Source organism: Clostridium rectalis, assembly GCF_900626095.1.
Classification (GTDB): Bacteria; Bacillota; Clostridia; order Clostridiales; family Clostridiaceae; genus Clostridium_AS; species Clostridium_AS rectalis.
Genome location: NZ_UYZZ01000008.1, coordinates 57,672 through 149,080 on the forward strand (window position 1 = coordinate 57,672; position 91,409 = coordinate 149,080).

Genomic DNA, 91,409 nt, shown 5'->3' on the forward strand with positions numbered 1-91,409 from the left:
TACTCCTTACCTTTATCACTTATATATTCTACCTCGCAACCATATGCTTTTCCATTAAATGCATTTAAATGTAAGGATACAAATAAATCCACCTTATAGTAATTTGCCATACTTACTCTATATGCCAAACTTTGAATTAAAGACATTCCATTTTGCATAGGAGTTACATTATATACCAAATGTCCTAGCTTTTTTAATCCTTTTACTACCAAAGAGCCATATTCTCTGACCGTTAACTCCTCATTTTTATACCCATTAGCCCCTCTATCCTCTCCAGTTCCATGACCAAAATCTATAGCAATTTTCATTTAATCACCTTCTACTTAAAAGTTATAAGTGCTCCAATCGCACCTAAAATAATAGCTCCAGCGATAGTACGCCAGAGCCACTTTAAATTATCTTTCATTTCCGCTATATCTTTTTCATTTTCATAGGCTTTTGTATAAGCCATATCTGCTTTTTCTCTTGTGCTATTATATCCATCTATTTTAGTTTCAATTCTTACTATCCTCTCTAAAATTTCCTGCTGTATATCTATGTCCATACATTCCCTCCGATACTTTTACATGCTCTAAAATATAATTAATAGACTCTTTTATAAATACATATTTAATCTAATCATATCAACACATTCTATTCCATTTTCTATTATTTTATTTTTATAATGTGTTTTAAAAAAATCCCTCTCAATACTTGAAAAACGAAATCCACACCTTTGATAAAAACCCAATTGATCTATACTAGAATTACCTGTACCCACCTCTAAAATTTTAGCCCCTTCTTTTATTGCCGTATCCACCACAGCAAATAATAGATTTTTACCTATTCCCTTACCTTGATATAGCTCATCAATTGCAATATTTGCAATTTCAAAAGTTAGTGGACGAGTCTTTATTAAAACACAAATCCCTACAATAGAATTATTAACATAGGCAGCATGAAGAATACCCCTACTAATATAATCCTTAATGGAGTCAATGGATGGATCAGCTAATAAAAGCAATTCATAAGGGACATTATTTTTAGAACTTAATCTTTTTATTACAATATCAATCATTTACTTTCCTCCACACTTAAATTCTATATAACAAATTGTACTACATAATTATGAATATAAAATAAAGCATAGGTAAAAAAGATAAAATAAAAAGACTATACCTATAGCCTTGATTTGTGTTATAAAAATTATTTAGTTATGTCGTATTATATTTCTATTATGGATTTATACCTTTTAATTTTTCATACTCCTCTTGATTTATGAATACATCTAAGTACAAATCAAGCATTTCATTTGTAACCTTTCCAGTTTGTCTCATGTCTTTTAAAAATTGAAACATATTATTTACCTCCTACTTGTTTTTCTAATTGTGCTATTTTTGTCATTAAAGTTAATACTGTTTCTTGTAAAATTGGATCTGTATTTTTTGGTTCTTCTTGAACTGTTTGTCTCTCTGAATTAAATTGTTTAATTAACTCATCATATTCTTCTTTAGTTATTTCTACTGTATTTTGATTTAATTCAGATAATACTCCATTATAATTACATACACATAAAGTTTCATCTTTATTTAAAATAAAGCTACCTAAGTTTGTATCTAAATTATCATAAATATAATTAGTTATATTTCCTTCTACCACTTTAATATTATCTATTATTTTTATATACATTTTCGAACCTCCTAAAATCCTCGTACACATACTGGTTGTATGCCATCGTCATCATAAACGTCCCCGTCGATATTTATTCCAATTATTATATCTTGATTATCATCGATATAAAATGTATTAGTTTTAAATATAAAATCTGTTTTACCTTCACCAATTTTATTCATATTCATATCATATCTTATTATTGATGCTCTACCACAATCCTCTAAGTTTAAGTTATAGAAATTATAATTAGTAAAAAACCAACTACCTTTGATATGGTTGTTTGGAACTTTATTATTTATATCTATAGTTTTTAATAACAATCCATTAATATCATAAATAGCTATAGAGGCACCGTTGTCGTCATTGTTAGAATATTCTTTCCCCCATATTGTATAAATTTTATTATTATATAAAAAAACTTGAACTAAACGTTGTCCTCTAACTGGATAGGGCATTTTCATTATTTTTATATTATTTCCATTAAAGTCATCAATCCATATTTCACTATTTAGGTGCATGTAATATTTTTTATTGTAATAATCTATTTTTATACAATCCTCTGCATCAACCGCTTTTATTTCCTTAAGATAATAGTAACAATCACCTTTTCTTTTGTATAAAGTACAATACTTGTTGGAATTATTTGTGTGTATTAATAAATCTCCATTATTTACAAACCAAATCACCCCATATTTAAAATTGTTATTAAATCCATATTTTATCGTTCTAAACGGTATAGCTACACTAATTCTATTCACTTTTTCAACTAAACTATTTAAACCTTCTGTTCCATTAGCACTTACTTGTTTACTACTTAAATTACTAGCAAAAGTATTTTTAAGTCCCTGTATTTTAGATTTAACTTGCTTTGCTGTATCTGTAGCTAAAACAGGACTGCCGACAACATTAGCTACAGATTTCTTGTAGTTATCGGCAAATGTAAAAAGTTCCTCCATACCTTCTTTTACAGTTTTACTTTTTAAATTTGAACTATTTAAATTTACCTTCTCTGCACTTAAGTCAATGTTTTCTACATCAGACTTAATATGCTCCAATTGCGACATAGAATAGTCTAAAACTTGCTGTATACTACCGCTGCCACTTGTTCTAATATCATTAGCATTTAATGCAACAGCACCAGTTTTTCCATTTACAGATTTTACTGGTACCTCTATATTAGAAGCTTTACTTTCTATTTCTTTTAATTTCTTGTCCACTATGTCCGTATTATAATTAAGATCCTCAATGTTAACCACATCATTTCCATCAGGTTTTTTAAACCCAAAATTACTTGTAGTTTTCATTATAATCACCTCTATTCATATATTTTAAAATCATTCCAAGAACTGTTGTTATCCCATTTCACTCCTTTTTCAGTTAAGAAATCCCAAATGGTATAAGTATACTTAAAATCATATGCAAGATGTGCTGGTTTAATAGTATCAATCATATCTTTAAAAGCTGCTAAATTTTTGGGAATACCTTTTACTCCTATAAATTTCACTATAAAACAATAGCTTTTAAACTCTTCTATAACCTCTACCTGTCCACCGCTAAAAGCTTCTGCAGTCTCTTTTATCAAATTCCTGGTTACAGTACCATGTCCACGTTTTTTAGCTTTAAGAACTTCTCTTCTTTCTTCATAAGACTTATTTATATCAGTTTTCACAGCATATTCTTTTTCCCATAAAGTAAGACCCCATGTAGCAGTATCTATAAAACACTGCTTAACTAAATCTTCTATTTGTAAACTTAATAAAGCTAATTCATCTCCCAATACTTTATCTAACACCTTAAATTCTTTTGTATCTCTTAAAAACTGAGGTAAATAAGTTAATAAATCAGGTCTATATAATTCTACTTCTTTTTTAGTTAATAATTTTTTACCATACTTTTCCCTGCCATATTTTATAGAACCATACACTTATTACACCCCCTTTAAATTATTCCAAGTAAGGGGAGCTTTTTTAATATAACTTATATCATGATTGTGTACACTAGGTGGAAATGAATTTGGTTTCCCTATTATTCCATCCCAAGGTACTTTATCAGCTAACTCAGCCATATCAATTTTTCCATTATTGTTAGTATCATAAACAGTTTTTAACATATCTCCAAAGGATTTATTTGCTGCTAATAATATATTCCCTCCTTTAGACCCTATATATAACTTTTTACTATCTTCACAATAACCAAGCTCCCCAACGGCTAAAGTTACTATATCCTTCTCTAGTCCTCTTCTAATTTGTATTAATACTTTCCTGCTCATGTTATCACCACCTAAAAGGTTCCCCCGTCTACTTCAGATACAGTAAGTTTATCCCCATCGGAACTATCAAAAATAATACTTTTAGAATCTATATTTGCTTTAATACCTGTTAAATCAATTTCTATACCTTTTGACGCTCTGGCCTCTATAGCTGAAGAGGTAACTTTTATTCCATTACCCTGCCCTATTTCCAGGGTAATTTCATCTGCTCTTCCTCCTCCCAAAAGTCCGTTACCTGCCTTTACATTCTGATTAGCTTCTCCACTGCGTACCCACGTACTTCCATTAAATACATAATTCTTTTTTTCGTTATCTACATATAGACTCCATCCTGTGTCTGGTGCATAATATTCCCATGCAACTCCATTATAATGTGCTATTTTATTTTCTTTATCCCCCCATATTCCTTCGCATGAAGTAGGAATTAAATATCTCTCACCTTTAACTGGTGCATTAGGGGGACAATTTAGAATCTTTGATTTTACACTATCTTGCCACTCCAAACCTCTTATAGCATTATATATTTCTGCATTAATCTTTTGGGATGACCATAAATTTATATTAGATACTTTCTCATCTTCAATAACTCTGTGTTCACTTAAATCATTTATATGATCTCTAATTTCTGATGCCGTTGTTGTTTTAGATCCATCTGAGATTTTATTTACCTGACCATTGGTTATATCTGATTTTTTTACTTTAGCAAAAGTTGATCCATCCTTTATATTATCAATACTTCCTCTTAAATCACTAAGTGCCAATGAATTAACTTTATTCCATGTAATTCCTGTATCTATATATAAATAACCTAAATTTTCACCTGAAGTTACATAAAAAAATCGGCCCTTTACCTGAGCATTAGGACGACTTAAATAGGGACCTGACATAACCTTCCCTACAAAAATATTATTTTCCCCATCTCCAATATAAACTTCCTTTGTATCTAAACAAAACCCCATTTCACCTTGTTTTAAAACACCATTATTAAGTTGAGATTTATTGCCTCTTTTTATTTTTATAGTTTGAGCCATTTTATCACCTCCAAATTATTTAAAAGTACCTCCATCAATAATACCGTCACTTTTATAACTTTCTAATTCTATTTGAGTGTTAACTACACTATCTTGTAATTCATTTATATCCTCTGCCTTTACTGTATCTCCTATGGTTTCATAGGTAATATATAACACTTGTTTATTACTAAAAACTTTTATTATTTTTTTCCAAGGAATTTTTGAAGGAGTGGATATAATAAAATTTTCAACTTTTTCACCTGTAAGTTTAGTTCCTGTATATACCCTTATACTTGAGCTACTTATATTGTCATGTTTTAGCTCTCCTTCGTAAAACCCATTATCAAGACTTACTGTTTCCTCAATGACATAAGTATTACCATCTAAATTATTAAGTTTAGTTGTAAACCTATCTATATTTTGTGGGTACAAACTTTACACCCCCAAGTCTACACTTTCTAATAATGGTATTTCTTCTTTTTTTAATCCTATATTAATTACATCCTTATTTATAGTTAATGAACTGTAATCTATAACACCTGGAGTATTTAAAAGTATATTACCTATTTTTGCTATACTTATATAAGATAATTGAAAAGCTACATCCTTAAAGTACTTATCTACAAGTTTTATGAATTCATTATTAACTTTTGCTATACTAAATCCACCTGCCAATTTAATTTTTGCAGATATATTCAGTTTCTTTTCTAAAGCACCTTCTACTTTTACTTCAGATCCTATAGGTCTTTTTTCCTCTATATATTTATTAACTTTTTCCTTTAATATTTCTGTAGGTTTTCTTTTATTTCTATCTACAATCACAATTTTCACTGTTCCTAATCCATTCCAAAGTGGAAATACTTTTGCATCGCCAACTCCATCTACTTCTAATGCCCACTGTTTATAATGGTTAGCATTACCTGATGTAATTGGTTTTTGTATTTTATCCAAATATCTATTACACAAGTTTTCATTGTTCTCTATGTCCATTCCACCCTCTGTTGCTTCTTTGTTTATAACTTCAAGTACACCTGTAATTAAAGAAGGCAACTCACGTATAACTCCTCCAGGCACTATATATCTTGCCCCTATTTCTATTGCTTTTATAGGAATATCTATACTATTTCCCACTATAGTCTTATCTTCTAAAGTTTCAAATTGCAATCCTGACTCTGTTTGCACTAAGGTTCCCTTTGGAATGAAAGTATTTTCTATACCCTTAAAAGTTACCTTTCCTGTGGCATACGTCCCGTTTTTTCTGTATACTCCACTTTCTAACGCTCTAAGCTCTATTTCTTTATCATATTCATTTTCCACAGCTGTTTTAATAAATACTCTATTTAATATTTCATCTAATTGAAGCTTGATTTCAGCTATTTCTTGACTAACTGGTGAAAGAATATCATAAAAAAAAGATCCCTCTGATTTATCTAAATCATTTGGTACCTTTTCAAGCATTCTATCTCTTATTTCTATATCTGATTCTTTATACAATAAACATTTCACCTCCTATTTTAAATTTAAACTACAATTCTATATTTATTTCATCATAAACTGTATTTACTGTAACTATCATATCAACCCTTAAACCATCTAAAGTAACTTCTAATTCAGGTACATCTATTATATAAGGATTTATGAGTAGACATTCTTTTAAATACCTTTTAGCTTCACTTTTCAAGGCCTCTTTAGACAGACCTTTACCTATTAGATTATCAAACTCATGCCCATACTGAAAAGAATAAGCTAAATACCTATATCTTGGAGTGCTTAAAGCCTTATAAATCCATACCTTTAAAGCTTCTTTTCCTTCTAATACTTTAATTTTTCCATCTATATATATAAACTTATTCTCTTTAAAGTCCCAAGCAAATTCTTTAAATAATGGCAATTTACTTTCCTGCATATTCTCATATATGCCTTTCATATCCACATTTATTTCTGGCAATACACCCATTATAGTGACACCACCTTTGCAAGTATAATATAAGTCTGTCTATCTTCTGTAGGAATTATTGCTATTTTATCATTCTTTTCTAAACTATTTTTAAAAATAATTTCTCCATCTTTTATGCCAATTTCACTAATAGAATATTTTTCTGCTTTTCCTTCTCCTATGCATAGTGGAATATTTATTTTTCTTTTGTAATTTTTTATTAAATGTTCAGCTATAATAAAATTATCTTTAGTAAGTTGTAATTTACCCACTTCTACTACTAAAGGTTTATCCGATAAAACTTTACCAATTTGAATAGAGGGAGGGTTGTAAGCCGCTCCCTTTACCTTCATAAGATTAACTAACTCAACAAATGGATCTTGCATAGCTTATCACTCCTCCCTAATATCCATTTTATTTTCATAATTTAAAGTAAGCTGCATAGTATATTTTCCTGTAGCAACCTCAAAAGTATGTGTATCAGAGTCTATATAAAGTATATTGTTTTGTAAATTATTTAAATAAAAAACCTTAGTGTTAACTGCATAACCAGTTCTGCAATTCCAATTTCCTAAACACTGTACAGTTAAATTTCTATCTACTCCATGAAGCATAGTTTTAGCAGCACTATAAGGGTTAGTATTCTCTTCCTTTTGATAAGTTCGTTGCATTATGCCGTAATAAGGAAATAAATTTGAATCTTCAACTTTACCTACAAATTTTCCATTTTCATCATATATCAATACCCTGTTTACCATTTCACTCATACTATCTGAAAAATCTAATGACAAAACATTGTTTGTAACTGGGTTATTAGTCGTACTTTGAATTACGAAATCTGTTACAACGGATCCCTTTTCTATTATACTTACTTTAGTATCCTCAGCTACAGGAATATACATTTTACCATTCCTTTTATAAATCTGTGTATATATCTCCATAATAGCTTCGTAAGCACTTTTATCTGTTATGAGCCTTGTTATAGGAATATTAACTTTAGGAATCTTATTGCATTTGATACCTAAGTCTGTAATAACTTTTTCCACAGCTCTAAAAGATGGCATTTTATTAAAATTATAAGTAACAGTATTTTGAAGTAGATAAATAAGGTAATCATAGGCAGTAAATTGTATTTCCTGACCAGTAGAGCTTAAACTTCTATCAAATACAATTCCAGAAAAAATATTCATACCATTTAAAAATACCCAGACCTTTGTACCTGGATTTATTTGAGTTTTAACATGATTTTTATCAAAAATGCTGTAAAGTATATTTATCTGTAAAGTTCTAGCACATTGATCTCTATCCCCTGAAATGGATATAGATTTACAAAATGGGGTTATATCTGTAATATTTTTTTTATTATATTCAGTATAAATTTTAATCATAAATAAAGCATTGTTCCTATTTTTATAGCTTTGGGATTTTTTATGCCATTTTTTTTTGCTAAGTAATCCGCCTTATTTCCATCTCCATACCACCATTTTGCAATCTTTCTTAAACTATCTCCTGACTTTACAATATACACCTTTGGTACACTCTTAGTTCCACTTCTTTTAGCCCCTTTACAACTTCCATTTACTGCTTGTACTGTTGAATTTATTTTTTTAAATTCTCTAAACTCTATAGTGTAATATACATCTCCAGTACCATCTTTTTCTCCATAGGTAAAGTTTTCTATATAAAATAAATTATTTATTTCTGTATCCGTTATAATAAGCCTTATTTGCCCTTTTTTCATTATTTCTTTAACTATTTTTATACACTCATAGGGCTTTGGAAAATTATGATGCTGACAGAAATCATAATCTTGATTTGGGAAAAAACTTCTTAAACTAATTGAGTCAAGTTTTTGTTTTCCTAAAATATTTATTTCTCCCATGCTTTCTACCACAACAGTGGTATTTAAATTTCCAGTGGAAACTTCAAAACTTTCAGGAGGGACCGGAAGTTGAAAGTTAATGCTATCTTGTTTTAACCAAAATTCCATAAAATACACCTCCCATTAAGCCATATTTAAACCAGTATTTTTCAATTTTCTAGCTAAAGTATTAGCTATTTTGTCAATGTCTGCATCTTCCCTTACAACTATTGTATCTGCTAATTTAGGAATGCTTATATTTGATCCTGTCATATTTTTAGATGTTCTATTGTCAAAGACCTGGGATCCACTAGGAAGATCTATTAGTTCTGGACCATTTTCTCCAACCCAAGTAAGTCCACCTCCCCAAAAACTAGTTCCAAGAGCATTTTTACCTGCTTTACCTATGCCTGTAAATTTAGCAATAAAATCAAAAGTTCCTTTTATAGGATTTTCAAAAAATCCTGTTATTTTATTCCAAACATCCATTATAGTGCTAGCAAACTTGCTAACTATATCAATTATCTTTTCAATTATAGGACTTATACTTCCTATGGCTTTCTTTATTGGTTCTACAATTGGTTCAATCTTTGATTTTATTCCTCCCCAGTTTTCCGTCCAAGCTTTATACAATAATACTACTACTGCTATAATAACAGCAATAGCAGCCCCTATAGGATTAGTTAATATCATAGAAAATACCTGTCCTATAGATTTCATAATCCCCCCAGAAGCTAATTTAGATATTTTAAGAATATCTTTAAAACCTTTTATTACATTACCACTGAATTTTTTTAAAATTCCACCACTTTTCTTAATTTGACCAGTTCCTTTACTTGCCTTAAAAACTTTTCCTATATCAACTTTTGTCTTTTTAATCGTATTAAGTGGATTTTTCATTGCTGCATTTTTACCTGCCTTTTTAGAAGCCCCTTTATATTTTTCACCTATTGTACCTATGATTTCACTGGTTGCTCCAGTAGGGTTTTTTTGTGATTTTCTCTTATTTTTTCCCTTACTATTATTCTTTCTTTTACCTTTACCCTTAAGTTCCTTTTTATCAAGACCTAAGTTTTTAAATTGCTTTGTATAATCCCCAGACTTTCCTGAATTTATTTCAATTATACTCTCTATAACTTCCTCAAAATTTGTACCTGTGGCTGCTGAAGTATCCTGTGCTGTTGATATTAACTTTTTATAATCCAATCCATGTTCCCTGGCTTTTGCAATTCCCTTTATAATCTCCTCATCATTTACTGAAGAGTTCTGACTTTTAATCCATTCAAGTGCATTTTTAGCGCTACCCTTATCCCCTAAGATATCAGTTAATGTATCTGTATTATCCTCATCTACGGAAGACATAATACTTTTATAAATATTTTTCATGTTTTCTATTCCATCTAAATTTCCAAAAATATTTTTTGAATCCTCCCCATTACTTTTGACTTCTAAAGCAATGGAACTATTCTCTTCTAATTCTTTTAATGTGTCTACTATTTCTTTAATGCTTTTAAGACTTTCTTCTGTATTAACTTTAATTTCTGTTTCTACCTTAGTTGAAGATAAAATCTCTAACTTGTCTTTTACTTTATCTATTTCATTTCTAAATTCATATGTTCTACTTATAATTTGTTGTAAAGATTCTATATATTCACTGTTATCCAGGGTCATTTTTACACTTAATTCTCTGTCCATAATTTCACCTCCCTTTTAAGGGATAAATATATTTTTATAGTATACTTACAGGTAATATTGGAACTTCCCTCTCTTGCAACTCTTTTATATCCTTGTATCTTTCCTCTTGCTCTTTCATAATAAAAGATTTAAGTATCAATTTATTACCTATACTCATATTCCAATAATCTGATGGGTTACATATTCTTTTTGTTTTCCAAAGATAATACATAATCCTTATTTCCCCATCAGATTCTATGAGTTTTTTATTTCTTCAATAACCCCTTTGCCAAATCCACTTAACTCATTTATTTCTTTATACAATGCTGCAATTTCTCCCGGTTTATCATTAAACATAGTCTCCAATAATTCTATAGGTGTATGGGTTTTAAAATGCTCTATAAGTTCCTTTGATTTTAAATCTGGTTCCTTTATTCCCTCTAAAACAGTCAATAATTGAATTTTATTAGTATCTATATTATTTATTTCGTCATCCTCTAAAGATACACAACTTTCCTGAATAGAATTATATATAGACATTGGCACTGCCTGTAATGTAAAAATTATATCCTCTCCTAGTGCCTCACTTAAACTCTTTATTTTAACCTTCCTTGTAGGTCTTTTTATTTTACTCACATCCGATTTTAATAATAAATCAATAGCATTTTTATTCATATAAATCCTCCTAATTTTTAGTTTATAAATTATATTATAACTATTTAATTTTTCTATTAATTAAACCTATAAAAATAGAACCAGATTACATCTCTGGCTCTATCCAATCGTATATCTCATAATCTGAAAAAGTAAAAGGCATACTATCCTCTATTATTTTTTTGGCTTCCCATCCAGCTAATTTAACTTCATCAAAAATAGCATCCTTTATTACTATTCTCTCTGCTCCTAAACTATCTGGATCTGATAATTTTGACATTATTGTACAAACTACCATTCTTCCTTCTTTTATTGAATCCGCTAATTTTTTGATCATTCTTGAATTTACTTTATGCATTTTTAAAGTTCCCTTACCCTCAAAACCTGTAATCTTATATTTTTTACCCATAGATTTACACATCTTAACTTCTTCTTTTGTTAAAGTAACCTTTGCCTCTAGTGCTGTTACTTCTCCTATATACTCTCCATCTATCCAGCATTCTCCATGAGTTCCTGATATAGTTTTTTGTGCATCATAAGCCATATTATATTACCTCCTTAAATTGAAACATTTATATTAAAGTCTTCCATAGCATCTGTCCATTTCAAATTTGTTGCTATAAAAACTTTATCTTTAGTATTAGCTTCTTTTATTTCCTGTTCTCTCATCTCACTTACATCAAAACCTATAGATCTTAAAAAAGCCTTTTGAGCATATACATCTACAAAAACTTTATTATAATTTATAGAGGAATCATCAAGTAGTCTTTCCAATGCCAATTCATCATTATAAGCTTGTATAGCTGTAATAAGTAAAATTTTATTATCGTAACTATTAGAATACTTTCCTAGATAATTGTCTTCTACTGTTCTTTTTACATCATCATGCCACATATCATTTTTATCTACTATTAATATTTTTTTAAAATCTGCACCCTTTTCCTGAGTTATAGTAACTAAACTATTTATAGCTCTTCCAATTTTTATTTTTTCACCATCATTAATTAATATAAGTTGTCCTTCATCAATATTTTTATCAAATTCCTCCTTAGTTAAATGTGGTACTTCATAAACTTCTGGTAATGGAAGGTACGTAGCACTCATAGTCAGTGGTGTGCCAGCTAAAGCTCCTGCAATTCTTCCACAATACTCACTAGAGTTATAAACCTTTTCCTTTACCTTTATATCATCTGTAGAAAAATTAATTATCCCCTCATAATCTGCTGCAGTATGAGGTAATACCGCTTTTACCTTTTTATCTTTTTTATCTCTAAGGGTTTTTATCCAAGTAACTATATTACTACAGTCTTCTTTAGATATATCTGGTATTGCTAAATAGTCCCATTTAATGTTTTCCAAATAATTTTGAGCTTCTTTATAATCCACTGCTTCAGTTGGTAAAATATATACTATAACTTTTTTAGGTGCTTTAACTCCTCCTAAAAAAGCTAACTCTATTTGTTCTTTGTTTTTCTTAGATAGTTCTGATGGAATATCTTTAACATCTGTTATTGTAATGTAGCTTTTTTCAAAATTTAAAGTATCTTTAATTATTAATGCTACAACTCCTCTTTCTCCTCGCTTCACAACACTTGAAGCTTTTGTTTTAAAAACTATGTTTATATTAGGTAATCCCATTAAACTCCACTCTCCCTTATGTTAACTTTTTTCATCACCTGGATATCCTTATGTTGCCTATACCATTTTTCCTTTTCAAATCCAATTTTATTTAAGGTAATCTGCATAAATATATCTTTATCCTGTGTATAATCTACAGTAATGTCCTTTATACTTATTTTTTCATCTTCAACTTTTATGAATAAATTTAAAAATAATTTTTTTAATCTTTCCATAACCTCTATTTGTTCTAATCTTTTATATAGAGCTTTAGGATCTACAAAATACATTATTTGTATTGTTGTATTTTCCTCATACGTCCATTTGCTTCTTTCTTCTTGTTTATTACTTATAATGTAAATAAAAAAAGAAGGAGCTTTTATGCCTTCTTTCATCTCTTCAATATAAGTTGGATATTCAAATTCCCCATTTATCTTTTCACATATTTTCATAAGCAATTTTTTCATAAATTCACCTACTATTTAAGCTTATCTAATAAACCATTCATATAACTACTTAATTCTTTCAAAATCAAAAATTTAGAGTTTTTAATTCCTTTTTCAATGAAGTGATTTCCTGGTATAAATACATCCCTGTTATTTAAAACATCATGAATTACATAACCATTATTAATTTTTCTAGCATCTTCTACATCTATTGATATTTCAATGGAATTTTCATTTAAAAAATCTAATTTAAAATTAGCATTTTTAATTTCACTTGGCATAAGCTTTTTAACGCTATCTTCTATTATTCTTGCTGATTTTTTTAACTCTAATATTTTTCCCTTTGATTTAACTTGATCTAAATGTTTTTCTAAATCTCTTTCAAATGATTTATATTCATCTACTTTAAAACACTCAACCATAAATTTAACTCCTTTTAATTTTTATAAGTTAAATTTTATAACTACATTCAATTTAACCACCTCCTATAATTTTAAAGCTTAAGATAATTTTTATAAAAACAAATACCCTTAGCTGTCTTTTCTCCTAATTAACTCAATAATTTAATTACTAAAAAAGACATTCATAAAATCAATAAAAAATAAAAGCACATACCTAAAATAAATATTTTCTCTATAGTTATAGTTTTATTATCTGAACTGTTTACTAAAAAGAAACATATTTTAAAGATAGTGCTTTTGTTTTTTTATAATCTTTGACAATACTATAGTAACACAGATTCTTTAGTGATTTGTCTTATGTTAATCTCACTTTTGTCTTACTCTTTATTTTTTATTCCTATTAACTCCCCCATATAACATATTAAACTATCCTTCTTTCTATATGCCGTAGCTCTTGACATATTAAAAATCATAGATATTTGATCTATAGATTTATTTTCTCCATACTTATATCTTAAAAATTTTCTATCATCTTCTTCTAATAGGTTTATATTATAATTAATATCCTCCACTTGTTCCTCTAATTCTCTTATCCTAGTATGTAGTTTTAATATCTTTTGTTTTTTATATACTAATTCTCTTTCCAATTTTTCTATAGCTCTTATAGCTTCCTTCTCTGCATAACTTGTATTATCATAAGAAATTTGAACCTTTTCTCCATAATATATGCTTCTACTTTCCTCTCCTAAAGTGATATTAGTATGACATATATCCTTTTCTATTTCTTCCTTTTGTTTCCATAATATTAATACCTTACTTTTTAATCTTTCTATATTCTTCAAATAATAATAGTATCTATATACCAACTTTTCTGTCTTCTTTAAAATTTCTTTATTCATAACCTTTCCCCCATTATACATTAGTAAACATTTAGTTTACCTAAATTACAAAAAAATTTCTTCTATAGTTAAATTGAATTCATTTGCTATAATTTTTGCCTCCTCTAAAGAAAAAGGAATTTTCCCATTCTCTCTTCTATTATAAGAACTTCTAGATAACTCTATTATCTCGCCCATCTCCTTTTGAGTAAGTCCATTTAAAATTCTATATGCTTTTAACATCTCATATTTTTTCATATTAATCCCTCCTAATCTTTGTAAACTTTACGTTGACTTTATTATAGTAAACATATTGTTTACTGTCAACAGTTTTTATAATTAAAGTTATGAATAATATTCATTAAGTTGACAATAATTTTAAAAGGTAAACATTTAGTTTATAATATAACTATGTAGGTGGTGATATTATGTGTGAATTAAAAGATAGAATTAAACAGGAAAGATTAAAAAGAGAATTGAGTCAACGAGAGCTAGCAAAAATAATGAATGTATCTAAACAAACCATATCAAATTGGGAAAATGGTAACAGGGTACCTGATGTGTTAACATTAAAAAAATTAGCGGATTATTTTAATGTTTCTACAGATTATCTTCTCTGTAGAACAGACCATCCCCAGGGAATGATACAAAATACCACTATAGATGGAAATAATATTGAACTTGAACTTGATAGAACAATTTTTCCTAATGGATTAACTTACGAAGAAGTGATGGAAAAATTAAAAGCCCTTGAAAAATTAGAAAAAGCCGGATTTAAATTCAATCCTAATATATACAATGATAAGTGATCTAATGGTACTGGGTAAAACTATCTCAGTACCTCTTTAATTTTCTACTCTATTTCCAATTTATTCTATATACTTAAAAAACCTTTTCCATTTTCCCAATTATTATGGTATAATTTAATCAAACTTAGAACATATGTTCGATTATTATTTAAAAGGGGATGTCTAAATGGACTTAAACGGAATATTTGCTATAAAAATAAATGGTGAAGTTGTATATAAGAATAATTTTTTAAAAACAAATACTAAAAAAGATGCCATTTCAAAATACCCTACAAATTATAAAACTATAACATCTAATAATAAATAAATTTATATATGTAGTGAAGAGTACGATAACTTACAACTAATTTTTAACACCTTCCCTCTTCACTTTTAGCTCTTTTTCTAACTGTACTTCTTATAGCTAATTTAGGTTGCAAAGTAACATTTTCACAAAACTTATCATTATTTTCTATTTTTCTAAGTATCATATCTGCAGCTAATGTACCCATATTATATTTAGGTTGTATAACAGAAGTTAAAGATATCTCTTCAAGTTTAGCAAAGGAAATATCATCAAATCCAACTATGCCAACTTCATCTGGTATTTTAAATCCAAGTTCTCTTAATGCCTGCATTGCTCCTAAGGCTATTAAATCATTTACTGCAAAAATTCCGTCTATATCCTTATAGTTTGTAAAAATTTCTTTTGTTATTTCATAACCGGATTCTCTTGTAAAACTTCCTCCTACTATTAATTCATCTTTTATTTCTATATTAAATTCGTTTAAGGCCTTTTTATATCCATTTAACCTTTCCTTAGTAGATTTAATATTATTTTTATCCCCAATATATAATATATTCTTATATCCATTAGCAAGTAAATGTTTTGTAGCTATATATCCCCCTTGAAAATCATCTATTCCTATAAAATTTTCATTTTCATATCCACTTTTTATACATAATGTTACTAGAGGAATCTCTATATTATTAATTAGTTCTGTGTTTTCTCCACCTACTGGAGCCCATATAATACCATCAACCTTTTTACTTATAAGAAGTCTCATATATTCCTCTTCTCTTTTTACTTTCCCATTTGAGTTACATAAAAAAACATTGTAGCCTTTTTTGCTTACAGTATCCTCTATTCCAAGTTCTATTTCTGGATAAAAAGGATTTGTTATATCTGGAATAATAATGCCTATGGTATTAGTTTTATTTGTTACTAAACCTCTAGCTATAGCATTAGGTGTATAATTCATAGCTTTTGCTGTTTCACATACTAACCTTTTTGTTTTCTCACTAATATCACTACTATTATTTAAGGCCTTTGATACAGCTGCTACAGATATATTAAGTTTTTCTGCAATATGTTTTAAAGTAGTTGCCATAATTTTTCTTCCTTTTCTTTTTTATTTTAAATAATATTATTTCTTTTATAATATCATATGAAAACAAAATTTCCCATAATAAAAAGAAGGTATTGACACATAAGTTCAATACCTTATCTTTATATAAATGAACTAATCCTCGCTTTTTAGTTATATTTCATAAACTGCAAAGGTTTCTGTTGTCATAACTGGGTCTTCTAATACATTAACAGCCGAGTTCTGAGTTGCTACCTTTGCATTTTCTGCTATTTTAAATGCTCTTGACTGTATTTTTAATTTATTGCCACAAACTCCTGTAATCCTACCAACTACTTCTATAAAATCTCCCGAATAAGTAGGAGCTGTAAAACTTATTTTATCATATTTTTTACATTCTCCACCATTGCCAGCATACATTGCACATAAATTAGTTGCCACATCTCCCATATATTCTATTGTTTTTGAACCATTAACTAATTCTCCTGCATAGTGCGCATCTCCTGCTGATATACGTACACGTATCATAGCTTCATAGTTTTTATCTGGCTTAACAAATATTTCTGCCATTTAAAGCACCCCCAATATTTTTTTACATTAAATTTTTTAATTACTCCCATTTATTCTTAACTATTCCGTCTGGTTGAACACCTCTTTGAAGAGGTTTTTTAACTACTAATGTTCCCGTTGCTTTTGCAACAAGTACTGGAGGATCTAGTATATCGATTTCATTTGCCCCAGCCTCTGGTTTTCCATTAAGTTTTGCTGGAGTAGCTACTTTATAAGTTTCAAATTCACAAGTACGTGAGCTATTGCCTAATTTAACAATACGTCCTCTACATTCTATATAATCACCTTCATAAACAGGAGCTAAAAATTCTACATCTTTATATCCTAAAAATAATGATTCATCTCCATCTTGTAATACACAAAGTTCAGTTCCAACATCTCCATAAATGTCTAGATGCTTATTAGGTTGTACAACTCCTCCTAAATAATGTGCATCCTCTGGATTCATTCTATACCTTAGTACAGATTCTCTTACCATAAAAGGCACCTCCCAATTTTTTAACTTATTGTAGGACTTCTTTGCCTCCCTACACTAGTAATTATATGTTCTACTTTAGGAAATATTTGTAAGATATTAATAATACAGAAAAATTTTTATCCCCATTTTTTTACACTAATTACCTGATTATTATGGAATATTTTCCTTTAAACTTATGTTAATTGATTATTATCTTTATTCTTATAGTATTTTGTAACAATTTAATTTTATTATCATATTATAATTAAGTATTCTAAATTTTCTTAAATTTTACTTTGATTAATATTCCACTTATAATATGTTATAAGTAAATTTATTACTTGTATTTATAGAAATAGAGTATGCTATTTAAATAAAGTATAGCTTATTTCTATATTATTATAAATATATGTGGATTTTATATTATTTTTGCTATATAATATATATTGTGTTCTTTAGGAATATGGAAGGAGAATGTGCTATACCCATGACGTTGTATGATGAAAATAACCTTAATATTATTAAAGAGGATCTAAGATACTTAAAACTTTTAGCTACTAAATATCCTACAATATCCTCTGCTAGTACAGAAATTATAAATTTGCAAGCAATATTAAATCTCCCAAAGGGAACAGAACACTTTATAAGTGACATACATGGGGAGTATGAATCATTTACCCATATGCTGAAAAATGCATCTGGTGTAATAAAGCGTAAATTGGATGATATATTTGGTACTGCTCTTATGGAAAATGAAAAAGCAAGTTTAGCAACTTTAATTTATTATCCAGAAGAAAAACTAGAGCTTTTAAAAGAGAGAGGCCAAAATTTAGAAGAATGGTATAAAGTTACGTTATACAGGTTAATTCAAGTATGTAAATCAGTTTCTTCAAAATACACCCGCTCTAAAGTAAGAAAAGCTTTACCTAAAGATTTTGCATATATAATAGAAGAACTTTTAAACGAACAGGCTGATAGGGTTAATAAACAAGAATACTATACAGGAATTATTAATACTATAATCGATATTGGATGTGCAAATTCTTTTATAGTTGCACTATCTAAAGTAATTCAAAGACTTGTAGTGGACAGACTTCATATTATAGGGGATATTTATGATAGAGGTCCTGGCGCAGAAATAATTATGGATGCACTTATAAAACACCATTCATTAGATATACAATGGGGAAATCACGATATTTTATGGATGGGAGCTGGTTCTGGTTCAAAGGCTTGTATAGCAAATGTTTTAAGAATAAGTTTAAGATACGCTAATTTATCTACTATAGAAGATGGATACGGAATAAATCTTTTACCTTTAGCAACCTTTGCAATGGATGTTTATGGGAAAGATCCTTGCAAAAGTTTTATTCCTAGAACTTTAGACAAAAACTTAAGTTATAATGAAGTAGCCTTATTTTCAAAAATGCATAAAGCTATTTCCATTATTCAATTTAAACTAGAGGGCCAAAAGGTTAAAAGAAGACCTGAATTCAAAATGGATTATATGCTATTATTAGATAAAATTAATATAGAAGACGGTACTGTAGGTGTGGGAGGTAAAAAGTATAAGTTAAACGATTTAAACTTTCCTACTGTAAATCCAAATGATCCTTATAACTTAACTAAGGAAGAGGAAACATTGATAGAAAAACTAAGAGTTTCCTTTGTAAATAGTGAAAAACTCCAAAGACACATACGATTTATGTATAGTAAAGGAAGTTTATATTCTTTATATAATTCAAATTTACTTTTCCATGGTTGTATTCCTTTAAATAAGGATGGTTCATTTAAAGAATTATCTATTGAAGGAAATGTTTATAGCGGTAAAAGCCTCCTAGATGCTTTAGATCGTTATGCAAGAGAAGCTTATTTTTATAAAAATGATATTACTGTAAAAAATTACGCTATGGATGTTATGTGGTATTTATGGTGTGGACCAATTTCCTCTTTCTTTGGTAAAGATAAAATAACTACATTTGAAAGATATTTTATTGATGACAAAGAAACTCATAAAGAAGAAAAAAATTACTACTATAAATATAGAGATGATGAAGAATTATGCAATAGAATATTTGAGGAGTTTAATCTAGATCCAAAAACGTCACATATAATAAATGGGCATATACCTGTTAAAACCAAGGATGGAGAAAGCCCTATAAAGGCTAATGGTAAACTTTTAGTTATAGATGGGGGATTTTGTAGAGCTTACCAGCCTGAAACAGGTATAGCAGGATATACTTTAATATACAACTCCTACGGTTTCCTTTTAACCTCCCATGAACCTTTTGAATCCATAAAAAAGGCCATAGAGGAAGAAAAGGATATTATATCCTCGACGATTATACTTGAAAATTCAGTTACTAGAAAAAGAGTAGCTGATACGGATATAGGTAAAGAAATTTCTAAACAAATAAAAGACTTAGAAAAATTACTTGTAGCTTATAGAAAAGGTTTAATCGAAGAATGAGGACGCGAAACGTTAATTAAGGCTAAATAGGGTAAAGGGTCTATGTAAAAATAATTTTAAAAGTTGTTTTCACATAGACCCTTTTTTATACTTTAGTTTTTAATAATTTCATATCTTTATATAAAAATACCCCTGTTAGTGTTGCAGATAGAACATCAGATATAGGTCCTGCCATCCATACACCATCTAATTTTAATATAGGTGGCAATATTAAAAGAATTGGAATTAATACTATAACCTGTCTTGAAAGACTTAATACTATAGCTATTTTAGCCTTTCCAATAGCTTGAAAATAATTTGAACTTATTATTTGGAACCCTATTATTGGTAAAGCTATCATATCTATTCTTATACCATGAACACTTATTGCTATAAGCTCTGCATCCTCTTTATTAAAAATACTTATTAATGCTTTAGGGAATAATTGTATTATTATAAATCCAAAGGTAGCTATACAAACCCCTGCAATTATAGCAAGCTTTAAAGCTTTTTTTACCCTTTTATATTGTTTTGCACCATAATTATATCCTATTATAGGTTGAGCTCCTTGGTTTATTCCAAATATAGGCATGAAGAATAGCATTATTATACTATTTATTATTCCCATAGCACCTACTGCTAAATCCCCACCATACTTAATTAAACTAGTATTGTACAAAGTAGTAACTATGCTTGAAGCTAATTGCATAAAAAATGGGGACATACCTATAGAAAATATGGTTTTTACAGTATGTATATTTAGTCTTAAATTTTCCTTTTTAAATTTTAATATACTTCTCTTACTAAGGAAATAATAAATAACCCAAACAGAAGATATTCCTTGAGAAATAATAGTGGCTATAGCAGCTCCCCTTACTCCCATATTAAACCCAAAGATTAATATAGGATCTAAAATGGTATTCATTATAGCACCTATTATCATAGTTATCATGGCAATTTTAGGACTTCCTTCCGCCCTTATTATATTATTCATACCAAAACCTATATTTTGAAGTAATGCTCCACCTATTATATATTTCATATAATTTCTAGCATAAGGAAGTGTAACATTACTAGCACCAAAAACTTTTAAAATACTATCTAAAAAAGCAAGTCCCACAATACTTATAATTAAAGATATCATTACATCCAGCACAATAGCATTTCCTAATATTTTTTCTGCCTCTTCTTTTTTCTTTTCTCCAAGCTTTATAGATACCATAGTAGATGATCCTATACCTATAAGCATAGCAAAAGCCATATTTATTATAGAAAGTGGAAATCCTACTGCTATACCCGATATAGCAATTGACCCTACATTTGGTATATGACCTATAAATATTCTATCTACCATATTATAAAGTGCATTTACTAACATCCCCACTATAGCTGGCACTGAAAATCGCAAGAGTAATTTCCCTATGCTTTCTTCTCCTAATTGCTTAGACCGATCAATATTCTCTTCTCTTAGTTCCTTTACTTCGTCCATATTTTAACCCCCTTTATTTAAATATATAGCTGCATAAAAACTTTGTATTTTTTTGGATTTTAAGTACTTTTGGATTTGCTTAATTATTTCATTATATACATAATTTATTTTATTTTCAATAATTACAAAAATATGTAGCAATTCTTATATTGCTACATATTCCTTACCACTGAAATATTTAACTTATTTTTCTAGATTAGGTGATTTAAAATTTAATCCTTCTACTATTTTATCTTTATTTTTATCTTCGGAAAAAATTATTGTAATTAATACATCTTTTTCTTCTTTGTCATAGACAGATTTGTAAATCACTGTGGTATATGTTTTGTTATTTTTTTTACTATCACTTGCGGATACAAAAGTTTTCTCCTTATACTTTCCTATTTTAGAATTCAACAATGTAACCAATTCTTCAAATTTCTCTTTCGAAATAGCCTTTTTCATTTCTTCACTAAAGTTTTGAGAAAATTTTTCATAGTTTTTCTCCTCTAAACTTTTTATAATATTATCTAGCACTATAGGGGCATAAGATACATTCTTTTCCTCCATTTTCTTACCACACCCACTAAATAAAACTCCCCCTATAACTAATACCCCTATTACCACAATGGCTTTTTTAATGAATTTATTATTCATATAAAATCCCCTCTTTATCAATACTTTTTTTTATCTTTAATAAAATTAACATGGCTATTGCCGCCATTATTAATACATAACTTTCTATTAGAATTAAACTTACATTAGCCTTCTGAAAAATACCTATTGGAGCGTCTACAAATGTATGAAATCCTATGGCATAAAATAAATACTTTTTATTATTATATTTTACACTATAAAGCACTAACATTGTCATACCAATATGAATTATCATAGCTCCAATTCTTTCTATAATACCTAAAGCTAATGTAGATGGATTTAAAGTATAAAAATTTAAAATACAACTAATACCTAAAAATAAAAATGCTTCTATCCCACCATAACCTAGTCCAAATATAACTCCATCTTGCCATTTTAAATTATTTTTCAATAATAATTTAAAAGCTATATACCTACCTACCTCCTCAAAAATTCCCGCTGTTATTCCTAACAAAATTGAATACAATATAAAGTTTGTAACTATAAAAGAATAAAACCAAGGTTTAAATTGTAAATATTTTAAAATAGGTATTCTTAATAAAGGTTGGGTAATAAAAAATACACAAGCCCCTATGGCAAATACCTTCCAACTACTTCCATATTTTTTTATTAAAATAGCCGAAATCATTACGGGAAGTATAGAAGTTATAAGTATTCCTATTATTGATACGAAAACTGATATATTCATAATTCCCTATCCCCTCTGAAATAATTATATTTGTTATATATATATTATAACAGATATAATATTATTTTACTATCCATACTATTTATATAATAAATTGGTGATAAAAATTACTTTAAAGTAATTTTCATCACCATATATCCATAAAAATTTAATTTATACTAGCGCTGCTAAAATCAATAACTCTTCATTATCATTATATATTTTATTAAACTGAGATATGGGAAGAGGGTTTTTCCCAAGACCTACTTCTATAGTATATCCAGGTCTTCTAAAGTCTTGTATAAACCAATCTTTATATCCTGCATAGGAAGCTATTCCATAAGTTTCTGCTAAAGTATATCCGCTTACTCTTGAAAAATTTTCTCCTATTTGTTTTGATTCTGGAGGAGTTAAGTCTTTATACTGCCAATATATTACTTGACCTTGACTATGATAAGCCAATACCAATCTAAAATTATGTGTTCTTGTAAACTTCACTACAGTTTTTGTTTCTGGTTCAGATTCAGGATAAGGTCCAGAATATCTGGTAGGCCCTGGCCCAAAAACACCATACTCTTTTTCCGCATCCTTTGAAAGTTGCCAAGAGGCATTATAATTATGGTTCAAATCTACACCCTTATTATTAGCTTGCCAATCTTTAGAAAAATCTGTACTTCCCTTATTCCATTTAATTAGATCATCATAATATGGGTTAGTTTTCTTTAAACCATTTAATACTAATTCTATTCCATCTGGATTAACCATAGGCATAATATAAATGCTACTTCTCTTCCATACATCCGCTATATTGTAATTTCTAATACTTTTTCCCAATGCATATGCATCTAAAAAATTCTCCGCAAATTTCATTAATAAGGGTGAAGTTATCCATTCTAATGAGTGATGTGCCCCGTTATAAAACACCTCATTAGGTCCAGTACCTAATTTCAAATAGTATAAATTTCTCCCTAAAACACTTTCCCCTGCTATACCTACTGTTAAAAATGGATATCTAATCTTTAAAGCTTCTATATTTCTTTTTAATATGTCATAGGTGTAATTCACATCTGTAGGAACTATGCTCATACCATATGGAACTTTTATTTTTTCTCCTGGTGTTAGATTATAAGGATCAAGCCCAGGATTAGCTATTAATATTTTATACACCTCAGTGTAATACTTATTAGCTATATTTACTAATTTATCCCCAGGTTTAATAATATAAGTATCATATCCCATAAGTAACTTACTAATTAATTTATCAGTCTTCTCATCTATTATACCAGTTTCTGTTAGACCATTTGCCCTTTGAAATTTCTTAACTGCGTTTTCAGTATTTTTTCCAAATATTCCATCAATTTTACCAGGATTAAACCCCACCTTTTTTAATATAGATTGTATTTCCATAACCTCCGTCCCTGTAGATCCTAACTTTAATTCTCTCATAAATTCCTCATTTTTAAAATTATTATCAATACTAGTGTATGGAAAAACTCAGGGAGGGTTAACATCTTTTTCAGTAATTATACTTAAAGATTTATCAATCCTCCCTATAAATTAATTAATTTTCCTCTAATTTTTGGGTAGCATCATTTTTACAGTTTGCTCTTTTCATTTGTCCATGATATGCAAATTTAACTCCAATTAAGTATACTAATACTCCAACTATAATAAAATAAGTAGCGATATATATAGGTGTTAAGAGTGATTCTTTTAAAACGCCATAAAGTGTTAGGGTACCAAATATCATAAATATAATTCCTGCCACCCATTTTATATATACTTCAGGAATGTGTTTACACATCCATGCTCCCCCTATAATTCCAATACCATCAGCTACCATCATACCTACTGTTGTGCCCATTAATATATGTATAGGTTGTTGATACTGTGCTGAAATAGCTATGGTCATAAGTTGAGTTTTATCCCCCATTTCTGCTATAAAAAAGGCAATGGCTACTGTAATAATAGGTCCAAATTTTGTTTTCTTTTCATCTTCCTTATCAACTTTATCCCCTCTAACTGTCCAAAGTCCAAAAATAAGAAAAGATATTGCAGCTGCAATTTTTATATAATCCATAGGAATTAATGCACTTAAATAATTACCAACCCAAACTGCTAAAGCATGATTTAAAATTGTAGCAATAAATACTCCCCAAAGTACATCCTTTACCATATACTTACTTGCAAGAGCCATAGCTAAAAGTTGAGTTTTATCCCCCATTTCAGCTACAACTACAAACAATAATGCTTTAATAAAAGCTGTCATAAATTAATCCTCCTTTTTATTTTGTAACCTTATTAAAAACTATAATTATTATTAGGTTACTTTCTTAAACTATAGTTTTGTAATATATAGATTTTTATCTATTTTGCTATAATTATCGCTACTTTTAGCAAAATAAAAAAGACTTTTAACACAATGAAAACATTGTGTTAAAAGTCTCACTCAGCAAAATTACTGCAATAAAGCCAGACCTTTTGGTCAGTATGTTGACTTTATTAAACCTTTTATTAAGGCCAGTTACTCCCTTTTAACATAAGAGAACATATTCAATATAATTATATAATACTATAAAGTTTTAAATTTATCAACAAAAATATTTTTATGGCTATTAAACTCAATTTGTTTTATATACCATAAGCATATTCATCCCCATTATGGTAATTTAAATAATTTTACTTATTTCTTATTAATCACTTTATTTTTTGTAAAAACTAAAAATTAATATTAAATCCTCAGTATGAAATAAACTATTTAACCCCATATGAAATTGTAAACCATAAACTTTTTTAACCAAAATTAAATTAAATCGATACTGTTTTGTAACCAATTAAAAACTCAATATATTATAATTTCTATAGATTGAATTTTATGGATTGATTCTGGGGGTATAGTAATGAATAGCAAAATCAAAAGAGAAAAACGTATTAAATTTAAACCAAAAAAATTTCTTTTTTCATCTACTATTTTAATTTTAATTATACTAGTTATATGTAACAGTACTGAAAAATTATTTTATAAAAAAGTTACACCTAATAATTCTACAGCATATGCTGTTTCAAAAAATACTAATAGCACTGGTTTTTCACAAAAAAGCAGAGAGACTCTTTCTAAAAATAATAATAAATTAGAAAATCCTCCAAGCAAAGAAAATACACAATTAAATGATGGTTTAAATACTTTTACCAAAGATGAACATAACAAAACGAATATGGATATTCCATTGAACAAAAATTTATTTAAAACAAGTTTATTTATAGGAGATTCAATGACTGAAGGGCTCTACTTTTATGAATTATTAAACGAAGAAAATGTATCAGGTTTTAAAGGATATACAGTGGCAAAAGCAAAAAAGAATATAGATAAAATTTTGAAAATCAATGCTAAAAATATTTTCATATTGTTAGGAAGTAATGATATTGAATATGAAATGAGCAGCAGTAAATTTTGTAAAGATTATGGAAATTTAATAGATATGATAAAAAATAGATTACCTAATGCTAAAATTTATATTCAATCTATTACACCGGTTACAGAAAAAGCAGTAAAAAAACAGCCTTTATTTTCAAAAGATAATATTAATAAGTTTAATACTTCCTTAAAAAATCTAGCCACAGAAAAAAATGTAACTTATTTAAATATCACCTCCATTTTAGTAAATAACCAAGACAACTTATATGAACCTGATGGAATTCACTTAACAGCTAAATTCCATAATTTATGGCTAAAATTTTTACAAAAATATGTGAAATAATACAAAGAATCTATAGCACATAAAGCTATTAGATAAAATACAATAAACAAAAGGAGATCTATTATAATGACTAAAAATTTTAAAACATTAACTAAAACCACTCTTTTAACATCCCTTTTAGTACTTTTTTCTTTAGGTATTTTTATAGGTTGTTCTTCTAAAAAATCATTGCCTAAAAAACCTTCCTTAAAGGATATAACTAGTAAAATAATTGAAAACAGTAATATGTCAAATTTAAAAGAAGCAGATAAAAGTAAAATTAAAAAATTTTATGATATTGATTCTGAAAGTTTAGAAGAATTTTCTGTGTATCTCCCTTCATCTAATATACTTGCAAATGAATTAGCAGTTTTAAAAGTTAAGGAGTTAAGTAACGTAGACAAGATAAAAGGAAAATTAGAAAAAAGATTAGAAAAACAATCCACAAGCTTTAAAGATTATCTTCCTGATGAATATTATTTAATCCAAAAACATGTACTAAAAACAAAAGATAATTATATTCTTTTTGTTATATCAAAGGATGTTGAAAAAATAGAAGAAATATTTGATAAATCTTTTAAATAGAATTAATTGACTTGAGGGTGTGATAAATTTTGGTTTTTAGTAGTTTATTATTTATATTTATATTTTTACCATTAACAGTTTTTATCTATTATATATCCCCTAAAACTCTAAGAAATTTTATACTTGTAATAGCTAGTTTAATATTTTATGCCTGGGGAGAACCTTTGTACATATTTATCATGATTTTTTCCACAATATTTGATTATTTCAACGGGGTTCTTATTGTTAAATACAGAAATAGAAAAATTGTCTCTTTTATAATCTTTTTAAATTCAATAATAATTAATTTAGGTATTCTTGGCTTTTTTAAATACTATAATTTTTTAGTAGATAATATTAATAGCATTTTAAATTTAAATATAACTGCATCACACCTTCCCCTTCCTGTGGGAATATCTTTTTATACATTTCAAACTATGTCTTATGTGATTGATGTGTATTTAAACAAAGTAAGTGTGCAAAAAAATATTATCTCCTTTGCTACCTATGTAACTATGTTTCCTCAACTAGTAGCTGGACCAATTGTTAAATATGCTGATATTTCAAAACAACTGGATAATAGAAAAGAATCTTTATTTAAATTTGGCTCAGGTGTGGAATTATTTATAACTGGTCTTGGGAAAAAAGTATTACTTGCAAACAACATAGGATTACTTTGGAATAGTATAAAATCTACCCCTACAAAAGAACTATCTGTAATTTCTGCATGGCTTGGAATAATAGGTTTTACCTTTCAAATATATTTTGACTTTAGTGGTTATTCTGATATGGCTATAGGACTTGGTAAAATGTTTGGTTTTGATTTAATGAAAAACTTTAACTACCCTTATATCTCAAAAAGTGTAACTGAATTTTGGCGTAGATGGCACATCTCTTTAGGGGCCTGGTTTAAAGAATACGTGTACATACCTTTAGGTGGAAATAAAAAAGGGCACCGAAAGCAGTATATAAATCTATTTATAGTATGGTTTTTAACGGGCTTTTGGCATGGTGCAAGTTGGAACTTTATATTATGGGGTTTGTACTTTGGAGTATTTATAATTTTAGAAAAAATTTTTCTTTTAAATTGGGTAAAACAAAAAACTATTATATCACATATATACACATTTTTAACTGTAGTAATTGGTTGGGTATTATTTGAATTCGAAAATATGGGCGAATGTATAAGTTTTTTTAAAAGTATGTTTGGATTCAATAATTTATCCTTTATAGATAGCAATGCTTTATATTATTTAAAAACTAATTTTTTGTTATTTATTCTTCTTATTATATGTTCTACTCCAATTATGGCTAATATTTTGAACTTCTTAAAGAAAAAATTTAAACTTAAAGCTGCTATAGTTATCCCTATAGCCTATATACTTATTATATTTCTTTCAACCTCTTATTTAGTAAATGAAAGTTATAATCCCTTTTTATATTTTAAGTTTTAATTGTAACAATACTCTTACCTTCTTAAGAAAGAGGTGTTTATTTGAAAAGATATAAAAATATTTTCACAGTTATGATGTCACTGCTTTTAATAATTTTTATAGGTACTATAATGTTGTTAAATATAATTACCCCCAATAAAAAGTTTTCCAAGTGGGAAAATAGAATATTAGAACAAAAACCTAAGTTTTCTTTTAAGAAGTTAACTACAGGTAAGTTTACTTCAAATTATGAAAAATATATTTCGGATCAATTTCCCTTAAGAGATTTTTGGATAGGTGTTAAATCTACTACTGAAAAGTTCCTAGGCAAAAAAGAAAATAATGGAGTATATCTATGTAGGGATGGATTTTTGATGGAAAATTTTAAAAAACCTTCTGAGGATAATCTTAAGAAAGTAATAAATTCCATTAATTCATTCGGAAAGTTATTTCCTAAAGTTAATAAATACTTTATGCTAATTCCTAATTCCACAAAAATTTTAGAAGAAAAGCTCCCCGCTAATGCTCCTGTAGATGATGAACTTATTTATTATAATAAGTTTAAAGATTCTCTGGATAAAAATATTAATTTTATAGATATATATGATACTTTACAGGCTAGAAAAAATGAATATATTTATTTTAAAACAGACCATCATTGGACAAGCAAGGGCGCTTTTTATTCCTATAAAGAATTAATCTCTTCTATGGGAATAACTCCCCATGAGTCTAGTTACTTTAATATAAATAGGGTTACAGATGAATTTTATGGTTCCTTATATTCTAAAAGTGGTTATAAAAATATATTACCAGATAGTATTGAGTTATATATTCCTAAGACAAAATCAAATTATAAAGTGTGGTATAAAGACACAGAAAAAACATCAAACTCTCTTTATAATATGGAAAATTTAAATAAAAAAGATAAGTATACTATTTTTTTAAATGGAAATCATTCCCTTATAAAAATAAATACAAATACAAAAAACCATAAAAAATTACTAATTTTAAAGGACTCTTATGCAAATTCTCTTATTCCATTCTTAGCAGGGCATTATAAAGAAATCTATGTGGTAGATCTTAGATATTATACAGATAATTTATATAATTTAATAAATGATAATCATATAAAAGATATGATTTTTGTGTATAATGAAATTTCATTTTTTAAAGACAAATCTGTTCTTACTTTAGGGACGATTACTAAGTAATCGTCCTATTTTTTAACTACACTTTAACCTTATTAATAAAAAATATATGCTATTTGATAACATAAAAGCCTTAATCTATAACCTTACTAATAAAAATATAAATAATACATTTAATTATACTACAGTAATATACTATTATAATTTTTGAAGTGAATATAAAGTTTACACAGGGTAATATTTGTATTAATTCAAAAGTACAAAGATTACAGTATTAATTTAAATAACCACTTATTTTATATTTTTTTATTTACTTATAGTATTTATAACTTTATTTATAAACTCTTGTGCTATAGGTGATACATTATAATTTTTTCTTTTAATCCAACCAATTTCAAAATTAAATCCTGGAGACTTAATAGGTATAGCACGTATTTTTTCATATGCTTCTTTATCCTTATAGGCTAATTCATTATTAGAGCAGATACTAAATGCATTAGTTTTATATAGAAAATCATACAAAGATGCCCTATTTGAAACATATATTTTACTACTGCATGCTAATTGAGTAATATCCCTTATTTTAGACATTTCATTAGAAGAACTATAAAAAATATCACCATAGGACGCAATAAATGGGTATGATGAAATCTCTTTAAGTAAAATACTATGGAGATCTTTATAAAAAAAAGGATTTAGCTTGCTTACAATTACATAAGGCGGTTCCACCGAAAGAGCATTATACTCTAGTTGTTTAACCTTTAAAATTCTTTTCATAGACTTGAGATTTAACGATGTATTTATAACTATGCCTATTTCGGATTTTTGATTAAATACGTCCTCAATAACTTCCATTGTACTTCCTTCATTATGAGAAAAATAAATATTTTCTTTCTCATATTTTATATATATATCAATAAAAATATTATAAACAAATTTTAACGTTACCGTAGAAAGAGAAAAAATTCTTCTTTCTTCATTAACAACATTTTTACAAATGTCTTCTAACTGCAAAAATTGATTATAAACAGGTTTGGAATAAGTTAAAAACTGTTGTCCAAATTCAGTAAGTTCAATCCCTTTTGTAGTTCTAAAAAATAAAGTAGCCCCTAACTCCATCTCAAGATTCTTAATAGATAAACTTAAATTTGGCTGAGAAATATAAAGATTTTTTGCCGCCTTACTTATAGAAGCTGTTTTTGCAATTTCAATTACCTGCTGGATCTGTTTAAACTCCATGTAATCACTCCTTTAATTAGAGATCTTAATTTAAACATAATACTTTAAATATTAATACTTGTAAAAAATATATATAAATAGTTTAAATAACCAATATATAATTTATATACATATCCATATAAACTATATATTATCACCTATAATATATAAAATGATATACTGAAGCTAAAAAATAGCACAAAATATTTTTAATTTAGGAGGATATATGAAACCAATTATATTAATTTCTTCTGTTTTAAACTTAAAAGATAGTAAAAATAACTATCTTCTAAATAAAAACTATGTAGATGCAATTCGCAGTGCCGGTGGTATTCCCATACTAGCACCAGTTACAAATGATTTAAATGACATTAAATTATATGTCTCTATGTGTGACGGACTTCTATTACCTGGTGGAGAAGATGTTTCCCCCATTATATTAGAAGAAGAACCTCTCAGAGGTATTGGTTATATTAACATTGAAAGGGATAAGTTTGAATTTGAACTTTTTAATGAATTTAGAAAACATAAAAAACCTATACTTGGAATTTGTAAGGGATGTCAAATTATCGCTTTATCTACTGGCGGTAAAATTTATCAAGATATCTTTATTCAACACGGAAACACTATAGAACATAGTCAGCCTGAGGAACAATTAGATGAATTATTTCATAGCGTTTCCATAGATGAAAATAGCAAGTTATACGAGTTATTTAATAGCAGCAAAATAAGAGTAAACTCTTGGCATCATCAAGCAATAAGTTCCATAGGCAAAAACATGAAAGTTACTGCTAAATCTATTGATGGGATAATAGAGGCAGTAGAATCTTTAGATGGTTTAATAATGGGTATACAATGGCATCCAGAACTTTTATTTAAAAAGCATAGAAAACAACTATCCATATATAAATATTTAATTAATCAATGTATAAAAATAAAAAAAACTTAAATATTAAATAAAGCTTTAAATAAAAAGTTAAAATAATTTTTATAAATATATAAAAAAATAATATGAATAAGGGACGGCTATATATTAACCCTCCCTTATTTTTCAATAGCTACTCTTTCAATTTCTAGACTTTTAAAAAGCCCAGAAAATATCACTAATTATTTCTAATAAAATCTATAATCTATTTACTGCTTAATGCTAGTTTAATGCCTATAAATGCAAATATACTTGCCTTTACTACACTTATATATTTAAATACCTTTGAATTGTTTAATAATTTACTACCAAAATTTCCTGCAAAAATAGATACTACAGTAAAGATACTTACGGCTTGTATCATAAAAATTATTCCTAAAATAATCATCTGTATAGGTACAATAATAATTGCCTGTGTATCAACAAATTGAGGTAGTAAAGCTAAAAAAAATAGTGCAACCTTTGGATTTAAAATATTCATAAACACTCCTCTTTTATAAAGTGTTAATAAATTTTCCTTATTATTACTCTTACTTAACATAAACTCTTCTTTCTCTTTTAAAGCTTTCCATGCAAGAAATAATAAGTATAAAGCTCCTAAATATTTTAATATTTGAAATGCAATAGCGGATTTATGTAAAATTGCCGATACCCCTAATGCTGCAGCGGTAGTATGAACTATTATTCCACTTCCTAATCCAAATGCCGTTGCTATTCCAGCTTTCTTCCCCTGAGAAATGCTTTGAGTAATTACAAATATTATATCTGGACCTGGAATAATTGTAAGAAGCATTGCAGTAGTTATAAAATAAAACAAACTTGACCCGTCCATAAAATCCCCCTTTCCTATACTTTAATTATATAAATTATTAGCTAAAGTTAAAGCTCTTTTATTAATATTATTAGATTTTATTCTAAAATCATATAATATTTAATAATATGTTGAGTTTATTTAGAAAATAATGGTATAATATTATTTAAGTAATTATTATGCATATTTGTAATATTTATTACATATAATTAAATTTTTTGGGGGTGTATTTATGAATACAAAATTTGTATCTATTATTATGGCAATAGGATTATCTTTAAATATTGCCACTCCAGTTTTAGCTAAACCTTCATCTAAAAATACACAATCTAATATACAAAACATTGAAGAAGATAAAAGATCTTTAAAGGAAATTAAAAGGAAAAAAGAGTCCCTAGAGTTGAATATAGAAAAAATGGACAACCATATAGAAAAAATACTTAAAAATATTGATGATAATAACAAGAGAATATGCCAAACAAAAAATGATATTAAAATATCAGAAGAAAATATTAAAAAAATAGAGAAAGATATAGAAAAAGATCATGAGCTATTTAATAAGAGAATTAGAGCTATGTATGTACATGGTTTTGAAAGTTATTTTGATATAATATTAGAATCCCATAGCATAGGTGATTTAATATCAAGAGTACAGACAATAAAAAAAATCATAGAAACAGATAAAAAAAATACCTCTTATCTCAATACCCAAAAACAAAATATTAAAAATAAAAAAGAACTTTTCAGTAAAGATCAGAATAAATTATTAACTTTAAAATCCCATAATGAAAAAAAATTAAGTGATCTTAATGCAAAAAAGCAACTACAGGAAGATTTAATTAAAGAACTTAATACTCACCAATGTACCTATGCTTCGGAAATTAGTGTATCTAATCCTTATACTGAGATAGCAATATCTGAAATACAAAACATAAAAAATACTGTACCTCAGTCCGTACCTTCAAGAGGGGCTTCAAACATATATTCAAATAGTATTGTTGCATATGCATCAAATTATATAGGAACACCATACAAATGGGGTGGAAATGGTCCTAATAACTTTGACTGCTCAGGATTTGTTAAATATGTTTATAATCACTTTGGGGTTAATCTACCAAGAACATCATCACAGCAACAATGTGTGGGTAGTGCTGTATCTAAAGAAAATCTTAAAGCAGGTGATTTAGTTTTCTTTGGTTCCCCTGCCTATCATGTAGGTATATACGTTGGTAACAACTGTTATATACATGCACCAAGAACTGGAGATTTTGTTAAAGTATCTCCATTAACAAGAAGTGATTTTAGTGGTGGACGTAGTATAAAATAATTCTTTAATTGAAAAATTGGTGAAATTAAACTTATCACCAATTTTTTTATGCCTATTTTGCCTTTAAATTTAAAACAGCTCTCTTAGATATTAATAACTAAAAGAAATATTTTATAAACTAGATATATTATTAAATTTATAATTTATCAACTTATATATATATATTTCATAGTATATATAAGGGAGTGATGATTAATGGATACCAATAATGAAAATAAATCACTTAATTGTACAAGCCCTTCTACTCTATTACAAGAAACTTCTAACCCACTATATAAAGTTCCCATATTTTTAAGCTACTCTCGACCTTTTAATGATTTACAAACAAGATTTTTAGATTCTATAATTAGTCAAACAAAGTGTAATTTATTATTTCCACGAACACTAGGCCGTTCTGATCAATATACCGAAACACCATTAACATCAATAAGAAAAATGGTAATAAGTAGTTATGGGCTTTTAGCAGTTTCATTTCGCAGGATATTGGTAAAATATGCTGTAGCAAGACCTAATACCCCTGACGAACTAGAATTTGAAAACTTTTGGCTTACCAGTCCGTATTTACAATTGGAGCCCTCTATGGCACATCAGCAAGGCTTGCCCCTTATGCTATTAGTAGAAGATGGAGTAAATACTACTAGCAACTTCGGTGGTGCTTTAAAACAAGGTGTTGCCCCATTTAATATTGTAAGATTTAATTTAAAAGATGACGAATCTATTGAAAGTTTCTTTAATGGAGTTTTCTGGAGAGAAACCTTTGCAGATTGGGTTGGCCAAGTTAGAAGTTGTTATAATAAAGAAACACAGCCTGAATTTAAATGTAGTTGTAATTGTTAAACAGCCTATTTTAATATAATTTTATTTATATAAATGTTTAAACTTTATAAAATGGATTGTTTTTAAGTTATAGGGAGGATGAAAGATTATTTATTAATCCTCCCTTAAAATTAAATATAGCTATTATTAAAAAACTAGCTTAAAATGAAAACATCTTATTACTAAGCTAGTTTATTTTTTATTTAATCCTTTATGCTATTTCTTTTTTGGGCATTGAATTTAAATTTTTACATTCGCCTTTTATCTTCATATATAAATAAAAGGGCACACCTGAAAGCATTAGTAAAAATCCATAAAACACAGCTTCCTCACCAGCACCATATATTGCCCACAAAGCATATATAAATCCTAAAAGAGGAATTAATGCACCCTTTAAAAATTTACTTACTGTAAAATCTTTCTCTCTTTTAGTTAATATAAGTATCTCTGCAGCTGAAGTTAGAGCATATACTGGCAAATATGATAATGTGGCAAGTAAAATCATAAAATTAAAAGCTGATAGTAGTGACTCACTATAGTTCATATAAAGCAATATATTAGTGAGTATTGCATTTATTATTAAAGAAACATATGGTGTATTATACTTAGGATGAACTTTTTTAAATACACCTGGAAAAATCCCATCTCTAGCCACAGCATATGACATACGTGCTGTAGTTAATATCCACCCAATTATAGTACCTAATACACTTATTATAGACCCTATTAGTAAAAATTTAATTACACCTTTACCTAAATACTGGGCCATTATATCCACAATTGGAGAAGTTTTTTGTGCTAAATCTCCCTGAGACATAGCTCCCATAGAAAAGAAACTTATAAGCATGTAGGCAATTATGGCAATAGAAATTCCAAGTATAGTACTTAATCCTACATTTCTTTTAGGATTTTTTATTTCTTCTGCATTCACGCTTGAACTTTCAAAACCTGTGAAAGCCCACAGAGTAGAAACTGCCGCTGCTGGTATCGTAGATACACCTTTTCCTTCTGGAAATATAGGTGTTATAAAATCTGAATTAAAATGATAAGCTGCCACTATTATAAATATTAAAAATAGTAAAAGTTTAAATATTGTTAAAACCGTCTGAATTATTCCTGCTTTTTTTGTACCTAAAATATTTATAATAGTAAATAACCATAGTAATGCACTTGTATATAAAAATGCAATAACTCCGCTATTCTTTATGGCAGGTATTAAACTACCTGAATAACTAGCTACTGCTGTTATTATAGCAGCATTGCCAATCCAAGATGCTGTCCAATAAAGCCAAGCATTTAAAAAACCTACGAAATCTCCAAATGCTACCTTAGAGTATTCATAAGGACCACCGGACTTAGGTATTTTTGATCCTAATTTAGCAAAGGATAGTGCTAAAAATATAGATCCTATGCCTGTAACAAACCATGCTATCATTGTAGCTCCCGGTCCTGATTTTAAAGCAAGAGTTGATGGAAGCATAAATACACCTGAACCAATCATATTACCTGCAACTAATGCAGTGGCAACAAAAAGTCCCAATTCTTTCTTTAAATTAGTTTCTTTTTCCATGCTATAGTTATCTCCTCCAATATACTTTTTTAATATTACCGGATAACTTTAACATAGGACAAGATACCTGTCAATCATTTTTTAATTCTTCAAAATTAATTTTTTCAAGCTCCTGTATAAGAAGTTTTTGGACATTATCTAAACGCTTATGAACAGTGCATTTAAAGCTCTTGTTAACATTACAAAAAGTATCACTTTTTAAACACCTATTTATGGCTATAGGTCCATCTACAGCTTCTATAACTTCTCTTAAATTTATGTCCTTACTTTTTTTTAAAAGTACATAGCCTCCATTTACTCCTCTAAAAGATTTAATTATTCCATCTTTTATAAGTTTTCTTAATAACTTTAACAAAAATCTTAATGGTATGCATCCTCTTTCTGCAATAGTTTTTGCATCTAACTTAGCGCCCTCTCCTTCTTTTGCGAGAATTAATACCGCTCTTATTGCATAATCAGCCTCCTGGGTTATATTCATATTTTCATCACCTTAATCAATATTTTTTATTATAGTATACGTATTCAATCCTCTTTATCTTATTATCTATATAATTAAATGTCAAGTTTAATACTTTAAGTATTTATTTATTATTATTATGCAAAGAATATAAATGATAATAATAGATTTTCATATATATTTTATGTATTTCAAATTTATTTTTTTAAAATTTGTGTGATTTTTTTTATCTCTTAGTATATACTATATATTGTGTATGTATTTTTCATATACCACTATATATCCTAAAAATCAACTCTTTTATATTTACTGAAAATATTGTATACTAGAAAGGTATTGTTTTGTACAAGGAGGATTTAATATGGACTTTTTAAAAAATATAACTTCTATACATAATTTAATTAAAAGATACTATACAAAAGAATTAGAAAAAAATAAAAACCTAACAGTTTATGATTTATTTAAATGGAAAAAGGTTGATGTATTTTTAAAAGATCATAAAACTGGGAAAGTTCTAGTGGATATGAAGGATTTAGAATTTCCAGATAATTATTCTCAAAACGCCTGTGATATTATAGCTTCCAAATATTTTAGAAAAACAGGAATTCCAAATGAGTATGGTTATGAAAATAGCATGAAAATGGTTGCCCATAGAATGGTAAATTTTTGGACTCAGGCCTTATTAGATGAAAAAATAATAAAATCCGAGGAGGAAAAACAAGTATTTTATGATGAAATGGTTTTTGCCCTGCTTTCTCAAATGTACGCTCCAAACTCCCCTCAGTGGTTTAATACAGGCCTTGCCCTTTCGTATAATATAAAGGGGAATAAACAGGGAAATTACTATTTCGATGAATCCTTAAATAAAGTAGTAGAAAGTATAGATAACTATTCAAAAACTCAAGCTTCAGCTTGTTTCATATTATCAATTGAAGATAAACTTTTAGGACCTCACTCCATATCTGAGCACTATGTTACTGAAACAAAACTATTTAAAGGAGGTTCTGGCACTGGTACTAATTTTTCTTCTATAAGGGCTATAGGCGAAAAACTATCTGGAGGAGGAGTTTCTTCTGGACTTATGAGTTTTCTAAAGGGGCTTGATAGAAATGCAGGGGCTATAAAATCAGGTGGTACAACAAGACGTGCTGCTAAAATGGTTTGTCTTGATGTAGACCACCCTGAAATAATGGATTTTATAACTTGGAAAGCTAAAGAAGAATCTAAGGTTAGAGCTTTAGGTAAAATGGGATATGATACAGATATTGATGGGGAAGCATATGAAACAGTGTCCGGTCAAAACAGTAATAATTCAATAAGGTTTTCAAATGATTTTATGAAAAAGGTTGAAAATTTATCTAATGATCCTAATGCCACAATAAATCTTTTAGGTCGTGTAGATAAAAACCTAAATAAAAAAATTAAAGTAAAAACTTTATGGGATACTTTTAATAATTCCGCTTGGCAATGTGCTGATCCAGCTCCACAGTTTTCGGATACTTTTAATGCATGGCACACTTGTCCTGTTGGCGAAGATGGACTATTAAATAATAAATATAATAAAATAAATTCTACAAATCCTTGTGGTGAATATGCCTTTTTAGATAATACATCTTGTAACCTTGCTTCTATAAATATATATAAATTCTACAACCACAAAGAAAAAAATATAGATCTTTTGGGATATACTCATGTTGTAGGTCTTGTACAATTAATTTTAGAATCTTCCATACATTGGGGGCAATTTCCTACTAAAGATATTGCAAGAAGAACCTATTTATTTAGAACCACCGGTCTTGGAATAAGTAATTTAGCTTCACTGCTGATGGTTATTGGATATCCATATGATTCTAAAGAAGCTAGAAATCTATCTGCTGCTTTAATAGGAATACTTACGGGTTATTCTTACTATGTATCATCTTTAATGGCAAAAGAAATCGGAACTTTCCCAAAATACAATATTAATAAAAAACATATGCTAAAAGTTATAAGAAATCATTGCAAAGTGGCTGGAACTTTAACTGATTCACCTTATGAAGATTTAGATTATAAACCAGTGGAAGTTGATCATTGTATATTAGATAAAATAGAGTTTAAAGACATAAGTAACCTGCTTAAAGAATGCTGGCATAAAGCTTTAGAAAGCGGAGAAAAATTTGGATATAGAAATGCCCAAGTTTCCGTAATAGCTCCTACAGGTACTATATCATTTGCTATGGACTGTGGCTCTACCTCTATAGAACCATTTTTTAGTCATATAGCTTATAAAAAGCTGTCTGGCGGCGGTATGATGACGGTTATAAATCCAATTATAAAAATTGCTTTAAAGAATCTTGGTTATACCAAAAATCAAATTCTAGATATATTAGAATATGTACTACAAAAAGAAACTGTAGAAAGCAATGGTTTTAAATATGAAAAAGTAATAGATGGCAAATTAGAAGGGGCCCCACATATAAAAGATGAACATTTAGCTATATTTGATACCGCCAATAAATGTGGCAGCGGTAAAAGATATATAGAACCACTTGGTCATGTTTATATGGTTGCAGCTATAACCCCTTTAATATCCGGAGCTATATCTAAAACAGTAAATCTTCCAAAAACTGCCTCAGTTAAAGACTTTGAAGATGTTATTAAAACCTCTTGGAAGTTAGGAATAAAGGGGATCACATTATATAGAGATGGCTCTAAAGCAAGTCAACCTTTAAATACAACTTTAAGCTCAGAAAAAGATTTAAAATTAGAGGATTTAACTTATAGTCAGCTTTTAGATAAAACCAAAGAACTTCAAAAAGGTATTACTTATTCAAAACGTGAAAAACCAATTGGAATCAGAAGAGGAACTACTCACCCTGCTCAAATTAGTGATGTTAAAATTTATACTACAGTAAATAGAAGAGAAAATGGAGAAATATCAGAAATATATATAACCACAGATAGAGAAGGTACTATAATAATGGGACTTTTAAATTCTCTTTCAAAATCTATTTCAGTTATGCTCCAATATCATGTACCACCACAGGATATTTCAAGAATGCTGAGAGGTCAAAAATACGAGCCTTATGGATTTGTACAAAAACATCCGTATATAAAATATGTAACATCTATCTCAGATTTAATAAGTAAAGTAATTGATATTGAACTTGGTGATTTTTTAAGATGCCAAGTTAAACCAGAAAATTATGATAGATTTACAAATAAACAAAGTATATTATATACATCTGATATCTTAAAAGATCAAATAGTTACAGATAAATTAGAGGAAGTAGAAAATTCAAATGAAGAAATTCATGAAAGTTTCCGCGGTGAAAAAATAATAGGACATAGAGTTTATGAAACCTGTTGTCCTAATTGTTCAAGTACAAGAATGGTTCAAAACGGAACTTGTATGGTTTGTTTAGATTGCGGTTCAACTACAGGATGCAGCTAAACCTTAATAAAAGTTAATCATTTATAATTTTTTAAGAGTTTAAAACTCCCTATTTAATATAGTAATTATAAAAAGTGTGTGTATTAATAAAGAATACACACATTTTTTGGATTTAACTTAAAAAATCTTCTTTATATTATCTTTCCCTAATAAAGCTTAATAATAGAACAATACCAAATATTGTTTGTTGACATCATTTCTTCTTTGCAATAAAATAATTTGCATGGAAACTAATTGTTAATTAAAAAAGTAATTTGGAGGATAATAATATGAAATATAATTCTTTTGAAATAGCCATGCTCATAAAAGAAATATATGCAAGTACTATGCAAATAGTTAGTAATAATTTGAAAAATAGTGGTTTCACTCACCAACAAATTATGGTAATTAAATTAATTGCACATAATAGACAAGTTAATATATCTCAACTATGCAATGAAATGTCATTAGCTAAAGGAACTGTATCTGGTATAGTAAAAAGATTAGAACATTCTGGCTATGTAACAAAAATAAAAGATACAAATGATAAACGAAATACCTATGTCACTTTTTCAGATAAAGGGTTAATATTTGCAAAAGAATTTAGAGAGGAAATTAATAAAAGTTTTGATAAGATTTTTAGTAACTTTACTGATGAAGAAATTATAGATCTTAAAAACAACTTATTAAAAACAAGAGATAAAATAAAAGGAGAAGATTAATATGAGTGAAGATTTAATTTTAGCAATAGTTTTAATAACCTTAGCTCTAGTGTTTTATACTATAGGAGTATGGTCCGAAAGAAGATCTAATACATTAAAAATTTGGCATACTGTAACTTTCTGGGTAGGATTAATTTTTGATACCACAGGCACATTGACTATGGAAAAAATAGCAAACTCAAATAGTGTGACAATTTCCCATGCTCAACTTGCCATACATGGACTAACTGGAACCTTAGCTATTATTTTAATGCTTTTTCATGCATTATGGGCAACTTGGGTATTGTATAAAAAAGATGAGAATAAAAAAGCTACTTTCCATAAATTTAGTATAACAGTGTGGTTTATTTGGTTAATACCTTACCTTGTTGGAATGATTATAGGAATGTCTTAATCTATTTAATAAGATATTGGATATGTTTATCTGTAAACATATCCAATATCTTACTAAACTTCTAATAAAAGTAGTAGTAAAAATTTCTTAAACTTCTTTCTTATTTCATCTGGGTTTGTTATTTCACTTTCAGAATAAATAGCCATTATATCGTCTACATAAATACTACCTTTCGTCATTGGGCCCTTATCTCCTGAGTTTACTGATAGTATTCGTATTCCTTGATTTTTATCAATGCTTAACTCATTTATTGCGCTAGATGGTATTTCAACCTTTACATATTTCCACCCTATCCAATCTATACCATTTTCATTTGTTATATTCATGTTTTTAGTGTTTCCCCTACTATCTACTACAGCCATCCTTAGCCAATACCCTTTTGACTCATTTGTACCATAAATCCACATTCCTATATTTTTAGGCATCCCTTGAAGATTTAAAACTTCACCTGGTGCAGCATATACCCCTAATGTAGACTTTTTATTACCCTTAGTAAAATCAAAATTTATCTTTAATGAACGGTCTCCAGATTTCACAGGCTCTTTTCCCTTTAAAGCTATGCTAAGGGAACCTTTCTCTCCCCTTGATGCAGTGTTTATATACCATTTGCCTATACCCTTTTCAAAATCTTCTACAATCACATCTCCTTGTCCTACATTTATATTTATACTGGCTGATATATTATTATTTTTAATTTTTGCCACAATTTTGTCATTAACATTATTATTTACCACATATAAAACTCCATCCTCATCTACGCACCCTATTCTTTCAGGGACATTAAAAATAATATCTCCCTTTTTCCATATAACATCTCTACCATCATAACGCACTATAGGGCTCAATTTTTTTTTAGATTTCTTTTTTATACTTAATGTACTACTTTCAAAATATATTTCGTTAGGAGTAGTAATCTCAACATATGTACTTCCCACCTCTACTCCATTATAAATTAATTTAACAGTAAATTGACCTTCTTTTCCACTAGAAATAAATATTCCTTTTTCATCAATAGTTCCAAAGGAATTATCAGATATTAACCATTTCAACCCTTCCTGTGGAATAGGTACTATATCTCCTGATAAATCCTTCCCTTTTACAGAAAAATTTATCTTAGAATTTGGAGTAAAACTTTTATCATAGGGCTCTATATAAGCAGATTTAAATTTGCCATCAGACTTCACTTTTGATTCAATAAGCCATGAATTGGCCACTGCCCTTTCACTACCATCTGAAGGTTTATTCTTCACTTGTAAATTATTATTTCCCGGGACTTTTGATACAAAAGTAGATGATCCTCCCCCATCTAAATTTAATGCATCTACAACCCCTAATCCTATCATAAACTCTGCTAAATCATTCATGGATATGCCTGCTGAATAAGGTTCCTGTCTTCCATCAATAGTAACGAATATAACCTTACCATCTCTTTTTATTCCCACTGCAGTTCTAGGTTCCTTATTTCCTCCGGTTTTAGGTGTTTCATTAACTTTACCATTCTTTACTAAAATAGCATTTCCACCTAAAGCTTCCATTAAATTTCCCTTAACACTATTATAATTAGAAATATCTCCTATTATAGGAGTGTTATCTTTACATATACCAAAAAATCTTGTATATGTCTTATCCTTTATTTTTTTAATTACCTTACCATCTTTATAAACTATGCCAATAGGCTGTCCAGTACTCATATCATAAAAATCCGCATTAACACCTGCAACTATCTTCTTATTAGAAACTATATATGCCTTTGCTTGATTTTTAACTGTTTGCTTTCCCCATACTTGTCCATCCCCGGAAGTACCAGCTTTTATACTAACTTTAGGATATTTAGTGTCCACCTCAAGTAAAAAACTTTCCACCCTTTTCCCTTCATTATCCTCAAAGGTATATCTTTTTTCAATTACTCCTGGTGCTACCTGTACTTTATACTCATTTATTGGTTTTGATATAATTTTTGATTTTATATCAAATTCTCCTAGGGCATGCGCCTTTTCACAATTTAAAAAGCTTGAAACTAAAATTCCGAAGATAATACTTATTATAATCTTTTTCTTATCATGCCTCATTAACTCCACTCCTCCACAAACTATTAAACTTTATACCCATATAGTAGCATATATTATAATTTATGTTAATAAAAACTTAAATAAAAATAATTGATATTATCTCCTTAAAATAAGACAATATCAATTATTTATCTTAACATTACTCTTTATAAATGCTTTACTCTATGTTATCCGGTAATAATAAAAAGTTTAAATTCTTTAATGCATTTTTACAAGAAATATCCCTTGCAATATCCTTTGCTTCACTTAAGTCTCTAGCTTTAAATGTAAAATGTCCACCTTCTTTATTATAAAATCCTCCCCCAATTAGATACTTTGAAGTGATTTCATTTAAATTTTTCCCTTCTGCATTATAATATATCTTTATAAACAATTTATTATCCATAAAATTGCCTCCCAACTTATTAACATTAGTACATTAATAAATATACTAAGCTTGTACTTAATATATGACTAAAATTATGTGGGAAATTATAAAATTTTATCCATTTATTTTAATTAAGTATGCTAATAAAAAATAGGTAGTTTTTATCACTACCTAATTTTATATATAATTACTTAATATTTAGTTACTTAAATACTTTATTATCTCTCTCATAAATGCTGGTAAATCCTTCGGAGTTCTAGAAGTAATTAAATTTCTATCTACTACAACCTCTTTATCAACATACTCTGCTCCTGCATTTTTAATATCATCTATAATGGCATTTACACAGGTCATTCTAAACCCTTTTAAAATACCCGCGGAAATAAATACCCAACCACCGTGACATATAGTTGCAATGAGTTTACCCTGAGCCATAAAATCCCTAACTAATCTTTTTACACTTTCATATCTTCTAAGCTTATCTGGTGCCCAACCTCCTGGTACTAAAAGCACATCAAATTCTTTAGCTGAAATTTCATCTACGTTTTTATCTATATTCACTGTAGTTTTATACTTTCCTGTATATAATTTACTTGATCCACTGCCTACAATTACAACCTCACAACCATCTTCTCTAAGCCTTAACACTGGATACCAAAGTTCTAAATCATCATAGTTCTCCTCTGCAAGCATTATTGCCCTTTTTCCCTTAAGTTTCATATAGCACATTCACCCTTTCAATAATGTTTTTCCATTGTTTATTTACTTAAATATATTGATTATATTCATTTTTAAACATTATTTTGAAAAATATCTATTTAGCTTAGAAATCCTAGAATAAGCCTTTTCTAAAAACTCTTTTGGATTTTTAAACTTATCTTGTTCACCTTTTACAACTTCTAAACATAAACTTTCTTTAAATGACCTTAGCGGAAAAGTATCTTTTATTTCTTTCCATTCTATAATCCCATCAAAAGGAACCCAATGTCTATCATTATCCCCATCATTGTCAGATATATGTGTTGCAAATAATTTATTTGGATATAATTTTAATAAATTAGTATACTCATTAAACCATGATTTGCATATATTGAAATGGGATGTATCAAAACACAACCCTAGATTATCAGAGTGTATATTTGATAAAATATAATTGACTATAAAACTACTATCAGTATTTTCAATAGCCAACTTTATATTATTTTTCTCAGCAGCTTTTACTATTTTTTCAACGCACTCTAAACCAGAATCATTTGGCTTTTTTATTTTACAAAGTTCAGTTACATGCATAACCATAGTATCAATATTATACTTTTTACAATCTTCAATCCATCTTATATTATTTTCTACAAACTTCTTTTTTGCATCTTTATCCTTTCCCCAAATATCATTACATCCACAAAAAGGAGCATGTATATTTTCAAATTTCAACCCAAAATCTTCTACCATCTTAGGCATATCTTCCTTTTTAATAACTTTATCTCCTAGCTCATCTTCCCACCATATAATAACTGAATCAAACCCCACCTCTTTTATTAACTTTAATCTTTCTGGAAGTGGCATCATATACCCAAACCATGAAAATATTCCTACGTCAAAAACACCATCCCTATTACTCATTTTTATTAACCATCCTTCTATAATTTTATTCTCTAAATACTACTTTAAACAATTATTTTTTATATTTTTAATTTTACATTTATATCTTTCCTAATAAATTATTTATTTTTAACTTATTTTAAAGTATCTTTAATTACTCTTTCTGCATTTTTATTTAATATTTTTTCTATTTCACCCTGAGAAAAACTGTTTTTTTCCAAAGAAATAACTAATTTATCCATTTCTCCAAAATCCTTTATTTCTACTTCATTACCTATTCCATCGAAATCTGTACCAATAGCTATACAATCAATTCCTCCCACATTTTTAATATGTTTTATATGAGTAATCATATCCTCTATTTTACTTACTTTACTATTACCTAAAAAGTTACTTGAAAAGTTTATCCCCATAACTCCACCACTTTCTGATAATATTTTTATCATATGATCTGTTAAATTCCTCGGATGATTTTTAATAAATCTAGCATCTGAATGAGATGCTACAAAAGGTTTGTTTGAATACTTGGCTACATCATAAAATCCTTCATCTGAAAGATGTGAAACATCTATTATCATGCCAAGTTTATTCATTTTTTCAACTACTTCTATCCCAAATTCAGTTAATCCATTTTTCATATAATTCTCTTGAGTATTTGGATATCCTATTTCATTGGGGTAATTCCAAGTTAAAGTTATAAGTCTCACCCCTAAATCATAGAATTTTTCTAAGTTTTCTATATTTCCTTCTAGTGCAGCACCTTCTTCTATAGTTAAAAATGCCGATATCTTATCTTGCAAAAAATTTTCATTCATTTCATTATAGTTTTTAGCCAAAGAAATATAATCTTTATTTTTATGAATTTCAATTAAAAATTTATCTACCATACTATAAAATCTTTTTAATACATTACTATGTTCTGATTTATCAATGAACATTGCAAAAAACTGTGCTTTAGAATTTGCTTTCTTTAATTTTTTTAAATCTATAGATATATTATTTTCCCTTAAGCCAATACTCTCATCTGCCATTAATTTATAAATAGTGTCACAATGCATATCTATTATACTCATAAAAACCTTTAATGAGATTATTCCCCTTTTAAAACTAATCTCATTAAAATTCACCCCCTTTTTATATCTTTATATTATTTAACAAATAATGTTATTTTCCTGCTTTTTTACTTTAATATCTTAATTAAAAACAAAATTTATTTTTTGCTATAAGAGCATTTGTTTTTATAATATAAATTATTTTTATCTGTACTTTAAATTTAAAAATTTTAATTTTGAATCCTTATTTTATTTAAGTATAAAATAATTTATAAAACAACATTTATCCCCAAATTTAAAGTCTATTTTAAAAATTATGTCCTTATATACAACTATATCATAAATATACTTATTATCTATAATCTAAATTCCACAATTTTGTTGATTTATGAAATTTTTTTTATTTAAAAAATTCATAAAACCCCTCCTAAATTTATAGGGAGGGGTTTTATATTATTATTTTAACTGAAAACTTCATTATTAATACTTTTTAAATATCATTTAAAATTATTTCTTATAAAAAAATTTAATTTCTCTATATTACACTCGTAAGCTTTTAGATTATGTTTTTCAAATACTTTTGTGTATTTAAGTCCACTGCCTGTGACAACACATGCTACACTATCTGTTTCTTTTAAAAATCCCTGCTTTTTTAATTTTTTAATTGATGCTAATGGTACTGCTGACTCTGGTTGTCCAAATATTCCTTCCTGTGCCAATTCCTTTTGTGCGTTAATAATTTCTTCATCTGTTACAGAAATACATATTCCTCCATTTTTCCTTAATTTTCTAAGAACTTGATTACCGCTTGGTGGAAATGGATTCTCTATTCCATGGGCTATTGTCTCATGTTCTATAACCCTTTTAACGGTATCAGTATTTTTTATAAAAGCATTGTATATAGGACTACATCCTGCTGCCTGAGCACATATCATCTTAGGTATTTTATTTATAATTCCTACCTGTTTAAACTCTTCAAAACCTTTTAATATCCCTCTTATATTTCCACCTGCACTAGTAGGAACTATAACATATTCTGGTACATCATATTTTAATTGCTCACATATCTCAAAGGCTATTGTCTTTGACCCTTCCACTCTATAAGTAACATCTGAATTTATAAAATATATTCCTTGTTTTTCTCCTATTTTTAAACTTTCATAATATAGATTTCCATAATCTCCATCTACCTTTATTAAATTAGCCCCATATATGGCTACTGGATTTAACTTTTCTTCTGGAATAGTTTTACTTACCAAAATAAATGTTTCAAAACCTGCTCTCTTTCCATAAGCTGCCACTGATACTGCCATGTTACCTGTAGAAACTGCTCCAACCTTCTTATATCCTAAACTATAGGCATGTTGAATTCCCAAAAGAGTTCCTCTATCTTTAAATGACCATGTAGGATTTTCACTTTCATTTTTAAAATATATATTTTTAATTCCAATCTTACTTGCAAGTTTTTTTGAAGATACTAAAGAAGTAAAACCTTCATTTAAAGATAAATCATTATTTATATCATTGAAAGGAAAAAAATCTGAATACCTTTCCAATATAGTCTGAGTTAAAGGATTTCCTTCTTTTATTTTCCCCTGGGATACACTTTGAACTTCTAATGGTTCATTACATAGCATACATCTTGGATGGACATGCTGTATAGGATATTCTCTTTTACAGTTAGTACAATACATCTTCAAATTTTTCATTATAGCTCCTCCTTGGATTTATATATTATAGTAAGTAATCATATATAATAGTATAATCTTGATAATATTTGTCCTTACCTTATAAATTTTTCAAATTCACTAATTACTTAGTGATTATATATTATTAAAATAGACTCCTTTTAATAGTATTATTTGATAAATATATAATTTAACTTCTACTTAATAATAATGCTTGGACATTAATTTTATTTTCTTAACTTTTATAATTTACTTAATATTCATTCTATAATTAATTTTATATTTCCGCAACAAAAAAAGAAGATTTTTTAATCCTCTTTTTTTTCTTTTTCTATAAACATGTCTTTATCTTCATTGTTTTTTTTATCTTCATTATCCTCTTTTTCTTCAGGTTTACTAATTAAATAACTAAAGTCTGTTGGTTCTTTAACTTTTCCTCTAAAACTATTTCTACGTCCCAAAACATCACCTCTTTGTTATAGTATATCATTAAATAATAAACCTATGTTATTATTTAAAAAAATATATTTAAACTATAAATAAAAAACATGTAGCATATATTACACTACATGTTTTTCACATACTTTAGTATGTACTTTTCTAATTCTTTTTCCCTTTGTTTTTTACCCTATTTGGCTTTGCCTTAGGTCTAATCTTTACTTCATTTTTAGAATTTTTGATTTTAATTCTATCTGCATTAAATAAGTCTATAAACCATAAAAACAATATAACAAACACACCAGATACAACATATCCTAAAGGAGTTTGATTAAATCCTGGTTTAATCATAGATGGTGTAGTTAAAATTGCTATAGCTAACGCAAATATTATCCACTTATTTGGTCTAAACTTTTCAAGTAAATAAATTTTTAAAACATTATAGACTATAATTACTACAAAGGAAAAAGCTAATAACTTTAATCCGTATATCACCCAACTTGGCATTCTATATTCCCCCCTTTAACAATTAGGTCTACTCTATATATTATTCTATATTTTTAAAAATATATCAACAAGTATTTAAAGAATTTTGTATAATAATAAGTAGGATTAGGTGTAATACTTTAAAATAGAGGTGATATTATGGACTTAAATAAAAACCAAGACCTAGATACTTTAGACCTTCAAATACTTAGTATACTTATTGAAGACTCTCGAACTCCATATTTAGAAATAGCAAGAAGATGCCATGTAAGCGGTGGTACTATACATGTACGAATAAAAAAAATGGAAGAGATGAATCTAATTAAAGGTTCAAAACTTCTAATAGATGAGGCTAAATTAGGTTATGATATATGCTCTTTTGTTGGAATTAATCTAGAAAAAGCTTCATTTCTAAGTTATGTTGCAGAAAAATTAAAAGAAGTGCCTGAAGTAGTAGAATTATACTATACAACTGGAGACTATTCTATATTTTTAAAAGTAATCTGTAAAAATATTTCTCATCTCCAAAAATTATTAGCAGATAAACTTCAAGTAATAGAAGGTGTACAAAGTACTTCTACAATGATTTGTTTACTTCAACCTGTAGATAGAAATATAAGATTATAATAAATTTATATTTTAAAAATAAAATATTCTTATATAAAAATTTACATTAAAATATTGTAAAAATAACATTTTATTTATTATATTTACCTATAATATAAAATTATTGCCTTTTTTATTTAATATGAGTTATATTTTTTAATTAGTTGGTAAAAATATAAGTATATTAACATATTAAATAATAAAAGGAGATGTAACATATGAGAGGTTTAGATATTACCGCACTTGTATTAGTTGTTATAGGAGCTATCAATTGGGGACTTATAGGATTCTTTAATTTTGATTTAGTAGCGGCTTTATTTGGAACTATGTCAACTTTTTCAAGAATAGTATACTCTTTAGTTGGTATAGCAGGAGTTTATGCAATTTCCTTCTTTGGAAGAGATAGGGACGTTAGAGACAATAGAGATGTTGAATAATTTTTAAAATAATACCCACCTAATTATTAGGTGGGTATTATTTCTTATTTACATAGCTTTTTTAGAAACTAAACTTCCTGATTCCGATGAATCTATAGGCTTTCCTACTATATATAGTAAAGCAACAATTGCCATTATTGATACTGGTAATACTATATACACAGGTACACCTAAACCCGCTGGAATGTATCCAAAAATCACTGTGATAATCGCTGTGGATATTGCATACCATATCTGAGTTTTAACATGTTCTAAATGATCACAAGCTGCCCCCATAGATGAAAGTATTGTTGTGTCTGATATTGGAGAACAGTGATCTCCAAATATAGCTCCTGTAAGCACTGCACTTGCACTAACTATCATATACTGTGAGTCTCCTGCTCCCAAACTAAAAGCTAATGGAATTGTAAGAGGCATAAGAATTCCCATGGTTCCATATGCTGTACCTGTAGCAAAGGAAATTATTGAACCCATTATAAATATAATAGATGGTAAAATAAACTTTGGTAATGAATTTGAAAGTATTGTTACCAAAAATTTAGCAGTTCCTAATTCCTTTATAACTGAACTTAATGACCAAGCTAAAAGAAGTATTACTCCTGTTATTACTAAAGATTTCATTCCTTCAACCCATGTATCTATAGCTTCCCCAATAGTAAATATTTTTTGCCAAAGTCCCATTGCAATAGCTACAATACTAGCAAGTAGAGCAGCCTGGAATAAAACAATACTAGCATCTGAAGCACCAAATGCCTCCCTTATTGCTAAAAATGAAGCTGGGCTGTTTGTAAGTAATTCCTGAAGAGCCGTATCTTTTCCTGCCATTATAGCCACATATCCATTATAATAAAACCCTGCAAATGCACCTATAAGTAAAACAGTTATAGGAACTATAGCATTCCAAATATTAAGTTTTATTCCCTCTCTAGGTTCTAAATTAGTAGTTTCTGATGAAACCATTGGCTTCGCACCATCTCCTAATACCTTACCTGTAGTCCTTGCTCTTCTTTCTGCTTTTAGCATTGGTCCAAACTCTCTTAATGTTAAAGCAGAAATAACTATAAATGCTAATATTAATATGTTATAAAATCTATAAGGTATTGTTTCTATAAATAATCCATAGGCATTAACATTTTGACCTATTCCTGTATATGCATCTTTTATTAAACTTACTTCATAACCTACCCAAGTAGATATAAGTGCTATCCCAGAAATAGGAGCAGCTGTTGAATCTACTATAAAAGATAATTTTTCTCTTGATATTTTCATTTTATCTGTAACTGGTCTCATTATAGGTCCTACTATAAGTGAGTTGGCATAATCATCAAAGAAAACAAATAAACCTAAAATCCATGTAATTATTTGAGCACTTATAGGGCTTTTAGCTTTTTTTGCAAGGCTCTCAGCCACAGCTCTAGCTCCACCCATTTTTGAAATAAGTGCTATAAGACCACCAATAGTCATACACTGAAGTATTATTCCAGCATTCCATGGATCTGCCAAAGACCCCCTTATCTTATCTATTATAGATAAAAATCCTTGGAAAAATGCATTAAAAAAATTATTACCTGAAAGGCAAATTAAAAATGTTCCTGAAAAAACACCTAGAAATAGTGAAAGTACCACATTTTTTGTAATGAATGCCAATACTATTGCTACTAAAGGTGGCAATATAGTTAGCACCCCAAATCTATCAGCATTTAATTGAGCTGCATCTACTTCCGCTGCTAATACTGTAGAACTTAATAAAAATATAAACATAATTGCTGATGTAATTATAAAACTTGTCCTTTTCTTCACTAAAATCTCCTCCTCTTTCTATTTTACTAATAGTTACTTTAACTAATCAGTGAATATATTATAGGGAGAAGAGTCCATCACAACAAAAAAGCCCTCAAGCTCTTCACTCAAGGACTTTTATACACTTATATATGTATTATCGTTGAATGATAGCTCTCCACAAAATAATTTGTGACAGTCTTACTCATTTTTTGAGTAAAACCAGATATACAATCTTAAAGCGTCAATTGTACACTTCGGCGATATTTCCTTTCCCAACACTTCATCCTGCTTACATCCATGTAAGTACTGATAAACACCGCGCCTCTATCTTTTCATATTCACTTACGTATAAGTATAGCACATATATATAGCTTTATCAATATTCTTTTAGTTTTACTTAATTATTTACTTTTAATTTATTTTATAATTACTTTATCATACGCTAAAGTAATTATAAAATAAATTAATGCCCATATGCTAAAATCAATAATTAACTTAAAACTTATAATTCCATGCTGCTTTATACTATAATCAAAGCCAATTAAATAGCACATAAGTGGTTTTAAAAAACAAGTTACTCCAATAATTATAATATAGTGATTTTTACTAACAGAATCTATACATTGCCTCCCTTATATACTAAAATATATAAAATAATTATAACACATTGAAAAAGTTGATAAATTCTGTTTAACCCCTTCATTTTTCTCATAATAAGACATAAAGTAAGTTTTAATTTAGTATTAATTTTTCTTCATTAAGGAATAAAACCATTATTTATTATTTGCTAAAAGAAAAACCTGTAATAAATAATAAAATTAAATATCACAGGTTTCTATATAATATATGGTAAAAGGTTTAGCAAATATAGTCTCCTCTCTTAGTCTATATTTGCCTGGATAATAAGTATTTTTTACCCTCTCTAATAAAAAATACTTACTATCTTTAAAACTTACTCACTTAATTAAAATATACTTAAATTTAATTCTTTGGATAAATCAGCAAGAACTTTTATTCCCGCTATACTGTTACCCTTGCTATCTAATGCTGGTCCAAACACACCTATACCCATATTACTTGGAACAGAGGCCATTATTCCACCTCCAACTCCAGATTTAGCAGGTATTCCTATGTTTACTGCAAATTCTCCTGAAGCATCATACATACCACAAGTCACCATTATTGTTTTCACAACTCTTGCAATATCTTCTGGTATAACTCTCTCTTTTGTCCAAGGTATAACTCCATTATTAGCAAGTACTGCTCCTATTCGTGAAATATCTTTACAAGTTACTTCCATAGAACACTGTCTAAAATATACATCTAATACATTTTCTACGTCCTTAGTTATAATTCCTGTACTCTTCATAAAATATGCTAATGATCTATTTCTATCTCCTGTTTCTTTTTCACATCTATATACATTCTCGTTTATATGAATATCTTCGTTGCCTGCTAATTTTCTAGTAAAGTTTAATATTTTATTAAATATTTCATCAGAGTTCTCACCATCAATTAACGAAACAGTTGCTATTGCACCTGCATTGATCATTGGATTTAATGGCTTATTAGGATTCTTCGCTTCAAGATTTATTATTGAATTAAAAGCATCAGTTGTAGGTTCTACCCCTACCTTTGAAAATGTTTTTTCTTTACCATTGTCCATAAGTGCTATTATAAGAGTTATTACTTTGGATATACTTTGTATAGTAAACTTGGTATTGCAGTCGCCAGCACAAATTTCTTCTCCTTTAAGAGTAGTTACACATATACCTAATGCATTTTTATTAGCCTTTGTTAACTCAGGTATATAAGATGCTACCTCTCCAAATTCAGTATAATTTCTGTTATTTTCTATTACTTTTTCTAGCAACTTTTTCATTTTGACATTCTCCTCTGCTTGAAATCTTTAATTATAAAATATTAGCTTGCTTTATCTTCCGTTCCTTTAACTTCATCACTATTGAAATATCTTTCTGTTTCATATACAACATCTTTTCTAAGTTTTAAAAGCACTATAAGGTTAACTAACACTTCAAAAGCCATGAAGAAATCAAATAGTCCCCATATAACTTGAAGTCCACCAACTGCCCCTACTATTAATCCTAAACAGTATAAAACTCTAAATGGTATTAAGAATTTAGTAGTTTTTATTGTGTAAATAAGACCTGTTTCTGAATAATATCCATCAACTAATACTGTAGTGAAGGCAAATAACACTATACAAACAGCTACAATTATATCTCCACTAAAGCCCAATGAATTTCTAAAAGCTAATGCTGTTAAAGCGGCTCCACCTTTTCCTGTTTGTAACACTCCGCTTGTAAGTATTACAAGTGCAGTCATTGTACAGATTATAACTGATGACATAAACACTTCAAATATTCCCCATATACCCTGTTTTGCTGGATATGAAGTTGTAGCTGATGAATGAGCAACTGGTGCTGTACCCATACCTGACTCATTTGAATAAATACCTCTTGCAAAACCATTTCTCATTGCAGCAATAATTGTTGCCCCAGCAAAACCACCTACTGCAGCACTACCTGTAAATGCATCATAGAAAATGCTTTTAAACGCTGGAAGAATTCCTCTTGCATTCATAACTATAATAATTATACTTGCTCCTACATATAAAATTGCCATAACTGGAATAACTTTTTCTGCAAATTTTCCTATAGTTTTTATACCACCGATAATAACTATACCTGATATTATTGCTAATATAATACCAACTGTCATTTTATTTATTTTAAAACTTTCATGTACAACTTCTGCCATAGAATTTGATTGTACAAATCCACCTATAAACATCATAAATGTAAATATAACTGACCATAATATTGAAACCCAATTAAACTTTTTACCTAGTCCATTTTTTATATAGTACATAGGTCCACCTTGAAATTCACCATTTTCTGGATTCTTTTCACGATACTTAACTGCTAAAGTGATTTCTGCATATTTAGTGATCATTGCTATAAATGCAACTGCCCACATCCAGAACACAGCTCCTGGTCCACCAATAGCAACTGCCACACCAACACCTGCTATACTACCAACACCCAATGTTGCAGCTAAAGCTGTGGAAACCGCCTGAAATGGTGTTACTGTTCCTTCACCTGATGTACTTTTTTCAAAGATTTTACCAAAAGTATTTTTCATGATAAAACCAAATTTTCTAAATTGAAGAAATTTAAGTTCAAAACTGTAAACTAATGATACTCCGAATATTAATACTATTAACGGCCATCCCCAAAGGAAGTCTGTTATTGATTGTAGCACACCCATTTATTATTCCTCCTAGACTTTTAATATAAATTTTGTATTTTATGACTGTAAAGATTTTATTATTGAGAATATTGCAAGAAACGCTTCATTTCTTTCAATTGTGCGCACATATTTGTTATTTATATTATATTTATATAGATAAATTTGTTCAATTTTTTTTAACTACCAATATATTAAATAATTATCTTATAGGTTAATATTTTGTTAATTATTATTATATTTTTTTAATAATCCAATACTATTATTACGTTTTCATTAGTTATTTTATATATTTTTTTAATTTTAAACATTTTTTTCGTAATATATGTAATTTTTATGTATTTTTATAATACTATAAAATATTTTTTATTACTATTTACATATTATACTAACTATTTTTACAATTTAAGTATTACTTTCAAATAAATATTATATATTTTTGCATATTTTTAGTATTTTATTATATATATTGTAAAAATTTTATATAAAAATAATGTACTATAATTTTTGCATAAATAAATAGTACATTATTCTTTGTTGTATCATATTTAGAATTATTTTAATTTTTAGATTGCTTTTCAGAGTATAAGGTAGATAATTTTCACTTTCTTATATTTATATATTTTATGGATTTTGCATTTTTTGAACATCAATTCTGCATTAGTTATAATTTATATGTTTATAGAAGTTTTTTTACTATTCATATTTTTAACCTCTAAACTATTAAAATATTTTTCAGTTTCATCCACCACATCTTTTCTAAGTTTTAAAATCACTATAAGATTAATAATTACTTCAAAGGCCATAAAGAAATCAAATAACCCCCATATAGCTTGTAATCCTCCAACTGCACCTAAAATCATTCCTAAACAGTACAAAATCCTAAATGGTTTGGCAAATTTAGTAGTTTTAGTTGAATAAATAAAACCTGTTTCAGAATAATATCCATCAACTAAAGCTGTGGTAAAAGCAAATAAAATAATACATATAGCTACAACCACATCCCCACTTCTTCCTAAAGAAGCTCTAAATGCAGATGCGGTTAGTGCAGCTCCTTCTTTTCCATTTTCTAATACCCCGCTTGTAAGTATTACAAGTGCAGACATAGTACAAATTATAATAGTGTCCACAAACACCTCAAATAATCCCCATAACCCTTGTTTAGCAGCATATGAGGTTGTAGCAGATGAATGAGCTACCGGAGCAGTTCCCATACCAGATTCATTAGAGTATACACCACGTGCAAACCCATTTCTCATTGCCATAATCAAACTTGACCCTGCAAAACCTCCTAAGGCAGCACTTCCATTAAAAGCATCATGAAATATGCTTTTAAAAGCTGGCAATACATTTTGTCCATTGATAACTATTACTACCATACTTGCAATCACATATATTATAGCCATAAGTGGAATTACTTTTTCTGCAAATTTCCCTATAGTTTTTATTCCCCCAACAATTACAGCCCCAGTTAATATTGCTAATATAATCCCTACAACTACCTTCTTAACATTAAAACTTTCATACAAAACTTCTGCCATAGAATTTGCTTGTACAAATCCTCCTATAAACATCATAAATGTAAATATAATTGACCATAATATGGATAGCCATGCAAAATTCTTTCCTAATCCATTCTTTATATAATACATAGGACCACCATGAAATTCTCCATTTTCAGCATTTTTTTCACGGTATTTTACAGCTAAAGTAATTTCTGCGTACTTAGCTATCATAGCAATAAAGGCCACCGCCCACATCCAAAACACAGCTCCTGGTCCTCCAGCAGCAATTGCAACTCCTACTCCCGCTATGTTTCCTACACCAACTGTAGCTGCCAAAGCTGTGGATACTGCCTGAAAAGGTGTTACAGTCCCTTCCCCCGAAGTATTTTTTTCAAACATTTTACCAAATGTATTCTTCATAATAAAGCCAAATTTTCTAAACTGTAAAAACTTAAGTTGAAAGCTAAATACTAATGACACACTCACTATTAATATTATTAGTGGCCAACCCCATAAAAAATCCGTAATAGCCTTTATAATACTCATCAATATCCCCCCAATTTAAAAAAGTGAAAACTAACCAACCTTTTAATAAAAATTTACTCTCTAAGATTATTATAATACTTTCTCTAATTTTATTCAATTTTACAATTTATTTACATATATTATGATAGAATCATTATGTTATAAATATTAATCTACAATACTTTGTAAAAACTTCTCTTCTTTTATCCCTCTATAGAAAGACTCTTTAAGTTTTTTCATATAATCATATTTTGATATTCCTTCTTTAGAGATTTCTATTAAATTTATAGATTCCTTATTAGACATAGTATTTATGTTATTTTCATAACTATTAAGCTTAATAATTAAATTTTCACTTGATTTTTTTCCATAATTTAAATATTTTATATAATACGTATAAAAAGTAGAGCACATAACTCTACTTTTTCTCTTTATTTTTTTATATCTTTTTTAATTCCCCTATTTAATGTATTTTCATAATCTATAAAAATATATACATCTTCCCCAAATAAATCACTAAATCTTCTAAGTTCTTCTAAACTTAATTCCTCTATAGCCTTATTATTTTCTTCCCCATAAAGTACAATCTCCCCTATAACTTTATGGGCATCTCTAAATGCCATTCCTTTACATACAAGATAGTCCGCAGCCTCTGTGGCATTTAAAAAACCTTTTTTAACGGCTTTAATTGTATTTTCTTCCTTTACTCTCAAAGTAGAAAGCATTCCATTCATAACTTTAATACATGCAAGTACTGTGTCTAGTGCATCAAAATAATTTTCCTTATCCTCTTGCATATCCTTATTATATGCAAGGGGTATACCCTTCATTGTAGTTAATATAGCCATTAAATCTCCATAGACTCTTCCTGTTTTACCTCTAATGAGCTCAGCTGCATCTGGATTTTTCTTTTGAGGCATTATAGAACTGCCAGTTGAAAACTCCTCACTTATTTCTATAAAATCAAACTCCTTACTGCTCCAAAGTATAAGCTCTTCACTCAATCTACTTAAATGCATCATTATTATAGAAAAATCAGATATTAATTCTATGACAAAGTCTCTATCACTTACACCATCCATAAAATTATTTACAGGACTCTTAAACCCTAACTTAATTGCAGTATAATCTCTATCCGTATTATACGTAGTACCAGCTAATGCACAACATCCTAGTGGACTTTCATTCATTATATCTATAGAGTTTTTAATTCTTTTTATATCCCTTTCTAACATGTAGTAATAAGCCATAATATGATATTTAAAAGTTACAACTTGAGCTCTTTGAAGGTGCGTATAACCTGGCATTATAATATTATTTTCTTCCCCTAGCTTCTCTATAGTACTTTGAAGGTTTTTTAACTCCCTTATTACAAATTCAGCTTTTTCTTTTACATACAATTTAAAATCCACTGCCACCTGATCATTTCTGCTTCTTGCTGTATGAAGTTTTTTACCTACTTTCCCTATACGGCTTATTAAATTCATCTCTATAAAGCTATGAATATCTTCATAATCTCCTTTTATATGAAGTTTTCCTTTTTCTATATCTTCTAAAATAGAAATAAGTCCCTCTGTTATCTTTACAAACTCATCTTCCTTCAATATATTACATTTTAAAAGCATCTCTACATGAACAAGACTTCCCTTTATATCTTGACTATAAAGCCTTTTATCAAAACTTAAAGAACTATTAAAATGCTCCATAAGCTTACTTTCTTTATCAATAAATCTTCCACCCCAAAGTTTCATAAAATATATCCTCTTTTCTATAGTAAAAAGTTATTGCTTATTTTTAAGAGATTTAATCTTATATGGTAATTCAAATAGTTTTATAAACCCTTCTGCATCTTTATGACTATATAATTTGCTTTCCCCAAAGGAAGATATAGTTTCATCATAAAGTGCATTTTCAGTAAATACACCTGCATTTAAAATATTACCTTTATAAAGTTTTAATTTTACTTTACCTGTAACATTTTCTTGAGTTTTATCTATAAAGGCATCTATTGATTCCCTAAGAGTAGTAAACCATAATCCATCATACACAATTTCTCCATATTTATATGCTATCATGCTCTTATAATGGGATGTAAGTTTATCTAATGTAAGTCTTTCAAGCTCTTTATGTGCCTCATAAAGTATGGTACCTGCAGGGGTTTCATATACCCCTCTGGACTTCATTCCCACAAGTCGATTTTCAACTATATCTATTACACCTATGCCATTTTCTCCCCCAATTTTATTTAATGTATTTATAAGATCTACAGGAGAAATATCACTTCCATTTAATCTTGTGGGAATTCCCTTTTCAAAATATATAGTTACATAGCTTGCTTCATCCTTCGCCTTTTCAAGTGGTGTAACCATAGAGTACATATCTTCATTATGCTGGTTTTTAGGATCTTCTAATTCCCCACCCTCGTGACTTACATGCCAGATATTTTTATCTACTGAGTATATTTTTTTCTTAGTTACAGGTACTTCTACTCCTTTTTCCATAGCATAGTCTATAGCATCTTCTCTTGATTTAATATTCCAAATCCTCCATGGTGCTATAATCTTCATAGATGGGTCAAAAGAAGCTATTGCCACTTCAAATCTCACTTGATCATTTCCTTTTCCTGTGCATCCATGACAGATATAAGTTGCTCCTTCTTTTTTAGCAATCTCCACAAGTTTTTTGGCCATAAGTGGTCTTGCAAGTGAAGTTCCAAGCATATATTTATCTTCATAAACTGCTCCAGCTTTTATAGCTTTAAATATATATTCACTTACAAATTCCTCTTTAACATCCTCTACATATATTTTAGACGCCCCTGTCTTTATAGCCTTTTCCTTAACTTCTTTCATGTTATCATCCTGTCCTACGTCTATACAAACAGCTATAACATCTAAATCGTAATTTTCCTTAAGCCAAGGAATTATTATGGACGTGTCCAATCCCCCTGAGTATGCTAATACAACTTTTTCTTTATTCATTATTAAAGCCCCCTCTTTTAGTTTAAGATACTAAAATATGCACTGTATATTTTATAAGGAAACTGTAAAATAATATTAACTTTACATTTTCTAATTATAAAATTTTACCCAAAATAAATTTATAATATATAGAAATTTTTGCCCCACAAATTTTTCTATATAATTTAAGTAGAAATTTTTTTAAAGATAATCTCTACTAATAATCCTTACCAGCTTAAATTACTTTTTTCAAAAATTCTTTAGTTCTTATCTCTTTTGGATTTGTAAATATACAATCAGGTGTGGCTTCTTCCACTATTTTTCCACCATCCATAAATATAACTCTATCTGCTACATCCCTTGCAAAACTCATTTCATGAGTTACCACAAGCATAGTCATACCTTCCTTAGCTAAATCTTTCATTACATTTAATACTTCACCTACAAGTTCTGGATCTAAAGCAGATGTAGGCTCATCAAATAACATAATATCTGGTTCCATTGCAAGTGCCCTTGCTATAGCCACCCTTTGTTTTTGTCCTCCTGAAAGCTTTGAAGGATAATGGTTCATTTTTTCCCCTAATCCAACTTTATTTAATAGCATTTCTGCCCTTTTTTTAACCTGTTCTTTATTTTCTTTTTTAACAGTAATCGGCCCTTCCATTACGTTTTCCAACGCTGTCATGTGTGGAAACAAATTAAAGTTTTGAAATACCATTCCCATTTTTGTTCTAAGGTTTCTTAAAACTTTTTTATCTTTAGGATTCAATTTTTCACCTTCAACTGTTATTTCTCCACCATCTATAGTTTCAAGATTATTTAAACATCTTAAAAATGTACTTTTACCTGATCCGGAAGGTCCTATAACTACAAGAACTTCTCCTTTTTTAACTCCTATATTTAAATCTTCAAATACTGTTAAATCATTAAACTTTTTAGTTATGTTATCCGCCTCAATTATATACATAAAATTGTCCTCCTAAACTAATATTTTGATAATTTCTTCTCCCACAATGCAAAAGCTGCGGTGAATATTGTTGTTAAAGCTAAATATATACAAGCCGCAATAAAAAATGGTTCCATAGGTCTAAAGTTAGCTGAATATATTTGTTGTGCTGATCTCATTAGTTCTACCATAGCTATTGTTGAAACCAATGATGTATCCTTTAGCATAGTTATAAATTCATTACCAACTGGTGGTATCACCACTTTAATTGTTTGAGGAAGTATTACCCTAGTCATAGTTTGACTATAAGAGAACCCAAGAGCTTTACAAGCTTCAAACTGTCCTTTATCTACAGCTAAAATTCCACCCCTTATAATTTCTGCCATATAAGCGCCTGAATTTAAGCTTAATCCTATAATTGCTGCTGTCATAGGTTTTAATTCTAATCCTAAAAAAGGTAATCCATAGTAGAAGAAAAATAATTGAAGAAGCATTGGTGTTCCTCTTATAATCCATGTATAAAATGAAGCTATTGCCCAAATCACCTTGTTCTTAGATAGTTTTAATAATGCAATTATTATTCCTATTAAACTTCCTAGTACAACAGATATTACCGTTAATTCTATTGTTATTCCTGATGCTTTTAATAATATTGGAAATATATCCTTTAATAATTGTCCATCCAAAGCTTTAGTCCCCCTTTTTATAAATACCTTTCTTTCTAATCTTATTTTTTATAAATATCTTCACCAAACCATTTTACTGATAATTTTGACATAGTCTTATCCTTCTTTAATTCATCTATAATTTTTTGAACTTCATCTTTTAATTCTTTATCATCTTTCTTAAAAATTGCTGCTATTGGTTCTTGTTCCAAAGTTGCTGCTATTTTAAATTTTCCCATTTGTTTTGATAAATAATATCTACCAACAAATTCATCCACAACTACTGCATTTAATCTTCCTATTTCTAAATCATGAAATGGTTCTGTTGCTTTATCATAAGTTTTTAAATCCTTTATTCCTTTAGCTTTCTTAGCTGCTTTTTCTCCTGTGGTTCCAAGCTGGCATCCTACAGTTTTTCCTGATAGATCTTCTAATTTTTTTATATCCTTGTTATCATTTTTAACTACTATAACCTGACCACCTTTTGCATATGGCTCTGAAAATTGAACTTCTTTAGCTCTATCCTTATCCACACTTATTGCGGAAATACCTATATCAAATTTTTTAGCATTTAAAGCCATAGTAAGTCCACCAAATTCTGTTATTACAAACTCTACCTCTACTCCTAATTTTTTAGCTACCTCTTTTGAAAGGTCTATATCAAAACCCACCAGTTCATTTTTTGAATCTCTAAATTCCATTGGAGGGTAAGTATCTTCAAGTCCTATTTTTAATGTCTTTGTATTTTTCACTCTAATTAATCCATTGGCTGCTTTTTCATCTTTCTTATTTCCACAACCAGCAAATAATGTGCACACAATTACTCCAGTTAAAACTAACGATAGAATTTTATTCATTTTCATAATCCACACTCTCCCTTAAAATAGTTAATATATAAACAATTTACAATCTTTTTTTGGTGTGCCCCTATGTCTTTATCCATAAGGGCACTCTATATGAATATTTATAAAAAGGGTAACAAATTAAAATTATTTATATATATCATATCCAAACCATTTTTCTGATAGTTTAGATAGAGTACCTTCTTCTTTTAACTCATCTAAAGCTTTTTGTACTTCTTCTTTTAGTTCTTTATCATCTTTTCTAAAACCTATTCCAACTGGTTCCTTTGTAAGTTTAGCATCTAGTAATACTAAATCTTCTCCCCTTTTCTTTAAATAATATCCTGCAACTTGACCATCTGCTATAACTGCATTAATTCTTCCTACAGCTAAATCATTAAAAGCTTCTGTAACCCCATCATATTTTTTCACTTCTTTGATTCCTTCTATTTTACTTGCAGATATTTCTCCAGTTGAACCTAATTGACATCCTACAACTTTATTAAACAAGTCCTTTTCATCTTTTATATTATCAGTTCCTTTTTTAACTACAATTCTTTGTCCTCCAACAATATACGGATTTGAAAAATCTATTACTTTTTTTCTCTCATCTGTTATACTCATAGTGGATAATATCATATCGTATTTATTTGCTTTAAGAGAAAGTATTATTCCCTTCCATTCATTTGTCTTTATTTCACATTTAACTCCTAATTTCTTAGCTATTTCTTCTCCTAAATCAATATCAAATCCAACCAACTTTTGCGATTCATCTCTGAATTCCATTGGAGGATATGTATCATTTAATCCTATAGTAAGTACTCCAGATTTTTTCACTTTCTCTAAAGTGTTTAATCCATCTTCATTTTTTTGAGTAGCATTTTTACAACCTATAAAAACGCTAGCTATTAAAATAGTCCCCATAATAATTGCAAGAATTTTTTTCATAGCCCTTCCCCCTTACATTTATTTCCCCATTCGTTATTATGATTATACATACTATTTTATATTTATGCAACTATTTTTTTAAATTTTTCTAAACTTTTTTTTAACTACCTGTAATTATATATACAGTCTAAACCAAACGAACTAGCGAAATCCTTTGTAATTAAAGCTTTATGGGTAATTGATTTTATTTTCTAAATATTTAAATATAATTATGTATATTTATACATTCGTGTATAAATAAAAATACCCTATTAATTTCCAAAATCTAAATATTTTTCTTCATATTAACTAAGTATAAAATCATAAAGGCAAAGGCTGTTATAAAATCTCTTTTATAACAGCCTTAATTTATAATATGTTAAGTTCTTCCATAGCTTTATAAACATGTCCATTATGTTTTATTAATATGTCTTCACAAAGTTTTTTATTTTTCTTAGATTTTATCATTAAAATACTTAGTTTTACATTATAATTAGTTTCTTTTAGCACATTCTCTGCCTGATATAAATCTACTCCTGTAGCTAACATCAAAATTCTTTTAGCTCTTGCTATTAGTTTTTCATTATTGGGTTGTAAATCTACCATTAAGTTCCCATAAACTTTTCCTAATTTTATCATTGTTCCTGTAGTTAGCATATTAAGTACCATCTTCTGAGCAGTACCTGATTTCATCCTAGTAGAACCCATAATTACCTCTGGTCCTACAAGTACAGATATAGATATATCTGCAATCTTTGCCATTTCACTATCCTTATTCATAGTTACGCAAAGAACTTTACCACCCACATTTTTTCCATACCTCATAGCCCCTATAACAAATGGCGTTCTTCCTGATGCAGCTATACCACATACTACATCTTTATCTGTAAAACTTATTTTTTTTAAAGCTTCCTCTCCTAAATTTTCACTATCTTCTGCTCCTTCCACAGCCTTAAACATAGCGGATTCACCGCCTGCTATTATTCCTTGTACTAATTCATGATCCACTCCAAAAGTAGGTGGACATTCTGAAGCATCTAAGACACCAATCCTTCCACTTGTTCCTGCTCCAACATAAATAAGCCTCCCCCCTTGACATAACTTATTTGATATAACATCTACAGCTTTTGCTATATCACTTTTCACATTTTCTACTGCTAAAGCTACTTTTTTATCCTCTTCATTTATTAAAGTTATCATATCATAGGTAGCAACTCTATCTATTCCTAATGTTTTATCGTTTATACCTTCTGTAACTAGATTCAATAAACTTTCAATTTCCATATACTAACCCCCATACCTTATGATTTTTAATCATATTCCTTAAATCCCATTTATACCCACAACTATATATTAATATATTTTTTCATATTATACAATTATTTCTAAAACTTTCTTTCATAGTTCTAAATAAAAACGCAAGTACCTTTTAACGATACTTGCTATAATAAATTCTTATTCACTTAAACATTTTTGCTACTTCTAAAGCATTTAGTAAACTTTTTTCCTTGGCACTTCCTTTTCCTGCAATATCAAAGGCAGTTCCATGATCCACAGAAGTCCTTACTATTGGTAGACCTACGGTTACATTTACTCCTAAATCAAAAGCTAACAATTTAATAGGTATATGACCTTGATCATGATACATTGCTACTACTATATCATACTCTCCTTTAAACGCCTTTAAAAACACTGTATCTGGAGGCACTGGACCATCTACATCTATATTACTTTTTTTAGCCTCCTGTATGGCAGGATATATTTTTTTTATTTCTTCATCACCAAAAATTCCAGCCTCTCCTGAGTGAGGATTTAGTCCTGCAACTGCTATTTTAGGATTATTAATGCCCATATCTTTTAAATTTTCATCTGCCAGTTTTATTACTTCTATTATTCTTTCTTTATTTAATTTTTCACATGCTTCTTTTAAAGAAATATGGGTTGATACATGTATAACTTTTAAAGGTTCACTCCAAAGCATCATAGCATACCTTTTTGTATTTGTTAAAGTAGCAAAAATTTCAGTATGACCTTGAAAATTATGTCCCCCTAAATGCAAAGCTTCTTTATTTAATGGCGCAGTTACTACTGATTTTATTTTATTTTGCAATGCCCAATTTATAGAATTTTTTATATACTCATAGGCAGCATGTCCACATATTTTAGAAACTTTTCCTATTTTAAAATCCTCCATAGAAATATCAAACGTATTTACTATATTAATATCCTCTTCACGAAATTCCTCTATAGAAGTAATAATATTTAATTTACACTTTATATTTAACAATTTTTTGTAGTAATCAAGTACCTTTTTACTACCAAAAACTATAGAGTTTTTTCTATACTCTTCTTTTTTATTTAATGCTTTTAATATTATTTCTGGTCCTACTCCGGCAGGATCTCCCATTGTTATACCAATAAACTCCATTATAGATCCTCCTTTATTTTCTTCATACAATAACTTATAGCATTTTTTTCTCCAAAGGCACCAGCTTTAGTTATAATCTTTAATCCATGATATTTGCCACCCTTTAACTTCATAAGTGGTATACCTGGCATTATTTCCTCTATAATATTAGAACATATAGATCCTGTTTTATTTATAAAACTTATAGCTGTATCTCCTCCTGTTAAAAATACTCCTGACACTTCTGATTTTTCCATAATTTTATCTAAAATATTTCCCAAAATACTTTCAGTATACTGACTGACTTCCTCTGATGTCATTTTCATATCCTTCCCTACTATTATAGCCTTTTCATAATCATTTCTATCATATGTAGAGGTGATTATTAAATCCTTATCTTTTGATAATAAATTCACTGCATAATCTATATAATAATCTTCCTTTTCCCCAATTAAAACCTTATCTATGGGTAACTTTAAAATATTTATTCCACTATTTTCAGCATATCTTAACTGTTTTATAGAAACATCACTTATACTCCCTACAACAGCTATAGATGGCTTAAGTGGATTTTTTATTTTTAATATAGTATCTGCCATCCCTGCAGAACCTACCCATAATGTCTTTTTCCCCGTAACCAATACATTACTTACTATTCTAATCATATCATCACTGTTTTCCACATCAAAACTATATATTCTACCATTATTAAAGTTCATTTTCTCTTCTCTTATGTCAGATATATTATAATGAATGACCTTTTCACTAAAAAACTTTTTAATTAAGTTACTTATATTATCTTCTATCACTGGTTTTTTTGGATCTTTTGATAATTCCGTTTCTATAATCCTTATACCATTTAATCTATGAATTCCATTCAAGGTAGTTCTACCTATTTCAGGAAATGCCGGTGAAAAAATAATTATATCAGGTTCATATTCCTCGTCAATAGCCTTTACCTCTGCAGATATATTTCCCCTTAATGTAGAATCTACCTTCTTATATATAAACTGAAATTCGTAGGAATTTAAATTTTTTATAGAATCTTTTACCTTATCATATGCCTCATGTTCCGTAAGTCCTCTACTTTCGGTATCAATTACATAAGAGTTATTAGGATTTCTCATTTTATCTATATTAAATATTACTTCCGTAGTTATCCCTCTTTTTTTTAATTGCACCCCTGTATCATTTGCTCCTGTAAAATCATCTGCAATTATAAGATACCTTCCCATAACAATTCCCCTTTCAATTGATTTTTAGGCACTTACTTCAACTTTTTCTCTTTTTCTATCCAATTTATCCAGATAAGATACTAATAACGGACATAAAATAGCAGTTACAATAACTGCCGCTGCAACCTGAGCTGTTGCTGAAGCCACATAAGTATTTAAAGAAGGATCTGCCAATGCAATTGCTGCGGGAGTTCCCACTGCATTTCCCGCAGTAGTCCCAACTGCAGCACCTACAGCCTTTCTCTTTCCGAAGAAAGTTGTAGAAAAATACCCGCCAAGCCCTGTTATAAAAACTACAATAACTCCTAATAAAAGACCAGGTAATCCTGCTTTTAAAATTGTTCTAAAATCTAAAGCGGCCCCTAAAGGAAAAGCAAAAAACGGGATAAGTAATGTTTGTCCATTTGCTAAAAATTTTCTCATATCTTCATCAAGATTTCCCAAAATAAATCCAATTAAAATAGGAATTAAAACTGCTATTAGAGCTATAAATGGTATATTAGCAAGCCCTGAAATTCCAAAAGCTAACATCGTAAAAAAAGGTCCATCATTTAGTGATAATATGGAAATAGCTCCTACATCTGTAGAATCCCCATACTGACCTGCTAAAGCTGCATATAACCCACCGTTAGAATTGGTTATAGCTGCTACTAAAGCTAAAGGAGTTAGACCCAATAATCCAGCGTGTCCAAAGGTTTTTCCTACAAACCATCCTATAAAAGCTCCTATGATAAATTTTGTAAAAGTTAAAACTGCCCCTTTATAAAGTGGTTTTCCTGCTTGCCTTATATCTATTTGGGCTCCATTACAAAGTACAAACAAAGCTATTAATGCTGTAGCACTTTGCTTAAATAATGCTGTTGTAAATCCACCTATATTTAGAGCCTCTGGAAACAAAGTATTAATAGTTGCACCCATTAATAACGGGATAACCATAAGACCTCCTGGTACCTTTTCCACAGTTTTTAATATTTTCATATATTTACCCCCACATTCTAAAACTCATTTACTCCAATAGATTAAAAAATCTATTGGAGTTTAATTTAAAAAGTTGATATAAGCTTATATATACCAAACTCCCTATGATTTAATGCTTCTGACTTTGTAAATTTACCATTTATCACTTCACACATTTCCTTAAAAATCTCTTCCCCTACATCCTGTATAGTTTTAATTCCCTCTATTACTGTACCTGCATTTATATCCATATTATCTTTCATCATTTTAAATGTATCTGGATTTCCTGTGATTTTTATTACTGGAGTTATTGGTGAACCTGTTGGAGTTCCTCTTCCAGTTGTGAATAAAACTATCTGAGCTCCTCCTGCAGTCATCCCTGTAATAGATTCTATATCTTGTCCAGGAGTATCCATAATGTAAAGTCCCTTACCATCTGGAGCCTTTGCATATTCTAAAACTCCTTGAATAGGTCTAGTTCCACCTTTATATATACACCCTAAGGATTTTTCTTCTATAGTAGTAAGACCTCCTTGAATATTCCCTGGAGTAGGTTGTCCCCCCCTCATATCAACTCCCATAGTCATAGCCTTCTTTTCACAATCTGAAACTATCTTTAATATTTTATCCCCAACTTCCTTTGTTACTGCCCTTTTAGCTAAAATATGTTCTGCCCCTATAAATTCTGTTGTTTCCGAAAAAATAGATGTACCTTTACAATCAACTAATTTATCTGATGCATATCCTACAGATGGATTTGAAGCTAACCCTGAAGTAGTGTCTGATCCTCCACATTCTATTGCAATAGTAATTTCTGATAAATCTATTTCTTCTTTTTTCAATTTACCTATTTCATCACACATTTCCCTTAAAATTTTTATTCCCTTAGCTTCTGTGTTTAAAGTTCCACCATTTTCTTGAATTATTATATACTCTGACTTCTTGCCTGTTTTACCTATTTCCTTTGCTACTTTTTTTGCTGATACTCCTTCACATCCTAATCCTACAACTAAAACTGCCGCCACATTAGGGTTTTTTCCAAGTCCAATTAATATATCACTTGTTAATTCTAAGTCCGGTCCTACTTGACAACATCCATGTTGATTAGGTATAGATATTGCTCCATTTATATGATTTGCTATTCTAAATGCCACCTCACTTGCACAGACCGATGCAGGAATAACCAATATATGATTTCTTATACCAACAGCTCCATTTTCTCTTCTATATCCATAAAGTTTCATTACTTTAACACCTCCAAATCTCCTCTTCCTCTTTCACTTATAACATTATGAACATGAACATAATCACCTTTACAAATATCACTGGTTGCTTGTCCTATCTCTTCCCCATACTTTATTATTTCCTCTCCCTTTTTAATATCCTTTATAGCAAACTTATGTCCAAAAGGTATATGCTCATTAAGTCTTACTCTTTGTTCATCCCCAAAAATATCAATTAATATTTCTTGTTGTTTTTTTAAATATTTTACTGTAGTTGCAACATTATCATTTTCATTAGCTACTACCGCAAGTTTTAACATAATATATCCCTCCTAATATTTTTTAGACTTTATATGAAATATTAAAGCAAAATTCGTGCCAAATCCCTTCTATATTGAAATATTTTATTTATAATATAATATGCCTTTTTATCATTACAGTACAATAATGTAATCTAAGTGAGTAAATAAGCATTTTTTAGGCTATATTAGAAAAAATTACCTTAACATCATATAAATTTTTTATAGAATGCCTTAAGGAAAATAATATTATAAATATTTTAATTATTTAATTTTATGATGTATTATGCAACATAAATCTGTTTTATAATAAAAAAAATGATGCATATAGCATCATTTTTTATCTATCGTTTTATTTTTCTCCATATAGTACTTCTATCAATTTTTAAAACTTCACAGGTCTTATTAACAGATCCGTTATATTTATCCAGTACAAATTTTATATACTCCTTTTTAACTTCCTCTAAACTTTTATCATTGTAAACCACATATAATGAATTAGGATTTACAGATACAGACCTTTCATTATTATCGCCAATACACTCACAAAAACTACTATCCTCTACGATTATATCTTCCACTTGTAACTTAGTATCTTCTGATAATATTACAGCTCTTTCTAATATCCCTTCAAGCTCCCTTACGTTACCTCTATAATCATAATTTAAAAGTAATTCCACTGCTTTTTTAGATATTCCACATATATTTTTATTATATTTATTAGAATATTTTTTTATAAAAAAATCTCCTATTTGAAGTATATCTTCTTTTCTATTGTTTAAAGGCGGTATATTTAAAAACAATATATTTATTCTAAAATAAAGATCTTCTCTGAAAATATTTTTTTCTACCATAACCCTTAAGTTTTTATTTGTGGCACTTATTATTCTTACATCTATAGGAATTAACTTATCGTCCCCTATCCTCATTACCTGTTTTTCTTGTATTACCCTTAATAATCTTCCCTGTAAATTCAGTGGAATTTCCCCTATCTCATCTAAAAAAATTGTACCACCATGGGCAAGTTCAAATAACCCAGCTTTACCACCCTTACAAGCTCCTGTAAAAGCACCTTCTGCATATCCAAAAAGTTCACTTTCAATTAAATTAGGTGGCAATGCTGCACAATTTATAGCAACAAAAGGGCCCTTACTTCTTTCACTATAATTATGTATGCTTTGGCTAAATAATTCTTTTCCCACTCCTGAAGGTCCGGTTATCAGCACAGGTGAATCAAAGCTACTGTATTTTTTGGCTTTGATTATACAATCTTTTATAATCTTTGATTTATATATTATATCTTTAAAAGTATATTTAGCTAAAAAGCCCTTTTTACTTAAATTAATTCTTAACTTTTTCTCCAACTCTTGAATTTCAGTTATATCCTTAAAAGTAGCTACTGCTCCAACTATTTGTTTATCAACAACTATAGGGATTCTATTAGTAGCTATTTTAGACTTTTTAACTTCCTGTATTTCTCCAAATTCAGGTTCACCGCTTTTAACTACATTAATCAGCTTATTATTACTTATTATTAAATTTATATTTTTACCTATTACCTCCTTTTCTTCCATATCAAATATCTTTTGTGCCATATAATTGAAAACATATATTTTTTCTTCACTATCTATAGCAACTATTCCATTATCCACAAAATCTATTATAGTTTTAAAGCTTTGGGATTTTTCCTTTTCCATTTTAGTTATTTTAAATAATCTTCTTGCTTCTTCTATAGCATTAGTTATAGATTCTTTTCCGGATTTTATAATATAGCTTACACAATGTGATTTTTTTGTTACTCTATTCCCTATAGTATCCCCTACAAAAACCTTTATTCCATTATTTATATAAGGCATAATTTTGTATTGTGCATCCTCTTGGTTATCTATTTGAATTTTTACTACATCCATATGAAGCACTTCTTTTATTACCTCTGCCCCATCTATAATATTTTTGTATCCTACTACCCCTATCTTTCCTTTATAATTAATTATGTTTTTAAAACCTCTTAGTATATCAAAAGATGTCATTTTTATTTCTACCACTGGAACATCTACCGAATTTTTTATCATAGTATACGTTCCACCTCTAGAAATTATTACACTAGCTCCGTGTTTTACTGCTTTTTTTGCTTGAGTTACCCCCTTACTTAAATCTCCTAAAACTACTTCTATATTTTTATATCCCTTTTCTTTAATAATTTTATTACTAAGCTTATATAAATCAATAAAAGGAGCTATTAATACTATTTCCTTCATAAAATCATAATTCCCCCATTATAAAACACATTATCTATCCTTAACTCTAAATTGAATCTTTATATATTTTCCTTCAATTCTAGTTACTACAATACTATAGTTTTTATTTTTAATAATTTTTTCTAACTCTTTAGACTCTTCTTTATTAAATATTTTAATTACTTCATTATTTTTAGAACAAATAACCATTGTTTCTTTTCTTTTAATTAGGTATAAGTTGTCCCATTCCTTTATTTTATATCCTTTATTTAAAATATCTATAATTATGCCTCTATCCAAAATAAGTTCTATAATTCGTAAATACTTTTCCGTAAGAATTTCATTTTCAAGTTTTAGATGTTGTAATTTTTTAGTCTTCTCCTCTTTACTAAACTGCAAAACTTTAATTTGATTCTTACATTGTTCAATTCTTCTATCTAAATCTTCTAATTTATTTCCCTTTATTTTTGCATAAAACTTATTAAACATAAACTTCTCCATCCTTGTTTATATAAAATTATGGTGTAAAATATTATATATAGAAAAAATGAGGTGTTACTTTGAATATGCAAGATAAGCTACTCATAATTATATCAAATATAAAGAAAAAATTAAAATATTTGTATTTATCCTTATGTAAAAAAATAAAAATTTTTTACCATAAACACAAATATATAGAGGCACTTTATAACCCTTTACTAAAGGAAAAAATTGAAAATAAAAATACATTAACTAAAAATATTTCATTATTAAACCATTCAATTAAAAGTATAGATAACCAATGTAAGGATTTTAAAAACGAAAACTTAAGGTTAAAAAATAGTATATCAACGTTACAAAACCTACTAATATATAAAAATAATAGAGCTTAGAAGTTTTTTCGAAGCATCTAAGCTCTATTTTTACAATATTAATTCTATGTAATTATATAAATAAATTATAATATTTTTTATTAATACTTTAATATATTATTTAATATGCCCTTTATATCCTCCGCTAAATTACCTTTCTGCTCTTTAGTAAGATTCTCTACATATATAGGCTTAGCTATAGTAATTTTCACATTAGCACTCTTTAATTTATTTCCTTCATTAGCCTCCCTAGCTTTATATGTGCCATCAATAGCTATAGGTACAATAGGTACTCCACCTTTAATAGCTAATTTCATACTTCCCTTTTTAAATTCATTAAGCTTAGGTCCTTTGCTTCTTGTACCCTCTGGAAATATAACCATAGAATATCCTTTTTTTATGTTATCTATGCCCTCATTTATAGACTTTACGGCTTCTCTTATATTATTTCTATCCATAAATACACAGTGTATTTCTCTCATCCATGAACTTAATACTTTAATATTTTCCATTTCCTTTTTAGCTATAAATCCCATAGGCTTTTTTGTTGCTGCAAGTAACACTGGAATATCAAATAAACTTTGATGATTTGCCACATATACACAGTTTCCTTTTGGAATATTTGAAATACCTTCCACTTCTATGTTAATTCCTACTTTTTTCACTAAAAATTCTGCCCAACCTAATACCTTTTCATAGGCAAGTTTATCAGCCTCTTTAATTTTCCCCTGTTTTCTAAGAGAATTAATTCTAGGTTTTTTAAAAAGAGTTCCTACCATATAAATACCAAACTGTAAATATAACCATAAGTTTTTCATTTAAATTTTCTCCCTTGTAATCGCTAATTTTAATCTAATTATATCATATAGCCAAATTCTAGTGAAGTTTTACAAGAATTAATATTACTATATATGTCAATAATTAAGAAGAAAAATATTTTAAAGGAGTAAAAATGTTTAATTCTAAAAAATATATTTTCCTAATCGTTTCCATATTAATGTTATTTTCAAGTTGCAACTTGAAAAATAGATTTTATGATGACATTAATGAAAATATTTTAAAAATTCATTTCATAAATGTTGGTCAAGGTGACAGCACTCTTTTACAATTCAATAATAAAAATTTACTAATAGATTCTGGTCCTTTAAACAGCTTTGAAAACACTATAAAATACTTAAAAAAATTAAAAGTTAAGCAATTGGATTATGTAATAGCTACTCACCCCCATGAGGATCATATAGGTGCCATGAGTGAAATAATTAAAACCTTTGAAGTTAAAAAATTTTATGCTCCAAAAGTAACTTCAAATACAGACTATTTTTATAACATGATTAAGGAATTAAAGAAAAGTAATATAAAAATAAATATAGCTAAAGACCAAATAAAACTTCCCTTTGATGCTAAAATAAAATGTGTATTTCTTTCTCCAAATAGCAGTAATTATACTAATTTAAATAACTACTCTGCGGTTTTAAAAATTACCTATGGAAGATGTAACTTTCTTTTTACTGGAGACGCTGAATCTTTAGTAGAACAAGAAATATTAGATAAAAGATATAATATAAGCTGCCAAGTGCTTAAATTGGGGCATCATGGCAGCAGTACTTCAACCTGTGATCAATTTTTAGAAAAGACCTCTCCAAATGTTGCAATTGCAAGTTGCGGTAAAAATAATATATTTAATCACCCTAATAAAAAAACACTGCAAAAGTTAGCTGAAAAAGGAGTTAAATTATATAGAACTGATATTGATGGTACTATAGTTTTAGTATGCAACGGTTCTAACATTAAAAAATCAAACTGAAATTCTCCCTGTAGCTGCTAATATTATCATTATTATAGATACTATTAGTAAGATAGTGATGTAAAGCTTTTCTTTATTAGTAATACTTTCATTTTTCTCCCTTTTACCTTTAACATATATAACTATACCAGTTGAATACATAATAAATGCTAAACCTAAATATGCAATGCCCACAGCATATATAACATATATTGAATATAAAACGGCTATTAATGCTATTAGTTTTTCCTTTAAACACCCCTGCTCCCCTTTGTACACTTTAAATGCAAACATTGATGATATTAAATAAGGTAATAATATATTAGTAGTAGCTACATGGGTAGCTATATAATATCCTTTTTGTAATGCCGGTGAAAGTAGCGCAAATAAGAATATTTGTATTGCTCCTATTGTAAATAGCAATGCATTTATTGGTACATTCTTCTGATTTGTCTTTTTAAACCATTGAGGCATTAAATCATCTTGTACTGCGGGAACATATAATATTTCAGTTGTTAAAAGATTCCAACATAGTAGTGCTCCAATATTTGATATTATAATACCTAATTTTATTATTACAGCTCCAGCTTTCCCAAGAGAAGTTGCTAATAAAACATCTGCTAATGGAGTTGTAGACCCAACTAAAACTTTTGCTGGTACAACACCCATTGATAAGATCGATATTGATACATAAAGGGTAGCCGTAGCTAAAAGTGAAATTACAGTAGCTCTTCCCACTAACTGTTGAGTCTCTGCTCTTTCTGATAAAACTACTAAAGCTTCAACGCCTACAAAACACCATAAAACTGTTCCCATGGCTCCACTTACTTGTTTTCCAATGGTAGTAGCTTCCCCCGTTGAAGCTAATATATTTTTCCAATCTGCAATAAAAAATACTTCACCTTTAAATGCTAATGCCCCAAATATAATCACAAGAATTAGAGGTACAATTTTTGCAATTGTAATTACTACATTCAGCACTCCTGCCTCTTTTATACCCCTCCTTATTATAAAATAGTAACTCCATAAAAGAACTGACCCCAATACAAAAATTACAACTGGAGGCATTTTATATTGTGATCCAATTAGGCTATTAATAGTTTTAAAAATTAATATTATAAATGAAACATTTCCTAAAAATGAACTCATCCAATATCCCCATGCACAATTAAACCCTATAAATGGACCATATCCTGCCCTAGCATAGGAGTATATACCACCCTTAAGTTCAGGTCTTTTATTTGAAAGTATATTAAATACTAGGGCTAGCATTATTACTCCAAACACACCTATACACCAAGCTATAAGCACAGCCTGAGGATTAGAAGTGCTAATTAAATCTGTTGGGCTATTAAAAATTCCTGAGGCAATCATAGATCCTATACCCAAAGCTATTAATAAACCTAAACCTAGCTTCTTTTCATTATTTTCCCCCATTTTAATACCTCACATTCTCAAAATTTTTACACTTCTTATTTTTAAAATGGCTACTTTTTTAAAACAACAATCTTATAAAAAATAGCCATTTATTGCAGGAATATTATCTATCTTCCACCAAATCCCTAACATCACCTATTATTGCCCTTGGAACTGGCAAATCAAGCATGGTTTTTAATCCTGGAGTTGAATTCATTACAAGAGGAATCATATTTACACATATTGCTACAGTAGCTATACCCCCTGGTATTTCAGGCTTTATTTGAAGATCAATTTTAGGAGAACCTTTAATTGAAATATAGTCCCCAGTATCTACATTTTCTAGTTCTGGTCTTATCTGCTGTGGATGCTCCATTACTACAAACTTTTTCTCCCCTAAATTTGCATATCCAAGTTGTCTACATCCGGCAACATCCCCTGGGTCAACAGAAACAATATCAGTACTACGAGATACATTTGTAACTATTGCTTCCTTTTCCTGTTTTATATTGTCAAACTTAACATTAAAGGCTTCTTCAAACATTCCAAAAGATTGTAAAAATCCTACATGCCCTGCTACTTTATCTGTCTTTACCCCCTCTATAAATTCCTCAGGTTTAAGTCCAATTCCTTGTTCAACCATAACAGCTTTGCCAAAACATGCAAGATCATTCACTCTAGTAACTGTTATATCCTCTACATTATCACAAACTCCTGTAAGAGCAATTACCATTAAATCCATAATGAATCCTGGATTTACCCCTGTTCCTAAAATAGAAACTTTATTTTCCTTAGCTATTTTATCCATTTCCTCTGATAGTTCTGGATCTAAGGCCTTTGGATATGACATTTCTTCAGCTGTAGTTACAATATCCATACCAGCCTCTGCCGCCATTTTAATTAATGGAAATACAACCTTTGTAAAGGAAGCCGTAGCTAAAATACAAACATCTGCAAAACCTTTTTTTATAACCTGCTCTGGCCTATCTGTAATTATGCAATCATTATCCTCATTTTTTTCTATTTTTAATGTTTCATATAGTTTTTTACCTGCTTTTTTAGGATCTAAATCTATAGCCCCTACTATTATAAAACCCTTTTTTCCTAAAATCATGTTACAAATACCACTTCCCATTGAACCTAAACCCCAGACTACAACCTTTATTTTTCTTTTCATAATTAACCCCTCCATAAATCCATTTTATTTATAAATAGCCCTTAGCAATTTACCAAAGCATATTCTGGTTGTCTTTCATAATATTTTTTTACATAGTTTGAAGTCATGGCTGCTAGTATACAACCATAGTCCATTTTAAATTCAATAATATCACCAACTTTAAGTATGTTAATGCTATCTGTAACATCTAAAATTAAATGATCACTGCTTGCTCCAAATATACTTATATTTTTATCTAGTGGGAATAATCCATCTACTTTTATATCTTGCCTTCCAACAGCTACAATTGCTCTTTTTCTAATACCTTTATCTTGAAACCTAGGAGTATTTCCAAAGGCATCCATTCCAATTTTACCTGTTGGTACTGTTGGCTTATCTTTTATCTCCACTATTTCCCCTTTCAAAACAAAAGCATCATCATAACAATTTGGTATAGCATATCCAAAAGAAGTTTCTCTCCCAAGCACAATTCCCTCTCCAATTCTTAGTTGATTAACCTCCTTGGGAATAGTGTTATTCATAACTAAATATAAACTACTAGAATTTCCCCCTGAAATAATAGGCAAATTTAAATTATAAATATTCTTAATATCATTTCTTAAACTTACAAGCTTGTTTAAATTATTTTTATCAGGAATTACCCCTCCATAACAGGTTACATTTGTTCCAATTCCTATTAAATTGATGTTATCTAATTTTATTATCTCTTTAACAATATCCAAAGCATCCTCTATTAAAACCCCTTCTCTTAAATCTCCAATATCAACCATTAAAATAATATTATGCTGTAATTTAAATTGTTTAGCTTTTTTAGACAATACCTTTATGGTTTCTAATTCTGAATTTAAACTAACATCACTATATTTAACTACCTTTTCTGCCTCACTTTCCATAGAAATTCTAAGTAACATTTTATGGCAATCTAGTTTTTTCATCCTTTTTAAATTTTGAATTCTAGAATCACCAACACAATTAATTCCTCCTTTAAGTAAGGCTTCTACTATAGGAATCTGAGCACAAAATACCTTTGTTACACCAATAACATTTATATTTCTATTTTTACACATGGATAGAATTTGCCTTGCATTATGAGTTATTTTTGAAAGATTAACTTCTACACATGGGTATTGTTTTCTCATAGCGAGACTCTCCTTTTATCTTTATTCCTCTAAAAATTCCATGTCTTTTGTTATATTGAGACTTTGAGTAAGTAAGGCCTTACAAGCCTCCTTATTTTCTCTACTTAAAACCCCTGCGCATGCCATAATATAGTGTGTATCTAATAATGCTTTAGCACCTTTTCTAGGCGACATTGTAACATCATCTTTCATATACCTTATATTTAAGAGAGCATCCTCTCCCATAGGCAGTCTTGTTAATGCTCCTCCTGTACCAACAATATATTTTACTTGTGATAAATCCTTACCATAAGCTATAAACCCACTTTCACCACCATATTTTCTTTTTATGGTTCCCACGTGTCTACTTATAGCTACATCTACAGCTTTTTTTGTTAATATATAGCTTGCATTTATATCCTCATTTTCTGTTGGAATTGGTTTTATATGTGATAACATATACTCCTTATCTAAATTACCTAAATCTTTAATATCCAGTAATTCTATAACATTTTTACTATTTACAAATACCCCAATATCTCCTTCTACAGTTCTTTTAGCCTTTGGTTCAGGATTTACAAGCATATCTAAAACTATAGAGCTTCCTTCTGTAACCGAATGTACATCTGTGGTAGCACCACCTACATCCAAAACCACTAAATCCCCTATTAATTCATAAAGAATTTTTGCACTTTCCATTACTGCTCCTGGAGTAGGCATTATACTTCCATCTACCATTTCTTTTATTTTATTCATTCCGGGTGCTTTAACAATATTTTTTTCAAAAGCATCTTGAATTACCTTTCTTGCAGGCTCAACATTTAACTCATCTATACTAGGGTAAACATTATCAATTATATATAACTGCTGATCTTTAAATATCTCTATAATTTCCTCTCTGTTTTCTATATTTCCACAATATACTATAGGCTTATTAAATCTTTCATTACTAATAAGTTGTGCATTATAAAGAGCTGTTTCTCTTTCTCCGTAATCTGTTCCACCTGCAATCATTATTAAATTAGGATCTATTTTCCTAATATTTTTTATATCAATCATCCTCATTTTTCCTGATGTAACCATTTTTATAATTCCACCAGCTCCTAATGCTGCTTCCTTTGCTGCCTTAACAGTCATTCTTTCCATAAGTCCATGCACTGTTATTTTAAGACCACCTGCCGCGCTACTTGTAGCAAGCATTTTTCCCCATGTCATTCCCTCTCCTATTTTATTTTCTATTTCTTTTATGGCGTTTTTAAGGCCTATTGTTACATCTCCATCTAATACAGTAGTACAACTTTTACCTTGATATTCTGATTCTACATATATGTTCCCATCTTCTAAGTTTTTAATATTAAAGGCTGTTACAACCGTTGTAGTACTACCTATTTCTGCTATTAAGTAATCAACTTTCATAAAATACCCCCTATAAAAGTTATATTTATTTATCTAAAAGGTTATATATTTTTATATAGCCAGCAGTGAATTATGTAATTCTGCTAGCTATATATTTTTATTCTTCTTTTTCCGTATCAATTCCCATTAGTTTTTTTATAATAAAGGAGGCAACATCTGTACCATTAGAACCTCTTCCGAATCCAACATCCATTCCATTTTCTCTTGCTATTTCGTCTGTAACCTGAGTACCACCAGATACAAGTATCAATTTTTCCCTAACACCCTTTTCAACACATAAATCATTAAGCTTTTGCATATTTTTCGTATGAACATCATTATGAGTAATAATTGTACTACATAATATCGCCTGAGCCTTTGCTTCTATAGCTGCATCCACAAGTTTTTCTACTGGACAAGAAGTTCCAAGATATACTGCTTCTATTCCAAATTTTTCTACACCACCATGTTTAATATCAATAATTTCTCTAAGACCAACAGAATGTTCATCTTCTCCTACTGTTGCTGCAACTACTTTTATAGGGGTATCTTTTACAAAGTCTCTCATTTTAGAATCACTTAAGACCTTTCTCCTCTTTGGCAGTAGCAAAGTATCACGTTTTATAGGAGTAAAATTACACACTCCTTTAATCTCAACTAATGTTCCCTCCGCTCTTTGTAAAACTTGTTTATGAATAATTTCTACATCTTTTAAATTCATCCTCTTTCCTATTTCTAGTGCTGCCGCTTCACTTATTTGTTCATTTTCTGGTAGACACAATGTGACTTTTACATAACCATCCTTAGACCATTGAACCTCTGGTACTACTGTACCATCTTCTTTAACCTGCTCCATTCTTTTAAATACATTATCATTCTCATCAAGTTCATCTATATACTTAATTTTAAAGTGATTGCATAAAGTACATTTATTAATAGCATCACATGCTCCTTTGTATTCTTTTGGAATATTATTATATCCAAAATGTCCACAAACTGGAGCAAAATAATTTTCTTCTCTTTTTACTATTGTATCTACAGCATCTCCTCCATCCATCTTTCTTGCAATACCATCACCATTTCTTTCTGGATATAAGCCTGAATCTACAAAAAATCCTTCATCTACTGCCTTAAAATATCCTCCTACTTCTATCATTTCTTCTAGAAATAAAATTGACCTCTCTTTTAATTCTCTTACCTTTTCTGGTAAGTATCCTGATTTTTTAAGCTCTATCATATCCATTAACCCATCCATACTAACAAATGCTTGTTTTGCTGTATTTATTGCATGTATATTATTATAATGCCATGGAACATTTCTTCCCTCATCTGGCGTTATAGTACTTTGAATATCTGCTGAAGTTAATTCTGATATCAATAAGTTTAATGTATGACCAACTGTAGCTTCTCTTTCACAGGATTCTATATATTTAGTATTCATTTGTGCCCTCATTTTATATTTATCAAATAAATCTCTTAAAGCTACTGCATATGGAAGGTCATATCTCATACAAGGAGCTGGGGCTGATGTAGGGGGCACTGTTGACAATGCAATATTTTCTGGTTTCATTCCCACCATTTCTGAGAATTTAGAGTTTATAGCATGTTGTACCATAAGTTCTGGCATTACATTATAGCCTTTCATAGCTGTTGCATTGGCATTATGAGCTCCATCTATTTGAAGCATTCCAACAGATGCCATTACTCCCTTTGCAACTGCCGCATCTACAAAAGACCTAAACATATTAACATTTCTATAAAGTACATTATATTGAGGATCTTGGTGGGCGCCATTTACCCCTTCTTCTGCAAACATAACTGCTATGTCAGGTCCTGCAACACCTGAAACATATGAATGAAAATTAATTTTTCTTCCCACTTCTTTTTCAATTAAATCTATAGCTTTTCTAGTTGCTCTTACCTGTTTTCTAGTTATAGGAACTCCTCCTACTCCCTCTGGAGTACCTTCTATTAATCCATCAAAATGACTTTGACCTGCTGTTCTAATTACCATTAAATGATCAGCACCATGCCAAGCAGCCATTCTCATTCTTCTTAAATCATCTTCAAATCTTCCCGACGCTATTTCCGTGGTAATAACTGGTAGAGGTTGAGGGTCTATATTATTAAAACTTCTGGCAGCTGGTAATGGTTGACTATTTTTTAAAGGCTTAGATATTTCTTTAAAATAAAATTCTCCAATTTTACCTTCTTTATATGGTTCTCTCCAATGCCATCCTCTCCATTTAGGTTCATATTTATCTAAATCTTTTAAAATTTCATCTATATCTAGTTTTTTATTGCTATTTAACTTTTCAATCACTATTTGTCACCACCCTTCATATTTTCAATAACAAGGTCCCAACCTTTTCCCTTGCATAAATCTTCTCCTGCCTCTAAATAATTCTTATTAATTAGTTTCCCATAGGTTAAAACTACATTTCCCACACCCATCCCAAGTAAATTGTATTTTGTAGCATAATCTACTATAGGGTGAGCCTGTAAACTTGAAAATCCCATTCTTAAAAGTACTGAACGTTCTATTGCCGGTGATGTATGTGTATATGCTAAATCTACTAACGGCTTTATAATTTCTTCTGTAAGGGACCAAAATTTTTCATAAAGTTCACTATCATTTAACCCTTTTAAATGTCCTCTTCTTTTTTCATAATCATCTTGTCTTTTCATAAAATCCCCCTCCTACTCTATCTGAATATTATTTTCCTTTAATATTTTCATAACGTCCTTCCTACTTAACTTTGTTTCATCTACTAAGAAATCAAAATCAATATCTTGAATTTTATTATCTGCTACTTTTTTAAGTGAATTTTTAATATAAGAATTTCTTAAATGATCCATATCCATATCTTTTACAGATACTAGTTCTGGATGGGAAGGTAATATTATATTTTTACCTGGTATCTGATCCATTGGATTTCCTACAAAAATTTCTATTCCATTTTTCTTTGCAAAATTTAATTGAGGTATTAAATGTTTACCAGCTCCCGTATATTCGGTTTCCTGAACTACTAATATTTCCTCATTATCATATTCCTGTGCAATAGCAAAAGCTGCTGCCAAAGATGTATTACCAGCTGGTCCTCTCTCCAACCCTTCTAATTGTGCCAAAAGTTCTGTCATCCAAAATACTTCACCCTGACTTATAGTTACATATCTATCTAAATATCTTAAAGGTCTTGCTGCACTTCTTGGTACATCGGATCTATCCGGATTTGTCATAAATGGTATCCCAAATCCTGTATGACCAGTTGTAAAGGATTTCTTATTAAAATCTATATCAGAGGCCATATGTAACCCTGAAAGGTCTACAGATGCACCTATAATTTTAGTATCCTTTGCTCCTGTCTTTATAACACCTCTAGCTGTACCAGTAGTATTACCACCACCTGCATGAGTTACAATTATAGAAGCAGGTTCCTTTCCTAATGCCTCTCTACACTCTTTAACAATCTCCTTACCTAAAGTCTCTATACCTGCTATACCATAGGTTGAATATAATGACGCATTATAATATCCTGTTTCCTCAAGTATTTTTAAAAATGTATAAAATAACTCTGGTCCCACAGTAAGCCTTAATACCTCTGAGCCATATCCTTCGCACTTTCTGCCCTTCTCTAATATCTCTGGTTGCCCTATTTTCTTAGAATCATAACATTCATTGGCTATTATGCATCTAAGGCCTCTTATATTCGCTTGTGATGCTACTGCTGCTCCATAATTTCCGGATGTTGCCGCTGCAACTCCTTTATATCCTCTTTTCATAGCATCATATACAGAAACACTAGCCCTTCTATCTTTAAAACTCCCTGATGGATTACAACTTTCATCTTTAACAAATATTCTAGCAGCCTTACCGGTTTTAGATACCTTTCTTGCTAGTTTTGTAATATTTCTAAGTTCTAATAATGGTGTATTGCCTACTCCCGCTTCTTTTTGAATGCTCTCTATTTCCTCCAGTGAATAGCCTATGTCTTCCATAAGTTTTTCATAATTGAATGAAAGCTTTCCATCTTCATATTTATCATAATCTATCCCAACGGATTTTAGCATTATCTCATTTTTTCTAGCCATAAGCTCTTCATATTTATTCATAACTTATTACCTCCCTTTTAAAATAAAACAGTGAATTAACCTATTCTTTTAAAATTTTCCTTGATTGTTTACATATATATTCCATTTCTTTTATATATTTACCAAATGAGTGATAATATCCCGGTTCCACCTCTACAACTTTTCCCCTTACCACTCTTCCTACTATTGTTTCTACTTGGACTTCACTACCAATTTCACAATCACTTAAGCAATTTCCCCTTACCCAACATTTTAAAGGTGTACTTTTAGTTTCTTCTGGTATATTTTTTGCTCTATGCTCTGGGGTCAAAACTACCTCTTCAATTTCCACCCAAGTTCCCTTTTTTATCATAAATTTTCACCTACCATAAATATTTTTATTTAGCCTTATTAAACCTTTACAATCTTAGTATAGCAATTTATATGCCACAAAAAAAAGCCTTGGGTTTATGCACTTTAGCATAAACTTAAGACTTTTAACTGCAAAATATTTTGCGTATTTTTTTAATTTTTATTAGTATTCTTCAGTATGTTTCAATAAATTTCATATTGTAGACCTATGCAAAATATTTTGCTATATAGGTGAAATATTTTTGCACTTATCTAAATTATTTTTATTTTCTAAATATTTATAATGTGATTTCTACTTTTTTATACCATATTTTTTTAGTTTATACTGCAAATTTTGTCTTGAAATGTTAAGCTTTTTAGAAGCCTTACTAATATTATAATTACTTTCTATAAATGCTTTTTCTATTATTTTTATTTCAATATCTTTTATATAATCTTCCAACGAAAAATTCTCATAAATATTTAAACTATCTATATTTAAATTCATTTTATTGTATAGATTATTAAATACTCTACACTCAAAATGTTTTTGACTTAGAAAGGATTCGTAACTTGTCATATTCATAGCAGACTCAATTGTATTTCTTAACTCCCTTATATTTCCCGGCCAATCATATTGTAAAAACTTTTCCATAACATCTTTATCTATACTTTTTATTTCTTTTCCCAACAGTTGATTGTAATATTTAATAAAATTTTCAACCATTGGTTTTATATCCTCCTTTCTTTCTCTTAAAGGAGGTATAGTAATACTAATTACACTTAATCTATAATAAAAATCCTTTCTTAACTTTCCACTTTCTATAAGCTTTTCAGGTTCTTCATTTAATGTAGCTATAATTCTTACATCCACATCTATGGTTTTATTACTACCTATAGGTCTTACACATCCATCTTGAAGCACTCTTAAAAGTTTTGATTGTAGATAAGGTTCCATAGAGTTAACTTCATCTAACAATATAGTCCCTTTATTGGCTTGTTCAAATAATCCTTTCTTATTTTCTGCCCCAGTAAAACTTCCTTTTTCCGTACCAAATAACATTCCTTCTAATAATGCAGCAGGAATGGCTGCACAATTTATAGGTATAAAAGGTTTATCCCTTCTTATTCCATCATAGTGAATACTTTGAGCAAAAACTTCCTTACCACATCCTGTTTCAGCATAAATCAAAATAGGAGAATTTGATATGCTAGCTCTTTTAGCTTTTCTTATAATTTTTTTCATCTCTTCTCCATTAGCATATATATCATTAAAGGTATAATGTTTCTTCATTTCCTTATGGGAGCACTGTAATTTATAAATACATTCTGTAAGTTCTTTTAGTTGTGTCATATCCTTAGCAATTTCAATTGCTGCTATACTTTCCTCATCTTCGATTACCGGGACTGTAGTATTTATAGTAATGACTTTTTTATTAAATTCATTACTATATTTTTGTATTGAATCTTCAATTTTTTCTTTAGTTTTCAAAGCCTTCATAAGGGTAGATGAATTCTCCTTTACATCTTCTAGGTACTCATTAACTCTCTTCCCCAACACATCTTTAGGCTCAATCCCCTCTACTTTTCCCATGCTTTTATTATAATAAATTGTTCTACCACTAGAGTCAACAACATGAATTCCCTCCTCTAAATTCTCTAATAAACATTGAAGAATTTTTTCTGCATAGGACAAATTATTAATCATAATATCCCCCTTATTCTTTAGCATTTCCCTATATATTATTTATACATATAAATTATATGACTAATTCCTTTTATTATCAATAATTCAATCGTTTACAGGGATATGAAAATCTATAAAAATTAAATTATTAACTTATACATCCTTTCATTTATAAAATTAATTAAAAAGTCTCAAATAATCTCAAAAATACTCATTTACTAAACTCTAAAGCTTCTAATTTAAAAACTTATCAGATAATTATTACATATAGGATATTAGTAACACTTTACTAAAGTTTATTTGTACCTTTTTATTCAATAGCATAAATTTATGCTATAAAAAAAGCCCTCTACAATTGAAGGCTTTTAAAACTTAATAATAATTTGTATTTTAATACACAGTTTGTTGATAAACATAATAATTTAACCAATTTGAGAATAATAAATTTGCATGTGATCTCCACTTTACAATAATATCTTTACTTGGGTCATCATCTAAAAAATAGTTTTTAGGAACATCTATTTTAAGTCCCATTAAAATATCTCTTTCGTATTCATTTTTTAAAGTTAATGGATCATATTCTGAATGACCTGTAACAAATATTTGTTTCCCACTTTTAGACGCCACTATATAAACTCCAGCCTCTTTTGATTCTGCTAAAATTTTAAGTTCTTTAACCTTTTTTATATCACTTTTTAATACTTCACTATATCGTGAATGTGGTGCATAAAATTTATCATCAAATCCTCTTAAAAGTTTAACTTTTTTATGCAAAACTCTATGAGGAAAGACTCCAAAAATTTTATTTTTCAAGTAGTGTTTTGAAATTCCATAATGATGATAAAGTCCTGCCTGTGCAGCCCAACATATATGGATTGTTGATGTTACATGTTCTTTTGTAAAATCCATAATCTCCTTTAATTCATTAAAATAGTCCACTTCTTCAAAGTCTAAATGTTCAATAGGTGCCCCTGTTATTATCATTCCATCAAATTTTTCCTTCTTAACATCCTTAAAGGAATAATAAAATTTTTCTAAGTGCTTTTCCGAAGTATTTTTTGATTTATGAGAATCTATTCTTATAAGTTTTATATCCACTTGAAGAGGGGTATTTCCTAATAATCTTAAAATTTGCGTTTCCGTTTGAATTTTTGTAGGCATCAAATTTAAAATTCCTATTTTAAGAGGTCTAATGTCTTGGTGCAATGCTCTACTTTCATGCATCACAAATACATTTTCTTTCTCTAAAATTTTTGATGCAGGAAGATTTTCTGGTATTATAATTGGCATATTTTTCTCACCCTTAATCAAGCTTTTCTAAAGCCTGTTTAAAATCATTTATTATATCTTTAATATCTTCAATCCCCACAGAAACTCTTATTAAATCCTTTGTAACCCCTGAAGCTAGTTGTTCCTCTGAATTAAGCTGTCTATGAGTTGTACTGGCTGGATGAAGAACAGAAGTCCTTGCATCTCCTAAATGAACAACCAATGCAGCTAACTTTAAATTTCTAATAAACTGCTTCCCAGCCTCTACTCCTCCTTTTATACCAAAGGTTAATATACCACTAGCTCCCTTTGGTAAATATTTATTTGCTAGATTGTAACTTTTGTGACTTTTTAAAAGAGGGTAACTAACCCAATTAACTTTTTCATGGCCTTCTAAAAATTCTGCTAATTTTAAAGCATTATAACTATGTCTGTCCATTCTTAAATGCAGTGTTTCAAGACCTAAATTGAATAAAAACGCATTAAAAGGACTTGAACAGGCTCCTAAATCTCTTAATAATTGAACGCGTGCCTTTACAATATAAGCGGCATTTTTAAAAGTTTTAACATATTGGATGCCATGATAACTAGGATCTGGATTTGTAAATTCAGGATACTTTCCATTTTCCCAATTAAAATTTCCTCCATCTACTATTATTCCCCCTATACTAGTAGCATGCCCATCAATATATTTTGTTGTAGAATGTATAACAATATTTGCTCCATAACATAGTGGGTTGCATAAATATGGTGTAGCTATAGTATTATCTACAATAAATGGTACAGATTTTTTCTTTGCAATTTTAGAAAATTTCTCAAAATCTAATATATTTAATCCCGGATTTCCTATAGTTTCTCCAAAAATAGCCTTAGTGCTTTCTTTAAAGCAATTAAGTATTTCCTCTTCTTTAGAATCTGGATGAACAAAGGTTACATCTATTCCAAATTTTTTTAGTGTAGTGGATAGTAAAGAAAATGTTCCTCCATAAAGGGTAGAGGCTGCTATAATATGTTCTCCATTTTTACATATATTTAAAATAGCTAGTGCTGTTGCTGCTTGACCTGCTGATACTGCAACAGCTCCAATCCCTCCTTCTAACTCCCTAACTTTTTCCTCAAAAGCCTGGATAGTTGGATTACTTATCCTTGAATACATATGTCCTTCTGATTTTAAATCAAATAAGTCTGCCACCTCATCTGGATCATCATATTTATATGTGGTACTTTGATATATGGGTAAAATCCTTGGTTCCCCTGATTTTGGCTTATAGCCCCCTTGTACACATATTGTACCCTTATTAAATTCTAATGTTTTTCCCATTATTACTTCCCCCTTAAATTTATTTTTCTCTGTTTTCTTACAATATATCATCTAATTTTAAAATACTTTTTACAGAAATAATTTCTCTGAAATCCTCTAATTCTTTAATTTTTACATTTAACTTATTCTCATTTTCACTTTGAACAAATATTACTACATCTTCACTATTTATATTTCCTTTATTTAATTTATAATGCTTTTTAAATATATTATTAATTATAACCAAAGCTTTAGATTTATCTGAACTCTTTATTCTAAGCATCCAGCTATTTTTATGTGCCCATTGTACTGTTATTTTACCCTTTGTTAAACAATTTGATCTTGTATTTTTATTTTTACTTTGTATAACATCTATAATATCTCCTAGAACAGCACTTGCCGTTGGTAACTTTCCTGCACCTTTTCCATAAAAGAAAACTTCCCCTACAGCATCCCCATTAATCATAATTCCATTATATTCATCCTCTATTTTTCCAAATTGACTTTCACTCTTTACAAGAACAGGTCTTACTGACGCATAAATTTCTTCTCCATTTTTTTCACTTACAGCTATTAATTTAATTTTACATCCAACTTCCTTTGCAATATTTATGTCCACCTGATCTATTTCATTTATTCCTACAGTCTTAATTTTTTCCCAATCTATTCTCTTGTTATATGCTGTAGTTGAAAGTATTGCAAGCTTTCTAGCTGCGTCGTATCCCAATACATCCGACTCTGGATTCGACTCTGCAAAACCTAATTTTTGAGCTATACTAAGGGCCCCATGGTAACTTATATTATCCTCATACATCTTTGATAATATAAAATTTGTTGTACCATTTAAAATTCCTTTAATACTTTTAATTTCATTTCCTAAAAGACATTCATTTATTGGTTTTATTATAGGAATCCCTCCACCTACACTTGCTTCAAAATATAGCTTTACTTTATTTTCTTTAGCTATATTTAGTAACTCCTCTCCATGTTTAGATATTAAATCTTTATTGGCAGTTACTATATGTCTTTTTAACTTTAATAATTTTTTTACATAATCATAAGTAGGATCTATTCCCCCCATAACCTCTACAACTATATCTAAATCTTCATTAAAAATTTCTTCTATATTATCAGTGAAAAGATCTGTTTTTAGTTTTCTTAAATTTTTAAACATGTCTCTAACAAGAACTTTCTTTACACTTACCACTTCTCCAGTTGTCTCTTTTATTTTTTTTATATTTTTCTCTATAAGTTCTAAAACCCCTGATCCTACGGTACCATTTCCCAATATACCTATATTTATCATAAAATACCTCCTTTAATTTAAATAATTCTAAGTGGTAGGGGGTTACTATATTTTAAAAAATAAAAAAACCCCTTCAATCTTTCGATAAGAAGCGGTTACTCTGCAGTAAACTATTAATTATAATAGTCTTGTCACTTCTTATCTCTCAGGATATTACCTGCAGGAATTAGCACATTTCTAGTTTAAAATTAAACTAGCTGTTGCCGGGTTTCATCGGGCCAGTCCCTCAACCACTCTTGATAAGATTAATCTTATATTTAATTTTAAATTCAATTTTACACATATATTTCTAATATGTCAAGTAATATTTTCTAATTATTTTTACACTTTTTATCAATATAAATAGCAATAATAAAAAATATATTTACTACACTCACACAGTTATTATTATAACCGTGTATATAATATATATTATTAAATTACAATACCATATAATTTAATTTTTTTATAATTATAATCAATAAATTTAATTATAACAATTATAATTTTTTAAATAACTATATAAAAATAACAAAATTATAGATATGAAACTATAGTATTACATTTTATTTTTACGATATTTAAATAAATAGTACGATTGATATGTTAAAATATGTTTGTTATACTATAAGTAATAGCTGATTTTCATAATATTGAAATATATTTAGGAGGCAGATTGTATGTTCAAAGAAGTTTGGAACGAATATAAAATTAGTTTCAAATTTTTATTACCATTCATTTTACTATTATCAGTATTTAATAGTATTGGTCTTACCACAAATTTTGATAATAGCGATTTTTTTACTAGGGGTGGATCTTTAACAAAAAACTTCTCAGTATTTAAAGAAATAATGACAACTAACTATTTAACTATTTTATTTGATTTATTTATAGGTTCCTTATTGATTTTAACTATTCTTGTAATTATAAACTCTATCTATAGTAAAAATCATGTGCGTTATTATGAAATTTTTAAAGAAAGTAAAGGCCTTTATTTAAAATATCTAGTATTAGATATAATTACCAATAGTATTTTTGTAGTAGTAAGCATTTTAGGCTTTTGGTCAGTAATGGCTCCAGTTACCATTTTACTTTTAATATGCTTAAGTGTTCTCTTAATTCCTTGTGAAGCCTATTTAGTATGTTACAATACAACTCCATTAGAAGCCTTAAAAAAAGGCTTTAAGGTAGGTAAAAAATATTCAGGTGAAATATTAATATTATGTATTACACTAGGTATTCTTACTGGCTTAGTCTCTTTAATACCAACAGTAAAAACTAGTATGATAGTTTTATTATTAGCAAACATTATTAAAACTAGTATATATTCTTATTTATATGCCTACTCTATAAATATTTGTAGAAAAGAAAGTAAATATAATAAAAATAGTAAATTGATTAATAATTTAACTTAATTAAAAAGACCTTCATTAAAAATGGAGGTCTTTTTAATACAATACAACTAATTATTCGTAATAAAAAACTTAGTTAATAAATTTTATTATATCATAATTAATAAATAAATCTAAACATTAAAAAAAGACTTTCTATAAAAGAAAATCCATATGCTACTTTAGTATAAAAAAATGGCTCCGTGGAAAGGATTTGAACCTTCAGCCCTTCGGTTAACAGCCGAATGCTCCACCATTGAGCTACCACGGAACATTTTGACCTGGCGACGACCTACTCTCCCACAAGGCCTCCCTTGCAGTACCATCGGCGCTTTGAAGCTTAACCTTCGTGTTCGGTATGGGAACGGGTGTTACCTTCAAGCCATAATCACCAGATACTGATTTACAGAAATCTTCGATTTCACTTTAAATCA

94 protein-coding genes, 1 tRNA gene, 1 rRNA gene and 2 riboswitches (1 of these 98 only partly in view) are annotated in these 91,409 nt (G+C 28.7%); of the genes, 18 read left to right on the forward strand and 78 right to left on the reverse strand.

Going from position 1 to position 91,409, the window contains the following annotated elements; all coding sequences use genetic code 11:
• The 24 genes from EJL03_RS12425 to EJL03_RS12530 form a co-directional block, all read right to left on the reverse strand.
• Positions 1–308, reverse strand: partial view of an N-acetylmuramoyl-L-alanine amidase gene (locus EJL03_RS12425; protein WP_125154291.1) — the 5' end (the start) only. Its footprint begins 454 nt before the window's first position; 308 of the gene's 762 nt are visible here — the first part of the coding sequence; its start codon is at positions 306–308; its stop codon lies beyond the left edge, outside the window.
• A gap of 11 nt (positions 309–319) precedes the next feature.
• Positions 320–544: a hemolysin XhlA family protein gene (locus tag EJL03_RS12430; protein WP_125154292.1), complete on the reverse strand. Its 225-nt coding sequence runs from the start codon at positions 542–544 to the stop codon at positions 320–322.
• A 51-nt stretch (positions 545–595) separates the two neighbouring features.
• Entirely contained in the window at positions 596–1,057 is a 462-nt protein-coding gene (locus tag EJL03_RS12435; RefSeq protein WP_125154293.1) for a GNAT family N-acetyltransferase, read from the reverse strand.
• Positions 1,058–1,214: 157 nt separating this feature from the next.
• Complete coding sequence (locus EJL03_RS16630; protein ID WP_279222081.1) at positions 1,215–1,337, reverse strand: hypothetical protein; 123 nt, start codon at positions 1,335–1,337, stop codon at positions 1,215–1,217.
• A 1-nt stretch (position 1,338) separates the two neighbouring features.
• Positions 1,339–1,668 carry a hypothetical protein gene (locus EJL03_RS12440; RefSeq protein WP_125154294.1) on the reverse strand — a complete coding sequence of 110 codons (330 nt, stop codon included), beginning with the start codon at positions 1,666–1,668 and terminating at the stop codon, positions 1,339–1,341.
• Between the two features lie 11 nt (positions 1,669–1,679).
• Complete coding sequence (locus tag EJL03_RS12445; protein WP_125154295.1) at positions 1,680–2,957, reverse strand: hypothetical protein; 1,278 nt, start codon at positions 2,955–2,957, stop codon at positions 1,680–1,682.
• Positions 2,958–2,968: 11 nt separating this feature from the next.
• Complete coding sequence (locus EJL03_RS12450; protein ID WP_125154296.1) at positions 2,969–3,577, reverse strand: YmfQ family protein; 609 nt, start codon at positions 3,575–3,577, stop codon at positions 2,969–2,971.
• Positions 3,578–3,580: 3 nt separating this feature from the next.
• Entirely contained in the window at positions 3,581–3,922 is a 342-nt protein-coding gene (locus EJL03_RS12455) for a hyaluronate lyase N-terminal domain-containing protein (RefSeq protein ID WP_125154297.1), read from the reverse strand.
• An 11-nt stretch (positions 3,923–3,933) separates the two neighbouring features.
• Positions 3,934–4,953: a DUF2793 domain-containing protein gene (locus tag EJL03_RS12460; protein WP_125154298.1), complete on the reverse strand. Its 1,020-nt coding sequence runs from the start codon at positions 4,951–4,953 to the stop codon at positions 3,934–3,936.
• Positions 4,954–4,968: 15 nt separating this feature from the next.
• Entirely contained in the window at positions 4,969–5,367 is a 399-nt protein-coding gene (locus EJL03_RS12465; protein ID WP_125154299.1) for a phosphoglucomutase, read from the reverse strand.
• 3 nt (positions 5,368–5,370) lie between these two features.
• Positions 5,371–6,429: a baseplate J/gp47 family protein gene (locus EJL03_RS12470; RefSeq protein ID WP_243108715.1), complete on the reverse strand. Its 1,059-nt coding sequence runs from the start codon at positions 6,427–6,429 to the stop codon at positions 5,371–5,373.
• Between the two features lie 31 nt (positions 6,430–6,460).
• The gene (locus EJL03_RS12475; protein WP_125154300.1) at positions 6,461–6,892 is read right to left on the reverse strand and encodes a DUF2634 domain-containing protein; all 432 of its coding nucleotides are present in this window, start codon (positions 6,890–6,892) and stop codon (positions 6,461–6,463) included.
• Entirely contained in the window at positions 6,892–7,257 is a 366-nt protein-coding gene (locus EJL03_RS12480; RefSeq protein ID WP_125154301.1) for a DUF2577 domain-containing protein, read from the reverse strand. Before EJL03_RS12480 ends, EJL03_RS12475 begins: the two co-directional genes overlap by 1 nt.
• A gap of 6 nt (positions 7,258–7,263) precedes the next feature.
• On the reverse strand, positions 7,264–8,259 hold the full coding sequence (locus EJL03_RS12485) for an XkdQ/YqbQ family protein (protein ID WP_125154302.1): 996 nt from the start codon (positions 8,257–8,259) through the stop codon (positions 7,264–7,266).
• On the reverse strand, positions 8,256–8,861 hold the full coding sequence (locus tag EJL03_RS12490; RefSeq protein WP_125154303.1) for a LysM peptidoglycan-binding domain-containing protein: 606 nt from the start codon (positions 8,859–8,861) through the stop codon (positions 8,256–8,258). Before EJL03_RS12490 ends, EJL03_RS12485 begins: the two co-directional genes overlap by 4 nt.
• Positions 8,862–8,876: 15 nt before the next feature.
• Positions 8,877–10,427 carry a hypothetical protein gene (locus EJL03_RS12495; RefSeq protein WP_125154304.1) on the reverse strand — a complete coding sequence of 517 codons (1,551 nt, stop codon included), beginning with the start codon at positions 10,425–10,427 and terminating at the stop codon, positions 8,877–8,879.
• Between the two features lie 34 nt (positions 10,428–10,461).
• Positions 10,462–10,638, reverse strand: a complete 177-nt coding sequence (locus tag EJL03_RS16110; protein WP_164509075.1) for a hypothetical protein — start codon at positions 10,636–10,638, stop codon at positions 10,462–10,464.
• 23 nt (positions 10,639–10,661) lie between these two features.
• On the reverse strand, positions 10,662–11,081 hold the full coding sequence (locus tag EJL03_RS12500) for a phage tail assembly chaperone (RefSeq protein WP_125154305.1): 420 nt from the start codon (positions 11,079–11,081) through the stop codon (positions 10,662–10,664).
• An 85-nt stretch (positions 11,082–11,166) separates the two neighbouring features.
• Positions 11,167–11,604: a phage tail tube protein gene (locus tag EJL03_RS12505; RefSeq protein ID WP_125154306.1), complete on the reverse strand. Its 438-nt coding sequence runs from the start codon at positions 11,602–11,604 to the stop codon at positions 11,167–11,169.
• A 14-nt stretch (positions 11,605–11,618) separates the two neighbouring features.
• Positions 11,619–12,698: a phage tail sheath subtilisin-like domain-containing protein gene (locus EJL03_RS12510; protein ID WP_125154307.1), complete on the reverse strand. Its 1,080-nt coding sequence runs from the start codon at positions 12,696–12,698 to the stop codon at positions 11,619–11,621.
• Positions 12,698–13,144 carry a phage tail terminator family protein gene (locus EJL03_RS12515; protein ID WP_125154308.1) on the reverse strand — a complete coding sequence of 149 codons (447 nt, stop codon included), beginning with the start codon at positions 13,142–13,144 and terminating at the stop codon, positions 12,698–12,700. Before EJL03_RS12515 ends, EJL03_RS12510 begins: the two co-directional genes overlap by 1 nt.
• A gap of 11 nt (positions 13,145–13,155) precedes the next feature.
• Positions 13,156–13,545, reverse strand: a complete 390-nt coding sequence (locus EJL03_RS12520) for a hypothetical protein (RefSeq protein WP_125154309.1) — start codon at positions 13,543–13,545, stop codon at positions 13,156–13,158.
• Between the two features lie 356 nt (positions 13,546–13,901).
• The gene (locus EJL03_RS12525; RefSeq protein WP_125154310.1) at positions 13,902–14,423 is read right to left on the reverse strand and encodes a hypothetical protein; all 522 of its coding nucleotides are present in this window, start codon (positions 14,421–14,423) and stop codon (positions 13,902–13,904) included.
• Between the two features lie 45 nt (positions 14,424–14,468).
• Entirely contained in the window at positions 14,469–14,660 is a 192-nt protein-coding gene (locus EJL03_RS12530) for a helix-turn-helix transcriptional regulator (RefSeq protein WP_125154311.1), read from the reverse strand.
• A 170-nt stretch (positions 14,661–14,830) separates the two neighbouring features.
• On the opposite strand from EJL03_RS12530, the gene EJL03_RS12535 reads away from it, so the two are divergent.
• Together EJL03_RS12535 and EJL03_RS16115 are read left to right on the forward strand one after the other, a co-directional pair.
• On the forward strand, positions 14,831–15,211 hold the full coding sequence (locus tag EJL03_RS12535) for a helix-turn-helix domain-containing protein (protein WP_125154312.1): 381 nt from the start codon (positions 14,831–14,833) through the stop codon (positions 15,209–15,211).
• 166 nt (positions 15,212–15,377) lie between these two features.
• Complete coding sequence (locus tag EJL03_RS16115) at positions 15,378–15,518, forward strand: hypothetical protein (RefSeq protein WP_164509076.1); 141 nt, start codon at positions 15,378–15,380, stop codon at positions 15,516–15,518.
• A gap of 43 nt (positions 15,519–15,561) precedes the next feature.
• Here EJL03_RS16115 and EJL03_RS12540 read toward each other — a convergent pair whose 3' ends face one another.
• The 3 genes from EJL03_RS12540 to EJL03_RS12550 form a co-directional block, all read right to left on the reverse strand.
• Positions 15,562–16,581: a LacI family DNA-binding transcriptional regulator gene (locus tag EJL03_RS12540; RefSeq protein WP_125154313.1), complete on the reverse strand. Its 1,020-nt coding sequence runs from the start codon at positions 16,579–16,581 to the stop codon at positions 15,562–15,564.
• Between the two features lie 150 nt (positions 16,582–16,731).
• A complete protein-coding gene (locus tag EJL03_RS12545) occupies positions 16,732–17,127 on the reverse strand; it encodes an acyl-CoA hydrolase (protein ID WP_125154314.1) in 396 nt (131 codons plus the stop codon).
• Positions 17,128–17,167: 40 nt separating this feature from the next.
• Positions 17,168–17,605, reverse strand: a complete 438-nt coding sequence (locus EJL03_RS12550) for a hotdog domain-containing protein (RefSeq protein WP_125154315.1) — start codon at positions 17,603–17,605, stop codon at positions 17,168–17,170.
• A 466-nt stretch (positions 17,606–18,071) separates the two neighbouring features.
• Here EJL03_RS12550 and EJL03_RS12555 point away from each other — a divergent pair, with 466 nt between their 5' ends.
• Positions 18,072–20,054 carry a fructose-1,6-bisphosphatase gene (locus EJL03_RS12555; protein ID WP_125154316.1) on the forward strand — a complete coding sequence of 661 codons (1,983 nt, stop codon included), beginning with the start codon at positions 18,072–18,074 and terminating at the stop codon, positions 20,052–20,054.
• An 85-nt stretch (positions 20,055–20,139) separates the two neighbouring features.
• Here EJL03_RS12555 and EJL03_RS12560 read toward each other — a convergent pair whose 3' ends face one another.
• The 5 genes from EJL03_RS12560 to EJL03_RS12580 form a co-directional block, all read right to left on the reverse strand.
• Positions 20,140–21,489, reverse strand: coding sequence for an MATE family efflux transporter (locus EJL03_RS12560; RefSeq protein WP_125154377.1), 1,350 nt, complete (start codon positions 21,487–21,489; stop codon positions 20,140–20,142).
• A 216-nt stretch (positions 21,490–21,705) separates the two neighbouring features.
• A complete protein-coding gene (locus EJL03_RS12565) occupies positions 21,706–22,158 on the reverse strand; it encodes a DUF3887 domain-containing protein (protein WP_125154317.1) in 453 nt (150 codons plus the stop codon).
• Positions 22,151–22,846 carry a YhfC family intramembrane metalloprotease gene (locus EJL03_RS12570; RefSeq protein ID WP_125154318.1) on the reverse strand — a complete coding sequence of 232 codons (696 nt, stop codon included), beginning with the start codon at positions 22,844–22,846 and terminating at the stop codon, positions 22,151–22,153. The genes EJL03_RS12565 and EJL03_RS12570 overlap by 8 nt, the downstream gene beginning before the upstream one ends.
• Before the next feature lie 153 nt (positions 22,847–22,999).
• Positions 23,000–24,271 (reverse strand): M14 family metallopeptidase, encoded by a 1,272-nt coding sequence (locus EJL03_RS12575; RefSeq protein ID WP_125154319.1) that lies wholly within the window; start codon positions 24,269–24,271, stop codon positions 23,000–23,002.
• 115 nt (positions 24,272–24,386) lie between these two features.
• Positions 24,387–25,094, reverse strand: a complete 708-nt coding sequence (locus EJL03_RS12580; protein WP_125154320.1) for a TMEM165/GDT1 family protein — start codon at positions 25,092–25,094, stop codon at positions 24,387–24,389.
• 631 nt (positions 25,095–25,725) lie between these two features.
• On the opposite strand from EJL03_RS12580, the gene EJL03_RS12585 reads away from it, so the two are divergent.
• The 4 genes from EJL03_RS12585 to EJL03_RS12600 all read left to right on the forward strand — a co-directional run bounded on the left by EJL03_RS12585 (position 25,726) and on the right by EJL03_RS12600 (position 29,770).
• Positions 25,726–26,583, forward strand: coding sequence for a GDSL-type esterase/lipase family protein (locus EJL03_RS12585; RefSeq protein ID WP_125154321.1), 858 nt, complete (start codon positions 25,726–25,728; stop codon positions 26,581–26,583).
• Between the two features lie 66 nt (positions 26,584–26,649).
• A complete protein-coding gene (locus EJL03_RS12590; protein ID WP_125154322.1) occupies positions 26,650–27,147 on the forward strand; it encodes a DUF4358 domain-containing protein in 498 nt (165 codons plus the stop codon).
• A 29-nt stretch (positions 27,148–27,176) separates the two neighbouring features.
• On the forward strand, positions 27,177–28,580 hold the full coding sequence (locus EJL03_RS12595; RefSeq protein ID WP_125154323.1) for an MBOAT family O-acyltransferase: 1,404 nt from the start codon (positions 27,177–27,179) through the stop codon (positions 28,578–28,580).
• Between the two features lie 41 nt (positions 28,581–28,621).
• Positions 28,622–29,770, forward strand: a complete 1,149-nt coding sequence (locus tag EJL03_RS12600) for a DHHW family protein (RefSeq protein ID WP_125154324.1) — start codon at positions 28,622–28,624, stop codon at positions 29,768–29,770.
• A 243-nt stretch (positions 29,771–30,013) separates the two neighbouring features.
• On the opposite strand, the gene EJL03_RS12605 is transcribed toward EJL03_RS12600, so the two are convergent.
• On the reverse strand, positions 30,014–30,946 hold the full coding sequence (locus tag EJL03_RS12605; protein WP_125154325.1) for a LysR family transcriptional regulator: 933 nt from the start codon (positions 30,944–30,946) through the stop codon (positions 30,014–30,016).
• 205 nt (positions 30,947–31,151) lie between these two features.
• Between EJL03_RS12605 and EJL03_RS12610 the strand changes: the two genes are divergently transcribed.
• Entirely contained in the window at positions 31,152–31,874 is a 723-nt protein-coding gene (locus EJL03_RS12610; protein ID WP_125154326.1) for a gamma-glutamyl-gamma-aminobutyrate hydrolase family protein, read from the forward strand.
• 181 nt (positions 31,875–32,055) lie between these two features.
• Here EJL03_RS12610 and EJL03_RS12615 read toward each other — a convergent pair whose 3' ends face one another.
• Positions 32,056–32,682, reverse strand: a complete 627-nt coding sequence (locus EJL03_RS12615; RefSeq protein ID WP_125154327.1) for a LysE family translocator — start codon at positions 32,680–32,682, stop codon at positions 32,056–32,058.
• Positions 32,683–32,893: 211 nt separating this feature from the next.
• On the opposite strand from EJL03_RS12615, the gene EJL03_RS12620 reads away from it, so the two are divergent.
• Positions 32,894–33,988: a C40 family peptidase gene (locus EJL03_RS12620; protein ID WP_125154328.1), complete on the forward strand. Its 1,095-nt coding sequence runs from the start codon at positions 32,894–32,896 to the stop codon at positions 33,986–33,988.
• A 195-nt stretch (positions 33,989–34,183) separates the two neighbouring features.
• Positions 34,184–34,825, forward strand: coding sequence for a hypothetical protein (locus EJL03_RS12625; RefSeq protein WP_125154329.1), 642 nt, complete (start codon positions 34,184–34,186; stop codon positions 34,823–34,825).
• A gap of 190 nt (positions 34,826–35,015) precedes the next feature.
• Here EJL03_RS12625 and EJL03_RS12630 read toward each other — a convergent pair whose 3' ends face one another.
• Together EJL03_RS12630 and EJL03_RS12635 are read right to left on the reverse strand one after the other, a co-directional pair.
• On the reverse strand, positions 35,016–36,374 hold the full coding sequence (locus tag EJL03_RS12630) for an APC family permease (protein ID WP_125154330.1): 1,359 nt from the start codon (positions 36,372–36,374) through the stop codon (positions 35,016–35,018).
• A 70-nt stretch (positions 36,375–36,444) separates the two neighbouring features.
• Positions 36,445–36,852, reverse strand: a complete 408-nt coding sequence (locus tag EJL03_RS12635; RefSeq protein WP_125154331.1) for an RrF2 family transcriptional regulator — start codon at positions 36,850–36,852, stop codon at positions 36,445–36,447.
• 340 nt (positions 36,853–37,192) lie between these two features.
• Between EJL03_RS12635 and EJL03_RS12640 the strand changes: the two genes are divergently transcribed.
• The 3 genes from EJL03_RS12640 to EJL03_RS12650 all read left to right on the forward strand — a co-directional run bounded on the left by EJL03_RS12640 (position 37,193) and on the right by EJL03_RS12650 (position 41,359).
• A complete protein-coding gene (locus EJL03_RS12640; protein ID WP_423243350.1) occupies positions 37,193–40,264 on the forward strand; it encodes a vitamin B12-dependent ribonucleotide reductase in 3,072 nt (1,023 codons plus the stop codon).
• A gap of 269 nt (positions 40,265–40,533) precedes the next feature.
• Positions 40,534–40,965 (forward strand): MarR family winged helix-turn-helix transcriptional regulator, encoded by a 432-nt coding sequence (locus EJL03_RS12645; protein WP_125154332.1) that lies wholly within the window; start codon positions 40,534–40,536, stop codon positions 40,963–40,965.
• 1 nt (position 40,966) lies between these two features.
• On the forward strand, positions 40,967–41,359 hold the full coding sequence (locus EJL03_RS12650) for an HsmA family protein (RefSeq protein ID WP_125154333.1): 393 nt from the start codon (positions 40,967–40,969) through the stop codon (positions 41,357–41,359).
• A 53-nt stretch (positions 41,360–41,412) separates the two neighbouring features.
• Here the strand turns inward: EJL03_RS12650 and EJL03_RS12655 are convergent, their stop codons facing one another.
• From EJL03_RS12655 to EJL03_RS12685, 8 genes are all read right to left on the reverse strand, one after another.
• The gene (locus EJL03_RS12655) at positions 41,413–43,428 is read right to left on the reverse strand and encodes a phosphodiester glycosidase family protein (RefSeq protein ID WP_125154334.1); all 2,016 of its coding nucleotides are present in this window, start codon (positions 43,426–43,428) and stop codon (positions 41,413–41,415) included.
• 157 nt (positions 43,429–43,585) lie between these two features.
• Positions 43,586–43,813: a hypothetical protein gene (locus EJL03_RS12660; RefSeq protein ID WP_125154335.1), complete on the reverse strand. Its 228-nt coding sequence runs from the start codon at positions 43,811–43,813 to the stop codon at positions 43,586–43,588.
• 180 nt (positions 43,814–43,993) lie between these two features.
• Positions 43,994–44,515: a type 1 glutamine amidotransferase domain-containing protein gene (locus EJL03_RS12665; RefSeq protein ID WP_164509077.1), complete on the reverse strand. Its 522-nt coding sequence runs from the start codon at positions 44,513–44,515 to the stop codon at positions 43,994–43,996.
• Positions 44,516–44,593: 78 nt separating this feature from the next.
• Positions 44,594–45,415, reverse strand: coding sequence for a sugar phosphate isomerase/epimerase family protein (locus tag EJL03_RS12670; RefSeq protein WP_125154337.1), 822 nt, complete (start codon positions 45,413–45,415; stop codon positions 44,594–44,596).
• 113 nt (positions 45,416–45,528) lie between these two features.
• Positions 45,529–46,467 (reverse strand): dipeptidase, encoded by a 939-nt coding sequence (locus EJL03_RS12675; protein ID WP_125154338.1) that lies wholly within the window; start codon positions 46,465–46,467, stop codon positions 45,529–45,531.
• A gap of 476 nt (positions 46,468–46,943) precedes the next feature.
• Positions 46,944–48,155 (reverse strand): threonine synthase, encoded by a 1,212-nt coding sequence (gene thrC / locus EJL03_RS12680; RefSeq protein ID WP_125154339.1) that lies wholly within the window; start codon positions 48,153–48,155, stop codon positions 46,944–46,946.
• Positions 48,156–48,442: 287 nt separating this feature from the next.
• Positions 48,443–48,595: a hypothetical protein gene (locus EJL03_RS16120; RefSeq protein WP_164509078.1), complete on the reverse strand. Its 153-nt coding sequence runs from the start codon at positions 48,593–48,595 to the stop codon at positions 48,443–48,445.
• Positions 48,596–48,734: 139 nt separating this feature from the next.
• Positions 48,735–49,079: a hypothetical protein gene (locus EJL03_RS12685; RefSeq protein ID WP_125154340.1), complete on the reverse strand. Its 345-nt coding sequence runs from the start codon at positions 49,077–49,079 to the stop codon at positions 48,735–48,737.
• Between the two features lie 138 nt (positions 49,080–49,217).
• Here EJL03_RS12685 and EJL03_RS12690 point away from each other — a divergent pair, with 138 nt between their 5' ends.
• Complete coding sequence (locus EJL03_RS12690; RefSeq protein WP_125154341.1) at positions 49,218–49,685, forward strand: Lrp/AsnC ligand binding domain-containing protein; 468 nt, start codon at positions 49,218–49,220, stop codon at positions 49,683–49,685.
• Positions 49,686–49,882: 197 nt separating this feature from the next.
• Complete coding sequence (locus tag EJL03_RS12695) at positions 49,883–50,101, forward strand: DUF378 domain-containing protein (protein WP_125154342.1); 219 nt, start codon at positions 49,883–49,885, stop codon at positions 50,099–50,101.
• A gap of 48 nt (positions 50,102–50,149) precedes the next feature.
• Here the strand turns inward: EJL03_RS12695 and EJL03_RS12700 are convergent, their stop codons facing one another.
• The 19 genes from EJL03_RS12700 to EJL03_RS12790 all read right to left on the reverse strand — a co-directional run bounded on the left by EJL03_RS12700 (position 50,150) and on the right by EJL03_RS12790 (position 72,370).
• A complete protein-coding gene (locus tag EJL03_RS12700; protein ID WP_479723559.1) occupies positions 50,150–51,880 on the reverse strand; it encodes a Na+/H+ antiporter NhaC family protein in 1,731 nt (576 codons plus the stop codon).
• 163 nt (positions 51,881–52,043) lie between these two features.
• Positions 52,044–52,218: riboswitch (Lysine riboswitch) on the reverse strand.
• 629 nt (positions 52,219–52,847) lie between these two features.
• Entirely contained in the window at positions 52,848–53,765 is a 918-nt protein-coding gene (glsA, locus tag EJL03_RS12705; RefSeq protein WP_125154343.1) for a glutaminase A, read from the reverse strand.
• A gap of 41 nt (positions 53,766–53,806) precedes the next feature.
• Positions 53,807–55,174 (reverse strand): alanine/glycine:cation symporter family protein, encoded by a 1,368-nt coding sequence (locus tag EJL03_RS12710; RefSeq protein WP_125154344.1) that lies wholly within the window; start codon positions 55,172–55,174, stop codon positions 53,807–53,809.
• Between the two features lie 650 nt (positions 55,175–55,824).
• Entirely contained in the window at positions 55,825–57,204 is a 1,380-nt protein-coding gene (locus tag EJL03_RS12715; protein ID WP_125154345.1) for an alanine/glycine:cation symporter family protein, read from the reverse strand.
• Between the two features lie 147 nt (positions 57,205–57,351).
• Positions 57,352–57,597: a hypothetical protein gene (locus EJL03_RS12720; RefSeq protein WP_125154346.1), complete on the reverse strand. Its 246-nt coding sequence runs from the start codon at positions 57,595–57,597 to the stop codon at positions 57,352–57,354.
• 17 nt (positions 57,598–57,614) lie between these two features.
• Positions 57,615–58,934 (reverse strand): argininosuccinate lyase, encoded by a 1,320-nt coding sequence (gene argH / locus EJL03_RS12725; RefSeq protein WP_125154347.1) that lies wholly within the window; start codon positions 58,932–58,934, stop codon positions 57,615–57,617.
• 30 nt (positions 58,935–58,964) lie between these two features.
• Positions 58,965–60,164 (reverse strand): argininosuccinate synthase, encoded by a 1,200-nt coding sequence (locus EJL03_RS12730; protein WP_125154348.1) that lies wholly within the window; start codon positions 60,162–60,164, stop codon positions 58,965–58,967.
• Positions 60,165–60,378: 214 nt separating this feature from the next.
• Positions 60,379–61,110, reverse strand: coding sequence for an amino acid ABC transporter ATP-binding protein (locus tag EJL03_RS12735; RefSeq protein ID WP_125154349.1), 732 nt, complete (start codon positions 61,108–61,110; stop codon positions 60,379–60,381).
• A 17-nt stretch (positions 61,111–61,127) separates the two neighbouring features.
• Positions 61,128–61,775 (reverse strand): amino acid ABC transporter permease, encoded by a 648-nt coding sequence (locus EJL03_RS12740; RefSeq protein ID WP_125154350.1) that lies wholly within the window; start codon positions 61,773–61,775, stop codon positions 61,128–61,130.
• Between the two features lie 41 nt (positions 61,776–61,816).
• The gene (locus EJL03_RS12745) at positions 61,817–62,617 is read right to left on the reverse strand and encodes an ABC transporter substrate-binding protein (RefSeq protein ID WP_125154351.1); all 801 of its coding nucleotides are present in this window, start codon (positions 62,615–62,617) and stop codon (positions 61,817–61,819) included.
• 126 nt (positions 62,618–62,743) lie between these two features.
• A complete protein-coding gene (locus EJL03_RS12750; protein WP_125154352.1) occupies positions 62,744–63,544 on the reverse strand; it encodes an ABC transporter substrate-binding protein in 801 nt (266 codons plus the stop codon).
• A gap of 348 nt (positions 63,545–63,892) precedes the next feature.
• Complete coding sequence (murQ, locus tag EJL03_RS12755) at positions 63,893–64,807, reverse strand: N-acetylmuramic acid 6-phosphate etherase (RefSeq protein ID WP_125154353.1); 915 nt, start codon at positions 64,805–64,807, stop codon at positions 63,893–63,895.
• 175 nt (positions 64,808–64,982) lie between these two features.
• Positions 64,983–65,951, reverse strand: a complete 969-nt coding sequence (pdxA, locus tag EJL03_RS12760) for a 4-hydroxythreonine-4-phosphate dehydrogenase PdxA (RefSeq protein WP_125154354.1) — start codon at positions 65,949–65,951, stop codon at positions 64,983–64,985.
• Positions 65,951–67,165, reverse strand: coding sequence for a four-carbon acid sugar kinase family protein (locus EJL03_RS12765; protein WP_125154355.1), 1,215 nt, complete (start codon positions 67,163–67,165; stop codon positions 65,951–65,953). Before EJL03_RS12765 ends, pdxA begins: the two co-directional genes overlap by 1 nt.
• Positions 67,166–67,189: 24 nt before the next feature.
• A complete protein-coding gene (locus EJL03_RS12770) occupies positions 67,190–68,143 on the reverse strand; it encodes a 2-keto-3-deoxygluconate permease (RefSeq protein ID WP_125154356.1) in 954 nt (317 codons plus the stop codon).
• A 65-nt stretch (positions 68,144–68,208) separates the two neighbouring features.
• Positions 68,209–69,366 carry a UxaA family hydrolase gene (locus EJL03_RS12775; RefSeq protein WP_125154357.1) on the reverse strand — a complete coding sequence of 386 codons (1,158 nt, stop codon included), beginning with the start codon at positions 69,364–69,366 and terminating at the stop codon, positions 68,209–68,211.
• Entirely contained in the window at positions 69,366–69,665 is a 300-nt protein-coding gene (locus EJL03_RS12780) for a UxaA family hydrolase (protein WP_125154358.1), read from the reverse strand. The genes EJL03_RS12775 and EJL03_RS12780 overlap by 1 nt, the downstream gene beginning before the upstream one ends.
• Before the next feature lie 323 nt (positions 69,666–69,988).
• Positions 69,989–71,902, reverse strand: a complete 1,914-nt coding sequence (locus tag EJL03_RS12785) for a sigma 54-interacting transcriptional regulator (protein WP_125154359.1) — start codon at positions 71,900–71,902, stop codon at positions 69,989–69,991.
• Between the two features lie 30 nt (positions 71,903–71,932).
• Complete coding sequence (locus tag EJL03_RS12790) at positions 71,933–72,370, reverse strand: hypothetical protein (protein WP_125154360.1); 438 nt, start codon at positions 72,368–72,370, stop codon at positions 71,933–71,935.
• 71 nt (positions 72,371–72,441) lie between these two features.
• Here EJL03_RS12790 and EJL03_RS16125 point away from each other — a divergent pair, with 71 nt between their 5' ends.
• Positions 72,442–72,753: a hypothetical protein gene (locus EJL03_RS16125; protein ID WP_164509079.1), complete on the forward strand. Its 312-nt coding sequence runs from the start codon at positions 72,442–72,444 to the stop codon at positions 72,751–72,753.
• Positions 72,754–72,833: 80 nt separating this feature from the next.
• Here the strand turns inward: EJL03_RS16125 and EJL03_RS12795 are convergent, their stop codons facing one another.
• Positions 72,834–73,550, reverse strand: coding sequence for a lysophospholipid acyltransferase family protein (locus EJL03_RS12795; protein ID WP_125154361.1), 717 nt, complete (start codon positions 73,548–73,550; stop codon positions 72,834–72,836).
• A gap of 134 nt (positions 73,551–73,684) precedes the next feature.
• On the opposite strand from EJL03_RS12795, the gene EJL03_RS12800 reads away from it, so the two are divergent.
• Entirely contained in the window at positions 73,685–74,536 is an 852-nt protein-coding gene (locus tag EJL03_RS12800; protein WP_125154362.1) for a ComEC/Rec2 family competence protein, read from the forward strand.
• On the opposite strand, the gene EJL03_RS12805 is transcribed toward EJL03_RS12800, so the two are convergent.
• The 12 genes from EJL03_RS12805 to EJL03_RS12860 all read right to left on the reverse strand — a co-directional run bounded on the left by EJL03_RS12805 (position 74,528) and on the right by EJL03_RS12860 (position 89,605).
• Positions 74,528–75,952 carry an amino acid permease gene (locus EJL03_RS12805; protein WP_125154363.1) on the reverse strand — a complete coding sequence of 475 codons (1,425 nt, stop codon included), beginning with the start codon at positions 75,950–75,952 and terminating at the stop codon, positions 74,528–74,530. The two genes, EJL03_RS12800 and EJL03_RS12805, sit on opposite strands and share 9 nt — an antisense overlap.
• Before the next feature lie 103 nt (positions 75,953–76,055).
• Positions 76,056–77,108 (reverse strand): 2,4-diaminopentanoate dehydrogenase, encoded by a 1,053-nt coding sequence (ord, locus tag EJL03_RS12810; protein ID WP_125154364.1) that lies wholly within the window; start codon positions 77,106–77,108, stop codon positions 76,056–76,058.
• A gap of 41 nt (positions 77,109–77,149) precedes the next feature.
• Positions 77,150–78,247, reverse strand: a complete 1,098-nt coding sequence (gene orr, locus EJL03_RS12815; protein ID WP_125154365.1) for an ornithine racemase Orr — start codon at positions 78,245–78,247, stop codon at positions 77,150–77,152.
• 21 nt (positions 78,248–78,268) lie between these two features.
• Positions 78,269–79,642 carry a GlmL-related ornithine degradation protein gene (locus tag EJL03_RS12820; RefSeq protein ID WP_125154366.1) on the reverse strand — a complete coding sequence of 458 codons (1,374 nt, stop codon included), beginning with the start codon at positions 79,640–79,642 and terminating at the stop codon, positions 78,269–78,271.
• Positions 79,643–79,739: 97 nt separating this feature from the next.
• Entirely contained in the window at positions 79,740–81,944 is a 2,205-nt protein-coding gene (oraE, locus tag EJL03_RS12825) for a D-ornithine 4,5-aminomutase subunit OraE (protein WP_243108716.1), read from the reverse strand.
• Positions 81,944–82,309, reverse strand: a complete 366-nt coding sequence (locus EJL03_RS12830; protein ID WP_125154367.1) for an ornithine aminomutase subunit alpha — start codon at positions 82,307–82,309, stop codon at positions 81,944–81,946. The genes oraE and EJL03_RS12830 overlap by 1 nt, the downstream gene beginning before the upstream one ends.
• A gap of 12 nt (positions 82,310–82,321) precedes the next feature.
• Positions 82,322–83,734, reverse strand: a complete 1,413-nt coding sequence (ortB, locus tag EJL03_RS12835) for a 2-amino-4-oxopentanoate thiolase subunit OrtB (RefSeq protein ID WP_125154368.1) — start codon at positions 83,732–83,734, stop codon at positions 82,322–82,324.
• 40 nt (positions 83,735–83,774) lie between these two features.
• Positions 83,775–84,065, reverse strand: coding sequence for a 2-amino-4-oxopentanoate thiolase subunit OrtA (gene ortA / locus EJL03_RS12840; protein WP_125154369.1), 291 nt, complete (start codon positions 84,063–84,065; stop codon positions 83,775–83,777).
• A 291-nt stretch (positions 84,066–84,356) separates the two neighbouring features.
• Positions 84,357–85,751 (reverse strand): sigma-54 interaction domain-containing protein, encoded by a 1,395-nt coding sequence (locus EJL03_RS12845; RefSeq protein WP_125154370.1) that lies wholly within the window; start codon positions 85,749–85,751, stop codon positions 84,357–84,359.
• 369 nt (positions 85,752–86,120) lie between these two features.
• Positions 86,121–87,020, reverse strand: coding sequence for a homoserine O-acetyltransferase MetA (metA, locus tag EJL03_RS12850; RefSeq protein WP_125154371.1), 900 nt, complete (start codon positions 87,018–87,020; stop codon positions 86,121–86,123).
• A 13-nt stretch (positions 87,021–87,033) separates the two neighbouring features.
• The gene (locus EJL03_RS12855) at positions 87,034–88,320 is read right to left on the reverse strand and encodes an O-acetylhomoserine aminocarboxypropyltransferase/cysteine synthase family protein (protein ID WP_125154372.1); all 1,287 of its coding nucleotides are present in this window, start codon (positions 88,318–88,320) and stop codon (positions 87,034–87,036) included.
• Between the two features lie 37 nt (positions 88,321–88,357).
• Positions 88,358–89,605 (reverse strand): homoserine dehydrogenase, encoded by a 1,248-nt coding sequence (locus EJL03_RS12860; protein ID WP_125154373.1) that lies wholly within the window; start codon positions 89,603–89,605, stop codon positions 88,358–88,360.
• Positions 89,606–89,740: 135 nt separating this feature from the next.
• Positions 89,741–89,851, reverse strand: a riboswitch (SAM riboswitch).
• A 413-nt stretch (positions 89,852–90,264) separates the two neighbouring features.
• On the opposite strand from EJL03_RS12860, the gene EJL03_RS12865 reads away from it, so the two are divergent.
• Positions 90,265–90,999, forward strand: coding sequence for a hypothetical protein (locus EJL03_RS12865; protein ID WP_125154374.1), 735 nt, complete (start codon positions 90,265–90,267; stop codon positions 90,997–90,999).
• 172 nt (positions 91,000–91,171) lie between these two features.
• Here the strand turns inward: EJL03_RS12865 and EJL03_RS12870 are convergent.
• Together EJL03_RS12870 and rrf are read right to left on the reverse strand one after the other, a co-directional pair.
• Positions 91,172–91,246: transfer RNA gene (locus EJL03_RS12870), tRNA-Asn, on the reverse strand.
• 8 nt (positions 91,247–91,254) lie between these two features.
• A 5S ribosomal RNA gene (gene rrf / locus EJL03_RS12875) occupies positions 91,255–91,371 on the reverse strand.
• Between the last annotated feature and the right edge of the window lie 38 nt (positions 91,372–91,409).

Excerpts from the sequence above, each read along its gene's own strand:
- EJL03_RS12690 (WP_125154341.1), top strand. The coding sequence starts at position 49,218 with ATGGACTTAAATAAAAACCAAGACCTAGATACTTTAGACCTTCAAATA.
- EJL03_RS12525 (WP_125154310.1), bottom strand. The coding sequence starts at position 14,423 with ATGAATAAAGAAATTTTAAAGAAGACAGAAAAGTTGGTATATAGATAC.
- EJL03_RS12515 (WP_125154308.1), bottom strand. The coding sequence starts at position 13,144 with ATGAAAAAATTGCTTATGAAAATATGTGAAAAGATAAATGGGGAATTT.
- EJL03_RS12670 (WP_125154337.1), bottom strand. The coding sequence starts at position 45,415 with ATGAGTAATAGGGATGGTGTTTTTGACGTAGGAATATTTTCATGGTTT.
- EJL03_RS12805 (WP_125154363.1), bottom strand. The coding sequence starts at position 75,952 with ATGGGGGAAAATAATGAAAAGAAGCTAGGTTTAGGTTTATTAATAGCT.
- EJL03_RS12620 (WP_125154328.1), top strand. The coding sequence starts at position 32,894 with ATGAATACAAAATTTGTATCTATTATTATGGCAATAGGATTATCTTTA.
- EJL03_RS12790 (WP_125154360.1), bottom strand. The coding sequence starts at position 72,370 with ATGTTTAATAAGTTTTATGCAAAAATAAAGGGAAATAAATTAGAAGAT.
- EJL03_RS12855 (WP_125154372.1), bottom strand. The coding sequence starts at position 88,320 with ATGGGAAAAACATTAGAATTTAATAAGGGTACAATATGTGTACAAGGG.
- EJL03_RS12570 (WP_125154318.1), bottom strand. The coding sequence starts at position 22,846 with ATGAATATATCAGTTTTCGTATCAATAATAGGAATACTTATAACTTCT.
- EJL03_RS12640 (WP_423243350.1), top strand. The coding sequence starts at position 37,193 with ATGGACTTTTTAAAAAATATAACTTCTATACATAATTTAATTAAAAGA.
- EJL03_RS12545 (WP_125154314.1), bottom strand. The coding sequence starts at position 17,127 with ATGGCAGAAATATTTGTTAAGCCAGATAAAAACTATGAAGCTATGATA.
- EJL03_RS12745 (WP_125154351.1), bottom strand. The coding sequence starts at position 62,617 with ATGAAAATGAATAAAATTCTATCGTTAGTTTTAACTGGAGTAATTGTG.
- EJL03_RS12520 (WP_125154309.1), bottom strand. The coding sequence starts at position 13,545 with ATGGTTGAGTGTTTTAAAGTAGATGAATATAAATCATTTGAAAGAGAT.
- EJL03_RS12735 (WP_125154349.1), bottom strand. The coding sequence starts at position 61,110 with ATGTATATAATTGAGGCGGATAACATAACTAAAAAGTTTAATGATTTA.
- EJL03_RS12460 (WP_125154298.1), bottom strand. The coding sequence starts at position 4,953 with ATGGCTCAAACTATAAAAATAAAAAGAGGCAATAAATCTCAACTTAAT.
- EJL03_RS12610 (WP_125154326.1), top strand. The coding sequence starts at position 31,152 with ATGAAACCAATTATATTAATTTCTTCTGTTTTAAACTTAAAAGATAGT.
- EJL03_RS12770 (WP_125154356.1), bottom strand. The coding sequence starts at position 68,143 with ATGAAAATATTAAAAACTGTGGAAAAGGTACCAGGAGGTCTTATGGTT.
- EJL03_RS12780 (WP_125154358.1), bottom strand. The coding sequence starts at position 69,665 with ATGTTAAAACTTGCGGTAGTAGCTAATGAAAATGATAATGTTGCAACT.
- EJL03_RS12530 (WP_125154311.1), bottom strand. The coding sequence starts at position 14,660 with ATGAAAAAATATGAGATGTTAAAAGCATATAGAATTTTAAATGGACTT.
- EJL03_RS12775 (WP_125154357.1), bottom strand. The coding sequence starts at position 69,366 with ATGAAACTTTATGGATATAGAAGAGAAAATGGAGCTGTTGGTATAAGA.
- EJL03_RS12435 (WP_125154293.1), bottom strand. The coding sequence starts at position 1,057 with ATGATTGATATTGTAATAAAAAGATTAAGTTCTAAAAATAATGTCCCT.
- ortA (WP_125154369.1), bottom strand. The coding sequence starts at position 84,065 with ATGATAAAAAAGGGAACTTGGGTGGAAATTGAAGAGGTAGTTTTGACC.
- ortB (WP_125154368.1), bottom strand. The coding sequence starts at position 83,734 with ATGAATAAATATGAAGAGCTTATGGCTAGAAAAAATGAGATAATGCTA.
- EJL03_RS12505 (WP_125154306.1), bottom strand. The coding sequence starts at position 11,604 with ATGGCTTATGATGCACAAAAAACTATATCAGGAACTCATGGAGAATGC.
- EJL03_RS12655 (WP_125154334.1), bottom strand. The coding sequence starts at position 43,428 with ATGAGGCATGATAAGAAAAAGATTATAATAAGTATTATCTTCGGAATT.
- EJL03_RS12445 (WP_125154295.1), bottom strand. The coding sequence starts at position 2,957 with ATGAAAACTACAAGTAATTTTGGGTTTAAAAAACCTGATGGAAATGAT.
- murQ (WP_125154353.1), bottom strand. The coding sequence starts at position 64,807 with ATGGAAATTGAAAGTTTATTGAATCTAGTTACAGAAGGTATAAACGAT.
- EJL03_RS16115 (WP_164509076.1), top strand. The coding sequence starts at position 15,378 with ATGGACTTAAACGGAATATTTGCTATAAAAATAAATGGTGAAGTTGTA.
- EJL03_RS16630 (WP_279222081.1), bottom strand. The coding sequence starts at position 1,337 with ATGTTTCAATTTTTAAAAGACATGAGACAAACTGGAAAGGTTACAAAT.
- argH (WP_125154347.1), bottom strand. The coding sequence starts at position 58,934 with ATGAAACTTTGGGGTGGAAGATTTATTGATAAAGAAAGTAAGCTTATG.
- EJL03_RS12625 (WP_125154329.1), top strand. The coding sequence starts at position 34,184 with ATGGATACCAATAATGAAAATAAATCACTTAATTGTACAAGCCCTTCT.
- EJL03_RS12785 (WP_125154359.1), bottom strand. The coding sequence starts at position 71,902 with ATGAAGGAAATAGTATTAATAGCTCCTTTTATTGATTTATATAAGCTT.
- EJL03_RS12635 (WP_125154331.1), bottom strand. The coding sequence starts at position 36,852 with ATGAATATAACCCAGGAGGCTGATTATGCAATAAGAGCGGTATTAATT.
- EJL03_RS12605 (WP_125154325.1), bottom strand. The coding sequence starts at position 30,946 with ATGGAGTTTAAACAGATCCAGCAGGTAATTGAAATTGCAAAAACAGCT.
- EJL03_RS12440 (WP_125154294.1), bottom strand. The coding sequence starts at position 1,668 with ATGTATATAAAAATAATAGATAATATTAAAGTGGTAGAAGGAAATATA.
- pdxA (WP_125154354.1), bottom strand. The coding sequence starts at position 65,951 with ATGGAGTTTATTGGTATAACAATGGGAGATCCTGCCGGAGTAGGACCA.
- EJL03_RS12765 (WP_125154355.1), bottom strand. The coding sequence starts at position 67,165 with ATGGGAAGGTATCTTATAATTGCAGATGATTTTACAGGAGCAAATGAT.
- EJL03_RS12800 (WP_125154362.1), top strand. The coding sequence starts at position 73,685 with ATGTTTAATTCTAAAAAATATATTTTCCTAATCGTTTCCATATTAATG.
- EJL03_RS12650 (WP_125154333.1), top strand. The coding sequence starts at position 40,967 with ATGAGTGAAGATTTAATTTTAGCAATAGTTTTAATAACCTTAGCTCTA.
- EJL03_RS12590 (WP_125154322.1), top strand. The coding sequence starts at position 26,650 with ATGACTAAAAATTTTAAAACATTAACTAAAACCACTCTTTTAACATCC.
- thrC (WP_125154339.1), bottom strand. The coding sequence starts at position 48,155 with ATGAAAAATTTGAAGATGTATTGTACTAACTGTAAAAGAGAATATCCT.
- EJL03_RS12550 (WP_125154315.1), bottom strand. The coding sequence starts at position 17,605 with ATGGTAAGAGAATCTGTACTAAGGTATAGAATGAATCCAGAGGATGCA.
- EJL03_RS12685 (WP_125154340.1), bottom strand. The coding sequence starts at position 49,079 with ATGCCAAGTTGGGTGATATACGGATTAAAGTTATTAGCTTTTTCCTTT.
- EJL03_RS12615 (WP_125154327.1), bottom strand. The coding sequence starts at position 32,682 with ATGGACGGGTCAAGTTTGTTTTATTTTATAACTACTGCAATGCTTCTT.
- EJL03_RS12645 (WP_125154332.1), top strand. The coding sequence starts at position 40,534 with ATGAAATATAATTCTTTTGAAATAGCCATGCTCATAAAAGAAATATAT.
- EJL03_RS12820 (WP_125154366.1), bottom strand. The coding sequence starts at position 79,642 with ATGAAAGTTGATTACTTAATAGCAGAAATAGGTAGTACTACAACGGTT.
- EJL03_RS12860 (WP_125154373.1), bottom strand. The coding sequence starts at position 89,605 with ATGATAAATATAGGTATATTGGGAAATGGTACCGTAGGATCAGGGGTT.
- EJL03_RS12730 (WP_125154348.1), bottom strand. The coding sequence starts at position 60,164 with ATGAATAAAGAAAAAGTTGTATTAGCATACTCAGGGGGATTGGACACG.
- EJL03_RS12795 (WP_125154361.1), bottom strand. The coding sequence starts at position 73,550 with ATGAAAAACTTATGGTTATATTTACAGTTTGGTATTTATATGGTAGGA.
- EJL03_RS12675 (WP_125154338.1), bottom strand. The coding sequence starts at position 46,467 with ATGAGTATAATAGATATGCATTGTGACACTATTTATAAATTAATGGCA.
- orr (WP_125154365.1), bottom strand. The coding sequence starts at position 78,247 with ATGAGAAAACAATACCCATGTGTAGAAGTTAATCTTTCAAAAATAACT.
- EJL03_RS12575 (WP_125154319.1), bottom strand. The coding sequence starts at position 24,271 with ATGAGAGAATTAAAGTTAGGATCTACAGGGACGGAGGTTATGGAAATA.
- ord (WP_125154364.1), bottom strand. The coding sequence starts at position 77,108 with ATGAAAAGAAAAATAAAGGTTGTAGTCTGGGGTTTAGGTTCAATGGGA.
- EJL03_RS12455 (WP_125154297.1), bottom strand. The coding sequence starts at position 3,922 with ATGAGCAGGAAAGTATTAATACAAATTAGAAGAGGACTAGAGAAGGAT.
- EJL03_RS12830 (WP_125154367.1), bottom strand. The coding sequence starts at position 82,309 with ATGAAAAGACAAGATGATTATGAAAAAAGAAGAGGACATTTAAAAGGG.
- EJL03_RS12430 (WP_125154292.1), bottom strand. The coding sequence starts at position 544 with ATGGACATAGATATACAGCAGGAAATTTTAGAGAGGATAGTAAGAATT.
- metA (WP_125154371.1), bottom strand. The coding sequence starts at position 87,020 with ATGCCAATTATAATACCAGAAAATCTTCCTGCATCAAAAATTTTAGAG.
- EJL03_RS12630 (WP_125154330.1), bottom strand. The coding sequence starts at position 36,374 with ATGGAAAAAGAAACTAATTTAAAGAAAGAATTGGGACTTTTTGTTGCC.
- EJL03_RS12715 (WP_125154345.1), bottom strand. The coding sequence starts at position 57,204 with ATGAGTATTATAAAGGCTATTACGGATTTTTTATGGGGTTGGCCACTA.
- EJL03_RS12750 (WP_125154352.1), bottom strand. The coding sequence starts at position 63,544 with ATGAAAAAAATTCTTGCAATTATTATGGGGACTATTTTAATAGCTAGC.
- EJL03_RS12510 (WP_125154307.1), bottom strand. The coding sequence starts at position 12,698 with ATGGGATTACCTAATATAAACATAGTTTTTAAAACAAAAGCTTCAAGT.
- EJL03_RS12845 (WP_125154370.1), bottom strand. The coding sequence starts at position 85,751 with ATGATTAATAATTTGTCCTATGCAGAAAAAATTCTTCAATGTTTATTA.
- EJL03_RS12580 (WP_125154320.1), bottom strand. The coding sequence starts at position 25,094 with ATGACAGCTTTTATTAAAGCATTATTGTTTGTAGTTGTAGCTGAAATG.
- EJL03_RS12535 (WP_125154312.1), top strand. The coding sequence starts at position 14,831 with ATGTGTGAATTAAAAGATAGAATTAAACAGGAAAGATTAAAAAGAGAA.
- EJL03_RS12665 (WP_164509077.1), bottom strand. The coding sequence starts at position 44,515 with ATGAAACTTAAGGGAAAAAGGGCAATAATGCTTGCAGAGGAGAACTAT.
- EJL03_RS12695 (WP_125154342.1), top strand. The coding sequence starts at position 49,883 with ATGAGAGGTTTAGATATTACCGCACTTGTATTAGTTGTTATAGGAGCT.
- EJL03_RS12475 (WP_125154300.1), bottom strand. The coding sequence starts at position 6,892 with ATGGGTGTATTGCCAGAAATAAATGTGGATATGAAAGGCATATATGAG.
- EJL03_RS12490 (WP_125154303.1), bottom strand. The coding sequence starts at position 8,861 with ATGGAATTTTGGTTAAAACAAGATAGCATTAACTTTCAACTTCCGGTC.
- EJL03_RS12865 (WP_125154374.1), top strand. The coding sequence starts at position 90,265 with ATGTTCAAAGAAGTTTGGAACGAATATAAAATTAGTTTCAAATTTTTA.
- EJL03_RS12585 (WP_125154321.1), top strand. The coding sequence starts at position 25,726 with ATGAATAGCAAAATCAAAAGAGAAAAACGTATTAAATTTAAACCAAAA.
- EJL03_RS12500 (WP_125154305.1), bottom strand. The coding sequence starts at position 11,081 with ATGAATAAAAATGCTATTGATTTATTATTAAAATCGGATGTGAGTAAA.
- EJL03_RS12660 (WP_125154335.1), bottom strand. The coding sequence starts at position 43,813 with ATGGATAATAAATTGTTTATAAAGATATATTATAATGCAGAAGGGAAA.
- glsA (WP_125154343.1), bottom strand. The coding sequence starts at position 53,765 with ATGAAAAAGTTGCTAGAAAAAGTAATAGAAAATAACAGAAATTATACT.
- EJL03_RS12485 (WP_125154302.1), bottom strand. The coding sequence starts at position 8,259 with ATGATTAAAATTTATACTGAATATAATAAAAAAAATATTACAGATATA.
- EJL03_RS12495 (WP_125154304.1), bottom strand. The coding sequence starts at position 10,427 with ATGGACAGAGAATTAAGTGTAAAAATGACCCTGGATAACAGTGAATAT.
- EJL03_RS12710 (WP_125154344.1), bottom strand. The coding sequence starts at position 55,174 with ATGGGTGTGCTACAATCAATAACAGACTTCCTTTGGGGATGGCCGTTA.
- EJL03_RS12720 (WP_125154346.1), bottom strand. The coding sequence starts at position 57,597 with ATGTGCTCTACTTTTTATACGTATTATATAAAATATTTAAATTATGGA.
- EJL03_RS12565 (WP_125154317.1), bottom strand. The coding sequence starts at position 22,158 with ATGAATAATAAATTCATTAAAAAAGCCATTGTGGTAATAGGGGTATTA.
- EJL03_RS12480 (WP_125154301.1), bottom strand. The coding sequence starts at position 7,257 with ATGCAAGATCCATTTGTTGAGTTAGTTAATCTTATGAAGGTAAAGGGA.
- EJL03_RS12540 (WP_125154313.1), bottom strand. The coding sequence starts at position 16,581 with ATGGCAACTACTTTAAAACATATTGCAGAAAAACTTAATATATCTGTA.
- EJL03_RS12555 (WP_125154316.1), top strand. The coding sequence starts at position 18,072 with ATGACGTTGTATGATGAAAATAACCTTAATATTATTAAAGAGGATCTA.
- EJL03_RS16110 (WP_164509075.1), bottom strand. The coding sequence starts at position 10,638 with ATGTATTATCTTTGGAAAACAAAAAGAATATGTAACCCATCAGATTAT.